The organism is Streptomyces sp. NPDC048521, from assembly GCF_043199855.1.
GTDB lineage: Bacteria > Actinomycetota > Actinomycetes > Streptomycetales > Streptomycetaceae > Streptomyces.
The window spans coordinates 575075-687945 of sequence record NZ_JBICWR010000001.1 but is presented as its reverse complement, the minus strand read 5'-3'; the positions used below and the strand labels follow the sequence as shown (position 1 = coordinate 687945).

The window sequence follows — 112871 nt, the reverse complement described above, 5'->3', positions numbered from 1 at the left end:
CGACGGAGCCACCGTTCCCAGAGGCGCGGCGATGAAGGTGACGTTTCCCTGACGTCCGACAGCGCCCTCGCGACCGGTGTGGACTGATGCAACGGCAGATTCGGTTGAAGCGTCAGTGGTTGACGACAAAATCGCTGCTGTGGCGCCGGACCCCAGTGGCAGGAGTGCGTCACCCGAGTGAACATGGAAGGAGAGGTGAGCGGCGTCGGCGCACGTCCGCACACAACTCTCACGACCTCGAACGAGGCGTTTCCCCATGGCTTTCCACACTGCACGTCCTGTCACCCTGAGGCCCTTCGAGGACTTGCGCGACCTTCCCGTCGCCGGCCACCACGGCGGTGGTGGCGGTGGTGGGTTCGGTGGGCGCCGGTCCGGTGGCAGGCGGGACTCCGACGAAGACCGGCCCCGCGGCCCGCACGGCCCCGGTCCCGGCCCGCACGGCCCAGGACCGGAGAGGCCGCCGGACCCGGGTCCGGCGGACGTCGAGGACGCCCCCGATGGGCCGTTCCGGGTGGTCAGACCGGCGGACATGCTCGTCCTCGACATCAGCCTGGTCAACCTTCACCTGGAGGGCCACCGTCTGGTGCCGCGGCAGCCGGGTGCACCGGCGTTCGTCCTGGCCGTACTGCCGCCGCAGCACGTCGTGGAACAGTCCTTCCCCGCGGGCAGCGCACCCCCGTCCGGGCCCGTCAAAGCCTTCACGGCAGGCCCGACGACGCTGGCCTTCTCGGTGCCGGCAGAGCTGAACGGCCTGGACCTGTCACTGGGGGCGCTGCTCGACTGGGAGCGACTCGTGCCGTTGACGGTACCGGTCGGCGTACAGGTGCCGGACACCCCAGGATCGACGCTCTTCAGGGAAGTCCCCAGAAGCGTCCTCGAGTTCCCCACCCGGCTGTTGCTCACCTACGACGAGCCGGTGGACTGGTCGAGCCGGCCGGAGCCCCACCAGGCCGACGGGCGCGCCGCGGTGTGGCACGCGCGGCTGCACGGCGCACAGGACGGAGACGTCCGGCTGCGGGCCTTCGCGGCGGTGGGGGACCGGGGGCCGCTCCTCCTGGACGGCCCGCTCACCACCGCCAACCTGGAGAACCTCGTCACTCTCACCAGCCGGGCAGAACTCCATCCCCCGGGCGGCCCGCCCATCGACGTCCCGAGCGCACCGCTGATGTCCGAGCAGTTCATCGTGACACCGCTCGGCGCATCGGTCCACCTGCACGGCACCTGGGCGGCACCGTCCCCGGCCGACGAGCCCCGCTACCTGGAAGCCGGGCGGCGCTTCCCGAATCTGGAGGCCTACGACCACATCACGGGCCTGGGACGCGACCAGTACGTACGCGTCGTCACCCGTGGCCGCCTGAGCACCGGTCACCTGGCATCCCACGTCAAGGAGTTCCGGCGGGTGTTCGCCGCGAGCCCGCACGACGGGATCGTCGCCTACCTGCGGCGGGAGGACCGCATCATCGTCAAGCAGCCGGAGGTGAGGTACGACCAGGAGACCCGTTACACGCACGGGGGACGGGAGATGCCGTTCCTCAGCCTGCGCATCACCGACCGTGTCACACCGCTGATCAAGCAGCCGTTCCCGAACTCGCAGCAGCCGCCTGATCCGAACGCGCCGATCAGTGACAACGTCGCTTTCTGGGTGCAGCTCCACAACGACGGAAGCGACTACCGGTTCACCTTGATCGGCACGGACTGCGAGGGCAGGAAGGCCAGCTTCAAGATGCCCCTGGTGTTCGTGCCCGACGGACAACTCGTCGATCCTCAGGCACCGCCCTCGGCGAACGGCGGACAGCCGCCCCTCATCGAGACCGAGACGCTGCTGAAGAGGCTGTACCGGGAAAAGCCCAGCCGTACGACATGCACGCTGGACGGCCAGGTGATGGCCATGGCGCGACCACCGGCCGATGCTCCCGGCAGCACCAGCCACCCGGTCGGCGACCTGACCTTCGGGCTCGGCACCTTCGTCCACGCCGACCGTGCGGACGACGGTCGCTACATGGTCGGCATGCCGTACGTGCAGCAGGCCCAGGTACGCGTCCAGGCCGTCGAGCAGTTCACCGGGAACGCCGGTGACAGGGCGGTCGTGTTCGACGACACCTACCTCGAGCGGACCATGGAGGCCCACCCGGCGGGCGCTTACCTCGATCTGCTGAACCCGGTCGAGCTCGCACTCGGTGCGGAGAAGGCCGGTGGGGTCGCCAGCCCGAAGACCGTGCTCAAGCTGATCACCGCACAGGCCGGTGTCGTCCCGGACGTCTTCAAGAAGGACCCGATCACCGGGGCGGTCGCCGACGGGATCGACCTGACCGGCATGAAGGCGGCGTTCGCCGGAGCGAAGCTGCTCGGCGTTGACCTGAAGCAGTTCCTGCAGGACATCCCGCAGGACCACCACGGCACGCTCCGACAACTGGACGACGCGCAGATCGAAGCCGTACTGAAGGACGCCAAGGGCCTGCTGCCCGCGCCGGTGCTACGGGTCCGCGACCTGGCGGACGGCCAGGGCAAGGAACTGCGTTACGTGTGGAAGACCAAGCTGGGCGAGCAGCCGAAACCCCCGCCGGGTAACTTGCCGCTGCCGGTCATCATGGACAAGGCGACGCTGACGCTGGACGCCCGGTCCGTCCGCTCGCAGGACGCCGTCGACAAGACCACCGTGCAGGGGACACTGACCGACTTCGCGTTGGACTTTTTCGAGATCGCCCAGGTGCACATCGACGAGCTGACGTTCAAGTCCGGCCTGGGGAAGAAGCCCGACATCACGGCCAGTGGTCTGGAGCTGACGTTCAAGAAGGACCTGGAGTTCATCAACACCCTGCGCAGCGCGCTGCCCGCCGACGTCTTCGGCTCCGGTGCCTACGTGGACGTCGACGCACAAGGTGTTCGGGCCGGCTACAAGTTCGCGCTCCCGGCCCTCGGAATCGGCGTCTTCACCCTGTCGAACGTCTCGCTGGTCGCCGAGCTGAACATTCCCTTCAACGGCGACCCCGTGTCGTTCCGCTTCTCCGTCGCCGAAAGAGAACACCCCTTCATCGCCACCGTGTCCCTGCTCGGTGGCGGCGGCTATTTCTCCATGCTCGTCGACACCAACGGCCCACGACAGATCGAGGGAGCCATAGAGTTCGGCGGTGCCGCGGCGCTGAACCTCGGGATCGCGAGCGGTGGGGTCTCGATCATGGCGGGTATCCGCTTCATGCTCGGGAAGGAGACAGTGACAGAGGAAGGCGGGAAGAAGGAGATCGACGTGGTCTCCCTCACCGGCTATCTGCGGTGCAGCGGTTTCCTGTGCGTGCTGGGCATCGTCACGGTGTCCGTCGAGTTCTCTCTCGAGCTCAAGTACGAAAAGCACGGACGCCAGTCGGTGGTCCGCGGCAAGGGCACGCTCACGGTCAGCGTACGGATCGCCTTCTTCAGCAAATCCGTGACGCTCGAACTCGAACGGAGCTTCTCCGGAGCGCCGGGCGATCCGTCCTTCGCCGACTGCGTCCCGCTGGAACCGTACTGGCGCGAGTACTGCGCGGCCTACGCCCCCCAACCCCACGGGTGATCTCCATGCCCCTCGAGCAGCACATCAACTGGACCGTCCTCCCGGCAGGACTCTCGGACGACGGCACCCGGGTGCGGGTGTCGGTGTTCGTCGCCCCCCGGCTGTGCACGTCCGAGGGGGCGAAGGGAACGCTGCACGACTTCGCCGACTTCCTCAGGTGGCCGGAGAAGGTCATGGCGGCCACCTTCGAGTTCGCCACCGCGGATGCCACCGCCGACGGCACCGTGTCGCCGCCCGTCCCCTTCACCGGTCGGGTCCGGCCGCAGGGGCCGGCACCGGACACGATCCTGTGGACGAGCGTCTTCCACGACGGCACCCCGCTGGAGCCCTACTGCGTCGATGCGCCCAAGCGGAAGATGCGCAGTTACTCGGCCGAACGAGTCGGCACGTACACCAGAAAGGTGTATGCCGCGGCGGCGAAGAACCATCCCGAGGCACCGGCCAGGACGAGGAAGCTGCTGCGTATGGAGGCCGACGTCCCCGCGGGGGACGAGACGAACGAGACGAACACCGACCGTGAGCACATCGGCGTACGCCATGACGCCATCGCCGGTGATGCCGTTCCGCCGGAGCTGGCGGAGCTGGAGGCGTTCCACAGGCCCTCGAAGGCCCCGCGGTCCGCGACCGGCGGGTCGCCGGCCGGGGCGGAGTCGTTGATCGCGGAGCAGCCGGCCGACGGACAGCCGACGGACGGGCAGGACAAGCCTCCGCAGCAACAGCCCCCCGACTTCCATGCGATGCTCACCTCACTCGGCGACCACCCGGTGCTGCTCCGGCAGCTCGGACTGGTGCTGGACTTCGAACTGTCCGGGCTCCCCCAGTCCCGGGGCGATCGGTTGCTGACCGTCGTTCCCCACTGGGACTCCGCCCTGGGCCCCGACTCTCACAACGTCCCTTGCCTCACCCGCTACTTCTTCGGTGTGGACCACCTCACCCCGAACGCGCCCGGCCGCCGCGTCTTTCTCCCCGCAGCGCAGGCACCGTCCGACGGTGACCCGCTCGCGACGCCCTCCCGCGGCCTCGTCACGCTCGCGGAGGACTTCTCCGTCGAGCAGGCGGACATCGACGGCGCCGCGCTCAAGATGGTGGGGATCCCCGACGATGCCAAGGGGCTGTCCCCCGTGCGGAGCCATGGCATCTCGCTGATCCGGAACAAGCGCAAGGCCGGCCTGGAGACGGAGTTCCAGCAAGCGCTCAAGAACGACGACGACTTCAGAGCCGTCGTCGATCGACAGCGCGAGCAGGCGCAGGCGCAGCCGCCGGTACCGGAGGACCCCCACGACCAGCCGACCGGCCCCGTGCTGATCGCCCGGGACCTGGTCCGCGGCCACCGGATGGATGTCTGGGACGAGCATCAAAAGCGCTGGTTCTCGCTGCACGCGCGCGACGTGGAGTACCGGCGTCCCCACGACGGGCCACTCGTGCTGACGGCCTCCGACGAAGGCTTCTTCCAGGCCCACCTGGTCTCGCCGCCGAGCGATCCGGCGCTCTACGTACCCGAAACGCTGGCCGTCTGGCGCGGATGGTCCCTGTCCGCGCCCCTCCCGGGCCTCGTGCTGGACACCGACGAAGGGGACCCCGACACCCACAGGGCGCCCAACGTTCCGGTGCCACCCAGGAACCAGGCGCCGCCGGGACTGCCGTTGGAGATCGCGGTCAAGGCGGCTGGTGCTTCCCTGCCGACCCTGCGGTACGGCCACGTGTACCGGGTACGGCTGCGCACCGTCGACCTCGCGGGCAACGGACTCGACCTCACCCAGGCCGATGCCCTGATGGACCTGCCCGGCGTGGCAATCCCTGATCCGCCGCTGGTCTTCCAGCGCTTCGAGGCCGTTCCGGCGCCGGCGGTGGTACCGAGACTGCCGCTCGCCGAGGGCGCCTCCACCTTCCGGATGGTGATCCGCAGCACCCCAGGGGACCAGCCGCCTCCGGCCGCTCCTCCCGGTTCCGTGGAAAACGGGGCGACGAGGGTCTCGCTGGCCAATGTCCGGCCCGACCTGACGAACGCCGACATCGTCGTCGTCCAGGAGGCCCTCATGGCCGTGGGCCACCACCTCCTGGGCGGCGCGGACGGCAACTTCGGCAGGCAGACGAGGGCCGCCTACGCCGAAGAACAGCGCGACCAGGGCTTCTCCGGACACGACGCCGACGGCATACCCGGCTGCCAGTCCCTGACCGAGCTGGGCCGCAAGGGCGGCTTCACCGTCGACTGCGGCCCCGGCTCAGGGGCCGCCCCGGCGACCGGCAGCACGGCGGAGCAGTACGCCGCGGAGTTCAACCGGACGCCGCTGGTCACCGGGAATCGGCACGAACCCTACCGGGGCGTCGACGAGCGCCATGTGGTGGCGTCGAAGACATCACTGCGGTGCGTGGAGTGGCACGGGCTGCTGGACGAAGCCATCGGCTCCGCCGACCACGCCGTACAGAACGCGGTCTACGAACTGGCCGTACGTGAGAGGGAATCCCTGGACGACCCCGGTCCGGGCGTACGTCTGGAGCCCGTCCCCTCGCCGGCGGCGGACCCCGAGCGTCCGGCGGTGACCGCCCTGCACACGGGGGAACAGGTCGAGATGCGCGGCCTCCCCGACCCTCTGGCCCGCGGAGCCGTCCTGTTCGGCCTGCCGGGAATGCCCGCCGGGCAGCCCTTCCTCGTCCCGTGGGACGGCGACGTCTGGCACCGCCCCAGGTCCTTCCGGCTGAGGCTGGCCGAAGGAACCGCGCCGCCCCACTTCGACGAGGCGTCCCGGGTGCTGACCGTGTCGCTGCCCAAGGGCGCAGTGGCCACCGTCCGCGTGTGCTCAGGCATCGACTTCGACGCCGGCCTCATGGGTATGGCCGCGTGGTGCATGGAGCCCCCGGAGCAGGAGCCCGGATTCGCGCCGCAGTCGGAGGAGGAGGCCGAGGCGGCGAGAACGGCGGAGCTGCGCAAGGCCGAGCGTGCGCTGGAACTCGCCGCGGCCGGTCGTCACTGGATGTTCACTCCCTGGCATGAGCTGACTCTCGTCCACGCGGTCGAGAAGCCGCTGCGGACTCCCGTCCTGAACCTGTTCCCGGCGGCGACCGAACGCGCCGCGAAGGCGACGGCGGAGCATCTCGCCGGCACCATCGCCCTGGACGAGGACAGCACGGGCCGGATCGACTTGGTCGCGGAGTGGACCGAGGTGACGGACGCGGGCCCCGACGGGCGTGCCACTCAGGAGCTGACCGCGCCGGTGTTCGGACTGCTGACGGCGAGGGCCCACCGGACCGGCACCCCCGGCACGGATCCCGCCCTCCTCCAGAACGGCGTCCTCACCTTCAGCACCAAGGCGGCCGAGGACATGGCCACGGCGGCCTCCCCGCGCCTCATCGAGAAGCATGAGTTCGGCGACACCAGACACCGTGTGGTGCGCTACCGCCCCCTGGCAGGGAGCGGGTTCGGCGACTACTTCCCGCCGGGGTTCGCCGAGCCCGGCTCGAGCGCATTGACCGTACAGGGCGCCTCACAGGAGCACTCGGTGCCCAGCAGCGCGGCGCCCACGGCACCGCGGGTCCTGTACTGCGTCCCCACTCTCTCCCTGGAGCGGGACCATGGGACACCCGACGTCATCGTCCGGCGCCGGCGGGGCGGAGGCATCCGTGTGTACGCGGGCCGCCCCTGGTACTCCTCCGGAGACGGTGAACTGCTCGGCGTGGTCCTCGGGCAGCCGCCCGGCGGCGAGCCGGCGTCCGTACAGGACGCCTGGGTCACCCTGATGGGCCGCGACCCCCTCCACCGTTCCGCGCCCGTCGTGGCCCCGACGCCGGAGATGTTCACCAACGCGGTGGGAGAGCCCAAGCAGCTCTCCCTGCCCCTGCCCACCGGCCCACTGCCCGTGACGGTCGTGGGCTTCGCCCCGCAGTTCGACAAGGACGAGAAGGACGGCCGCTGGTTCTTCGACCTGGAACTGGACACCGGGGACACGTGCCTGCCCTTCGTCCGGCTCGCTCTGGTCCGGTACCAGCCCGACTCGATCCCCGGAGCCGAGATCTCACCGGTCGTCCTGGCCGACCTGGTTCGCACCCTGCCCGACCGGGAACTGACGGTCCGGCCGGGCCGGCCGCTCTCGGTCAGCCTCACCGGTCCCTCCTGGGACCCGACCGACTCCCCGCGCCCGCAGATCACCGCCACGCTGCAGCGCCGGCACGACACCGTCAGAGACGAGGACCTCGGCTGGGTGACCCTCGAGGACACCGTGACCCCACTCACCTCGGTCGAGGCGGAGTCGTCCAACAGGCCGTCCTACACGGGCCTGGTACCGGTACCGCCCGTGCGGCGCGGGGCACCCCTGCGGCTGCTGGTCATGGAGACCGAGGGCATCCCGGCCGACGGCCCCACCCCGGCCGCGCCCCCCGGGCCGGTGATCTACTGCGACACCGTCGACCTCCCGCCCGTGCGCGACGACCACGACCACGATGACCGGCACGACCGGCACGACCGGCGCGATGGCCGCCACGATCACGACGACGACCGGCACGGTCCCCACGGCGGCGGCTTCCACCACTGACCCCCTAAGGAGGTCCTCCCTGTCCATCAAGGGCGTCCATGAAGGGTGTCCATGAAGATGAGAGGAGCGACTCATGGCCTCGTTCGACATCGACCTTTCCCATCCTTTCCCAACAGGGTTCACCGGTGGGCTCGGTGGACCGAATTCGGGCGGTCATCAGCCACCCAACTGGTACATCCAGTTCGGCATGGATCTGGGTGCGGACGAAGGCACGGAGATCTTTGCCGCCTTCGACGCGCACATCACCAAGTACATGCCGCACAACCCGTCGGCGGACACGGACAAGGTCTACGGAGCCCAGCTGTTCATGCGGGCCCCGAACGACATGATGGGCGGCTTCTACACCCATCTCACCGGCGTGCCGTCCCAGCTGACCGCCGGGTCGTCGGTCAGCCGCGGTGACCTGCTGGGCACCGTGCTCAGGCACGGCTCGACCGCCACACATCTCCATCTGGCCCTGGTCGAGATCATCGGCGGCGCGCCCAACGGTACCTACCGCGGAGTCGACCTGTACAAGCTGTTCCTGAACACGGCCAACACGGACATCGTCACCACGGTGACGTTCACCCAGGACGGCTCACCGCCGGTCGTCAACTGAAGGAGGAGTTGCCATGCCCGACGAAACGCTGCAGGACACGTTGCCCAGTCCGCAGACCGACACCACCGACAGGTTCGAGGCAGCACCCGACCCCGACGGGGCGCTGATCCCCATACCGAGGGAAGCGCCGGCCGGGAACCCGATCCGTGACGACGCCACGGTAAGAGTCAGCCCGCGCCAGGACAGCGGCTACTACGTGACCATCTACAACGGGCCGCCCGAGAGCTCGGCGGACTTGGAGGAGTTCATCGGGGAGCTGCTCCAGGAAGCGGCCCTCGCGCGGCTCGCCACGCTGTTCGCCGAGACCGGGGCCGGCGGTGTCCTCGAGTTCCTCGAGGGGCCGGTCGGCGTCATCGTCTCGCTGCTCACCTCGAAGCCCACGATGAACGAGCAGTTCATCCGCACCATGCTGGACGACGGGACACCGGTCACGTACGCGGTGCTGTCGCCGGGACACTGAGCCGCCGGGTTCGCCTGTCACGGAACTGATCAGCCGCATGTGAAGCGGAGGAGACATCATGGATATGTCGCCCGATCTGATCGACGCTGTCGAAGTCCTCGCACCCGAGTTGATCGCGGTACCAGGGGTCACCGGGGTGGGACTGGGGCTGCGCGAGGAGAACGAGGAATTCTTCGACGAACTCGTAGTGCGCGTACTCGTCGCCGATGCCTCAGACGTCCCGGCCGGAATTCCGGAAAGCATCGTGGGGCTGCCGATATGCATCGTGGAGTTCCCGGTCGAGCCGCTGTTCGATCCGGACACGACTCGTTACGGCGCCCCGCCCGAGATCGATCTACCGGGGGGTGCGCAGATCCAACAGGCACCCATGGCATCGGGCACCCTCGGCGCGATCGTGCAGGACGGCAACGGCGTCGAGGTCGGTCTCACGTGCCACCACGTCTCCGGCGATCCGGGAAGGACCGTGTGGCAGCCGGTCGCGCCGCCGATCATCGCGGGCGGCCCCCCGGCAGACCTCACCGACGCCCTCGGACAGACCATCACGGCCGAATCTCCGGCAACCCAGACGGTCCCGGTTCCGTCAGGAACGGCCCTGCTGCTCGGACGACCGCTTGACGCGGCCATCGTGTCGCTGGATGAAGCGCGCAACGAGGGGCGCACGATTTCGCACTCGATCGTCGACGGGTTCGGCGTCGTCGACTCCACCAAGCCGCCGTCGGTCCCGATGTTCGTCAAGAAGCGTGGTTCGCAGAGCGGTCCGACCACCGGGCTGGTCACGGGCATCACCTTTATGCCGTGGGAGGGTGGCGCGGCGTCGACGCCGCCGCCCGGCCACAGGTTCTTCATGTCCCGTCAGTACGAGATCTTCTACATGCCGGCCGGATGTCCGGACGGAATCTTCGCCAGGCCCGGCGACTCCGGTTCCTTGGTCCTCCAGGACGGCACCCACACGGCGGTCGGCCTGCTCTGGGGCGGGGACCACAACAGGGCGGGTGGCAAGAGAGCCGCGATGAGCGACATCACCGTTGTGGAGAGCACGCTCGGCATCAGTGTGGCATGGACGGGGCAGTGACGCCCCGCTTCGCGGATCTCGAACTCCAGGTCCGCTCAGATGTGCGCGAGAACGGCGCCTGACGTGCATCTGCACTGGTCAGGCGCCCTTTCCCGCGTCTAGAAGAAGCCCAGCTTCTTCGGCGAGTACGACACCAGCAGGTTCTTCGTCTGCTGGTAGTGCTCCAGCATCATCTTGTGCGTCTCGCGGCCGATCCCGGACTGTTTGTAGCCGCCGAACGCCGCATGCGCGGGGTAGGCGTGGTAGCAGTTGGTCCACACGCGGCCCGCCTGGATCGCGCGGCCCGCTCGGTAGGCGGTGTTGATGTCACGGGTCCACACGCCCGCACCGAGGCCGTACAACGTGTCATTGGCGATCTTGATCGCGTCGTCGAAGTCGTCGAAGGAGGCCACCGAGACGACCGGGCCGAAGATCTCCTCCTGGAAGATCCGCATGCGGTTGTCCCCCTCGAAGATGGTCGGCTGGACGTAGTAACCGCCCTTCAACTCGCCGTCGTGCTCGACGCGTTCGCCGCCCGTGAGGATCCGCGCACCTTCCTGACGGCCGATGTCCAGGTAGGAAAGGATCTTCTCCAGCTGGTCGTTGGAGGCCTGGGCGCCGATCATCGTGTCCGTGTCGAGCGGGTGCCCCGGCTTGATCCGCCGGGTGCGTTCGACCGCTGCCTCGAGGAATTCCGCGTAATGTCCGCGCTGGATCAGCGCCCGGGACGGGCAGGTGCAGACCTCGCCCTGGTTGAGCGCGAACATCGTGAAGCCCTCGAGCGCCTTGTCGCGGAAGTCGTCGTCCTGCGCCCACACGTCGTCGAAGAAGATGTTCGGCGACTTGCCGCCGAGTTCGAGGGTGACCGGCTTGATGTTCTCCGAGGCGTACTGCATGATCAGCCGCCCGGTCGTGGTCTCCCCGGTGAACGCGACCTTCGCCACCCGCGGGCTGGATGCGAGCGGCTTGCCCGCCTCCACACCGAAGCCGTTGACGATGTTCAGCACCCCCGGCGGCAGCAGATCCGCGATCAGGCTCACCCAGTAGTGGATGGAGGCCGGGGTCTGCTCGGCCGGCTTGAGGACGACCGCGTTGCCCGCGGCGAGCGCCGGCGCGAGCTTCCAGGCCGCCATCAGGATCGGGAAGTTCCACGGGATGATCTGTGCGACGACACCGAGCGGCTCGTGGAAGTGGTACGCCACCGTGTCGTCGTCGACCTCACCCAGTGATCCCTCCTGCGACCGGATCGCCCCCGCGAAGTAACGGAAGTGGTCGATGGCGAGCGGGATGTCGGCCGCCAGCGTCTCCCGAACCGGCTTTCCGTTCTCCCAGCTCTCGGCGACCGCCAGGGGCTCCAGGTGGGCCGCCATGCGGTCGGCGATCTTCAGCAGGATGTCGGAACGCTCCGTCACCGACGTACGGCCCCACCCCGGCGCGGCCTCGTGCGCCGCGTCCAGCGCCCGCTCGACGTCCTCCGCGGTGCCGCGCGCGATCTCGGTGAACGGCTGCCCGTTGACCGGCGACGGATTCTCGAAGTACTGCCCGCGCAGCGGCGGCACGTACTCGCCGCCGATGAAGTGGTCGTAGCGCGCCTGGTAGGAGACGATCGCGCCTTCGGTGCCCGGCGCCGCGTAACGAGTCATGCTGGTCTGCCTCCCGGTGCAGCGCTGCCCGCCGTTGGGCAGCTCTCGGCGCGAGGCTAGACAGGCGGACGTTGCAAGTACGTTGCGCCGCAGGTTCGCGCCGCCGCCCGGCCGGCCGGTACCGTCAGCTCAGCCTCCAGCGCGGCGAGTCGCGCCCGCACCGGGGCCGTGGGCCGCACCGCCGCCAGCGCCCGCCACACCTGGACGTCGTCCTCGCCCCACGCCGCGTGCGCCCAGTCCGCCAGCAGGTCCGGGTCCCGCTGCGCGATCAGTGCCGTCCGCAGTCCGGCGGCCAGACGGTCCCGCAGCCGTACGATCGCCGGTGCCTGCGAACCGGGCAGCAGCGGGCCGGTGTACGCCTCCGCCGCCGCCGTGACCGCACCCGCCGCCAGCCGCCGCTCCACCACGCCGGCGTCCGAGTCGACCGCCGCCGTGAGCCGGTACGGCCGCGAGGCCAGCAACCCCGGTCCCAACTGCCGCCGCAGTCGCGCCAGTTCGGCACGCAACGTCACCGGTGTCACCGACTCGTCCGCGTACAGCGCGCACAGCAGCTCGTCACCGGTCAGACCTTCCGGATGCCGGGACAGCAGCACGAGGATCTCGCTGTGCCGGCGGCTGAGTCTCGTCCGCCGTCCGTCCAGCACCAGTTCGGCCTCGTCCCGGCCGAGCGCGCTCAGCAACGGCGTGTCCGCGGCGCGGCGCGGTGGGGCGAGCAGGGCGAGCTGTGCCTCGGCGGCCCGCGCCACCGCCTGCACGAAGCCGAGGCTGTGCGGATGCGCCAGCCCGTCCCCACCGGTGATGTCCACGGCGCCCAGCACCCGCCCTGTCCGCGGATCGTGCACGGGCGCGGCCGCACACGTCCACGGCTGCACCCGTCGTATGAAGTGCTCCGCGGCGAACACCTGCACCGGCCGGTCCACGGCGACCGCGGTGCCCGGCGCGTTGGTGCCGACCGCGGCCTCCGACCAGCGCGCTCCCGGCACGAAGTTCATCCCGTCCGCCCGGCGCCGGGTCGCCGCATGCCCCTCCACCCACAGCAGCCTGCCGTGCGCGTCGCACACCGCCAGCAGATGCTCGCCGTCGGAGGCGAACGTGCCCAGCAGCTCTCGGAACAGAGGCATCACCCGGGCCAGCGGATGCTCCGCGCGGTAGGCGCCGAGATCGCCGTCGGTCAGCTCCACGCTGGCGCTGCCGTCCGGCCCGACCCCCGCCCGCGCACTGCGCCGCCAGGAGTCCGCGACCACCGACCGCACCGGGCGCGGCACCGTGCCCACCGTGGTGAACGTCTCGTGCGCCCGGCGCAGCACACGGACGCGCTCGGCGGGGTCGGCCCCCGGCTCCAGGGCCACCCACGGATCGGTCAACTCGGCCTCCCCGGGCGGTGAAAGGGCGGTGCTGCGGCTGGGACCATCGTCACTCGCGGTGTTGATGCGGACAACCTGTCCGACGTCGGCGGCCGGCTAGGCGAAATTGACGAGCCGGATGTAACGGACCCAGTCCCAGTTCGGTCCGGGGTCGCCGTGGTCGGTGCCCGGCACCTGGTAATGGCCGATGATGTGCTCCCTGTCCTTGGGGATGCCGTACTTGGCGCAGATCGCCGCCGTGAGCCTCGCCGACTGCTCGTAGAGGGCGTCGGTGAAGTAGGCGGGCTGGTCCACCCACCCCTCGTGCTCGATGCCGATGCTGCGGGTGTTGTAGTCCCAGTTGCCCGCGTGCCAGGCGATGTCGGCCTCGTGCACGCACTGCGCGACGTGTCCGTCCACCGAGCGGACCAGGTAGTGCGCGGACACCTTCTTCTGCGCGTTCTTGAAGATCGCCAGCGTGTCGGAGTACGTCTCCTGCGTCACGTGGATGATCACCCGGTCGATGGCGTAGCTGTCCGGGCGGTCGGACGACGTGTAGTTGGAGGTGCTCGCCGACTGCCATTCGGCGGGTGGGTAGTCGACGGCCGCGGCCTGCGCACCGGCGCGCGGGTCGGGAAGCAGCGTGTAGGGAACGGCGGCCAGTGCCGCGCCCTTCAGCAGCCGACGTCTGCTGAGGCGTGACTTCGGGCGGTCCATGTCCATCGTGGGGGGCCTTTCGGGTGTCAAAGGGACTATGGGGCTCGAGCGGCGGAACTGTCGGGGCGGTGGGGGCCGGGCGGGTACGGCGGACAGGTCAGCGGCGCAGGGCTCGCGCGGTCTCCCGCAGCCGCGCGTGGACACCCCGGTAGGTCTCCCGCGCGGGCAGCCACTCCTTGCGGAGTTTGGCCACGCACGTGTAGTTGGTGTCGCACACGTTGGCCAACGGTGATTCGACCGCCTGGGTTGCGAATTGGTACGCGTCCAGCTCACTGAACCCGTAGTCGCGCACCAGCCACTGGACCAGGTCGAGCTGCGATATGCGGAAGGCGTCCTCCAGCGGGCGCGCCGAACCGGTCGAGATGATGTGGGTGTCCGACTCCAGCCGGGGCCACGGTGTGGCGACGTCCTTGAGGAGGTCCACGACCACCACGGTGTTCATCGCGCACTCCACGGCCACCCCGCAGGTCTCGCCCTCACCCTGCCGGGCATGCCCGTCGCCCATGCTGAGAAGCGCGCCCTCGACGTTCACGCCCAGGTAGCAGGTGACACCGGCGCGCATCTCGGGGGTGTCCATGTTCCCGCCGTGCGCGTCCGGGACCAGGGCCGAACGCACCTCCAGGTTGGCGGGGGCCACTCCGACCGTGCCGTGCATCGGGTCCAGGGGCAGCTCCACCTGGATGTCACTGTCCCGCGCCTGGAACAGGGCGGTACGCCGCGCCCGGTCCAGCTGCCAGATCCAGACCCGCTCCGGCAGCGGCGGTTGCAGGGATGCCGTGGCGTGTGTGGAGGTGAGCGCGCCGAACAGGGGCACCGTCGTGGACGCGGCCCAGTCGCGGGCCGGTTCGATCGACACGAAGTGCACGGCGACGGTGTCGCCGGGCTCCGCCCCCTCGATGTGGAAGGGACCGGTCTGCGGATTGAGGAAAGGGAACTCGCAGACCTCGGAGACGAGGTCCTTCTCGGAGCGGACCCGGCCCGCGAAACAGTCCTCCGTGTACAGGTCGAGCACCGTGCCGGGTGCGATGCGCGCCACGGGTGCCGCGCCGCCGAAGGTCCAGGCGTACTGGTCCGGTTCCGGGCGTACGGTGAGGATCCGGGGGTCGGTCATCGTGACATGGGTCCCTTCTCGCAGGGCTGGTCGCGGGATGTGGTGGCCCGGCAGCCGTTTCCTGTCGACCGGGGCCGGTCAGTCGGTCACGGCGGGGCGGTGGGCCGGCGCGTCGGTGGGGCAGTGGTGCAGTGGGTCGGCGGGGCAGCGGGTCAGGGGCGTGATGGGGTAGGCGGGGCGGGGCAACGGGGTGGGCGGGGCACCGGGTCGGCAGGTCACCGGGGCACGGTCCCCTCCTGCCGGTGGCCGGCCGCGTCGTATGCGTCGAGATGCACCCGCCCGGTCTCGGCTATGCGCTCGGGGTGACGCCGTATCAGCACGAGGAGCACGACGACGCCGACCGCCATCCAGATGCCGACGACCGGGCCGGCGTAGGACACCGGAGTCGTCAGTTCGGTCACGAAGTCGAACACCGGGAGGCCGGCGGCGGTCATCAGCGCCGGCACGAACGCGACGGTACCCAGCACCGGGAACAGCAGATGCCGTACCGGCTTGAGGACAGCCCGACCGCCCCGTATGAAGTGGCCGGCGCAGGCGAGGTTCACGACGATGTAGACACCCACGACCACCGTGACGATCACCGTGGCGAGGAGCAGGAACGCGGTCACGGGATCGTAGGCGAAGCCGAGTCCCAGCACGGCTCCGAGGGCCACGACGGTCTGCACCGCGATGCCCGCGACGGGGGAGCGGTGCCGGGGGTGGAGCGTGGCGAGCAGACGCGGCAGGACCCGGATGCGGGCGAGCGCGAAGGCCGTGCGGGTCGAGACGTTCGCGCACGCGTTGGCGTTGGCGATCGTGGAGTTCACCACCGCCAGGAGGACCAGCACCCAGAAGAAGCCGAACGAGGCCCGGGCGACCCCCTCCCAGGAGGCGGCACCCGACGCGCCGAACGCCGCGAAGCGGTCGGGACCGAAGTACACGGTCATCGCATAGGTGGTGACGACGTAGAACACGCCGATGGACAGGGCCGCCCCGAGGACCGCGCGGTGCATCGTCCGCCGGGGGTCGCGGGTTTCCTCCGCGAGCGGCGCCGCCGCCTCGAACCCGGCGAACGCCAGCACCGTGTACACGGACCCGGCGAACACGCCGCCGGCCCCCGCATGACCCTCTGCGGTGTGCGAAGTCCCGAACACCGAAAGGGAGTTGGCGTCACCCGCCTTGCCGATGAGCCAGACGGCGAACACCAGGAAGACCAGGATCTCGAAGACTCCGAGGACGGTGCCGAAGCGGGCCGAGGCTCGGACGCCGAGGTAACCGCTCACGGTGATCACGAGGGCGCCCGCCAGGGACCACGGCCACCACAGGTCCGCCGGATACGAGGACCACTGCTCGTGCAGCGTGCCCGCGGTGGTGAAGCCCAGCTGCAGGAGCAGCAGCGGTGGGACGAGCATCTCCACGAAGACGTAGGCCCAGCCGACGAGGAAGCCGACGGAAGGATGCAGGCCCCGCGCCGCGTACGTGGCGACCGAGCCGGCCGCGGGCAGCTCCCGCGCCAGCTCGGCCACGCAGGAGGCGGTGAACAGACAGGCGACGAGGGCGACCAGCACCGCCAGCGGCAGGCTGCCGCCCGCGAAGGCGGCGCCGGAGGGAATCGACGCGGCCACCGCGGCGGCCGGAGCCATCGCCGTGATGCTCTGGAACAGGACCTCGCGCAACCCGATGGCGTCGCGTCGCAGCGCCCCGGTCGTCTCCCCGTGCATGTGTCCCCCCGATCCCGGTCAGCCCGATCCGTGTCAGCCCGCTGTCACCCGTCGCGTGTCAATTCCCTCATTCCGTCGGCACCCGCCGTCCGTGACGGTCCGACAGCCGCGCCTCGTGCGAATCACGGTACGACTCGGGTGGGTTGGGCAGAAGGGTGCAGCGCGGTTCCGTGGACAACCCGCCACCTGTGGACAACTCGGCCACCCGTTCGGGGGAGTACCGGCCTGTCTCCCGGGCCTGGTGACGTGGTGTCAGGTCACCGGTCCTGACGCAGGGCCATGCCCTCTCGCGGGTACACCACGCTCCTCGTCGGCGAAGCGGCGTGCGGTGCGGCGCGGAGGTGTCATCAGGGAAGGAGTCCCGGCGTTCCGCGGTGGAAGAAGCAGTCGATGGAGCGTCCGGATCCCGCAGGAGCCGTCAGGATCGTTCCGCCACGGCCGCCGGGTCGTCCAGTACGGACCGGACGACCGAGTGCGCCGCGCCCAGCAGCGGGCCTTCCGGGCCCAGTCGGGACACCGCCACGGGGCAGGCGGGGCCTGCGGTGCGGCCGGTCAACTCCGCCTCGAGCGACGGCAGTAGCCAGGGCGAGAGTCCGGCCAGGGCCCCGCCGAGGACCACCGTCTCGGGGTCGAGCAGGTTCACCGCTCCGGTCAGGGCGATACCGAGTGCCGTACCGGCGTCCCGCAGGGCCGCCCGCACGCTCTCGTCGCCCTCCTCGGCTCGCTCCGAGAGCAGCCCCACCAGGTCCTCGCGCGGCGAGAGTCCCGCCGCGCGCGACACCGCCTCCTCGCCGGCGTACTGCTCCAGGCATCCGCGGCCGCCGCAGGGGCAGGCGGGGCCGTCCGGCCGTACGGGTACGTGGCCCAGCTCGCCCGCGAAGCCCCGGATGCCGCGCAGCAGTCCGCCGTCCACGACGACCGCGGCACCGATGCCGATCTCGGCCGACACGTGCAGGAAGTCACGCGGGGTGCCGTCACCGAGCCACAGCTCGGCGAGGGCACCGAAGTTGGCCTCGTTGTCCACGGTCAGCGGCCAGCCACCGGGCAGCAGGCCACCGAGGTCCGTGTCGCGCCAGTCGAGGTTCGGGGCACGGACGACCGTCCGTCCGTCCCGGGCCACCAGTCCGGGCACGGCGACCGCGAGCCCGGCGGGCCAGAGGTCCTCCCGTTCGGCCTCCGCGACGACCCGGTGGATCAGCGCCGTCAGTTCCTCGATCACCGGTCCGGGCTTGCGGCCCCGGTTGGCGCCGTGCCGCACGGCCCGGGCGCGGACCGCCCCGCGCAGGTCGACCGCGCACACCGCGAGGTGGTCGACACCGATCTCCGCCCCGATCCCGGCCGGACCGCGGTCGCTCACCGCGAGCGCCGACCCGGGCCGCCCCACCCGGCCCGGCCGCTCCGGGCCCAGTTCCTCCAGCAGCCCCCAGCGGATCAGCTCGTCCACCAGCGTCGACACCGCCGCCCGCGTCAGACCGATGCGTGAGGCGACCGCCGCCCGTGACAGCGAACCCTCGGCGCTGACGGCGTGCATCACCCGGGCCAGGTTGCGTCGGCGCATGCCCTGCTGGGTGTCCGGCAGGGCGGGGCCGGTGCCCGGCGGGCGGGCCTGGTGCGGTGCGGTCATGCCTCCGTCAATCCTCGGTGTCTGCCGCTCAGCTCTCTGTGCGCGGCGTGGCTTCGGTTCCCCGCTCCAGCAGCGGGGCCGCGTCGGAGAGTACCCCGGTGATCCGCTCCAGCGTCTCCCCGTCCCGCTCCACGGCCTCCAGCACCGGGCCCGCGGTCGTGTTCCAGCGGCGGGCCACGGCCGCCGGATCCTCACCGGTCAGCAGTCCGGCCGCCTGTGCAGCCGCACCCAGCGCGACCAGTTCCCTGGCCTCCGGGACCTGTACGGGCCGCCCCGACAGGCGGCGCACGGTCTGCTGCCAGGCCGTGCCCCGGGCCCCGCCGCCGATCAGCAGCAGCGGGGTGCTGCGGTCGGCGTCCTCGTCGAGGACCAGGTCGAGGGCCCCGAGCAGCGCGTGCACCGCGCCGTCGTACGCGGCCTGCAGGAACTGGCCCGCGGTCGTGTCGTGGCGCAGCCCGTGCAGCAGACCCGAGGCGTTCGGCAGGTTCGGGGTGCGTTCGCCGTCCAGGTACGGCAGCAGCGTCACCGTGCCGCCCGGTTCCACGGCTTCCCGGTCCAGGCCCAGCAGGGTCGCGACGCGGTCCACGGCGAGCGTGCAGTTCAGCGTGCAGGCCAGGGGCAACCAGTCCCCGTGCGCGTCGGCGAAGCCCGCCACCGTGCCGGTCGGATCGGCCGGACGGCGCCGGGAGACGGCGTACACCGTGCCGGACGTACCGAGACTGAGCACCGGGGTGCCCGGCCGCAGGCCGAGCCCCAGCGCCGCGGCCGCGTTGTCGCCGGTACCCGGGGCCACCAGCGTGCCCTTGGAGAACGGCAGGTCATGGCTGTCGCGCACGGTGCCGGCCACCTCTCCCGGGCGTACCACCCGGGGCAACAGCGCCGGGTCCAGTCCGACGTGCGCGAGGGTCTCCTCGTCGTACGCCTCCGTGCCCGACGACCACCAGCCGGTGCCGGAGGCGTCGCCGCGGTCGGTGGTGCCCTGCCCGGTCAGGCGCTCGGTGAGGTAGTCGTGGGGGAGCCGCACCGCCCGGGTCGCGCGGACCGCCTCCGGCTCGTGCTCGGCCAGCCAGGTCCACTTGGTGACCGTGAACGACGCCCCCGGCACGCTGCCGGTGCGCTCCGCCCAGGCCTTGGGGCCGCCCAGCTGCTCCACCAGACGGCGGGCCTGCGGGGCCGACCGGACGTCGTTCCACAGCAGTGCCGGACGCACCGGCTCGCCGCGCTCGTCCAGGGTGACCAGGCCGTGCTGCTGGCCGCCGATCGACACCGCCGCCGCCTCGTGCGCCGCGTCACCGCACTGGCGGAGCGCCTCGCACAGGGCGTCCCACCACTGGCGCGGATCGCTCTCCCGACCCGCGCCGGAGGACACCGTGTGCGGCGCCTGGCCGCTCGCCACCACCTGCCCGGTGGCCGCGTCGACGACCAGCGCCTTCGTGGACTGGGTGGACGTGTCCACGCCGACGACGAGCGGTCCCTCGGCTGCTGACATCGGGCTCTCCTCTTCCGCGGCTGTGCGGGATGTGCGGTGTGTTGTCGAAGACACCTTGCTGCCGAAGACATCTTGCGTCTTCCCAGGGGTGCGCCTGCATACTAATTTGTAAACGGCCATGACGAAATAGTCGTACGCAGCAAGGAGCCACGCATGAGCTACCAGCCCACCCCCGAGGACAGGTTCACCTTCGGCCTGTGGACCGTCGGCTGGCAGGGAAGGGACCCGTTCGGCGACGCCACCCGCCGCGCCCTCGACCCGGTCGAGTCGGTGCAGCGCCTGGCCGAGCTGGGCGCCTACGGAGTGACCTTCCACGACGACGACCTGATCCCCTTCGGCTCCTCGGACACCGAGCGCGAGTCGCACATCAAGCGGTTCCGCCAGGCCCTGGACGCGAACGGCATGACCGTCCCGATGGCCACCACGAACCTGTTCACGCACCCCGTCTTCAAGGACGGCGCGTTCACCGCCAACGACCGGGACGTGCGTCGCTACGCGCTGCGCAAGACGATCCGGAACATCGACCTCGCCGTCGAGCTGGGCGCGAAGACGTACGTCGCCTGGGGCGGTCGCGAGGGCGCCGAGTCCGGTGCCGCCAAGGACGTACGCGCGGCCCTGGACCGCATGAAGGAGGCCTTCGACCTGCTCGGCGAGTACGTCACCTCGCAGGGCTACGACATCCGCTTCGCGATCGAGCCCAAGCCGAACGAGCCCCGCGGCGACATCCTGCTGCCCACCGTCGGCCACGCGCTCGCCTTCATCGAGCGCCTGGAACGCCCCGAGCTGTACGGCGTCAACCCCGAGGTCGGCCACGAGCAGATGGCCGGGCTGAACTTCCCGCACGGCATCGCGCAGGCGCTGTGGGCGGGCAAGCTCTTCCACATCGACCTCAACGGCCAGTCGGGCATCAAGTACGACCAGGACCTGCGGTTCGGCGCCGGCGACCTGAGGGCCGCCTTCTGGCTCGTCGACCTCCTGGAGAGCGCCGGGTACGAAGGTCCCCGCCACTTCGACTTCAAGCCGCCGCGGACCGAGGACCTCGACGGCGTGTGGGCCTCGGCGGCGGGCTGCATGCGCAACTACCTCATCCTCAAGGAGCGGGCTGCCGCCTTCCGCACCGACCCGGAGGTGCAGGAGGCGCTGCGCGCCGCGCGCCTGGACCAGCTGGCCCAGCCGACCGCGGCCGACGGTCTGCAGGCCCTCCTCGCCGACCGCGCCGCCTTCGAGGACTTCGACGTGGACGCGGCCGCCGCCCGCGGCATGGCCTTCGAACGGCTCGACCAGCTGGCGATGGACCACCTGCTGGCGGCGCGGGGCTGACGGCCACGCGCGCGTGGCCAGTCGTCCGCGCATGTCAGGGTGCGCGGACGACTGGCCGAAAGGCCGGGCGTCAGGTCTTGGTCACAGCCCCTTGGGCAGGCGTACGTACGTCACGGTCGTCCTGATGCCGCTGTCGACCAGGCGGCCCTGGGCGTCGAAGGCGCCCGCGCCGTCGGTCATACCGAAGTCGTTGTCGTTGACGAGGGCGAGCGTGTCGCGGTCCACGCGCGCGACCCCCTCGATCTTCCCCGGCACCCCGTCGACCTTGCCCAGGTCGGCCACCAGCCGCTTGGCCGGCACCGGCACGCCCTGGGCCGCGGGATGGTCCAGCTGCTCCAGCGACGGAGACGTCGCGTCGTCGTCCCACGGGCCGCCGAGGATGTCCGCCCTGCGCCCGAGCTCGACCAACTGCAGCCGGGCCGCCTTGTCCGTGCGCTCCTGGACGAGCAGCCGGTTGCCGCCGACCGCCACCACCGACGAGATCTTCAGCTCGGACGGGTCGTCCTCGCTCGGGTCGACCACGTCCACCGGGTCGAACCGGTAGGCGTACTCGGCGGTGACGGCCTTCTTCCGCGGCGAGAAGCGCAGCAGACGGGTGGTGCGCGAGGCGTCCCCGGCGTCCGCGTCCGGTAGCGAGAGCGGGCTCTGCAGGGCGACCACCAGGTCACCGTCGGGAAGCTGCGCCAGGCCCTCGAACCCTCGGTTGATCCTGCGGTGCAGCAGGACCGACGGCAGCGCCTCGACCACCGGATAACCAGCGCCGGTCAGGTTCAGCCCCCGGGGTACGTAACGGGTCAGCACCTTCCCGCGCGCGGAGACGTGGACGAGCGAGGGGCTGTACTCGTCGACGAGCCAGAAGCTCCCGTCCCCGGCCCGCACGATGCCTTCGGTGTCCAGGCCGTTCGGGTCGTAGGAGAGCGGGGTCCCGGCGTCGTAGCTGTACGGCGCCTCGTCGCGGCTCTCCTGGTTCGGCAGCCCGGTGACGGCCTTCCCGGAGGAGGTCGTCAGCGGAATCGCGTCGATGACCTCGACCTTGTGCCCGTAGACCCGGATCTTCACGATCGCGGGATCGAAACCCGGCACCGGGAACGTGCGGCGCTTCTTGCCGTCCACCTTGATCTGGCCGTTGGGCCCGCGGTCGGTCACCGTCCAGTACTCGTCCTTGCGGCCCGCCGGGTAGATGTCGCTCCCGATGCCGCCCAGCTGCACCCCGTGGTCGTCGCGCACGCCGCCGGGCAGCAGCGCGTTGCTGAACGCGCCGAGCGGGATCTCGCCGAGGGACGCCGTTCGGACGACGCGGGCATCCCCGGACGGCGCCGCCGAGGCCGTCCCGGCGGCCACGAGGACGGCGGCCAGGGCCAGGGGCAGGCCCGTGGCGGCGGAACGGTGGACGCGGCGCCGGCCGGCGGCGTGCGGGGACATCGGGCCTCCTGGTGACAAGGTCGGTGACACGGCCACATTTGGGTCCCAGGAGGAACACCGCACGACCGCCGGGTGAACAGCGGGCGTCCGCCGCTCATCGGATCGTGCGGAGGCCGCGGTGACGAGGTCCGGACCGCGGTGACGGCCCGTCAGGGCCCGTCAGCCCGGATCCACATCCGGACCGAGGGCCTCCGCGGCGAGCCGCGCCGAGGCCAGGGCCGTCGCGGGATCGCCGTCCGGCCCGGCCGCGGGGATCCAGCGGCCCTCCTCGTCGCGGTACGGCCACCAGCGGCCGTCCCTGCCGAGCCGTAGCTGAACCCCTTCGCCAAGGACGGTCCACCGGTTGCCGCTCCTGCGGAACGACGGCCGCTCGTCGGCCTCCCAGGCCGCTTCCAGGGCCCCACACGCGCGTGCCAGTGCCACGTCGTCCAGCTGCCACTCCTCGTCGAGCACGGCCAGCGCGGACTCCCTCCCCACCTGCCAGGCACGGACAGCCGTCGCCAGCCCCGCGCGACCACGTTCCGAGCCGGCGGCGAGCCGCTCGGTCACGGCGTCGGGCGGCGTACCGCAGGCCAGCCGTACGGCGTCCTGAGCGGCCGTCACGCCGGTGCACTCCCGCGGACCGGCAGACAGGGACTGCGCCAGCAGCCGGTATGCCTCCACGGCGGTGCGGCCGGCCAGATGTCCCAGAGCTGCAGGATCGACCCCGGGCGGCGGTGCCGTGTCGGTGTCGAGGGAGGGCGGTGTGCCGGGCGACTGCGGGAGTCCCGGCAGCGCGGGCGGCGGGGGGAGGATGTCCGCGGCCGCCCACGCCTCCGCCGCGTCCACCCCCTCCGCTTCCCGCACGTGGGCCACCGGCCTCGGCGCGCCGGCGCGCACATGCAGCTCCGCCAGGAACGCGTCCTTCGCCCGCCCGCGCATCAGCACGAGCAGAAACGGATCCTCGTCCAGCAGCCGCGCCACCTGGTGACACAGCGCGGCGGTGTGTCCGCAGTGGTCCCATGTGCCGCAGTCGCACTCGGGGTCCAGATCGCCGAGGCCCGGCAGGAGGTCGATCCCGCTCACCGCCGCGTCCTCGATCAGATGAGGAGGCAGCTCCCGGTCCAGGAGCGCGGCCATGTGCCCGGCCTGATCCACGGCCAGGTCCAGGAAACGCCCCCACTCCTCCGCGGCCAGCTCCGGCACCAGCACGTCGGCCCGGTGCGCCGCACCTCCCGGCTCGCGTACGACGGCGGTGACCCGGCCCGGCCGCACAGTCACCGCGCCCACGCCGCCCGCGCGCGCGAGCCGGCGTCCCGCCTTGACCGCCGCCGAGTCCAGAGCCGCGTCCTCCAGAGCCCGCAGCCATGCGCGGCCCCACCAGCTCTGTGCGAATCCGCGTCCACGCGCGGGCGGCAGCGCGGGGAACGTGCGCCCCGGCTCACAGTCGTGTTCGTCGCCGTAGCGGCTCATCGCGCCTCCCCGCGCAGTTCCACCAGCGTGGCCAGTTCCGCGTCCGTCAGCTCCGTCAGTGCGGCCTCGCCGGTCCCGAGCACCGCTTCGGCCAACTCCCGCTTGCGGCCCAGCATCTCCGCGATGCGATCCTCCAGGGTTCCCTCGGCGATCAGCCGGTGCACCTGCACCGGGCGGGTCTGCCCGATGCGGTACGCACGGTCGGTGGCCTGCGCCTCGACCGCCGGATTCCACCAGCGGTCGTAGTGCACGACATGCTCGGCGCGGGTGAGGTTCAGACCCGTCCCGGCGGCCTTCAGCGACAGCAGGAACACCGGGACCTCGCCGTCCTGGAAGCGCCGTACCATCTCTTCGCGCGCCGGGACCGGGGTCCCGCCGTGCAGGAGCAGCGAGGGCACCCCACGGGCGGTCAGGTGCCGTTCGAGCAGGCGGGCCATGCGCACGTACTGGGTGAAGACGAGAACACCCGAGCCCTCCGTGAGGATGGTGTCGAGCAGTTCGTCCAGCAGCTCGAGTTTTCCCGAGCGCCCCGTGAGCCGCGGATCGTCCTCCTTGAGGAACTGAGCCGGGTGATTGCAGATCTGCTTCAGGCCGGTCAGCAACCGCACGATGAGTCCACGCCGGGCCATGTCGTCGGCGGCCGCGATCCGGTCCAGCGTCTCGCGCACCAACGCCTCGTAGAGGCCTGCCTGTTCACTCGTCAGGGCCACCGGATGGTCGGTCTCTGTCTTCGGGGGCAGCTCGGGGGCGATACCGGGGTCCGACTTGCGTCGCCGCAGCAGGAACGGCCGGACCAGGCGCGCGAGCCGCCCGGCGGCGGCGGGGTCCCGGCCGCCCTCGACCGGTTGCGCGTACCGCGCGCGGAAGGCACCGAGGCGGCCGAGCAGACCGGGGGTCGTCCAGTCGAGGATGGCCCACAGTTCCGTGAGGTTGTTCTCCACCGGAGTGCCGGTGAGCGCCACGCGCGCGCGTGCGCCGATGGAACGCAGGGCCCGCGCGGTCGCCGAGTACGGGTTCTTCACGTGCTGTGCCTCGTCGGCCACCACCATGCCCCAGGGCAGCTCGTTGAGCCGTTCGGCGTCCAGGCGCATCGTGCCGTACGTGGTCAGGACGAACTCCCCGGCCGTCACGGCGCCGAGGTCGCGCCGCGGGCCGTGGAACCTGCGCACCGGCACACCGGGAGCGAAGCGCTCGATCTCCCGCTGCCAGTTGCCGAGCAGGGAGGCCGGGCAGACGACGAGCGTGGGACCGGCCGTCGAGGCATCCGTCTGCCGGTGCAGATGCAGCGCGATGAGGGTGATCGTCTTGCCGAGACCCATGTCGTCGGCGAGGCAGCAGCCCAGTCCGAGGGAGGTCGTGCGGGCCAGCCAGTCGAGGCCGCGCACCTGGTAGTCCCGCAGTGCGGCGGCCAGGCCGGGCGGCTGCTCGACGGTCCGCACGGTCTCCGCATCCGTGAGCCGCTCCCGGAGCCCGTCCAGCCATCCCCTGGGCCGCACGTCGACCTCTTGCCCGTCGACCTGCGCCGAACCCGTCAGAGCGGCGGCCAGCGCCGCTACGGGAGCGAGGGACCGGACCGGCCGGGTCCGGGCGCGCTGCGCCTCCCGCGGGTCGACCAGTACCCAGCCGTCCCGCAGCCGCACCAGGGGACGCTTGGACTCCGCGAGCCGGTCCAGCTCCTCCCGGGACAGCTCCCGCCCGCCCAGCGCGAACCACCAGTCGAGCGTGATCCCGGGCTCCGGCGAGAGGAACGACGTCGGTGCCGAGGCGCCCCCTGGTACGGCGGTGCCGCCGTCCGGCGGGCCGACCGTCGCGTGCACGGTGAGCCGGCGCGACAGCTCCTTCGGCCAGTGCACGTCGACCCCCGCCGCGGCCAGCGCTCGCGCGCCCTCACCCAGGAGGTCGGCGATCTCGTCGTCGGCGAGTTCCACCGTGTCGGGGACGGCGGCGGAGAGCAGGGGCGTCAGCGGTGGCCAGGCCCGGGCCGCGCGGCGCAGCGCCAGCAGCGCGTCCGTACGCGCGCGCGGCCCGAACGAGTCGCCCGGCCCGAACGAGTCGCCCGGCCCGAACGAGTCGCCCGGCCCGAACGAGTCGCTTGGCTCGAACGCGTCGTAGGGACCGGACGCGTCGCGCGTGGCCGTACCGGTCCACAGATCAGCCGCGTCCCTCACGTCCGTGCCCCCGCTCAGACCGTGCACCTGGAGCACCGCACGGAACCGGCCCGGGGCGTCGTCCTGCGGTGCCGCGTCGTCGAGACCGGGGGCCTCCACCCGCAGCGACAGCCGCACGCCCGCGTCGTGGCCGGCGGCGATGTCGTCGGCCCACGCGCGCAGTTCGGGCAGTCGCTGGGGCTCGGGCGCCGCGTACGCGGGGCCGCCGGTCACCATCGCGGCGGCGGGGGACCGCGGAAGCACGTCGGCGACCGCGTCCAGGAAGGAGCGCAGCAGCCGCTCCGGGTCGGGCAGCAGGGTCGGGCCGTCGGCCGTGAGCGGCACGGCATGCGCCTCCGGAGGCATGGCGGCGGCGAGAGCGCGGACCAGGTCCACGTCGCGCGCGGGCAAGGGCCCGACGCGCCAGGCGTCGTTGTCGCCGGGGGAGAGTCCGGGCAGGAGCAGGCCGCGCGCCAGGAAGTGCAGCGCCAGCAGACGGGCCGTACCCCAGAAGACGGTGGACCGGTGTCCCTGCGGCAGCTCACGCGCGCGTGTGAGTACGGGAAGCGCGCTGCGCACGGGCAACAGAAGGGCGGGCGTACGGCGCCGTTCGACACCTCCGTCCGCCGCGGGGACGACGACATCCAGGTCTGTCACGGAGCCGTCCCGGACGACGGGAGGAGCCTCGCCGTCCGGCCGCCAGAAGGCGAGCCTGCCCGTACGAGGGGGGTCGGAGGGCAGGAACAGGGTGCGCCAGCGGGTCGGTTCGGACAGCTCGGAGGGTGGTGCCGGTGGGATCTGCTGCACAGCTCTGCCGCACTCCTCAAATTTGACTACTTGACCGCGGTGGTCGAGGGTACAGCACGGTGAAACGCCAACCTCCGGCCGAGAAGGTGATCTGGGCCACTCCTCCCGCCGCGTCGGCGATCGGCGGCACCATTAGGGGTGTGACTCAGGGATGTCTCAGGGGCGGCGTCCGGAACCGCAGGGAGCGGATGGCCGTTTTCAGAGCAGAGAGCGGCAGTGGCCGCGAAGGAGGGACGCTGATGTCCAAGAACGCGAAGCTCGCCGTAGGCGGTGTGGCGGTCGGGCTCATCCTGCTGATATGGCTGCCCTGGTGGGTCTCGTTCCTGATCGTGGTGGGGGTTCCGGTGGCGGCTTACCTGGCGCTGGACCCTTCACAGCGGCGCCGGCTGCGCAGGGTCGGCCGCAAGGAACTGGGCCGCTGACAAGACGGTGTACGGCCGGGGACGGCTCGCCGAGGCGCTCGTGGGGCCCACCGAGCCCTCGGGGGGCGCGCGGGCCTGGAGGGTGCGGTTCCCGGCAGCTCACATGATCCGTACGGCCTCGTCGGCTCACGCGAGCGTGGTCTGGTGACGGTCCTGCTCGGCTCACCTGAGTGCGGCTCGCGGGGACGGTCCTCCTCGGCTCATGTGAATGCGGCTCGCGGGGGCGGGCCGCGTCAACGGGAGCCCTCGGCTCCCGTGAGCTCGGCTCACAGGGGTCGTACGGCCAGCTTGTCGAGCGCGTCCAGCAGGCCCGGCAGTTCGGGGCCCCGGCCGATCGGCAGGACCTCACCGGGCTCCTCGTCGAGCAGGACGAACGCTATGTCGTCGGTGCGGGCCACGATCGACCAGCCCGGGCCGTCCGCGCGTAGCGTTCGAGCGTCGCCCGGGGCGAACGACGAGCGCACCCGGCCGAGCGGTGGCGGCGAGTCGACGTAGGCGCGCGCCTCCGCGAGCACCCGTCGGACACCCCGATGGCCGCCCGTCGGCCCGCTCCGCTCGCCCTCCGGCGCGGACTCCGCCGGCTCCGCGGGCCGCGCCTGCTCACTCGGCACGGAGAATTCGGCGTCGTCGATCTGCTCCCGCCACGCGGCCCACTGCAGCGCGATCTCGTCCGCGCCGAGCCGCCTCTGGGCGGGCCCCCAGGTGCTGGTGTCCGGCGGGCTGAGCGGGACCTGGTCCGCCACCTCGGGCGGCGGATCGTGCGGCGCGGGAACACCGGGTGCCGCCACGGCGACCGACAGGGGCCAGCCCGGCAGAGCGGTCACGACCGCGCGCTCGTCCGGCGACAGGTCGTACTCCATGCCGCAGTCCCAGGACGCGATCGCCACGGCCACCAGCGAGACGTCGTCGATGACGACCGTCCAGCGAGCGCCGTCCCCGTCCTGGCCCAGCACCAGGCCGTACCCGTCGGCGCGGGGCGCCAGTCCCAGCGCCGCGCACGCCTCCGGATAGTCGTCGCCGAGCACGCTCGGAAACTGCGCCGGCGTCAGCAGCACCGCCGTCAGCACGTACAGCGCATCGTCCGCGGCGGCGACGGCCTCATCGTTCGTCCCGGCCATCCCTGCCTCCCCAGTGGTTCGTCCATCGGCGCGCACCCTAGTGCGCGGGGGAGGCCCTTGTCACGACTCCACACACCGCGCGGAGCTGCAGGTTTCCGCCTGGACGGGGGCGAAACGACCACAGCGGGAGAGCGGTATGTCTCAGGCCGAGGGCAGCCCGAGAAGGTCTCGGGCCACAGCCGCGGGCGACTCGCCGCGCTCCCGGGCCAACGCGACGACCGCCCGGCAGGCCAGTTCGCTCACTCCGAAGGACAGCGCCTCCGGCGACACCCAGCCCGACGCCTCCTCGACCCGGTCCTGGTCGTCCTGCGCGCGGGCCGCCACATAGACGGCCGCCGCTTCGAACAAGTTGTGTGCGCGCCTCTCCCGAGCGCCCACCGGCTGCGCGCGCGTGGAGGAGCGGAGTCCGGCGGCGTACTTGCGGATCATGTCGAACACGCGTACCACCCTTCCCTGGACGGGGTCAGTGCCGATCCCTCGTCTACTGCCCTTCAACGTAGAGTTGGAGCTTCGGCGGCAGAAGGGGGAGGACGCGGTGAAGCGTTTCGAGCGGCTCGAGCGGATCCGCCGGCTGGACCCGGTGGCGGACGCGCAGGAGATCTACCGGCTCAGCGTGGCGTTCGAATTCCCCTGGGACTACACGCGCGCCCTGGAGCTGGCCCTCTACCGCACATACGCCGTGCCGAGCATCGGGCGGCTGCTCGCGCGGACGGCGGAGCTGACCGAGCGTCCGCAGAAGCGGTACGACGACACCGCGCTGCTCCTCGACACCGTCGTGGAACACGGCTTCGCCACAGAGGAGGGCCGTACCGCGATCCGGCGCATCAACCAGATGCACCGCAGCTACGACATCAGCGACGACGACATGCGGTACGTACTCAGCACCTTCGTGGTGATGCCCCGGCGCTGGATCGACACCTACGGCTGGCGGCGGCTGTCCCGGCACGAGATCGTCGCCGGCACCGAGTACTACCGCACCCTCGGCCGGCACATGGGCATTCCCGGCACCCCCGCGACCTACGAGGAGTTCGAAGCCCTGCTCGACGCCTACGAGGAGGCCCACTTCGGCTGGGACGAGCAGGCCCGGAGCGTCTCCGACGCCACCCTCGACCTGATGGCCTCCTGGTACCCGCGCCCTGTGGCGCCGCTGCTGCGCACGGCCACGCTCGCCCTGCTCGACGAGCCGCTGCTGCGTGCCTTCCGCTACCCGCCGCCCGGCGCGGCCACCGTCGCGTTCGTGCGCCGTGCCGTACTGACGCGCGGCCGACTCGTCCGGCTGCTGCCACCGCGCCGCGCCCCGCACTTCGCACGCCAGAACTGGGAGATCAAGGGCTATCCGAACGGCTACCGCGTGGCTGACCTGGGCACCCGTCCGGTCCCCGGACTGCGGGGCTGCCCGGTGCGCCACCGGGACACCTCAGCGGCCGACCCCGTCGAGTGAAGCCAGGGTGTCGCGCAGCCAGGCGAGTTCGGCCCGGCTCGTGGCACGCGCGACGGTGAGGACACCGCGCCGGAACGGATCGTCCAACTCCTCCGCCCGCAGCGGCCGGTCGCCGTCGTAGAAGAAGCTCGCCGGCTCCTCCAGAAAGGCCAGCCGGCGTCGCAGTACGGTCGCCTGGGCGGCGGGGTCCTCCAGGTGACGCAGGAACGCGAGCAGGGTGAACCACTGGTTCTCGTCGGTGATCTCGCGCTGCGCGGGTTCGGTGAGCCGGCGCTTGAGCTCGCGCCCGCCCTCCTCGGTCAGCCGCAGCACATGGCGCGGCGCGGCCACCGCACCGGGCTCGGGAGTCCGTACCAGCAGGCCGGCCTTCTCCAGGCGTTTGATCGCCGGGTACAGCGTGCTCTCGGCGACGGGCCGTACGTGGCCGGTGAGCGCCGCGATACGGCGGCGCAGCACGTAGCCGTGCAACGGGGCGTCGTACAGGAAACCGAGGATGGCGAGCTCGAGCATGGCCTCATTCTCTCCCACAGCGTGGTACCTCGATGCCTCGGTACTGTCTTGTCGGCATGCCTCGTCGCCGATGTATAGTCGCGGCAACCACAGGACATCAGGGGGCACGGTGAAGCAGGCCGCATTCGACAGCCGAGGAAGCCACATCCGTTGGACCGAGGTGCCCGGGGCGGAGCCCGCGCGCGTGTATCTGCACGGGCTCGGATCGATGTCCGCCGTCTACCACGCGCACATCGCGGCCCGCCCCGAACTCGTCGGCAGACGTGGTCTCTTCGTGGATCTGCCCGGACACGGCATCAGCGACCGGCCCCGGCACTTCGGATACACGCTGGAGGAGCACGCCGACGCGGTCGCCGTCGCCCTGGACCGGGCGGGAGTCGACGGGGCCGAGCTGATCGCGCACAGCATGGGTGGTGCCGTCGCCATCGTGCTGGCGCACCGGCGGCTCGACCTCGTCTCCAGGTTGGTCCTCACGGAGGCCAACCTCGACGCCTTCCCGCCGCCGACCGCCGGCAGCAGCGGAATCGCCTCTTACGGAGAGGACGAGTTCGTCGAGAAAGAGCACGCTCGCGTGCTGGAGGCCGTCGGCCCGCTGTGGGCGGCCACCATGCGACTGGCCGACCCGCGCGCCCTGCACCGCAGTGCCGTCGGCCTGCGCCACGGCTCGAACCCTGTGATGCGCTCGATCCTGGAAAGCCTCCCCGTCGAGCGCGTCTACCTCCAGGGGGAGCTGAGCGGCGAACTCGAGGGCAGGGAAAGCCTTGAGGCCGCAGGAGTACGGGTGGTGACGGTGCCCGGCGCCGGGCACAACGTCATGTTCGACAACCCCGAGGCCTTCGTGGCTGCCGTCGCCCGAACGGGGTGATCCGCCCGGGCGGTCAGCCGGCGCGCACCGCGAGCGCGAGGAATCGGGCGTCCTCGTCGGTGTACGACGTCATACGCCACCCCGAACGGGCCAGGAGCGGGCCGAGGTTGGCCTCGGCCCGCAGGTCGTCCGGCGTGATCTGCCGGCCCTGACGTGCGGCCAGGGCCGCGCGGCCGATGGGATGGAACAGCGCGAGTGTGCCGTCCGGCCGCACCGCGCGGGCCAGTTCCCGCAGGTTGTCCACCGGGCGCGGCAGATGTGCGATCAGGCCGGCCGCGAAGACGGCGTCCAGGGATCCTGACCGCAGCGGCAGCGCGGCCACGTCCGCGAGCAGTAGCCGCCCGTCCCGTTCCCGGCCCGCCCGTACGGCGGACTTCAGCATCGCCGGGGTCAGATCGGCACCCAGCACCACCCCGGAGGGGCCCACGGCGGCACGCAGCGGCGGCAGGGCACGCCCCGTGCCGCAGCCCGCGTCCAGCACCCTGTCGCCCGGCCGCAGCCCGACCTCGGCGACGGCGGCCGCGTAGGCGGGACCGTCATGGGGGAACCTGCTGTCCCAGTCGGCCGCCCGGGCGGTGAAGAACTCCTGGACATGTGTGTGTTCGTCGCTCATGTGCGGCATGATCTCTCACCGTCACGAGGGATGTCTTGGTGCGCATGTTCGAGCGTGACGCGATCGTTCCGTCGCATCTCTGTGTCATATTCCAACAGCTTTCGAAACGCGCCCCCTTTGTGCGCCCCTGCCCCGGCTAGCGTCCCGGGGCCATGGGACACCTGGACCACGCCGCCTTCGGCTGGCTGACCCCCGTGCTGTCGTACGCGATGGCCTGCACAGCCGCCGCACTGGGACTGCGCTGCACCGTCCGCGCGCTCGCCGCCACCGGCCGCTCGCGCCGCAACTGGCTCGTCACCGCGGCCTCCGCGCTGGGGACGGGCATCTGGACCATGCACTTCGTGGCGATGCTCGGCTTCCGCGTCAGCGGCACCGACATCCGCTACGACGTGCCGCTGACCATCCTCAGCCTTCTCGTCGCCATGGTCGTCGTCTGTGCCGGCGTCTTCGCCGTCGGCTACAGCCGCGACCGGAACCGGGCGCTCCTGATCGGCGGACTCACCACCGGGCTGGGCGTCGCCAGCATGCACTACCTGGGCATGGCGGCGGTCCGGCTGCACGGCAACGTCCGGTACGACCCCGTCCTCGTCGCCCTGTCGGTGCTGATCGCGGTGGTGGCGGCGACGGTCGCCCTGTGGGCCGGACTCCACATCAAGTCACCTCTCGCGGTCACCGTCGCCTCCCTGGTCATGGGCGCGGCCGTCAGCAGCATGCACTACACCGGGATGTTCGCGGTGAGCGTGCGTGTGAACCCGTCCGACCAGGCTCTGTCCGGTGCCACGGCGATGCAGTTCATCTTCCCCCTCGCCGTCGGCCTCGGGTCCTATCTGTTCATCACCTCGGCCTTCGTCGCTCTCTCGCCCACGGCCGACGAGCGCGAGGCGTCCGCCTCCGCCCAGCAGCCCGTCGAGAGCGTCGCCCACTAGCGGGAGCCGGCCCGAGCGTCCCGACCCACGTCCCGAGCGAGGAGGCCATGCGCCCACCCCGTACACCCGAGAAGGCCGGTTCCCCGGCGCCCCCTCCGCGCGGCCGCCGCGCCCACGCCGGGCAGCCGGCGCAGGAGGGCCCGGACCGCGCCCTCGGCATACCGCCGACCACGGCACGCGCGCGGGGAAGCCGCCGGCACCTTCGCCCGCGGACCGTGCGCGCCAAGGTGGTCAGCCTCCTGATGGTGCCCGTCGTCTCCCTGCTCGCCCTGTGGGCCTACGCCACCGTCAGCACCGCCCAGGACGTCGCCCGGCTGCGTCAGTCCCAGCGGGTCGACGCGGAGCTGCGCACCCCGGTGGCCGCGGCCGTCGCCGCGCTGCAGGCCGAACGCGGCGCAGCCGTGCGCTACGCCGGTGCGCCGCGCACCGAGGACCGCGGCGACCTCGACAGACTGGCGGCTCGCACCGACCGAGCCGTGGCGCAGCTGCGGCTCGGCGCCGACAACACGGTCGCCGACAGCCAGGAACTGCCCATCGGTGTCTCCGGGCGCCTCGACGCCTTCGTCACCGGCGCCGGGCACCTGCGTGCACTGCGGACGGCCGTACGCGACCGGAAGGCCGGCTGGGAGGAGGCCTACGTGCGGTACACGAAGACCATCGGGGCGGCCTTCGCCGTGGACGGCGCCCTTACCGGCGTCCAGCAGGCCGATGTCGGCTCCGACGCGCGCGTGCTGCTCGAGTTCTCCCGGGCCGCCGAATCGCTGGCCCAGGAGGACGCCGTCCTCGGCAGTGCGCGGACCGGCGGTCTGGAGGGCGAGCGGCTGCGGCTGTTCGGTTCCGCCGTCGCCACACGCCGTGCCCTTATCGAGGCGGCCGTCGCCGATCTGCCCGCCGCACAGCGCGCCGCCTGGCGCGAACTGGCCGCCGGCCGCTCCTACACCGCCCTCGTGGCAGCCGAGGACGAGATCCTTACCGCCGAACCGTCCGACGCGGCACCGCGGGCCGGCTGGAGCGCCGACCACGCGCGCGTGCGGGACGCCATGCGCGCCATCGAGGCGGACACGGGCCGTGCCGTCGCCGGCCGTGCCGACCCGGTCGCCCGAGGTCTGCTCAGCCCGGCGGGGGCCGCCGTGCTCCTCGGCCTCGCCGCGGTCGCCGCCTCGCTCGTCATCTCGGTCCGGATCGGCCGTGCGCTCGTGGTCGAACTCGTGAGTCTGCGCAACGACGCCCTGGAGATCGCCCGCCGCAAACTCCCGGAAGCGATGCGGAGACTGCGGGTCGGTGAGGAGATCGACATCCAGGCCGAAGCGCCCTCCGGACCACTCGCCGAGGACGAGACCGGCCAGGTCGCGGAAGCTCTGACCACCGTGCACCGCGCCGCGCTGCGGGCCGCCGTGGAGCGCGCCGAACTGGCCAGCGGGATCTCCGGGGTCTTCGTCAACCTGGCCCGCCGCAGTCAGGTACTGGTCCACCGCCAGCTCAGCCTCCTGGACAGCATGGAACGCCGCTCCGACGACCCCGACGAGCTGAGCGACCTGTTCCGCCTGGACCACCTCACCACCCGGATGCGCCGTCACGCCGAAAGCCTGATCATCCTCTCCGGCTCGGCTCCCGGCCGGGCCTGGCGCATGCCGGTGTCCCTGACGAACGTGGTCCGCGCCGCCGTGTCGGAAATCGAGGACTACGCGCGCGTGGAGGTTCGCCGGCTGCCCGAGGCACACGTCATCGGGGCGGCGGTCGCCGACCTCACCCACCTGCTCGCCGAACTGGTGGAGAACGCGGCCCAGTTCTCACCGCCGCACACGCGCGTGCACGTCACCGGCGAACCCGTCGGCAACGGCTACGCCCTGGAGATCGAGGACCGGGGACTCGGCATGGGCGCCGACTCGCTCGCCGAGGCCAATCGGCGCATCGAACAGTCCGAGGCCCTCGACCTGTTCGACAGCGACCGGCTCGGACTCTTCGTGGTCAGCAGGCTCGCCTCCCGGCACGACATCAAGGTGCATCTGCGGACCTCTCCGTACGGAGGCACCACCGCCGTCGTCCTGTTGCCGACCGCCCTGTTGCACAGCGGTTCGGCGGAACGTTCTTTCCGGCAGGACGAGCACACCCGGCGCGAGCAGGAACGTGCCTACGCGCGCGTGCCCGGCAAGGCCGCGCCCCCGGACGCCGTTGCCGCGCCCTCGGACCGGCCCGCCCTGGCGGCGACCACCCCCGGTGCGCACGACACCGCTACCACGCCCGTCCCACACGTCACCGCTCCCGAGCCCGGCCCCTACCGCACCGGTCCTCAGTCCGTCCCGCACGTCACCGCTGCCGAGCCCGATCCTCATCACGCCACGGCCGAGCCTGGTCCTCACCGCATCGCCGCGGGCCCGCACGGCAGCCCGGACGACCCCCCGCCGCCCGGAGTCACCGCCTTGAGGCCGCACCGGCCCCCGAGCGACTACGAACCCTCCGACGACCTCCCGCGGCGTGTGCGCCAGGCGAGCCTCGCTCCCCAACTGCGCCATCAGCGGCCCGAAGAAGCCGCGTCGACCCCCGTAACGCGCGACGAGGGCCGGCGCACCCCCGAACTCGTACGGGACCGCATGACGGCCTACCGCGACGGCTGGGCGCGCGGCGGCGGTCGTCGGCCCGGCCGCGGCGTCGCCCCGGACACCGAAAAGGGCAGTCACACCAGCGAAGGAGACCCGGCATGATCGAGGACCCGAACCCGAGGGCCGGCCGACGATCCGGCGAACTGGACTGGCTGCTCGACGACTTGGTCATGCGAGTGAGCGAGGTACGGCACGCCGTCGTGCTGTCCAACGACGGACTGGCCATCGGCGCCTCCACTGCACTGGCGCGGGAGGACGCCGAGCACCTCGCCGCCGTCGCTTCCGGCTTCAACAGCCTGGCCAAGGGCGCGGGGCGGCACTTCGGTGCGGGCGGCGTGCGCCAGACCATGGTCGAGATGGACGACGCGTTCCTCTTCGTGGCCGCGGCCGGCGACGGCTCCTGCCTCGCCGTGCTCACCGCCGTCACCGCCGACATCGGCCTGGTCGCCTACGAGATGGCGCGCCTGGTCAAGCGGGTCGGCGAGCACCTCTACACACCGCCGCGCGCCGCGGCACAGCCGCCCGCCGCCGGATGAGCCGGAGAAGGCGGCACCGATGACCGAGAACCCGACCGGCGGCCCAGGGGAGACGGGCAGCCAGTGGTACGACGGCGAGGCCGGGCCCCTGGTCCGCCCGTACGCCATGACGGGCGGCCGCACCCAACCCTGTCCCACCGGCGTGCGCTTCGACCTGATCGCGCTCGTCACCCTCGACCCCACCGGACCGGAGCCGGGCGACACCGCCCTCGGCCCCGAACACAGGACCCTGATCGAGCTGTGCCGCACGGAGACACAGTCCGTCGCCGAACTGGCAGCGGACGCCGACCTGCCCGTGGGCGTCGTCAGGGTGCTCATCGGGGACCTCCTGGAACTTGGCTGCGTGACCATCAGCCGTCCCGTGCCCCCGGCACACCTGCCCGACGAACGGATCCTGCGCGAGGTCATCGAGGGATTGCGAGCGCTGTAGATGAACCGTCAGAAACCGCCGTACACCTCGCCGCACTTCGAACCGTGCGGGTTGTGCAACCGACCGGGCGCGAGTCGGTCACAACAGGTGCGTTCCGGTCCAACCGCCCGGACGAGTGTCCCGGTTGTCATGATGCTGGCTTCACCCCCGGAGCACCCAGACGTCGACCGCAGCCGGCCCTCCCGAGAGAAGTGATCATGGTCTCCGAGCACTCCGACGACGCCGGCGACACCTCCGCCCTGGCGCTGAAGATACTGGTCGCCGGCGGATTCGGGGTCGGCAAGACGACCCTGGTCGGGTCCGTCAGCGAGATCCGGCCGCTACGCACGGAGGAACTGCTCAGCGAAGCCGGTCAGCTGGTGGACGACACCGACGGCGTGGACCGGAAGGTCACCACGACCGTCGCCATGGACTTCGGCCGCATCACCATCCGCTCGGGCCTGTCCCTGTACCTCTTCGGCACACCCGGACAGGACCGCTTCTGGTTCCTGTGGGACGAGTTGTCCCAGGGCGCGCTCGGTGCCGTGGTCCTCGCGGACACCCGGCGCCTGGAGGACTGCTTCCCCGCCGTCGACTACTTCGAGCACCGGCGCATCCCGTTCGTGGTGGCCGTCAACTGCTTCGCGGGGGCCCGCACCTACGGCGCCCAGGATGTCTGCAGGGCCCTCGACCTGGACCACGGCACACCCGTGGTCCTGTGCGACGCGCGCGACCGGGACTCCGGCAAGGAGGTGCTGATCCGGCTCGTCGAGTACGCCGGGCGGATGCACACCGCCCGGCTCCTGGACTCGGTCGGCTGACCCGCCGCTCAGGCCGCCAGGTCCTTCACGGCCACCACCTTGTCGACGGTGACGCGGACCAGCAGCTCACCCGGAACGCCGTTGCGGGCGCCGTACTCCTCGGCACGGTCCTCGCCCATGTACCGGGCGGCGATCCGCGTGGCCCACAGCCGTACCTCGTCCAGGTCCTCCGACAGCCGGGCGCGACCGTTGAGCACCACGAAGTGGAACGGCGGCCGGTCGTCGTCCACGCACAGCGCCACCCGCCCGTCACGGGCCAGATTGCGCCCCTTCACGGTCTCCTCACCGGTGTTGAAGACCAGTTCGTCCCCGTCCAGCACGAACCAGATCGGCGCCACATGGGGGCTCCCATCGGCGCGAACGGTGGACAGCTTGCCGGTGCGGGTGCCCTCCGAGACGAACGCCCGCCATTCCTCGTCGGTCATCTTGTCTGCCATGCATCCATCCTGCTTGCCCGGACGCGGGTCGTGGGGAAGGCTGGCGGGGAGTTCCTCCTGTCAGGGGGAGACGTCACACGGGGAGACGGACATGGCGCAGAACCAGGGACTCGGGTGGCTCCTGGACGACCTGACCGAGCGGGTGGACCATGTGCGGCACGCGCTGGTCCTGTCGAACGACGGGTTGGTCACGGGAGCGAGTACGGGTCTACGACGGGAGGACGCCGAGCATCTGGCCGCCGTTGCGTCGGGACTGCACAGTCTGGCCAAGGGTTCGGGACGCCACTTCGGCGCGGGCAGAGTACGCCAGACCATGATCGAGTACGACGACGCCGTGCTGTTCGTGACCGCCGCCGGCACCGGCAGTTGTCTGTGCGTGCTCAGCGGGGCCGAGGCCGACATCGGGCAGATCGCCTACGAGATGACCCTGATGGTCAATCGCGTCGGCGAACACCTGGGCGTCGATGCCAGGCAACCCGAGCGGACCCCCATCGCGGACCTCTGACCTGCGGATTCATACCCGCGGCGGAGTTATCCACAGGCTCCCCACGAGTTGCGGCACATTGGCTACGGTGTGTGCACGGCTCGCGCACAGGGCGTCAGCCACCGACTCCACAGGGGAGTACGACCATGTCGGCAAGCACCTTCGGCCCACCCCGCCTCCTCACCTGCACTCCGAGCCGCGCCGCTCGTGAACTGGGGCTCAAGCGAGGCGAGTTCGACCTCGCGGTGCAGCTCGGCCATGTCCGGACCCTGCCTGACGAGGGCGGGGGAGGAGGTCGGCGGGTGGAGCGCGCGGAGATCGACCGCCTCCGCGCCCAGGACGGCTTCCCCGAAGCTCTCCGAGAACGGGTGCGGGTGGTGGGGACCGTCGAGGGCGCCGCGCTCATGGAGATCCCCGCCGGCCGGTTCACGCGGCTCGCACGCCTGGGCCTCATCGTGCCCGTGAAGTTCTACCTGAACCGCTACCGAGCCGTGGTCTGGCTCTATCTCGCGGAAGAGCTGCGGAATTTCACGTCAGACGCCGAGAACGCGCACCTGCTCAAGGGGCGTACGCCGGAGACGCTGCGGGGCCAGCTGGAGACGGGAGTGGATCTGCGCGCCCGCAACTGGCGCGGACGACACCTCGGATTCCTGCTGCGGCAGGCCGCGGACCCCTGGGCCCGTGCCGGAGCACTGGCCGGCCTCCTCGCACCCGTCGAGGTCGCCCACGTCGTCAAGGATCCGTACGAGCGCGCCCACCTGAACCGTTTCCGGCCCGCGCCGCCCGGCCATGCGGCTTCCGGTTCGCCGTCCGCGCACCTCGCCGAGCGGATCATGACCGCGCACGACACGGACGAGATCGAGTGGTTGCGCAGCGAGCTGGGCCGCGCCGTCGGGGAGGCCCGCACCCTCTCGCCCGCACCGCGCCCGGCTGCCCGCCGTGCGGCACCGGCGACGCGGACGGTGGCACGGCCGATCCCGCCGATGGCACACACGGTCACCCGTCCGGCAGAGCCGGCGGCACGGCCGACCCCACCCTGCGCACCCCGGGGCGACGATGCCGGACAGGACCCGCCGCAGCCGGCCGGCGGCCTGCGGGCCTGGCTGCGGCGGAGAAGTCCGCGACCCGTGCGGGCCTGAACCCGTGCGGTTGCCGGGCAGAAAGAGGCCGAGCCCTGCCCGGCAGCCCTCTACAGGGCTCTGAAGAGTCCCTCCTGGACGACCGAGACGAGCAGACGCCCCTGCAGGTCGTAGATGCGCCCGCGGGCCAGACCGCGCCCGCCGGTGGCTATCGGCGACTCCTGGTCGTACAAGAACCACTCGTCCGCGCGGAACGGCCGGTGGAACCACATGGCGTGGTCCAGCGAGGCCATGTCGAAGTTCCGTGGACCCCACAGCGGTTCGACCGGGATGCGGACCGCGTCCAGGAGGGTCATGTCACTGGCGTAGGTCAGTGCGCAGGTGTGGACCAACGGGTCGTGCCCGAGCGGTCCGACCGCCCGCATCCACACGGCGCTGCGCGGCTCGGCTCCCTCGATCTCCTCGGTGTTCCAGCGCAGCCGGTCCACGTAGCGGATGTCGAAGGGCTGGCGGCGCGCCATCCGCTCCAACTGCTCCGGCAGCGCCCCCAGATGCTTACGGATCTCCTCGGTCACCGTCGGCAGCAACTCCGGGTCCGGCACCTCGCGGGCCGGCGGCAGCTGGTGCTCGAAGGGTCCTTCCTCAGGCTTGTGAAAGGAGGCGGTCAGATTGAAGATCGTGCGGCCCTGCTGCACGGCCGTGACCCGGCGGGTCGTGAACGACCGGCCGTCGCGGACCCGTTCCACCTGGTACACGATCGGTACCCCGGGACGGCCCGGGCGCAGGAAGTACGCGTGCAACGAGTGCACCGGGCGGTCGCCGTCCGTGGTGCGCCCCGCCGCGACCAGCGCCTGGCCCGCGACCTGGCCGCCGAAGACCCGTTGCAAGGACTCCTGCGGGCTTCGGCCACGGAAGATGTTGACCTCGATCTGCTCCAGGTCGAGCAGGTCGACCAGTCTCTCGGCCGGGTTCGTCGTCATCGGTGGGATTCTCCTGTGCTCACAGCTGGCCGACATCGGTGACGCGGACGACCGCGCGACCCTCGGCGTCCGATGCCGCAAGGTCGATCTCCGCGCTGATGCCCCAGTCGTGGTCGCCGTTCGGGTCGTCGAAGATCTGGCGGACGCGCCAGAGACCGTTCTCCGGCTCCTCCTTGATCACCAGCAGCTTGGGGCCGCGGGCGTCGGGTCCGGTGCCGAGGTCCTCGTACTCGTCCCAGTACTTGTCCATCGCCTCGCCCCACGCCTCGGCGTCCCAGCCGGACTCGGCGTCCATCTCGCCGAGTTCCTCGACCTGGTCGAGGGCGGCCAGCTCCACGCGGCGGAACAGGGCGTTGCGGACCAGGACCCGGAAGGCGCGCGCGTTGGTGGTGACCGGTTTCACCTCGTCGGCCTTCTCCTGGGCCTCCTCGGCGGTCATCTCCTCCGGGTTGGCCAGCTGCTCCCACTCGTCCAGCAGGCTGGAGTCCACCTGGCGGACCGTCTCGCCGAGCCACTCGATCAGGTCCTGCAGATCCTCGGACTTCAGGTCGTCGGGGATGGTGTGGTCGAGGGTCTTGTAGGCGCTGGCGAGGTAGCGCAGCACGATGCCCTCGGTGCGGGCCAGCTCGTACAAGGACACCAGCTCCGTGAAGGACAGGGCCCGTTCGTACATGTCCCGGACGACCGACTTCGGCGAGAGCGGGTGGTCGCCGACCCAGGGATGGCTCTTGCGGTAGGTGTTGTACGCGTGGAAGAGCAGCTCCTCCAGCGGCTTCGGGTACGTGATGTCCTGGAGGCGCTCCATGCGCTCCTCGTACTCGACACCGTCCGCCTTCATCGCGGCGACGGCCTCGCCGCGCGCCTTGTTCTGCTGGGCGACGAGGATCTGCCGCGGGTCGTCCAGCGTGGACTCGACCACGGACACCATGTCCAGGGCGTAGGACGGCGACTCGGGGTCGAGGAGTTCGAACGCGGCGAGCGCGAACGTGGACAGCGGCTGGTTGAGCGCGAAGTCCTGCTGGAGGTCGACCGTGAGCCGGACGATGCGGCCCTCGGCGTCCGGCTTGTCGAGCTTCTCCACGATCCCGCCGTCCAGCAGCGAGCGGTAGATCGCGATGGCCCGGCGGATGTGCCGCAGCTGCTGCTTGCGCGGCTCGTGGTTGTCCTCCAGGAGGTGGCGCATCGCCTGGAAGGCGTTGCCGGGCCGGGCGATCACCGACAGCAGCATCGTGTGCGTGACCCGGAAGCGGGACGTGAGAGGCTCCGGCTCCGACTCGATCAGCTTCTGGAAGGTGTTCTCCGTCCAGCCGACAAAGCCCTCCGGCGCCTTCTTGCGCACCACCTTGCGGCGCTTCTTCGGGTCGTCGCCCGCCTTCGCCAGCGCCTTCTCGTTCTCGATGACGTGCTCCGGCGCCTGCGCAACGACGAGGCCGGCCGTGTCGAAGCCCGCCCGGCCCGCCCGGCCCGCGATCTGGTGGAACTCGCGGGCGCGCAGGGTGCGCACGCGGCTGCCGTCGTACTTGGTCAGCGCGGTGAACAGCACGGTCCGGATGGGCACGTTGACGCCCACGCCGAGGGTGTCCGTGCCGCAGATGACCTTCAGCAGACCGGCCTGAGCGAGCTTCTCCACCAGGCGCCGGTACTTGGGCAGCATGCCGGCGTGGTGGACGCCGATACCGTGCCGGACGTACCGGGAGAGATTGCGGCCGAACTTCGTGGTGAAGCGGAAGTTGCCGATCAGCTCGGCGATCTGGTCCTTCTCCTCGCGCGTGCACATGTTGATGCTCATCAGCGCCTGCGCCCGCTCCACGGCCTGCGCCTGCGTGAAGTGCACGATGTAGACGGGCGCCTGCTTGGTCTCCAGCAGGTCGGTGAGCGTCTCGGTGAGCGGGGTGAGCTTGTACTCGTAGGAGAGGGGGACCGGGCGGGTCGCGGAGCGGACCACCGAGGTGGGGCGGCCGGTGCGGCGGGTGAGGTCCTCCTCGAAGAAGGACACATCGCCCAAAGTCGCCGACATCAGGATGAACTGCGCCTGCGGAAGCTCCAGCAGTGGAATCTGCCAGGCCCAGCCGCGGTCACCCTCCGCGTAGAAGTGGAACTCGTCCATCACGACCTGGCCGACGTCCGCGTTCTTGCCGTCGCGCAGGGCGATCGAGGCCAGCACCTCGGCGGTGCAGCAGATCACGGGCGCGTCGGCGTTCACGGAGGCGTCGCCGGTGAGCATGCCGACGTTCTCGGTGCCGAAGAGCTTGCACAGCTCGAAGAACTTCTCCGACACCAGCGCCTTGATCGGGGCCGTGTAGAAGGTGACCTCGTCCCGGGCGAGCGCGGCGAAGTGCGCGCCCGCGGCGATCATGCTCTTGCCGGACCCGGTGGGCGTCGAGACGATCACGTTCGCCCCGGAGACCACCTCGATCAGCGCCTCCTCCTGGTGGGGGTAGAGGGTGAGGCCGCGCTCCTGCGCCCACGACTCGAAGGCTTCGTACAGGGCATCGGGGTCGGCGGTCGGCGGCAACTGATCGATGAGGGTCACGCACCCATCTTGCCTGGCCTTCTCCCCGAGAGGGGAATCGGCTGCGGGTACGAAGATCATGGCCGCTACGCTGTGTCGCCGACGCAGCGTCAGCGCACCAGGTCAACTGGACAGCGGCACACGAAGAATGGGGCGGGAAGCGGCCATGATGGGACCAGCACACTCACTGTCGGGGGCCGCGGCCTGGCTCGGCGTCGGAGCGGCCGCCGCCGCGGCCGGTCACCCGATGCCCTGGCCGGTCCTCCTCGTCGGCGCGCTGATCTGTGCCGGCGCCGCGCTCGCTCCGGACCTCGACCACAAGGCGGCCACCATCTCCCGGGCCTTCGGGCCGATCTCCCGCTGGATCTGCGAGATCGTCGACAAGCTGTCGTACGCCGTGTACAAGGCGACCAGGAAGCAGGGGGACCCGCGCCGCTCCGGAGGCCACCGCACACTGACGCACACCTGGCTGTGGGCGGTCCTGATCGGCGCCGGCTGCTCGGGGGTGGCGATCACGGGGGGACGCTGGGCGGTGCTGGCGATCCTGTTCGTGCACATGGTGCTGGCCATCGAGGGTCTGCTGTGGCGGGCGGCGCGCGGCTCAAGCAGCGATGTGCTGGTCTGGCTGCTGGCGGCGACCAGCGCGTGGATCCTCGCGGGGGTGCTGGACAAGCCGGGCAACGGCTCGGACTGGCTGTTCACGGCGCCCGGCCAGGAGTACCTGTGGCTGGGGCTGCCGATCGTGCTGGGCGCGCTGGTGCACGACATCGGGGACGCGCTGACCGTGTCCGGCTGCCCGATCCTGTGGCCGATCCCGGTGGGCCGCAAGCGCTGGTACCCGGTGGGACCGCCGAAGCCGATGCGGTTCCGGGCCGGCAGCTGGGTGGAGCTGAAGGTACTGATGCCGGTGTTCATGATGCTCGGAGGCGTGGGCTGCGCGGCGGCCCTCAACGTGATCTGAGCCTGCCGCCCTGCTGCGGGCGCCTGGCGCGCCCTGCTCGGGATGCCCTGGCGCGTCGCTCACCCACCGGATGCCCGGACCGCCTCACACGCCGCTGCCTCCTGGGGCACCCCGGTCGCCTCACGCCCCGCTGTCCCGGGGAACGCCCGGGCCGACCTGCTGCGTCAGGTGGCCTCGCCCGACTCCGCCCCGCCGTACCTCCGCTCGAAGCGGGCGATGCGGCCCTCGGTGTCCACCGTGCGGGCCTTGCCCGTGTAGAAGGGGTGGCTCTCGGAGGAGATCTCCACGTCGATCACCGGGTAGCTCCGGCCGTCGTCCCACTCGATGGTCTGCTCGCTCTGCGCGGTGGACCGGGTGAGGAAGGCGTAGCCCGCTGCCCGGTCGCGGAAGACCACGGGGTGGTAGTCGGGGTGCTTGTCCTGCTGCATGGCGGCTCCTCGTGCGGGGCGGTCGGGCAGGGTGCGTGCGGGTCAGCCGGGGAGGGAGTCCTCGTCGACGATGTGCATCGCGGCCTCCTCCGCGGTGGCGGCGGCACCGTCGATGCCGACGTCGGTTGCGACGAGGGCTTCCTCCTCGTCCTCGTGCGCTCCTTCGTCCGGGGCCACCAGGCGGCCGGAGCGGAGGTTGCCGACCTCGTTGTCGAGGAGTTCGCCGTCGGTGCCCTGGCAGTCACCGATGCCGTCGCCGTCGGGCGGGGTGGGGTCGGGCAGCTCCTCGGCGAGCCGCTGGTCGAGGGTCTCACCCGCCTGTCGTTCGGCCGCCGTCACACCGAGGTGGTCCACCGCCCACGGCCGCTCGGGAGGGGACCAGCCCCGGTCGAGGGGGTCGGCGACGCCGTCGAAGTCCAGTGTGTCCTCGACGTCGAGCACCCCCGAGTCCTCCGGGATCTCCGAGGGATCGGGCTGGTAGACGTCATCCCCCCAACCGTCGGCGCTGTCCACGAGTACCTCCAGGTGGTGAGGACGGCCGCGTGCCGCCGAAACGGGCTGCGGACCGTCGGCACACCCGGCACGGGTACGCGACGCGAACCGAGTGGTTCCCGGGCGCTTTCCGCACCGGTGCCGTTCTCCAGACTTCCACCCCGGCTCGGGACCGCGCAACGGCACGAGCCCCGGCCGGGCCCCGCACCCGCACGCCGAGGCCCGGCGGGACCGCCGGGGGCGCCCTGGATGCCCTCTGCACCGTCCGTGCAGGCACCGGTGCCGCCTGGGCACCCTCACCTGCCATGGGTGCCCACTGCGCCGTCCGGAAGGGACCGGTGCACCCGACACACTCTCACCCGCGATGGGTGCCTCCTGCGCCGTCCCGCCCTCCCGGCGCGCTTGGTGCATCCTCACCGGCGACGGGTCCCCCTGCGCCCCGCCGCAGGTGCCGGTGCCGCCCCCGCACCCTCACCTACCGCCGGCGGCTTCTGCGCCGTCCTCGCCGGCGCCGGTGTCCTCGGTGGGCCTCACCCGTGCCAGGAACGCCACAGCGCCGCGTACGCCCCGTCCGCCGCCACCAGCTCGTCGTGGCTGCCCAGCTCGCTGATGCGGCCGTTCTCCACCACGGCGATCACGTCGGCGTCGTGGGCGGTGTGCAGGCGGTGGGCGATGGCGACCACGGTGCGGCCCTCCAGGACACGGGCCAGGGAGCGCTCCAGATGGCGGGCCGCGCGCGGGTCGAGCAACGAGGTCGCCTCGTCCAGGACCAGCGTGTGCGGATCGGCCAGCACCAGCCGGGCCAGCGCGATCTGCTGGGCCTGCGCCGGGGTCAGCGCGAGCCCACCGGAGCCGACCTCGGTGTCCAGGCCGTCGTCCAGCGCCCGCGCCCACGCGTCCGCGTCGACCGCGCCCAGGGCCGCCCACAGCTCGGCGTCCGTGGCGCCGGTGCGGGCCAGCAGGAGGTTGTCGCGCAGGGAGCCCACGAACACGTGATGCTCCTGGTTGACCAGGGCCACGTGCGAGCGGACGCGTTCGGCCGGCATCCGGGACAGCTCCGCCCCGCCCAGGGTGACGCGGCCGTCCCGGGGCGCGTAGATCCCGGCGAGCAGCCTGCCCAGGGTGGACTTGCCCGCGCCCGAGGGGCCGACCAGGGCCAGCCGGGTGCCCGGCGCGACGTCCAGGGAGACCTTGCGCAGCACGTCGACGCCCTCGCGGTAGCCGAAGTGCACCCGGTCGGCGCGCACGTCCCGCCCGGCGGGCGCCAGCGAGCCGTCCCCGGCGTCCGGCTCGACGTCCCGCACCCCCACCAGGCGGGCCAGCGACACCTGGGCCACCTGCACCTCGTCGTACCAGCGCAGGATCAGGTTCACCGGGTCGACGAGCATCTGCGCGATGAGCGCGCCCGTGGTCAGCTGGCCCACCCCGATCCAGCCCCGCAGGACGAACACACCGCCGGCCATCAGGACCGAACCGAGGACGAGGACGTGGACGGTGTTGATCACCGGGAAGAGCACGGACCGCAGCCAGAGGGTGTAGCGCTCCCACGCGGTCCACTCCTTGATCCGCCGTTCCGACAGCGCGACGCGGCGATCACCGAGGCGGTGCGCCTCGACGGTGTGGCCCGCGTCCACCGTCTCGGCGAGCGCGGCGGCCACGGCGGCGTACCCGGCGGCCTCGGAGCGGTATCCGGAGGGCGCCCGCTTGAAGTACCAGCGGCATCCGGCCACCAGCACCGGCACGGCGAGCAGGACGGCGGCCGCCAGCGGTGGCGCCGTCACGACGAGCCCGCCGAGCAGCAGCAGGGCCCACACGACACCGATCGCCAACTGCGGCACGGCCTCGCGCATGGCGTTGGCCAGGCGGTCGATGTCGGTGGTGATGCGGGAGAGCAGGTCGCCGGTGCCGGCACGCTCCAGCACGCCCGGCGGCAGCCCGACCGACCGGACGAGGAAGTCCTCGCGCAGGTCGGCCAGCATCCGCTCGCCGAGCATCGCGCCCCGCAGCCGCACCTGCCGGACGAACACGGCCTGCACGACAAGCGCGAGGACGAACAGCCCGGCGGTCAGGCCGAGATGAAGCTCCCGGGCCCCGTCCGACACCCGCTCGACCAGGCCGCCGAGCAGGTACGGGCCCACCATGGAGGCGACCACGGCCACCGTGTTGACGGCGATCAGCAGCACGAAGGCGCGCCGGTGGCGGCGGAACAGCTCGACGACGTAGGCGCGCACGGTCGCGGCCGCGCCGACGGGCAGGGTGGTGGCGGTCGTCGGGGCCGCCGGGTCGTACGCCGGTGGCGCAACGCCGATCATGCGCTCTCCTCGATCTCTTCCAGCTCCTCGAGAGCGCCCAGGAGGGCGTCCTCGTCGGGCAGGTCCCCATCCGCGACGGCCGCGGCCTGCTCCTGCTCGGTCTCGCGCGTCACCACGGCCCGGTACCGCGGCTCGCTGTCGACCAGTTCACGGTGCACACCGGTCGCCACGACCTCACCCTCGTGGACCAGGGCGACCCGGTCCGCACGATCGAGCAGCAGCGGCGAGGAGGTGAACACCACCGTCGTCCGTCCCGAGCGCAGCCGGCGCAGCCCGTCCGCGATCCGTGCCTCGGTGTGCGAGTCGACCGCGGAGGTCGGCTCGTCCAGCACCAGCACCTCCGGGTCGGTGATCAGCGACCGGGCCAGGGCGAGCCGCTGGCGCTGGCCACCGGAGAGGGAACGGCCGCGCTCGGTGATGCGGGCGTCCATCGGGTCGGTGGCGTCCACCGAGCCCTGGACGAGGGCGTCCAGGACGTCCTCGCACTGCGCCGCCGCCAGCGCGTCCGTGGCCCGCACGGCACCGGAGGCGGGCACGTCGAGCAGTTCGCGCAGGGTGCCGGAGAGCAGCACGGGGTCCTTGTCCTGGACGAGGACGGCGGTACGGGCGCCGGCCAGTGGGAGTTCGTCCAGGGGCACCCCGCCGAGCAGCACCGAGCGGCCCGGTTCGGCGGGGTGGCCGCCCAGCCGCTCCGCGAGCCTGCCCGCCGCGTCGGGGTCGCCGCAGACCACGGCGGTGAACCGGCCGGCGGGAGCGAGCAGACCGGTGTCGGGGTCGTACAGGTCACCGCCCGGCACCTCGGCGGCGCGGACGCCGTCGGTGGCGGTGGCCCGCTCCAGCGACAGCACGCGCGCGGCCCGTTTGGCCGAGGGACGGGAGAAGGAGTAGGCCATCGCGATCTCTTCGAAGTGGCGCAGGGGATAGTTCAGGATCGTCACCGCGCTGTACACGGTGACGAGTTCGCCGACCGTGATCCGGCCCTGGCGGGCCAGCTGGGTGCCGTGCCAGACGACCGCGATCAGCAGCAGCCCGGGCAGCAGCACCTGGATGGCGGAGATCAGCGACCACATCCGGGCGCTGCGCACCGCGGCGTGCCGCACCTCCTGCGAGGCCCGGCGGTAGCGGTCGAGGAACAGTTCCTCGCCGCCGATGCCGCGCAGCACGCGCAGCCCGGCGACCGTGTCCGACGCCAGTTCGGTGGCTTTGCCCGCCTTTTCGCGTTGTGCGTCGGCCCGGCGGGTCGCGCGGGGCAGCAGCGGCAGCACCGCGAGCGCCACGACGGGCAGGCCGACGGCGACCACCATGCCCAGGGCGGGCTGGTAGACCAGGAGGCTGACACAGACCACGACGACCGTCAGCGCGGCCGCGGTGAACCGGGAGACCGCTTCGACGAACCAGCCGATCTTCTCCACGTCACCGGTGGAGACGGCCACCACCTCACCGGCGGCGACCCGCCGGGTCAGTCCGGAGCCCAACCGGGCGGCCTTGCGTGCGAGCAGTTGCTGGAGGCGGGCCGCGGCGGTGATCCAGTTGGTGATGGCGGCCCGGTGCAGGAAGGTGTCGCCGACGGCGATGCCCGTGCCGCACAGCAGCATCAGACCGCCCGTCAGGGCGAGCCGGGTGCCGGAGCGGTCGACGACCGCCTGCACGGCGAGGCCGACGCAGAAGGGCAGGGCGGAGACGGAGACGAAGTGCAGCAGGCCCCAGGCGAGCGACTTCAGCTGCCCGCCCATCTGGTTGCGCCAGAGCCACCACAGGAAGCGAGGACCCGAACGTGCGTCGGGGACGCCCGGATCGGAATACGGAAGGTCTTGAATCTGCATGACGTCCCAGTGGCTCGTGTCAGGGGAGGGGGATGCGGCGATGCGCGGCAACAAGCCGTGAAAGGTTCGCGTCGCAGAGTGGTGAATTTCAAACGGTTTTCCTGGGCGCCCGCGTGAACGACCGACTTCCGGCCAAGGGCCCGGGCGTCGGTGAGCGTCCCTCCTGACCTATCAGACCCCCGCGGACGCACCGAGGCCCCTGTGACCGTCGGTCACAGGGGCCTCGGTGCGTCCGCGGTCACCGCCAGGCCGTGGCCGCCCACGGCGAGGGGTGCCGGCGGGGCCGGCTCTCGGTGCCGCCTAGCGCTCGGCCGGGCGGCTCTTGGGCGCGGACGGCGGGCCTGCCGCGGCGGGTCCGGCCAGTACGTCCACGTCACTCACCCGGACGTAGGCGAGCCGGTGCCCGAACTGGATCTGGTAGTAACCCTCCTGGCCCTTCACCACCGGCTCGGGTGTGTCGGCGAAGGACGACCGGTCGACGTACGAACTGCCGACGCGGGCCTGGGTCACGTACCGCTGGCCCGCACCGAAGCGGTAGGGGAGGGGCGACTCGGGCGGCTCCTCCACGTCCTCGGGGTAGGCGTCCGCCTCCGGGAGGGCACGCCCGTACACGGGGATCTCGTCGAGGCCTTCCTTGGGCGTCACCATACGGCCGGTCGCGCCGACGGCCGTCGGGTGCTTCTTCGGATTCTTGAACCACGCCTTGTGGCCCTGGAACCAGATCGCCGTCCACTCGCCGTCGCGTCCGGCGACGGCGAAGGTCTGGCCGGCGGAGACGCGCGACCCCAGGTCGTTGACGTCCACCGTGGAGGGGTCGCCGTCCGGCTTGCGGCCCGGGTCCTGGATCAGGGGGGCGTCCTCGCGCGGTTCCGTGTGGAGGCGGACGGCGCTGGAGCCGTGCGGCGGACAGGGCTCACCGCTGCCGGTGCACCCCGTGAACGGCGGCTTGTGGCCGGCGTAGTCCGGAAGGATCATCACCATGTCGCTGTCCGGTCCGGCCGTGGCCCGCAGCGGTGCGCCGAGGAGGTCGAAGTAGTGCCGCCAGTCCCAGAAGGGGCCGGGGTCGTCGTGCATGTCGGGGATGGCGCCGGCGGTCGGCGACGGCACGTTGTCATGACCGAAGATGTGCTGCCGGTCGAGCGGGATGCCGTAACGTTTCGCCAGGTAGCGCACCAGGCGCGCGGAGGCCTGGTACATCCGTTCCGTGTACCAGGTGCCGGGCTGGGTGAGGAAGCCCTCGTGCTCGATGCCGATCGAGCGGGTGTTCACGAACTGGCTGCCGGAGTGCCAGGCCTCGTCCTTGGTCTTGACGTGCTGGGTGACGTGGCCGTCGCTGGAACGGATCGAGTAGTGCCACGACGACTCCGTCGGATCCTGCACCGTATCGAACATGCTGGGCAGCTTGGCCTCGGTGTCGTGGATGACGATGTAGTCGATCTTCTGGTCCCTGGGCCGGTCGGCGAGGTCGTGGTTGCCGTACGTGCCCTCGTCGTCGATCTGCTCGTACGGTGCGCGGAGCCAGTCGCAGGACAGCTCGGCGGGGCACTCGACCTCCTTGGACCGTTGTGGACCCTCGGGGCGGGCGACGCGGGGGCGTACGCCGGGGTTGGCGGCGAGGGTGACGTTCTGTCCTTCGGCGGTGGTGCGGTGCGCTCCTTTGCGGATCACCTCGAAGACGTCGTTCGCGTAGGTCGCCGCTGACGTGATGTCACGGGTGCCCGGGTAGTGCTCCACCGCCTCCCACCAGTCCGCAGGGTTCTCGCTGAGGGGCTTGCCGAGCTGCCGTTGCGTGGCCGCCAGGAGTGCGGCGCCGCCGCGTACGTTGGCGAGGGCGTCCGTCCGCAGGCGCTCGGCCGGGACGTGGATCAGGCGTGCGGCGCGCTCCAGGTCCGCCGGCTGCACGACGTGGCCGCCCGAGGCGTCGTCCGCGGGTGCCGCGGGCGTCCCCGCCTTGCCCGTGCGCGGCCGGCCCCCGGTGTCGTGCTGTGTCTGCGGGCCCGCCGCGCGTGCCGGGCCCTGGAGCCGGCCGGGGTCGAGCAGGTGCATGGGCCCGTAACCGCCGGCGACGCTGGGTGCGCCCGGATGGGAGTCCCATCGCGATTGCACGTAGGACACGCTCATGAGCACGCTGCGCGGCACGTGGTACTCGCGCGCGGCCTCCTCGAAGGCGTCCTGCAGCCGCTGGTCGGGGGATCCGTCCTCGCCGGACATCGGGATGAGCAGCAGCGGTGTGAGCACCGCCGCCGACGCGATCACGCAAGCCGTTCGGCGGTACCCGCGGAGAGCGTTGGGAACACGTGGGGCGGCCGGTCTTCTCATTGCACGGTTCTCCAGACATGCTCGTCACCATCAGGACAAGGGAGTTGTCCTGAACGCCACCCCTGGTACGTTTCCGTGCTTGGCGCGCCACGTCGCGCCAACCGTCACCGGGGTGGCCGAGCGGTCGGGCAGAGGCCACTCGGTCGGCGGCGTGCGGCTCAGTCCTCGACCGGGTCCACCTGCCAGTCGGGGTGGCCCGGCATGGGCGGGGTGTGCGGCCCGTACAGCCACGGGGTCAGGAAGGTGTTCAGGTCCTCGCCGGCGACCTCGGACGCGAGCGTGACGAACTCCCGGGTGCCGGCCGCACGGCCCCGGTACGTCGTCACCCAGGCCCGCTCGATCCTGTCGAAGGTCTCCGCGCCGACCTTCTCCCGCAAGGCGAACAGCACCAGCGCCGAGCCGTCGTAGCGCATCACCTTGAACAGCGTCGGCTCCGTGGGCTCGGCGGGTGCCCCCTCGTCGTGCCGCCACTGGTCGTGCTGCTCGTACGCCGCCCGCATCGCGTCCTCCAGGCTCACACCGCCGTGCTCGTCGGAGTACAGGCGTTCGTAGAACCGGGCGTGACCCTCGCTCAGCCACAGGTCGGACCAGCGCCGGATGGCGACGCTGTCCCCCGTCCAATGGTGGGTCAGCTCGTGCACGAGGTTGCGCTCGGCGTCGACCCGGTCGCCCAGCAGGTCGTCCTTGGGCACGACGGACAGCGACTGCGTCTCGAGCGCAACGGGCAGGTCGGTGTCCCCGACCAGCACGCCGTAGCGGCGGAACGGGTACGGGCCGAGCCGTCGTTCCAGCCAGGCGAGGTGTTGCGGGGTGAGCGAGCGGTAGGTCTCGGTGTCGCCGACCAGGCCGTCCGGGACCACGTCCCGGACCGGCAGCCCGCGCGGGCCGGTGCTGTCGACGAACGCGAACTTCCCGATCGCCATCTGGACCAGTTGCGGCGCGACCGGCTGCTCGGAGTCGTAGGTCCATCTGACGTGTCCGTCGGGTCGCCGGACGCGGTCGACGAGCCGGCCGTTGGCCACCGCGCTGAGCCCTGCAGGGGTGGTGATACGGAAGGTGACCGGCGCCCGCAGGCTCGGATGGTCGTTCGCCGGAAAGATCATTTTTGCGCCGTCCGGCTGGGCGTAGATCACGGTGCCGTCGGACGTGGGTACCCAGCCGTAGTCCTGGATGGCGTCGTCGCGGTGCCGGCGCTGCGTCGGGTCGGCGGTGTAGGCGACGCGGACGGTGAACGCCCTCCCGCGCGGGATCGGTCTCGCCGGAGTGACGACGAGTTCGTCGCCGTCGCGTACGGCGGCGGCCGGTGCGCCGTCGACCGTGACCCTGTGCAGGGTATTGCCCGCGAAGTCGAGATCGAAGCGGGACAGGGACTGTGTGGCGGTGGCGCTGATGGCGACGCCGGCGGCGAAGGGCGTCTCGGGTGCCCGCCAGTCGAAGTCGAGTGTGTAGCGGCGGACCGTGTAGCCGCCGTTGCCGGCGAGCGGCATCAGCGGGTCGCCGACGCCGGGTGCGCCGGGGGACGGGGCCGGGGCCCGGTCCGGCCCCGACGCGGCCGGACCGGGAGCGGGCGAGCCGTCGGCTCCGCGCGGGAGCATGCCGGCGAGTACGGCGGCACCGGTTACCGCGCCGGCGCCGGCGAAGGCCAGGGCGAGTGCCGCGCGACGGGTGCGCAGGACATGACGGAGGCGCCCCCGCCCGGACCGACGGTGCGCGGATCCCGTGAGTGACCCCTTGGTGATCTCCATGACCGCACTATGTCAGTAAGGTGTGCTTATAGCATGAAATGTCCCCTTGGGGCGCGTCCGTGCGGGGAGCTGTGGCCGGGTCGGCTCCGCGGACGTGTTCGGGCGGACGTGTTCGTCCGGTCTGTGCGTTGCGGCCGACGGCCGACTCCCCGTAGAACACCGCCCATGAGAAGACGGATAGTCATGTCCATGCTCGCCGGAGCGACCCTCCTGGCGGGTACGTTCTTCGGTCCCGGAACCACGGTCGCCCGAGCGGCGGACGCCCCGGCCGAGTTCGGCACCGACTGGCACGACCCGGTGACCGCGGCACCGCCGCCCGACCGGCCGCACACCAGGTCGTGCCAGGTCACCCTCGCCGACGCCCAGTTCCGCGACTTCACCCCCTACCGGGGCGTGTACACCCCGCCCAAAGCCTGCGGCGACCGCTGGAACAAGGTCGTCCTGCGGCTCGACGGCAAGGTGAAGGGACGTCAGTACGACCGGCTCGGCTATCTGCACGTCGGCGGTGTGGAGGTCCTGCGCACCTCCACACCGGAGCCCTCGCCCGAGGGCATCGAGTGGCACGTCGAGAAGGACGTCACCCGCTACAGCGACACCTTCCGCGGCGCCCAGGACGTCGAGATGCTCATCGGCAACGTCGTGGACGACACGTACACCGGGGTCATCGATGTGCAGGTCACCCTCACCTTCTACGCGGGCCGCCCCGAGACCCCCGCACCCGACCGTGTGCTCACCCTCGCCGACACGCCGGACGGCACGACCCTCACGACGCCGCGCAACAGCGAGCGGATCGTCGCCGAGGTGTACGCGACCGGATCGGGCGGCGGCTGCGAGGAGTTCTGGTACCTGACCGTGGCCGACCCGGCGGCCTACTCCTGCAAGGCCGACCACGGGCCCTACCGCGAGGTGCAGATCGAGGTCGACGGCCGACTTGCCGGCATCGCGGCGCCGTTCCCGAACGTTTGGACCGGAGGCTGGTCCAATCCCTTCCTCTGGTACGTCCTCCCGGCTCCCCGTGCCTTCGACGTCCGGCCCGTCGAGTACGACCTGACGCCCTTCGCCGGCCTCCTCAACGACGGCCGCCCGCACCGCGTCGAGGTCTCGGTCGCCGGCGTGCCCGCGGGACAGCCCGGCTGGAGCGCACCGGTGAACGTCCTGGTCTGGCGCGACGGGCATCGCGCGCACGTCACCGGCGCGCTCACCGGGAACACGGCGACGGACATCACCGACACCTCGGTCTACACGCCCGGTTCGGAGAACCGTGTGGACACCGACGCGGGGCACCGGCTCACCGTCTCCGGTTACCTCGACACCTCGCACGGCCGGGTGACCACCACCGTCAGCCGGACGCTCGCCAACACCTCCGTCCACCGCTGGACCGACGGCGAGAACACGGACGGACTCGACGCCACCTGGACCGACGACGAGACCGTCACCGTCGGCGGACACGGCCCCGTGCGGACGACGCACACGCACCGGACGTACACGATGAACGGTGCCACGACCGTCGGCTCGGACAACCGGCTGCGCACCGCGCTGACCCTCGGCGACCGCGCCTCGGTCGTGGAACGGCGCGACGGCCGGCGCACCGCGTGGTCCCGGCTCGACGACACCTACGGCGGCGACGCCACGTACACGATCAACGTCCCGCGCGACCAGCGGCACGCGGTGGGCACGTCGACCGAGCGCTATCGGCTGTACGGCTCCGACGGCTGCTACGACCGCTCGCTGACCACCGTGCAGGGAGTGCTGACGGAGGACCGGAGCCGCTGCTGACCCTGGCGATGCGCGCTGTCCCGGGCCTGCCAGGTGCGTACCGGCCCGGCCCGTGACGGAGCCGGTCCCGGAAGCCTGGCGACGCAGCGATGCGCGGTGTCCCGGGACGTCAGGTGCGTACCGGCCGGGGCCGTGACGGGACCGGCTCAAGAAGTCGGCCCACGCGCATACGCCTGCCGTGCGGTCCCCGTTCCGGCCTTCCGGAGCGGGGACCGCGGCCGTTCAGCACTCCCTGGCCGCGTCTCCGTCGATCAGCGTGTCCAGCAGTACGCCGAGCACCTGGCGCTCCTTCTCCGTCAGTGGAGCGAGTATCTCCGCGGCCGCCGAGCGGCGTGCGCCGCGCAGCTCGCGCAGCGTCGAGCGTCCCTCGTCCGTCAGCTCGATCCGGGTCACGCGCCGGTTCGCCGGATCGGCCACCCGCCGCACCTTGCCGCTCGCCTCCAGCCCGTCGACCAGCGTCGTCACCGCGCGGGGCACGACCTCGAGGCGCTCGGCGAGGTCGGCCATGCGCGGAGGTGAGCCGTAGTGCGCGAGGGTGCGCAGCAGCCGGGACTGGGCCGGGGTGACGCCCAGGTCGCGCTGTTCCAGATGGCGCTTCTGGATGCGGTGCACCCGGCGGGTCAGCCGCAGCAACTGCTCGGCGAGCAGGCCCTCGGGATCGGGGGTGGTCATGCGGGAACAATATCAGGACGCCGTTCATTGTGAGTGTAGGTAACAATGAGCTACGATCCGTTCTGTCCTCGTCGGCCGACCTCCGGCCGGCGCCCGTTCACCTCCGTAGGAGCCCATGCACCCCGACCGTGACCCCACCTGGACCCCGCCTGCCGGCGCCGAGGAACAACCCCGGCAGGTGCGTCGCATCCTGAAGCTCTTCCACCCCTATCGCGGGCGGCTCGCGATCGTCGGCCTGCTGGTCGGCGCCTCCTCGCTGGTCTCGGTGGCCACACCGTTCCTGCTGAAGGAGACGCTGGACGTCGCGATCCCCCAGGGCCGCACCGGCCTGCTGAGCCTGCTGGCGCTCGGCATGATCCTCAGCGCCGTCCTGTCCAGCGTCTTCGGCGTGCTCCAGACGCTGATCTCGACCACCGTCGGCCAGCGCGTCATGCACGACCTGCGCACCGCCGTCTACGGCCGGCTGCAGCGCATGTCGCTCGCCTTCTTCACCCGCACCCGCACCGGCGAGGTGCAGTCCCGCATCGCCAACGACATCGGCGGGATGCAGGCCACCGTCACCTCGACCGCCACCTCCCTGGTCTCCAACGCCACCAGCGTGGTCGCCACGATCGTCGCCATGGTCGCCCTCGACTGGCGGCTCACGATCGTCTCGCTGCTCCTGCTGCCGGCTTTCGTGTGGATCAGCCGCCGCGTCGGCAACGAACGCAAGAAGATCACCACCCAGCGGCAGAAGCAGATGGCCGCGATGGCCGCGACCGTCACCGAGTCGCTCTCCGTCAGCGGCATCCTGCTCGGCCGCACCATGGGCCGCTCCGACTCGCTCACCACGTCCTTCGCCGAGGAGTCCGAGCGCCTGGTCGACCTGGAAGTGAAGTCGAACATGGCCGGGCGCTGGCGCATGGCCGTGATCACGATCGTCATGGCCGCGATGCCCGCCGTCATCTACTGGACCGCGGGCCTGGCCCTCCGGTTCGGCGGCCCCGAGGTCTCCCTGGGCACGATCGTCGCCTTCGTCTCGCTCCAGCAGGGCCTGTTCCGCCCGGCCGTCAGCCTGCTCGCGACCGGAGTCCAGATCCAGACCTCGCTCGCGCTCTTCCAGCGCATCTTCGAGTACCTGGACCTGCCCATCGACATCACCGAGCGCGAACGTCCCGTCCACCTCGACCGGATCAAGGGCGAAGTCCGCTTCGAGGACGTCACGTTCCGCTACGACGCCGACGACGACGCGGTCCGCCCGGTCCTCGACGGCATCGACGTCGCCGTGCCCGCCGGGGGCAGTCTCGCCGTCGTCGGCCCGACCGGCGCCGGCAAGTCCACGCTCGGCCATCTGGTGCCCCGCCTCTACGACGTCACCGGCGGCCGCGTCACCCTGGACGGCGTCGACGTCCGCGACCTCGATTTCGACACCCTCGCCCGCGCGGTCGGCGTCGTCTCGCAGGAGACGTACCTCTTCCACGCCTCGGTCGCCGACAACCTGCGCTTCGCCAAGCCGGACGCCACCGACGAGGAACTGCACGCGGCGGCCAAAGCTGCACAGATCCACGACCACATCGCCGCACTGCCCGACGGCTACGACACGATCGTCGGCGAACGCGGCCACCGCTTCTCCGGAGGCGAGAAGCAGCGCCTCGCCATAGCCCGCACCATCCTGCGCGACCCGCCGGTCCTCGTCCTCGACGAGGCGACCAGCGCGCTCGACACCCGCACGGAAGCCGCCGTCCAAGAGGCCATCGACGCCCTGTCGGCCGACCGCACGACGCTCACCATCGCCCACCGCCTGTCCACGATCCGCGGCGCCGACCAGATCGTGGTGCTGGACTCCGGGCGGGTCGCCGAACGGGGCACGCACGAGGAACTGCTGGAACGGGACGGGCGCTACGCGGCCCTGGTGCGCCGGGACGCCCAACTGGAACCGACAAGCTGACGCAGTGACCGACAAACTGAACATATGCCGGGTTTATGGCCATATGCGTAATACCGTGCCCGCATGCAGAAGAAGACTCCGCCACGGAGCACGATCCGACTGACCCGCCGAGGCCGCCTCGCCCTCGTCGTGGCCGGCGCCGTCGTGGCCGGCGCCGCCGTGGCGGTGCCGCTGCTGACGCTGGAGAGCGGCCACCAGGAAGCGGAGCCCGCCAGCCTGGTCATCCCGGAGGGCTGGCGCGCGAGCCAGGTGTACGACGCGATCGACAAGGCCCTGAAACTGCCCGCGGGCAGCACCCGCAAGTCCATCGGCAAGGCCGCTCTGAAGCTGCCGGGCGAGGCCCAGGGCAACCCCGAGGGTTATCTCTTCCCGGCCACGTACCCCCTGGAGAAGGGGGCGACGCCCGAGTCACTGCTGCGGTCCATGGTCGACACCGCCGAGAAGAAGTTCAACGCGGCGCCGGTCGCGGCCGGAGCCCAGCGCAACGCGATGAACCTCTACCAGGCCGTCACCATCGCCAGCATCGTCCAGGCCGAGGCCGCGACGAAGGCGGACATGGGCAAGGTCGCCCGGGTCGTCCTCAACCGGCTCGAGCGCGGGATGCCGCTGCAGATGGACTCGACCATCAACTACGCGCTGAACCGCACCTTGCTCCGCACCAGCATGGACGACACCCGCATCGAGAGCCCGTACAACTCCTACCAGCGCATGGGCCTGCCCCCGACGCCGATCGACAACCCCGGCGAGGAGGCGATGCGCGCCACGCTCAACGCCCCGGCGGGCACCTGGCTCTACTTCGTCACGGTCAAGCCGGGGGACACCCGCTTCACCGACGACTATGCGACGCACATGCGCAATGTGGCGGAGTTCAACGCCCTCCACCAGAGCACGGCGCAGGCGCAGCCCCCGAGCCAGAGCCCGCTGCAGTCCCCCGCCCCCTCGCAGCCCGCGGTCCGCTGAACCGGGGGCACGTCACGCGGCGGCCGGCTGTTCCTCGGACAGCAACCGCCTGATGTCCCGGACGGCCGCGCGACCGGCCCGGTTCGCGCCTATGGTGCTGGCCGAGGGACCGTACCCCACGAGGTGGACGCGCGGATCGGCCACCGCGCGGGTGCCCTCGACCCGGATGCCGCCGCCCGGCTCGCGCAGCCGCAGGGGAGTGAGGTGGTCGAGCGCGGCCCGGAAGCCGGTGGCCCACAGGATCACATCGGCCTCCACGTGCCGGCCGTCCTTCCACACCACGCCGTCCGGGGTGATCCGGTCGAACATCGGCTGCCGGTCCAGGACACCGTCCGCGATGCCCTTGCGGATGGCGTCGTTGAGAGGCAGCCCGGTGACCGAGACCACACTGTGCGGCGGCAGCCCCTGCCGCACCCGCTCCTCCACCAGCGCGACCGCGGCCCGCCCCGCCTCCTGGTCGAACGGCCCTTCGCGGAACACGGGAGGCCGCCGGGTCACCCAGGTGGTCGCGGCCGCGTACGGGGCCAGCTCCAGCAGATGCTGGGTGCCCGAGGCGCCACCGCCGACGACCACGACCCGCAGCCCGGCGAACTCCTCGGGCCCGGCGTACTGCGCGGTGTGCAACTGCCGCCCGCGGAAGGTCTCCTGGCCCGGGTAGCGCGGCCAGAACGGCCGATCCCAGGTGCCGGTCGCGTTGATCAGCGCCCGCGTCGACCAGATGCCGTCCGAGGTCTCCACCCGCAGTCGCCCGTCCTGCCCCTCGCGCACCGCCCGCACATCCACGGGCCGTCGTACCCGCAGGTCGAAGGTGCGCTCGTACCGGTCGAAGTACTCCCGGATCACCTCCGCCGAAGGCCGCTCAGGGTCGGCGTCCGTCAGCTCCATGCCGGGCAGCGCATGCATCCCGTGCACCTTGCCGTACGTCAGTGACGGCCAGCGGAACTGCCAGGCGCCGCCCGGCCCGGGGGAGTGGTCCAGCACCACGAAGTCACGCTCCGGCTCGAAGCCGGTGCGCCGCAGGTGATAGGCGCCGGCCAGTCCGGCCTGACCAGCGCCTATGACGACTACCTCGACCTCGCGTGTTCCGTTCACACATCTGCCAACAGGGAGCCGTTCGGGGATCTTCCCGACCGCTCAGCGCCCGTCCGCAGGCCAGTCGCCGTTGAACCGCGTGTCCACGAAGTCGCCGAGGTCCCCTTCTTCGGGAGGGCCCTCGACCCGCTGAGGGTGTCGGCGATCTGCTGCCGCCGCCGGTGCCGCGGACGAGTCCCCGCCGCAGGCGGTGAGCGGAAGGGCGAGGGGGAGGGGAGGAGCAGCACGGTGGGGCGAGGCGTCGTCGCGTGGCGAATGCGTTCCAGGCGGGGGCGAAAGGGCGTTCAGGCGGCTTCGGCGGCCGTGTCGACGCCGAGCCGTGCCAGCAGGCCGGCGCGGAGTGCGGCGAACCGGGGGTCGGTGATCTCGCGCGGACGGTCGAGGTCGATGCGCTGCTCGTGGGCGATCCGGCCGCCGTCCATCACCAGGACGCGGTCGGCCAGCACCAGGGCCTCCTCGACGTCGTGCGTGACCAGCAGCACGGCGCAGCCGCGGCGCTGCCACAACTCCCCGACCAGCCGTTGGGCCTTGATCCGGGTGAGAGCGTCGAGCGCGCCGAACGGCTCGTCGAGCAGCAGCAGATCCGGCTCGCGCACCAGCGCACGGGCGAGGGAGACACGCTGGACCTCCCCGCCGGAGAGGGTCTTGGGCCAGGCGTCGACCCGGTGACCCAGGCCGACCTCGTCCAGCGCCCGCTGGGCGAGGCCGCGTTCGGGTTTGCCGGGCAGGCCCAGCAGAACATTGCGCCACACCTTCTTCCAGGGCATGAGCGGGGTCGGCTGGAAGGCGACGGCCCTGCGGCGCGGGACGAGCGCGGTGCCCTTGATGTCCCGGTCGAGGCCGGCGAGGATGCGCAGCAACGTCGACTTGCCGCAGCCGCTGCGGCCGAGCAGGGCGACGAACTCGCCGGGTGCGATGCCGAGCCGGAGGTCGTCGATGACGGCGCGGCCGTCGAAGGAGCGGGACAGCCCCTCGACGTGCACCGCCTGCGTCACCATGGGGCTCACCGGCCCGTGAACGTCGGTCGCCATAGCGGCAGCAGCCTTTCGAGGGAGCGGACGATGAAGTCGGCCAGCAGGCCGGGGAAGGCGCGGACGACCGGGCAGACCACGATGACGTCGCTCCGCAGGAAGTCCCGGGCCCGCGCCATCAGGAAGCCGACGCCCGCGAAGGCGTCGACCTGCTCGGCGAAGAGCAGCGCGAGCCGGGCGATGCCGAGGGAGCGCAGGCCGGTCAGGATCCGAGACCCGTGTCCGGCGCCGAGTGGTCACAGTCCAAGGTCCACGGCTACGCCGGAGCACGACGACCATGCGATCCGGCCCGGTGGGGCGAGCACGCCGGACGTCAACGCACCGCTGCTGACGAGGAGTTGGCACAGGGCCGGCGACACGCGCGGGCTGGTGCTGTAGCGCAGCCGGCGGGGGACTGCGGCGGGAGCGGGCGGGCATGACGGGCTGGAAGCCGGGGGAGGCGGGTCCGGAACCGCAGGTCCCCGGTTCTTCAGGTCCGGACAGGCCCGAGATGCCGGGCTCGGGGGAGTGGGGTGGGGCATGGCTGATGCTCATGGATGCTCCACGGGCAAGGGGGTGGGCGAGAGGGTACGACCCGGCGCCGCCGGGCGCTGAGCGGGTGGACCCGCCACGTCATGACCGGCTCAAGGCAGGTCAGGGACGACGTGCGGGCAGAACGGCGTAGCCCACTGAGGGGGAGAGGAGGGAGAGGGCGTCAGCGGTCGCGGCGACACGCGGCGGAGGCCACCCGCAGCAGGTCGATGTGACCGCGCGTGGTGAGCAGGGCTGAACGCACCATGCGGGTGAAAGTAGTCAGCCGTATGCGGCAGGGTCAACGGGCGTCTCGCCCAGTGGACCCCGCAACCGGACAGCGGTCTGGGTCAGCCGGCTCACCGGGATGCCGGTCTGCCGGGACACGTGCCGGGGGTGTGAGAGTCGGCGAATGGGTCAGGATGGGGGCATGCCTGATGCCTTCACCACCCGAACGCTGAACGTCGCCACCGGCTCCCGGGAACGTGTCGTCGATCTCACCGGGGACTGCGAGGACTTCCTGCGGGACGTGGCGGGCGGCCGCGACGGGCTCCTCAACATCTTCGTCCCGCACGCCACCGCCGGGATCGCCGTCATCGAGACGGGCGCCGGCAGCGACGACGACCTCCTCGCCGCCCTGCACACCCTGCTCCCCGCGGACGACCGCTGGCAGCACCGGCACGGCAGCCCCGGCCACGGCCGCGACCACGTGCTGCCGGCCCTCGTCCCCCCGCACGCGACCCTCCCGGTGATCGCCGGCCGCCTGGAGTTGGGCACCTGGCAGTCCGTGTGCCTCGTCGACACCAACAAGGACAACCCCGACCGCCGGGTGCGGCTGAGCTTCCTGGGCTGACCCCGGCAAAGCGGAGGCGCCTCCGCCCCGGACGGCGTCGGGTGCGGCGAGGAACCCTTCAGATCCGCTCGCTCCCGTGGGACTGTTCGACGGTGGCGAATGACCAGGGGCGAACCCCGGCCCCGGTCCCGGCCGGGCCGGGCGACGGGACAAGGCCGAGGCGCTGGGCGCGCAGCACGGTGCCGACACGGTCACGGGTGCCCAGCTTGCGGTAGATGTTCTCGACGTGTTTGTGCACGGTGCGGATCGAGATACCGAGGCGGCGGCCCATGGCGTCGGCGGTGAGCGCGTCCGTGAGCAGCAGCAGAACGGTGATCTCCCGGGGCGTCAACGCGCAGTCGGCCGCCCGCTGGTCCGGCGCGCCGCCCGGGCCGAGCGTCCGCCGCCATTCCTCCAGCAACTGCCGCTGCCGTTCGACCGCGGTCAGCAGCGGCTGCGCGCGCTCGGCCATGACGAGGTGGTCGTCGGTGAAGTCCGTACCGGAGCGGTACACGAGGCACCCGGTGACCGGGGTCGTGCTGTCGGGGAGCGGTACGCCCAGGACGTGATCGACGTCCAGGGCCTCACTGAGCAGGCGCGCCGTCGGGCTGTGCGGCCAGACGCGGCCCACCGCCCGGCCCGCGGTGACCGGGGTCCGGTCGGCCCTGGCCGCGTAATGGCCTGCGAAGGGATAACCCGAGCGGAACAGCCCCAGCTCCACGTCCTTGAGCCGGTCCAGTGCGACGGCGGCAGCGTCGGGCGTCGTACCGATCCTGCCCTGACTCTCGCTCCATTCGTCGAGTTTGTGGATGACCGCCTCGCCACCGCACAGGTCCGCCAGAGCGGCGGCGAACATCGGCCACAGACGCTCGGGTTCCCGTTCGTGCAGCGCGGCCACGGCGACCGCCGTCATGCGCTCGTAGGCCTTGTCCAGCTCCACGTGTCCTCTCCGGTCGATTCCCCTTCCCAGTCTCCCCCGTCCGCGTACGTAGTTGTACGCATACCCCCGCCGCCTCAGGCTGTCGCACACTTCAACCGGGCCACAGCCCGCTCGGACGCGCGTCGGACGGGCCGCCGGCACGGGGGAACGGCGGCCCGTCCGGTGTCGCGTGCCCCGCCGCCGGCCCGCCCGGTCTCCTGCGGCCGTGCCCTCCGCCTCCTCTTCTCTCGGCTTCTCTCAGCGCGACGCCCCCACCGCCATGTGGGTCGGCGACGGGGGCGTCCGGAGTGAGAGGCGCCCAGGGCGCTCGGCGTCAGGGTCGCGGCTGTTCGGCGCGCTCGGCGTTCTTCTTCTTGATCCGCGCGCCTTCCTTGCGGACCTCGGCCTGGGTGGCACGCTCCTTCTCCAGCCACTCGGGCCGCTCCTGCTTGAGCGCCTCGATCTGCTCCGTGGTCAGCGGCTCGGTGACCCCGCCGCGCGCGAGACCGGCGATGGAGACGCCCAGCTTGGCGGCGACCACGGGGCGCGGGTGGGGGCCGTTGTGTCGCAGCTCGCGCAGCCACTGGGGCGGATCGGCCTGCAGCTCGTTCAGCTCGGCGCGCGTGACCACACCCTCCTGGAAGGAGGCGGGGGTGGCGGGGAGGTACACACCCAGCTTCTTCGCCGCGGTGGCGGGCTTCATCGTCTGGGTGCTCTGCTGCGAACTCATGAGGCCAAGGGTATCGGCCGCGTGCGGGCGAGCTGACCACGGCCGGTAACCTGGCCTGGTGACAGGCTCGGAGGAATCACCGTCGTTCCGGCTCGCGTACGTCCCCGGAGTGACGCCCGCCAAATGGGTGAAGGTCTGGAACGATCGCCTGCCCGACATCCCGCTCACCCTCGTCCAGGTACCCGCCGCCGAGGCGCCCGAGCTGCTGCGCGCGGGCGAGGCCGACGCGGGCCTCGTACGGCTGCCCGTCGACCGCACCTTCTTCAGCGCGATCCCCCTGTACACCGAGACCACGGTGGTGATCGTCCCCAAGGACCACCTGATCACGGCGGTGGACGAGGTCACCCTCGCCGACCTCGCCGACGAGGTGCTCTTCCACCCCCTCGACGACGTCCTCGACTGGGACAGCCCGCCCGGCCAGCCGGCCTTCGAGCGGCCCGCGACCACCCCGGACGCGATCGAGCTGGTGGCGGCGAACGTCGGCCTCCTGGTCGTCCCGCAGTCCTTGGCCCGCCTGTACCACCGCCGGGACCTCACCTACCGCCCGGTCGTCGACGCCCCTCGGTCGGGCGTCGCCCTGTCCTGGCCGGAGGAGGCCACCACCGACCTGGTGGAGGACTTCATCGGGATCGTCCGCGGCCGCACGGTCAACAGCACACGCGGCCGTACGCCGGCGAAGACCGAGGCCGAGCAGCAGCGCAAGCGGCCGGAGCAGGCGGGCGCCCGGCAGAAGAAGCAGGCCCCCGCGAAGTCGGCGGGCGGGAAGCCGGTGGGCCGCACCGGGCGTGGCCGCGCGGGCTCCGGGGGCGGCAAGGCGCCGGCGAAGCGCGGGAAGCCGCGCAGGAGGTCGTGAGAGGGGGCAGCCCCCTCGGGCGCCTGTCCCCGTTGAGCGCCTCGCCCTGATCAATACACCTAGGCCCCTCGGCCGCCGAGCCCCCCTTCCCGGCCCGGTCTCTCAGGAGCCGTTCGGGACCTTCGCCTCGGCTCCGCCCTCCCCGGAGCCTCGCCCCACCGTCTCCGGGGCCTTGTCCGGTTCGGGATGCACATGGCGTTCCCGCAGGTCGGCGACTGCCAGTACCAGCGCGACCAGGATGATCCCGACGGCGGTGAGCAACCCCAGCTGAATCGCCGTGGCGGGGCGCCCGTGGTTGGCCAGGTGCGCGAAGTACACCGCGCCCACGACGGCGATCCCGGCCGCCGAGCCGACGCGCTGCCCCGTCTGCAGGACGCCGCCGGCCGCGCCGGCCCGGTGTACGGGGACACGGGTGAGGGTGAGGGTCGTGTTCGGGGAGACCGTCAGACCGGACCCGATGCCCCCGACGAGGAGCGGCAGCGCCGACGCCCAGCCGACGTCCGGCCCGGGCACCAGCTGCACCGCCGCGACCACCCCGAGCAGCCCCAGTGCCACCCCGCACAGGCCGATGACGACGAGCTTGCGGCCGAAACGCACGACCAGCCGGCCTCCGACGGCGGCCCCGACCGCCGAGGCGGCCGCGAAGGGCAGGACGGTGAGACCCGCCGCGAGCGCGCTGTACCCCACGAAGTTCTGCAGGTACAGGGTGTAGACGAAGAAGACCGTGGTGAAGCCCGCGAAGTACATGAAGCTGATCAGAGCGCCGAGCGTGAACGAGCGCAGGGAGAACAGCGCCAGGTCGACCAGCGGAGCGTGCCCGAGCCGGCCCTGCCGCTTCTCCCACGCCCAGAAGGCGCCGAGCAGCAGTGCGGCCACCGGCATCAGCGCCCACTTCTCCCGCCCGGTCCACTGCTGCTCCTGCACCAGGGGCAGCATCAGCGCGAGCACGCCCGAGCCGAGGAGCAGCACCCCGGGCAGATCGAACGTCTCGCGCCCTCCCGGTGATGCCGGGAAGCGGGGCAGCAGCCGGATCCCCGCGGCGAAGGCGGCCACCCCGATCGGCAGGTTGACGAAGAACACCCAGCGCCAGCTGTCGTCCGTGCCGACGGCATCGATCAGCAGGCCGCCCGCCAGGGGGCCCACCGCCGTCGACACCCCGATGACGCTGCCGAGCAGGCCGAAGGCCTTGGCCCGCTCGGCGCCCTGGAACATCTGCTGGATCAGCCCCGAGGTCTGCGGCGCGACCATGCCCGCCGCCGTGCCCTGGATCAGCCGGAACACCACCAGCCAGGAGGCGCTGGGCGCGAGACCGCACGCCGTGGAGGCCACCGTGAACAGGGCGAGCCCGAACAGGAAGGCCCAGCGCCGTCCGTGCATGTCGCCCAGCCGGCCGGCCGGGACCAGGGCGAGCCCGAAGGTGAGGGCGTACCCGGAGACCACCCATGACTGGGCGGCCTCGGAGGCCCCGAGCCCGCGCTCCATCGAGGGCAGCGCCACGTTCACGATCGAGGTGTCGAGCAGCGAGATGAAGCCCGCGGCCAGACAGACCGCGAGCGCCTTCCACCGCCGGTCGTCGGGGGCGGGCCGGACCTGGTCTGTGGTCATGGGGTCACGCTAAGCAGCGGCAGCCCGCCACGCACGGAGAACCACCGCGCGCGTCACCCCGGGAACCCTTACGCCACGTGCGACGCCTTCCGTGCCGTACGCACCACTGCCTCCCCGTCCGCCGGTGCGAGCCGTCCCTCGGCCACCCACGCGTCCACGACCACCCGCACCCGTGCGGTGAGCGCGCCCTTGTCCCGGAACGGCGCGCCCGCCCACACCGCGTCCGGGAACGTGGCCCCATCGGGGCGGGCCGGGTTGGCGACGCCGGAGTCGAGGGCGCCGAACGCCACCCGGGGTTCGGACCGGAGGACGTAGACGTGGGCCGGGTCCTCGGTCCCCTCGAAGAAGGGGGCGAACTCGGTACCGTCCAGCCGGTGGTGCAGCGGGGAGTCGGAGACCGGGGTCAGGGACGGCAGGCGGTCGCCGGACAGTGCGGTGTTGCCGTACAGGCTCAACTCCGGGTAGCGCGTCGAGGAGTTGCGGCCGACCAGGTTGACCGGGCCGTGGAACAGCGTCTGGAGAGCGGGGTCGGCCGGCGCCTTCTCGACGCGCAGCCGGAACGGCATGCTCACCCGGACCGTGTCCCCGGTCGCCAGGTGGGGGAGACCGTGAAAAAGCTGCCCGGCGCGGAAGTCCCCTCCACTGCCCGCTCGTTGACCGTCACCCGGAAGCCGCGGTCGTCCACGCGGGCACGCGCAGCCGCAGTGCGAAGGCGGCACGGCCCGTCCCGCCGATGATGACGTGCTGCGGTGTCGGCGGCGCACGCGTCGATCAGCCGGTGGCGAACAGGCGGGCCGGCGCGAGGTGTTCAGGCCTCCCGGTGCGGTCGTGCAGATCGCCTCCACGATCCCGCCGTACTCGCCGCTGGAGAAGATCTCCCACATGCACTGGAGCGTGGCGGGGGGAGCCGGGACAGTCGTGCGTGCATCCAGTCGCGCCCGGGCCAGTTCCAGGTAGCGCAGGTTCAGCTCGGCGAGCAGGTCCTCCGCCGGAACGCCCAGCCCGAACGCTCCTTCCACAGCCGGGATGCCAAGCCTCAGGCGCGGGCCGCCCGGCCGACGGACTCCACCAGCGGCAGCAGCCGGTACGGGACGCGTTCGCGCAGCGCCACCTCGGTGCGGGTGCGCACCACGCCCGGGAGGCTGATCAGCTTCTGGATCACGTCCTCCAGATGGGCGTTGTCCCGGCCCACCACGCGCGCGAGCAGGTCTCCCCCACCCGTGATCGAGAAGGCCTCCACGATCTCCGGCACTGCCGCCAGCGCGTCGCCCACATCGTCGAGGTGGCCCTGGGTGACCTCGATGTGCACGAACGCCAGCACCGGATGGTCCAGGGCAGCGGGGGAAGAGGGACGGGCCGGTACCGGTGATCACACCCTCCCGTTCCATGCGGTCCAGGCGGGCCTGGAGCGTGCCGCGGGCGACACCGAGGATGCGGGCGTACTCGCGCACGCTGGTGCGCGGCTGCTCCAGAAGCAGCCGCAGGATACGGGTGTCGAGTGCGTCCACGGCCATGAGCTACGACTGTACCAATGGCTCAGCCGCCCTCTGTCGGCGTATTCCCCCCGACCTGGTCCGTTGGCATCGGGGTCGACGCGCGCAAGAGCCCGATACTGGGCCAACGGCTCAGTGATCCGGGCAACACTTGAGCCAGTGACCTCGGTGATGCTCTCATGGACGGGTCGATGGCGCTGCGGACTCCCGCGGCGCCTTTTCTGTGCCGGTGTTTTCTCCAGGGGAGGGCAGCAGTGCTGAAGAGGGTGTTCGTGGCTCCGGACCCGGGGCGGGCGCGCTTGCGCTTCGCCGCGCGGGCCGTCCTCGGCATCGGGCCGGCCGTCGGAATCTGTCTCCTGGCCGGACACTCCCTCGCCGGCGCGGTCACCGGCGGCCTCGCCGCGCTGCTCGCGCTGTTCACCGTGGCCGACCCGACCGTGCGCGGGCAGGCCGTCACCACCGCGCTGCTGCCCGCCGTGGGCGTGCCGGTGCTCGCCGTCGCGGCCGAACTGCACGACCAGCCCGTGGCGCGTGACCTCGCCTTCCTGGCCGTCGTCGGCGTCGGCGTGTACGCGCGCCGCTGGGGCCCGCGCGGACACAGCCTCGGCGTGTTCGCCTTCATGACCTTCTTCGTGGCCCAGTTCCTGCACGCCACCCCGGGTCGGCTGCCCGAGCTGTACGCCGCCGTCCTGCTGTCCGTGCTCTGTGCCGCCGTGGTCCGCTTCGGCCTGTGGTGCTACGAGCGCCGGCTGCCCCCCGTCGCCGTGCCCGCCCCGCCATCCGGGACCGGGCTGGCCCGGGTCACCACCCGGCAGGCGGTCCAGGCGACGGCGGGCGCAGGCTTCGCGCTGATCGTCGGCCAGCTGGTGTCCGGACAGCGCTGGTACTGGGCCGTCGGCGCCACCTGGTGGATCTTCGTCAACACCGCCTCGCGCGGCGAGGCGCTGGTGCGCGGCTTCCGGCGGGTCCTCGGCACGGTGATCGGCATCTGCCTGGGCTTCCTCGTCGCCGTGCCCGTGCACGGCGCGCCCGTCCCGACGGCCGTCCTCGTCGCGGTCGCCGTCTTCGGCATCTTCTACACGGCCGCCGTCTCCTACACCTGGATGATGCTCTGGGTGACCCTGCTCGCCGAGATGCTCTACGGCCTCCTCGGGGTCCTCAGCCCCGGCCTGCTCGCGTTGCGCCTCGCCGAGACCGGCGTCGGCGCGCTCGGCGCCGCCCTCGCCGTGCTGTTCGTGCTGCCGGTCACCACGCACGCCACCACCGACGCCTGGATCCAGCGCGCCCTGCGCTGCGTCCACGCCTGCACGGCCGAGACCGCGGCCCGGCTCGCGGGCTCGGCCACGGCCGACCCGGCGCCGCGCGTCGCCGAGCTGGAGCGGCTGCTCGGCCGCGTCCGGCTCTCGGTGGCGCCGCTGGTGCACCCGCTGAACCCGATGCCGGCCCGCAAGCGGCGCGCCCGCCGGGTCCTCGCGCTGCTCGACGACTGCGCCCGCGAGATCCGTGGCCTGGTGGCGGTCGCCGCCGACCCCGAGGCCTCCCACGACGCCCGCCTGGCCGCCGCCTGCTGGCGCGTGGAGGCGGCCGTCGAGGCCCTGACCGTGGGTGGCGCCCAGCCCCAGCGCCCCGCCGACCTGCCCGCCGAACCCGCCCTGGCCCACCTGCACGGCCTGGAACGCGCCCTGGCCGACCTCGCCGAACCCCTGCGCGCCCCTTCGGGTTCGCGACTGGTCGGGGCCTGAGCAGGAACGCCCGTCGCGGTTGGCGGTGGGTGGGTGTCTGCGGGGGGTGCCGGTTGCGGGTTGGGGCTTGCGGCTTGCGGTTGGCGGGGAGTCGCGGACGGAGGGCCTGACGCGGGTCGTGGGTCGCGGGTCGCGGTTGGTGGACGCCTGCGAGGGTGCCCTTCGCTGTTCCCGGCCGGCCGGGAACTGGCGAGCCCCCGGTCGCGTCTGGTCTTGGGCGGGATCGGGGGAGCGGCGCCTGTCCCGGTTTCGCGGTTGGCGGGGTTCCGAGGGGCAGTCTCTGTCGCGGTTCGGTGTTGGTCGGGGTCCGAGGGCGACGCCCGTCCCGGTTTCGCGGTTGTCGGGTTCCGAGGGGGCGACGCCCGTCGCGTTCGCGGCTGGCGGGGGCCGCGGGGCGGCAGTCCTCGTCGCCGCTCGCGGTTGGCCGGCCTGAGCCGGAGCGAGCGGGCGGCACCGCACGGGAGACGGGGCGCTGTGCAAAGAACCGCCCCGTTACCCCGCCTCTTGGTCTAGACCGCCGTTGATCGACTGCTACCGTCGGCCCCGGACCGGCTGGACTGGCTCGACCGAGAGGGGACAGTGGTGGCACAGGACGGCAGGGCGGACAGGCCCCGGGCGTTCATCGGCTCGTTCACGGCGGCGGGCGGCCCCGGACTGGTGACCGCGCAGGTCGCGCCGGGCGACGGGGCCCTCACCCTCGTCGCGGCCGTGAAGGACCTCCCCGACCCTTCCTACCTGGCCCTGGCGCCGGGCGGCGACACGCTGTACGCGGTCAGCGAGACGGCCGAGGGAGCCGTCGCCGCGTACCGCCTCGGCGGTGACCGGCCGCAACTCGCCGGGCCGCCCGTGCCGGTGGACGGCAGCGGACCCACCCATCTCAGCCTGTACGACGGACACGTGCTGACCGCCAACTACGGCTCCGGCAGCGTCACCGCCGTGCCCGTACGCTCGGACGGCACCCTCGCCGCCAAGCCCTCCGGCCTCCTCCAGCACACCGGCTCCGGCCCGCACGACCGGCGCCAGCGCGGCCCGCACGCCCACCAGGTGCAGCCCGACCCCAGCGGGCGGTGGGCCGTCAGTGTGGACCTCGGCACCGACTCGGTCCGGGTGTGCGCCCTCGAACGGGGCGCCCCCGTCCTGCACCGCGAGTTCGCCCTGCGCCCCGGCTCCGGCCCCCGCCATCTGGCCTTCCACCCGGACGGCGAGCACGCGTACGTGGTCAACGAACTCACCCCGACGGTGACGGTGTGCCGCTGGGGCGCGGCGGACGGCACCCTGAAGCCGCTGACCGAGATCCCCCTGCTGCCGGGCGCCCCGGCCGGCGACGCCTACCCCTCGGGCATCGTGGTCTCCCCCGACGGCCGCTTCGTGTGGACCGCGACCCGCGGCGAGGACGTCCTGTCGGTCCTCGGCGTCGAGGGGGACGGGCTCCGGCTGACCGGCACGGTGCCCTGCGGCGGGCACTGGCCGCGCGCGCTGGCCGAGCACGACGGGTTCCTCTACGCGGCCAACGAGCGTTCCGGGGACGTGAGCTGGTTCGCCGTGGACGAGACGACGGGACTGCCCCGCTACGACGGCTCGGTGCCGGTCACCGCGGCTTCCTGCGTCGTCTTCGGCTGAGCACCCCCGTCGGACGGGCCGCCTCCGGCGAACAGGGCATCCCGTCCGGCAGGGCGCCTTCGGCGGGCGAGGCGAAGGGCCCGCTCCGGATGACCGGATCGGGCCCTGTGTCGTACGGATGCCGTGTCCGGTCAGCGGACCGGGGTGCCCTGCGCCGGCTGCGGGGCGATGCCCAGCGCCGTCGTGTACTTGGCGAGCGCGAGCTTGCCGATCGCCGGGTACGCGCCGAGCGCCTCGGCCGTGGAGCAGTCCGCCTCCTCGGCGGCCGCCGCGAGCAGCGCCGGGTCGATCTCCGGGCCGATCAGGTACGGCGCCAGGGCCAGCTGCTGCGAGCCGGAGGAACGCAACTGCTCGGCGACGGAGGAGATGGAGCCCTCCTGGTCCAGGGCCGCCGCCATCACCGGCACGGCCAGACGCGCGGCGAGCAGCATGCCGGTGATCCCGGCCGCCTGCACGGCCTCCTCGCCGCCCACGGAGGCCAGGATGATGCCGTCAGCGGCGGTGGCCACCGTGAACAGCCGGGCGCGGTCCGCGCGGGCCAGACCCGCCTCGGACAGCCGCACGTGCAGCGCCTCCGCGAGCAGCGGGTGCGGGCCGAGCACGTCGGTCAGCTCGGCGGCCACCCGGCTGTCCATCACGGACTGGCGGATCTGGCGCAGCAGGGCGCTGTCCGGACCGGCCAGCAGCGGCACGACGACGGCGACCGGGCCGTCGGGCTCCTTGACCTCGACACCGGCGGCGACGGCCTGCTCGTAACGGGCGGTGCGCTCCTCGGCGGCGCGCGCCAGCACGGAACTGAGACCGGGGAACTCGGCGTCGTCCCCGTCCAGATACCCGATCCGGGCGTCCAGGCCGGGGAGCTCGGAGCGGGCGATGCTCACGACCTCCTCGGCGAGGCCGCGCGTGGCGGCGCTGGGCGCACCGGGCACCGCGAGGACGAGCGCGGGCGCGCCCTCGGGAGCCACCAGCGGTTCCGGTCGGCGGTGCCGTCCGGGCTGGCGGGGTCGCGGCATTCGTACTGGCAGGCCGGACGCGGGTCCAGTGGGGGAGCTCATGGCGCCGCATGTTACTGGTTTCCCGGTCTTCCCTGTTCGGGGAGGGTGCAGGTGAGCGTTATCCGTCCGGTTTTGTCTGATGCGTTACGTGCGGAAGGCGCATGCTTCGGGCACGTGCCGGGCAGATTGGGCGACAGCGGGATCAATCGCCTTTTGCGGTCACCCCGGCAGCCGTCCGTGGGGCGACGTAGAGCATCGTCGTTTCACTCGGCAGGATGAGCCGGTCGGTCGCGAGGTCGGTGGCGATCCGTACCGAACCGTGCAGCGGATCGCCCTCGGCGGGCACCTGACGCGCGTGCGGCAGCCTGCTCGCCACCTCCTCGCGCAGGGGTACGAGGAGGGCGTCACCCAGCTTGAACAGGCCGCCCGTGAGCGCCACTTCGGGCTCCCCCTCCGCGGGGCACACGGCCGCGGCCGACTCGGCCATGTGCCGGGCCGCCGTGCGCAGGATGCCCGCGGCGACCGGGTCGTGCGCGGCACACGCGGCCACCCGGGGCGCGAAGGAGGCCAGTACGGCGGGCCGGTCGGCGCGGGGGTACACCAGGCCGGGCAGCCCGGACATCGCGCCGAACCGCTCCTCGGCCGAGGCCAGCAGGGGTGCGGAACCACCGTCCCGGCCGTCGTACGCGCGCAGCGCCGCCTCCAGGCCGGCCCGTCCGATCCAGGCACCGCTGCCGCAGTCGCCCAGCAGATGCCCCCAGCCGTCGGCCCGCCGCCAGCCCCGCAGGTCGGTGCCGACCGCGATCAGTCCGGTGCCCGCGGCCAGCACCGCGCCCGGACGCGGCCCGAGGGCACCGACGTAGGCCGTGACGGCGTCGGCGGCGAGCGCCACCTTCCGCACACCCAGCTCCCGGGCGAGGGCGCCGGGCAGTTCGGCGCGCAGGGCGTCGCCCAGGGTGGCGAACCCGGCGGCGCCGACGACGGCCGTGCCCAGCTCGCTCACCCCGGTCTCCGCCGCCAAGGCGCGGGCGATCGGGAGGAGTTGGGCCATCAGGTGGGCAGGGTCGATGCCCCGCGCACCCGTGCGGACGGGTTCCGGGGTCCCCCGCTGGGCCGCGGGCTCCCGCCCCGCAACGCCGACGGCGACCCGTAGGCCGGAACCGCCGGAGTCCACGGCGAGATAACCCCGGGTGGTCACGGCAGACGCCAGTCCACCGGCTGCCCGCCCTGTTCCATCAGCAGATCGTTGGCCCGGCTGAAGGGGCGCGAGCCGAAGAAACCGCGGTCGGCCGACATGGGCGAGGGGTGTGCGGACTCCACCGCCGGGAGCCTGCCCAGCAGTGGACGCAGGTTACGGGCGTCACGCCCCCACAGGATGGACACCAGCGGCTTGCCCCGCGCCGCCAGCGCCCGGATCGCCTGCTCGGTGACCTCCTCCCAGCCCTTGCCGCGGTGCGCGCCCGGGCTGCGCGGCGCGGTGGTCAGCGCCCTGTTGAGCAGCAGCACACCCTGCTCGGTCCAGGGCGTCAGGTCGCCGTTGGAGGGCTGGGGCAGTCCCAGGTCGCTGGTCAGCTCGCGGAAGATGTTGATCAGGCTCGGCGGCAGCGGGCGCACGTCGGGCGCGACCGAGAACGACAGGCCCACCGCGTGCCCCGGGGTGGGATACGGGTCCTGACCGACGATCAGGACCCGGACCTCGTCGAAGGGCTGCTGGAAGGCCCGCAGGACGTTGGGTCCGGCCGGGAGGTAGGTGCGCCCCGCGGCGATCTCCGCGCGCAGGAAGTCGCCCATCCCGGCGATCCGTCCGGCGACGGGTTCCAGGGCCTTCGCCCAGCCCGGTTCGACGATTTCATGCAAGGGTCGTGGTGCCACGGGCGTCACCCTACTGCCGTACACCGGTCGGTGATCAACCGATGGCCGGAGCACGACGGGAGAGTCCCTCACCGCTCGCGCGCCGGCCGTGGCCGGCCGACGGCCGCACGCGGGGGCGCGCGGGCACCCCCGCACCGCTCGGCGCCGTGGTCAGCCCACCACCGCCGCCCGCACGCACAGCACGTCCGGCAGATGCGCGGCCAGCTGCTGCCAGCTGTCGCCGTCGTCGGCCGAGGCGAACACCTCGCCGTTGCGGTTGCCGAAGTACACACCCGCCGGGTCGGCGTCGTCGGTGCACAGGGCGTCCCGCAGGACCGTGCCGTAGTGGTCCTCCTGCGGCAGTCCCTTGGACAGCGGCTCCCACGTCCTGCCCGCGTCCGCGGTGCGGAAGACCCGGCACCGGTGCTCGGCGGGCACCCGGTCCGCGTCGGCGTTGATCGGGAACACGTACGCCGTGTCGCCACGGTGCGGATGGGTGGCCACCGCGAAGCCGAACGTGGACGGCAGTTCCGCGCCGATGTCGGTCCAGTGCCCGCCCGCGTCGTCGCTGCGGTACACCCCCCAGTGGTTCTGCAGATACAGCCGGTCCGGGTCGCCCGCGTCCTTGGCGATCTTGTGGACGCACTGGCCGAACTCCGGGTCCGGGTCCGGCAGGAACACCGCGGAGACACCGGAGTTGGACGGCGTCCAGCTCGTGCCGCCGTCGGTGGTGCGGAACACGCCGGCCGTCGAGACGGCCACGGTCACCGCCCGCGGGTCGCGCGCGTCGGTCACCACCGTGTGCAGGCCCTCGCCACCCCCGCCCGGCACCCATCGCGAGCGCGTCGGGTGCTCCCACAGCGGCCGGACCAGTTCGAAGCTCTCCCCGCGGTCCTCCGAGCGGTACAGCGCGGCCGGTTCCGTGCCCGCGTACACCACGTCGGGCTCGGCGGCGGCCGGGTGCAGCTGCCAGACCCGCTCCAGGGAGGCGCCGGTGTCCTTGGGGAACTTGACGGCGGGCTGGGCCGGTTCGGTCCAGGTGCGGCCCAGGTCGTCGGAGTGGAACACCGACGGGCCCCAGTGCGTGCTGTCGCCGCCCGCCAGGAGTCGCGGCCGGGCGCCCCGGGTGTCGATCGCGACCGAGTAGACCGCCTGCGCGTTGAAATACGGGCTCTCGTCGAACTCCCAGGCGCCGCCGCCCCTCCGTCGCCCGACGAAGAGGCCTTTGCGGGTGCCCACCGCCAGCAGTACCTCGGTCATGCCGATCACCTCCGGGACGCCTTCGTCCAGGTTGCCGTCAGATATCGGCCAGTCTGCACCCCGCCACTGACACTCTGCCCCGGAGTGCGCGTTCGCGCAGGTCACCGCTGTGTCGTCGGCCTGTGGCGAAGATCGGCCGGTTCCGTTCCGGGATGCGCCTGCGCGCAAGGGGTGTCTCGTGCGACCGTCGGGGAGACGGCTCGTCGTGAGCAACGGACCGACCTCCGCCGTATGGGAGGGCGGTCCGGCCGGTCGGTGCGCTCGTGAGGAGGATGCCTTTGAAGGCGTTACGTGGTCCGAAGGTGTGGCTGTGGCGCTGGCGGCGCAACCCGCTCAGACGCCGGGCCGACGTGGTGGAGGCCTGGGTGGTGCTCGGCGCCTGGCTGCTGACCGTTCTGGCCGGGGTGCTGGCGGGCCTCACCGCGGCCCGCACGGTGGAGCACGGACTCGCCCGGGAGCGCGCCGCCTGGCGTCCCGCCGTCGCCCGCGTCGTCGAGCGGGCCCCGGGGTCGTCCCCCGCGAACGGCCACGTCTCCTCCGGTGAACGGGTCTGGGCCAAGGTGCGCTGGACGGTGGCCGACGGTTCCGCCCACACCGGCCGGATCCGGGTGGAGCCCGGCAGCAAGGCGGGCACCCCGGTCACCGTCTGGACCGACCCCCAGGGCCATCTCGTCGGCCGGCCCACCTCCGCCGCCGAGGCCGCCTTCCGCGCCGCTTTCATAGGCGGTCTGGTGGGCGTCAGCGCAGCCGCCGTCCCCTTCGTCGGCGGCCTGGCCCTGCGCGGCCGGCTGGAACGCCGCCGCATGGACGCCTGGGACACGGAATGGGCCCGGCTCGGGCCGCAGTGGGGACGGATGGTCTGACCCCCGGCAACGCCCTCGACCGAGGGACGCCGCCGTCGCACCGCGGACCGGTGCTGCCGGGGTACGGCGACCCGCCGCCACATCGGGTGACCACCCTCGCAGGGGCGAGACAGGTCGCGAGACAGGCGGGCGCACACCGGGCGCACCGGTCGCTGCGACGAGGCCGATGGTGCTGTGTGCCCGTCAGGCCGCTTGCGGCGACCGCCCATTGTCACGATCGGATGACGTTCCTCAGGTCGAGGCAACCACCCCGAACCTTCACCGGTCACACACGCGCAAGACACAGGGGTGAGGTCGACGTGTCCTGAACCGGTGCGGTGTCGACCGGTCACCGGACCCGGCCGACCGCATCCCCGGCCCGATCGTCTCGAGGAACGGAAGAAGTCCGTGAGCACTGCCGGCTCTCCGGAACACGTCCAGCCGGCCCGGCCCGGTGATCCCTCCCGTATCGGCCCGTACCGGATCATCGGCCGTCTCGGCGCCGGTGGCATGGGCACCGTGTACGCCGGTCTGACCGCCGACGGTCTGCGGGTCGCGGTCAAGGTGATCCACGCCGGACAGGCCGGGGACCCGGAGTTCCGGGCCCGGTTCCGGCGTGAGGTACAACTCTCCGCACGGGTGCAGGGCCCCTGCCTCGTACCGCTCCTGGCGGCCGATCCCGAGGCCGCCGCGCCCTGGCTGGCCACCGCCTACGCTCCAGGCCCCACCCTCAACCAGCACCTGGCCGCGCACGGCCCCCTCACCGGCGGGACGCTCTACGCCTTCGCGACCGGCACCGCACAGGCGCTGGCCGCCATCCACGCGGCCGGTGTCGTACACCGCGACGTGAAGCCGCAGAACGTCGTCCTCACCCCGGCCGGTCCGCGCGTCCTGGACTTCGGCATAGCCCGGGCCGCGGACGGCACCAGCGTGACCCGCACCGGTGTGCTGACCGGCACACCGGGCTGGATCAGCCCCGAGTACTACCGCACCGGCACGGCCGGACCCCAGGCAGACGTCTTCGCCTGGGGCGCGCTGATCGCCTACGCGGCCACCGGACGGCTCCCCTTCGGCGGCGGTGCGCCGGACGCCGTCGCCTTCCGCGTCATGTCCGGCGATCCCGACCTGGACGGTGTCCCCGGGGCGCTGCTCGACATCGTGGGGCGGGCCCTCGCCAAGGAACCGACCGAGCGGCCGGCCGCGGCCACCGTGGCGGAGCACTGCTCCCGGCTCCTCGCCGCCCAGACGACCCAGGTCCTCGGCGGCGATGCCGGGCCGGCGCCCACCCGGGTCGGCGAACTGGTCACCGCCGAGTGGCACATGCCCACCCTGGACGATCCCGACTGGCACGCTCCCGCGGTCTCCTCCCGCAAGCGCACCCTGCTCGCCGTCCTCGTCGCCGCAGCCGTTCTCGGCGCCGCCACGGGCGGCGTCCTGGCCTTCCGCACCGGCGGCCACGACAACGAGGCCGGCCACCGTCGTGCCGCGGGCCGTGCCACCGCGGACACGGCCGGCACGTCCGCCGTTCCGCGCGCGGACGGCACCGCGCAGGGCACCTCGCCCGCCGGGACCCCGCGGGGCGACGCGCCGTCGCCGTCCGACCCGCGCCGGATCCCGGTTCCGGTCGACCCCCTGGCAGGAGTGTCCGATCCGGCCTTCACCCGCGCCGGCGACGAGTCCGAGCCGACCTCGGACGAATGGCGGAACAGCACCGGTGCGAGCACTCCGCAGGAGACGGCAGTCGACCGGGCGGTCCGTGCCGACGTGACGTCCATGCTCGCGACCAAGGACATGGACTTCATGACGCCCACCGTCACCTTCAACAAGCGGGCGCAGACGGTGCTCGTCACCGGCGGCCCGGTCTCCCAACTCCCCGACGAGACCCGGGAGGTGTTCGTCCGGGCCGGGAAGATGGCGGCCTGCAAGGCCCTCGCCCACCGGCTGAAGGACGACCCGGCCGCATGGTCCTACGGTCGTTACGCCGTCGCCTGGAAGAACTACGACGGTGACACCGAGGCGAGCATCCTCGGTTTCGGCGAGGCCACCGACGGGTGCCTCACCCGGGTCGCCGGGCAGTGGCAGGGCGGCCAGGAGGGCATCGCGACCGCCGGGTCACCGAGCAGCGACCAGGCCGAGATCCGGGTCGCCGACGCCGCGGACAAGGCCATCACGGCCGAGTGGAACGCGCGGATCGCCCAGGGGAACGGCCTGGCTCCCTTCGGCAACGACGACGCCATCAGCCTCGGCTTCGACCCCGTGGAGAAGGCCGCCTACGTGTGGGCGCGGGACACGGACGGCGTCCTCGTGGGACGAGCCCAGCGGGCGAACTTCCAGGACGCGGTGTCCACGATCCTGTGCCCGAAGCTGACGGCCGAGTACCACCGCAACAGGTCCTGGAACTACACCCGCTGGAGCGTGGCCGTCCTCGAGGGGAACAGCCGCATCCCGGAACTCATCACCTCGGGCGAGTGCCTGACGTGAATCCCGAGTGCGCGCAGGCCTGTCACGGGCTCCTACGTCCCCGCCGGCACCTCCCGGCACGCTCTGAGCAACGCCTCGTCCGCGGGGAGGTCCTGGGTGCCGCCGTACCGGATGCCCCGGGCCGTGTACCGGCGCGGGGGCGGTCGGTTCGGCAGCCACCAGGTCGTGTGACGGGGCGGCCGCCGCGCCCACCGGGTTGAGGAACCCGGCTGTTGCCCCCCCCCGGGCGAGTGCCACCTGATCGCGAGTCTGCACCACGGCCCTGACAACGGTCCGGAACCGCACGCCACGTGTGTGCGATCGGCCGGCGGCCTCACATCTGCCGACCCGGCAAGGACGCCTGGGGAGGGGATCAGGTCCGGTCGGGCAGGGCGCGCTCCAGGATCGCGTCCAGGCCGGTCCCGGCGGGCAGCGTGCCGAACGCGTGCCCCCAGTCGCCGCCCAGCCGGGTCGCGCAGAAGGCGTCGGCGACCGGCGCCGGGGCGTGCCGGACCAGCAGGGAGGCCTGCAGGGCGAGGGCCATCCGCTCGACCAGCCGGCGGGCGCCGACCTGCTCGGTCTCGGCCAACTGGTCCTTCAGCCCGGTCACGGCCGCGTCCAGGCGGGCGTCCGCCCCGCGCGCGAGGGCGAGTTCGGCGAACAGGGCCTCGGCGCTGTCCGGTTCCCGGCCGAGGGCCCGCAGCACATCGAGCGCGTTGACGTTCCCGGAGCCCTCCCAGATCGACAGCAGCGGAGCCTCCCGGTAGTGCCGCGGCATGCCGGACTCCTCGACGTATCCGTTGCCGCCCAGGCACTCCAGGGCCTCGGCGGTGAACGCCGGGCCCCGCTTGGTCACCCAGTACTTGCCCACCGCGGTCGCGATCCGGCGGAACGCCCGCTCGCCCACGTCTCCGCGCACCGCACGGTCCGCCGCCCCGGCCAGCCGCAGCGTCAGCGTCGTCGCCGCCTCCGACTCCAGCGCGAGGTCGGCCAGGACGTTGCGCATGAGCGGCTGGTCGACGAGGCGGGCCCCGAACGCGCTGCGGTGCCGGGCGTGGTGGCCCGCCTCGACGAGCGTCTTGCGCATCAGGGTCGCCGAGGACATCACACAGTCCAGCCGGGTGCAGTTGACCATCTCGATGATGGTCTTCACGCCCCTGCCCTCGGGACCCACCAGCCAAGCCACGGTCCGGTCGAACTCCGGCTCCGAGGAGGCGTTGGAGCGGTTGCCGAGCTTGTCCTTCAGCCGCTGGATGCGGAAGGTGTTGCGGCTGCCGTCCGGCAGGATCCGCGGTACCAGGAAGCAGGAGAGCCCGCCCGGGGCCTGCGCGAGCACCAGGAAGACGTCGCACATCGGCGCCGAGGTGAACCACTTGTGCCCGCGCAGCGTGTACACGCCGGGTTCGTCGGTGGGCGTGGCCGTGGTGGTGTTCGTCCGGACGTCGGAGCCGCCCTGCTTCTCGGTCATGCCCATCCCGGCGAGCAGCCCGGGCTTCTCGGCCGGCACGCGCAGCTCGGGGTCGTACTCCCGGCTGGTGAGCAGCGGCTCGTAGACCTTGGCCAGGTCCGGCTGCGCCCGCAGCGCGGGCACGGCGGCGTACGTCATCGACGTCGGGCAGCCATGACCGGCCTCCGTGTGCCCCCACACCAGCCCGCCCGCGGTACGGGCCACATGGGCACCGGGCCGCTCGTCCGCCCATGGGGCCCCGGCCAGGCCCTCGGCCACCGCCGTGCGCATCAGGTGGTGCCAGCTGGGGTGGAACTCCACCTCGTCGACCCGGTGGCCGTAGCGGTCGTGGGTGCGCAGGACGGGCTCGTACCGGTTGGCCAGCTCGCCCCACTCCTGCGCCTCCGCGCTCCCGGCGCGCGCCCCGAGCCTGCGGATGTCCTCCTCGGCCCAGTCGGCGCCCTCCCGGCGCAGCCCCTCCAGCAGGGCCCGGTCGTCGGAGGCGTCGTAGGGGGCGAGCGGCGGGGCCTGGTTGGTGACGTCGTGCGTGGCGAACTGCGGGTGGGGCGGCGGAGGCGGCGACTGCGCGGGAATCGAGACCATACGAGCATGTTGCACTCCTCCTGCGGCTGTAGCAATGATGCAACAAGAAGGCGCACGTACAGTACGTGCCCATGCGCATGAACGTGTCGGCGGAGCCGGACGCGGCCGGCCTGCGGCCGCTGTCCGCGCGGTCGGTCGTGCTGAGCCTGCTGCTCGGCGCGCAGCCGCCGGAACTGCCCGTGAAGGACCTGATCCGGCTGGTGGAGCCGTTCGGTGTCGGGGGCTCCACCCTGCGTGCCGCGCTGAGCCGGATGGTGGCCGCCGGCGACCTGCGGCGCGCGGACGCCGTCTACCGGCTCAGCGACCGACTGCTGGCCCGCCGGCGCCGCCAGGACGACGCCGTGCACCCCGGCACGCGCGCGTGGGACGGCGACTGGGAGATGGTGGTGATCACGGCGACGGGCCGCGGCCCGGCCGAACGCGCCGACCTGCGCGCCCGGTTGACCGCCCTGCGGCTGGCCGAACTCCGCGAGGGCGTGTGGCTGCGCCCGGCCAACCTCGACCGCCCCCTGCCGGACGAACTGCACGCTGCGGCCCGGACGTACTCCGCCCGCCCCGACGAGCCCCCGGGCGACCTGGTCGGCCGGCTCTGGCCGCTGGACGCGTGGGCGGCTACCGCGCGTTCCCTGCTCGCCCGCGCGACCGCGGCCGAGCATCCGGCCGACCGCCTCACCGCCTACGCCGCCGCCGTACGGCACCTGCTGGCCGACCCCGTGCTGCCGCCCGCTCTCCTGCCCGCCGACTGGCCGGGCGAGGCCCTGCGCGGGGCGTACGCCGCCTACCGACGGGAACTGGCCGCCTCGCTGGGCCCGCGGGAGGAGCCACGCTGACCGCCCGGTCCGCCCGGTCACCGGCGCCGGCCGCGACGAGGACCGCCGCAGGAAGCGCACCGCCGTGGGACGGGCGGTCAACCGCCGGAGACAGTCCCGGGGGACCGCCCCTCGCTACGACAAGCTCGACCGCGTTCCCCTCGGCCGCGGTCTCCTCGGCACCGTCACCGCGGCCGTTGACGCGATCTGCCTGCTGACCCGCGCCCCTACGCGACCCAGCAGAAGACGTTCCGGCTCTGGTGCCGGGCACTTTCGAGCCGCCCCCGACCATGATCGGCCGGACGGGTCCTGGCGGGAGAGGTCGGGACCGGCGGTGCGTGCACAGCCCCCCACGGGGGCGCCGGTGGCGCCCCCGCGGGGTCGGCCAGGACTCACTTGTACGTGATGTCCGAGCCGGAGTACTTGCAATACGTGCCGTCCGGGCCCGAGCCGTTCGTGGTGGGTTCCTTGCCGGTGTTGTTGCCGATGTACTTCTGGCAGGGAATGATCTTCTTGCTGGTGTCACCGATGACGGTGATGTTCCGCAGGGTCGCGCTGTCGCCGTAGTTGGTGTTGATGCCGACGAGCTTGCTGCCCTTGTAGGTCACCTCGATGCCGCTGAGGTTGATCGTCCGCTTGTACTGCGTCTTGCAGTTGCCGCAGGAGCGCGCGAAGGTGCCGAAGTTCTTCACGGCGAAGCCCGAGACGTTCAGCGTGCCGGCGCCGTTGAACTGGAACACCTTGTCGCCGGCCTCCTTCGCCCCGCCGCCGCTGACGGTGTAGACGTTGGACGACGAGGAGCCGAGGAAGGTGGCCGCGTCCTCGCCGACGTCCTCCCACCAGACGTTCTGCAGGGTGCAGCTGCCCAGGCAGTGGATGCCGTCCGCGGCGGGGGCGCCGATGACGACGTTCTTGAGCACTGCGCCGGGTGCCAGTTCCAGGATGGGTCCCTGGTCCTCGTCCTGGCTGTCGGACCCCAGGTCGCCGGTGCCGTACAGCCGCTTCATCCCGTAGTCCTCGGTGCCGGAGACCGAGATGGTCGAGGAGACCGCCTGGCTGCCGTCGGGGGTCGGCCAGGTGGCCGCGCTCGCCGGTGTGCCGTCTGTCATGATCATGCCAAGCGAGAGGCCGAGGACGGCCAGTCCGCCCAGCAGGGTTCGTGAGGGTGCGCGTGACGTCATGTCCCGAATGCCTTCTTCCGAGTGTGTTCGAGTGTGAGGGGGCTGGAGTCGGCTGACCGGGGACGGTCAGAGCTTCCCGGCGCCCGCGCCGGACGTCACCGAGGCGACGACGCTCGAGGCGGGCTCGGCGGTGTAGGCGTACGGCGGACTGGTGAAGGTGCCCGTGCGCGAGACTTCGGTGGCGGCTCCGCCGAGATCGTTGCCGCGCAGGTCGGCGTACCCGTCCACGTCGCTGTCCCGGTTGGTGGTGACCGCGACCTGGGTGTCGCGGAAGACGTTGTTCTCGACCAGCAGTTGCGCGCCCATGCGGGAGTGGACGGCGGTCTCGGCGCCGACGACGTAGTTGTCGTAGAAGTGTCCCGTCCCGAAACGCAGGCTGGGTATGCGGGAGTTGACCTTGTCGAACCAGTTGTGGTGGTAGGTCACGCGCAGATGCCCCGTGTCCTCGCTCGCGTTGTTGTCGCTGTGGCCGACGAGTGAGCCCTTGTAGTGGTCCCTGAAGGTGTTCCAGGACACGGTGACCTGGTCGGAGGCGTGCGTGATGTCGACCAGGCCGTCGTAGTGGTCCTTGCCGTGCTCGCGGTCGGACGACAGCGTGTTGTGGTCGATCCACACCTTCGTCGACGACTGCACGGTGATCGCGTCCGTCTTGACCGCCTTGCTGATGTCGAGGTTGCGGATGACGACGTTGGTCACCTTCTTCAGCCGTAGTCCGCCGCCCGTGAAGCCGGAGGAGGATCCGACGCCGAGGACCGTGGTGTTGGAGCCGATGTCGACCTGGCCGCTCAGCGTGATCAGGCCGTCGACCTTCACCACCTTCGCGGAACCGCCGGACACGGCCGTCCTGAAGGCGTCCAGGGTGGACACCGTCACCGCCGTGGTACTGCCGCCGCCGGTAGTCCCGGCGCCGAACCCGACCGGCGAGGCGTCCGCGGCCCCGGCGGGATGGGGGAAGGCGAGCGCGAGCGTGGTCGCGGCCGACAGGGCGGCCACCGTCATCCCGGCGCGTCGTTGTCGCTGCATACGGGTGCGTCCCTTCGAGTGGGGGAGGGTTACGTACGTGAAAGACGTACGCCATGTGGAACGCAAGTGGGTCTGCGTGGCCATAGGACGCCCTTCGCGGGGTTCTTAGGTCACGCTGATGAACGGACCGTAGGGGGTAAGCGCTTTCTAGTCAACGCCTCCCGCACGGTTCGCTCCGGTCGCCGGAAAGTGTGTGGGAGCGCTTCCACGGAGGGCGTGTTCATGCCACGATGCGCCTCGGCCGGTCGACGCGCCCCCTCGCGTCTACGGGAAGGTCCCCGTGAAGCAGCCCACCCGATCCCCGCTCGCCACCCTGCTCGGCACCTGTGTCCTCGTCCTCGCGCTGGTCGTGACGTCCTCCGCGCTGACAGCGCTCCTCGACCACCCCGACGCGACTGCGGGCCAGGGAACTTCGCCGCCGGCCAGACACTGGGTCCACACATGGACCGGCATGCCCCAGCTGACCGAGCCCGCCAACCTGCCGCCCGCGCCGTACACCGGTGAGAAGTCGGTGCTCGTGGACACCACGCTGCGGCAGACCGTGCGGGTGACCCTTGGAGGCCACCGCATCCGGCTGCGCTTCTCCAACGCCTACGGCGACACTCCGCTGCCGCTCACCGCCGTGACCGTGGCCCTGCCGGAGGGCGGCAAGGCCGGGGCGAGCGCGATCGAGCCGGGAAGCCTGCGACGGGTCACCTTCGCGGGCCGGGACTCCGCCACCGTCCCGGTCGGCGCCCAGCTCGTCTCCGACGCCCTCGACTTCGACCTGCGCGCCGGCGGCGTGCTGACGGTGACGGCGTACACCGCGCGCGGCCAGGCGTCGCCGGCGCTCACCTCCCACCCCGGCTCCCGCACCACCTCCCACCTGGTGCACGGGGACCACACCCGCGACCGCGACCTCACGGACGCGACCGCCGTCGACCACTGGTACCTGCTCAGCGACGTCGAGGTGCTGTCGCCCGGCCGCACCCGGGCGGTGGCCGTCGTGGGCGACTCGCTCACCGACGGCCGGGGCTCCACGACCAACGGCAACGACCGCTGGCCGGATCAGTTCTTCGACCGTCTGCGGGCCCGCCCGGACACGTCGGACATCGCCGTCCTCAACCAGGCGGCCGGCGGCAACCGGGTCCTCGCCGACGGACTCGGCCCCAACGTCCTCGCCCGCCTCGACCGCGACGTCCTCTCCCGCAGCGGGGTCGCCTGGCTGATCCTCTTCGAGGGCGTCAACGACATCGGCACCGCCGAGGCCACCTTGCGGGCCCAGCGTGCGGTCACCACCGACCTGATCGCGGGGTACCGGCAGATCGTCGTCCGCGCCCACGCCCAGGGCATCCGGGTCTACGGCGCGACCCTCACACCGTTCGGCGGCAACACCCTGTACGACGACGCGGCGGGGGAGCGGGAGGCCTCCCGGCGACGCGTCAACGCCTGGATCCGCACCCCCGGCCACTTCGACGCGGTGATCGACTTCGACCGGGCGGTACGGGACCCGCAGGCACCGGACCGGCTGCTCGCCGCCCTCCACGCCGGGGACTGGCTGCACCTCGACCCCGAGGGCTACCGGGCCCTCGCCCGGGCCGTGCCGGAAGGGCTCTTCCGGCGCACCCGCTGACACATCCGGCTGCGCATTCCCGAGCCGTGGTCCGCCCGCTCTGGGCCGTTCGGGGCGCAGGTTTGCGGCCGGGCCTGCTCTGCGCCGTTCGGGGTGCAGGTCTCGGACCGTGTCGCGCGCCTTCTGCGGCCAGTGGGGCTCCTGGTGCAGGGCGGCTCCATGGCATCCGCCGGGACGTGGGACGCGGGGCCGGCTGGGGGCGGGTGGCGTCGGCGCGATCCGTGGCGTTCCCTGGAAAGAGCTTGCGTTTCCCGTGAAAAGAGGGGATGACCAGCACGGTCGCGGGCACTCGGTGGGCACGTAAGCGATCTCACCCGAGGAGAGTCATGGCTGAGCAGAAGTCGTCGTCGACCCTCACGGCGCCCCTGCGCGGCGCGGCCTCGGTACTGCGCAAGGTGCCCGGCGCCGGAACCGTGGGCAGGGCGGCGGAGGAAACACTGGACAAGGTCGGCGCGGTCTCACCCCGCGGCCGGCGCATGGCGGTGTACGCCGGGGCCGGGCTGCTCGGTGCCGCGGGCGTGGTGGAGTGGCCCGTGGCCCTGACCGGCGCCGCCGTGGCCTGGCTCACCCAGCCCCGGCCCCCGCACCCGGCGGAGGACGCGTCCACGCACCGTCCCGAACCCGCGCACGACATCGGCACCGCGGCGCTCAGGTCCGGCCACGCCGGCGGGCGCCCGGGTCAGGAACCGGTGGCCGGGGCACACGCAGGGGGCGCGAAGACGCACGGCGGCGCCGAAGCGTCCACCGAGCCGTCCCAGATCGGCAAACCGCCGCAGACAACGGCACCGGAGCCCAAGCCGTCCTCCGGTCCGCTCGGCCCGACGGCGCGGCCCGACCGCACTTCGCTCTGAGGAGGATCATGGCCCTCGGTCTGCTGACGGTGCCCTCCGCCGCCGTACGCCTGCTGCCCGCGGCCCCGCGGCTCATCGCGCGGGCGGCGGCGCCGGCCGTCGGAGTGGCGGCGGGTGCCGCCGCCGGGACCGCGCGCGCCGGGGTGCGCGGCGCCGACGCCGCCGTGCGGGTGGCGCGCGTGGCCCGCAACACGCTGCCCGGCGCCGGTGACCACTGGCGGGCCGGCGCCCGCGCCCACCTGGCCCTGCGGCCTCTGGAGCACGAAGCGGCGCGGCGCGCGGGCGGCACGGCCCACCTGGCCCGACGGGTGGCCGAGACGCTGGCCGAGCGGCCCGACGTGCTCGTCGCCTACTGGGACCAGGGGCTCGCGCGTCTGGTGGTGACCGCGACCGAGGACGAGGCGGCCGACCGGGTCATGGAGCACGCGGCCGAGCTGGCCGAGCGGCACGGTCTGGTCCTGTCCGGCGGTGAGGTGGAGGAGACCACGCATCCCGCCGACCCGGCCGGGGTGCGTGCCGCGGTGGCCACGCTCGCGGCCGACGGCGTGGGCATCGGCGTCGCACTCGGCGCGTACGCGTTGCGCCTGCCGCCCACGCCCCGCGTGGTGACCGCGGTGGTGACACTGCTGCGGGAGAACCCGCGCTTCCGCGCCTGGCTGAGCGACCGGCTGGGCGCCGGCCGGATGGACCTCGCGCTCGCCTGGGCGAACGCCGCCGTCCACGCCGCCGGCCAGACCCCCACCTCCCTCGTGCTCGACGGCGCACTGCGGGCCTGTCAGGTGGCCGAGACCGTCGCCCGCGCCGCCGCCTTCGACAGGGTGCACGACCAGCTGTGCGCACCCGGTCGGATCAGCCTCGCCGCGCAGGGCCCCCCGCGGCCGCCGCTGCGCGAGTCCCCGGCCCAGGAGTACGCCTCCCACGCCTCCACCGGCAGCGTGCTGGGCGCCGTGGCCACCCTGCTGGTCAAGCACGACGGCGCGGAGGCGGCGGAGGCGGTGCTGGCCGGCTCGCCGAAGGCGGCCCGCTACGGCCCGGCCGCCTTCCACGCCCTGCTCAGCACCGTCCTCGCCCGCACCGGCGTGCTGGTCCGGGACCCGGACCGGCTGCGCCAGCTGGAGATGGCCGGCACGGTCGTCCTGCACCCGAGTGCGCTGCGCACCGAGGGCGGAGAGGCCGACCCGTGGGCCGAGCCGGTGCTGGACGCCGCGCGTCGGGCAGGACTCCGGGTCGTGCTCGTGGACGACCCCGCGCTGGAGGACTTCACGGGTCTCGCCGATCAGGTGGTCGACGCCCGTCGGCCGCTGGACGACGTGGTGTACGAGGCGCGCGGCGAATCGGGTGCCGTGCTCACGGTCGCCCGTGTGCGCGCGGCCGAGGAGCACGACGTCCTGGCCGCCCTGCGCGCCAGTGACGTGGCCGTCGCCCTGACCGACCAGGACGGCGCGGTCGTGTGGGGCGCGGACATCCTGGCCCTGCACGGCCTGCCCGACGTGTGGCGGGTGCTGACCGCCGTCCCGGCCGCCCGCGGGGTCGGCCGGAGGTCCCAGACCCTCGCCCGCTCCGGTGCCGCGCTGTCCGGTCTCCTCGTGGCCGTCGGCGAGTCCGGGCGCGGACGCGGTCGCCTCGCCGTACTGCCGGGGCTCCGGCACGCACCCGTCGACGTCGGCGCCGCGTCCGCCCTGTTGTCCGGGGCACGGGCTGCAATCGGCGTGGCGGCGGCCCGCGCCCCGCATCCGCGTCCGCGCGTGCACTGGCACGAGTTGCACCCGGACCAGGCACGTGAGCGGCTGGAGCACGAACCGGTCGCCGAGCGCACGGCCCTGCAGGACCTGGCCGCGCGCCTGCGCCGAGCGACCGACGGTGTCACCCGGCACCCGGTCGCCGCACCCGTGCGCTGGTCCTACCGGCTCGGCCGTGCCGTCAACGGCGAACTCCACGACCCGCTCACCCCCGTCCTGGCCGTCGGCTCGGCGGCGTCGGCGATCCTCGGCTCCGTCATGGACGCCCTGCTCGTCCTCGGCGCCCTGGACCTGAACGCCCTGGTCGGCGGCATCCAGCGGATGCGCGCCGAACGGGCGCTGTCCGGACTGGTCGCCGAACAGAAGCAGAAGGCGCGCCTCGTGCCGCCGGAGGAGGAGGCACCGGCCGGCGGGACCCGCACCGTGGAGGCCGGCAAGCTTCTGCCGGGCGACGTGATCCAGCTCAAGACGGACGACGTGGTGCCCGCCGACGCCCGTCTGCTGTGGCAGGACGGCCTGGAGGTCGACGAGTCCGCGCTGACCGGCGAGTCGCTGCCGGTGGAGAAGCAGATCGGCCCGACCCCGCACGCCGCGGTCGCCGACCGGCGCTGCATGGTCTTCGAGGGCACGACCGTGGTGGCGGGACAGGCCCACGCCGTCGTGGTCGACACCGGCGACCGCACCGAGGCCGCCCGCGCCGTCCACCTCGCCGCGCGCACGCCCCCGGCGGGCGGCGTGCAGGCCAGGCTGCAGGACCTCACCCGCAAGGCACTGCCGTTGACGCTTGCGGGCGGTGCCGTGGTCACCGGTCTGGCGCTGCTGCGCGGCACCCCCATCCGTGAGGCGGTCAGCGGCGGTGTCGCGGTGGCGGTGGCGGCCGTCCCCGAGGGTCTGCCGCTGGTGGCCACGGTCGCCCAGCTGGCGGCCGCCCGGCGGCTGAGCCGTGGCGGTGTCCTCGTGCGCACCCCGCGCACGCTGGAGGCGCTGGGCCGCATGGACACCATCTGCTTCGACAAGACCGGCACCCTGACCGAGAACCGGCTGCGGCTCGTGCGCGTCTGTGACGCCGACGGTACGGTCCGCGGGGTGGACGACGCCGGGTCAGCGGACACCGTCCGGGCCGCCGTGCGGGCCTGCCCGCGGCTCAACGGCGGCTCCGACCGTCCGGTGCACGCCACCGACGAGGCCGTGCTGGCCGAGGCAGGTCCCGACCCGGACTGGACGCAGCTCGCGGACCTGCCGTTCGAGGCCGCGCGGGGTTACGCCGCCGCTGTCGGCCGCACCGGCGACGGCCCGCCCGTGCTCGTCGTCAAGGGCGCGCCGGAGACCGTGCTGCCCGCCTGCTCCGGGCTCCCGGAGCACGCCTCCGACGCCGCGCACACCCTCGCCGGGGACGGGCTGCGGGTCCTCGCGGTGGCCGAACGCCGGCTCGACGCGGCCGAGAAGGAGTCCGACGTTCTCGAACAGCCGCTGGCGGGACTGGAGTTCACCGGTCTGCTCGCGCTGTCCGACGTACCGCGCGAGACCTCCACGGCCCTGGTGAGCGGCCTGGGCAAGGCGGGTGTACGACCGGTCATGCTCACCGGCGACCACCCGCAGACCGCGCGGGCCATCGCCGCCGATCTGGGCTGGCCCGAGGACACCGTGGTGGTCACCGGGGACGAACTGGCGGCGGCGGACCGGGCGGCCCGGGCCCGCATGCTGCGCGACGCGGGCGTGGTGGCCCGGGTGGCGCCCGAGCAGAAACTCCAGGTCGTGGAGGCGCTGCGGGACGCGGGCCGGGTGGTCGGCATGGTCGGCGACGGCGCCAACGACGCCGCGGCCATCCGCGCCGCCGACATCGGCGTCGGCATCAATGCGCGGGGCTCGGCCGCCGCGCGCAACGCCGCCGACATCGTCCTCACCGACGACGACCTGACCGTCCTGATCGACGCGGTCGGCGAGGGACGTGCCCTGTGGCACAGCGTGGCCGACGCCATCGCCATCCTGATCGGCGGCAACGCGGGCGAGGTCGGCTTCGGCATCCTCGGCACGCTGCTGTCCGGGCGGGCTCCGCTGTCCACCCGGCAGATGCTCATGGTGAACCTGTTCACCGACCTGTTCCCGTCGATGGCGGTGGCGGTGACGCAGAAGGAGGGCGAGGCGGACCTGGCTCACGTGGAGGAAGCGGCCGGTGTGCTGGGCGAACCCCTGCTGCGGCAGATCCGGCACCGGGCCCTCACCACCTGCCTGGGCGCGGTGACGGCCTGGCTGATCGGCCGCTTCACCCCGGGCACCGCCCGCCGTTCCAGCACCATGGCCCTGTGCGGGGTGGTCGGTACCCAGCTCGTGCAGACCCTGCTCGACCGGCGCGACAGCCGCCTGGTGCAGGTCACTTCCCTGGGATCCGCCGTGGCGCTGGTCGCCTTGGTGCAGACCCCGGGCGTCAGCCGCCTCTTCGGGTGCACCCCGCTCGGCCCGGTCGCCTGGGCGGGGGTCGTGGCGGCGATCGCCCTGGCCCTGGCGGGTCAGCGCGCTCTGCCCCGCCTGGAGGAGACCGTCGAACGACTGCTACCGACCGCATGGGCGCCCGAAAAGGCAGCCTGAAACCGACCGGGCCCGCTCCCGGGCGCCCAGGAGGGCGGCTTGCGAACCGACGGGGCCCAGGCAGCCCCAGGCAACCGAGCGGGTCCAGGACGCCTGGCCCGGAACCGACCGTGCCCAGGACCCCTGCCGGAACCGACCGTGCCCAAGAAGCCCTGGCCCGGGACCGACCGTGCCTAGGAAGCCCGGCCCCAGAATCATCGAGCGGGTCCAGGAAGCCCCGACCGAGAACCGAGCGGGTCCAGGCCGCCTGGCCCCAGAACCGAGCGAGTCCAGGAAGTTCCGACCGCCCCCGCCCGGAACCGACGGGGTCCACGCAGCCCCGCCCCCGGAACCGGCCGGGCCCAGGAAGCCCGGCCCGCCCCCGCCCGGAACCGACGGGGTCCACGCAGCCCCACCCCCGGAACCGGCCGGGCCCAGGAAGCCCGGCCCGCCCCCGCCCGGAACCCACGTAGCCCCGCCCTTGGAACCGACCGGGCCGCAGCCCCGCCCCGGATCCGAGCGGGCCCGCGCGGCTCAGACCGACCGGTGGTACTGGTCCGGCACCCTGACCTCGCCGCCCAGCTCACGGGCGGCCTGTCGGGCCCAGAAGGGGTTGCGCAGCAGTTCACGGGCCAGGAACACCGCGTCGGCCTCACCGTTCGCGATGATCTTCTCGGCCTGCTCCGCCTCGGTGATCAGGCCGACGGCGCCGACGGCCAGCGGCGTCTCGGCCTTCACCCGCGCGGCGAACGGCACCTGGTAGCCGGGCCGGGTCGGGATGGTCACCCCGGAGGCGTTGCCGCCGGTGGAGACGTCGAGGAGATCGACGCCGTGGGCGTGCAGGTCGCGGGCGAGGCGCACCGTGTCCTCGACGGTCCAGCCGCCGTCCTGGAGCCAGTCGGTGGCCGAGACGCGGAAGAACACCGGCTTGTCCTGCGGCCACACCTCCCGCACGGCGTCGACGACCTCGAGGGCGAACCGGATGCGGTTCTCGTACGAGCCGCCGTAGGCGTCGGTGCGGCGGTTGGAGTGCGGGGAGAGGAACTGGTTGACGAGATAGCCGTGGGCGCCGTGCACCTCGGCGATCTCGAAGCCGGCGGCCAGCGCCCGGCGGGCCGCCTGGGCGAACTGCCCGACGATGTCCTTGATCTCATCGACCGTCAGCTCCGTCGGCACGGGGTGGCCCTCGGCGAAGGGCACCGCGCTCGGCGCGACCGGCTGCCAGCCGTGGGCCTCCGGTCCGACCGGTGCGCCGCCGCGCCACGGCTGGTCGGTGGACGCCTTGCGGCCGGCGTGGGCGAGCTGGACCGCGGGCACCGAGCCCTGCGCGACGAGGAAGCGCGTGATCCGGCGGAACGCCTCCACCTGCGTGTCGTTCCACAGGCCGAGGTCGTAGGGGGAGATCCGGCCCTCCGGGGAGACCGCGGTGGCCTCGGTCATGACCAGCCCGGTACCACCCGTCGCGCGCGCCGCGTAGTGCGCGAAGTGCCAGTCCTGCGGGGCGCCGGCCAGCGGACCCTCGGGTTCGGCCGAGTACTGGCACATCGGTGACATCCACACCCGGTTCGGGATGGTCACTTCGCGCAGGGTGATGGGCTCGAAGAGCGCGCTCACGACGGACTCCATTCGTCACGGGACCGGTGGTCAGGTCGTACGATAGCCCTCGTACTACGAGACATGTCAAACTACGATAGCTCTCGTACAATGCTCCTGGCCGAAGGACTCCGCGACGAAGGGCAGCCGCCGTGACCGACACCCCCACCACCGGCCGGGCGCTGCCGCACCCGGAGCGGGAGGAGATCGGGCTGGAGGCCGTGCTGCACGCGCTCGCCGATCCGATGCGGCTGCGGATCGTCCGTGAACTGGCCGCCGAGGGCGTCGAGTTGTCCTGCTCGGACTTCGGCCTGCCGGTGACCAAGTCGACCACCACCCACCACTTCCGGGTGCTGCGGGAGAGCGGGGTCATCCGGCAGGTCTACCGGGGCACGGCCAAGATGAACGCCCTGCGACGGGACGATCTAGACGGCCTCTTCCCGGGACTGCTCGACAGCGTTCTCGCCGCCGCCGACCGGCAGTCCCTCCGGCTCGGCGACGGAGCCGGAGTCTGAGCCGGCCCGCGCCGGAAGGTGGTTGAAGAGCAGGTTCAGCACGATCGCGGACAGGCAGCCCGCGCTGATGCCACTGTTCATCACCGTCTGGAACCAGTCGGGGAACTTCTCGTAGACCGTGGGTACGCCCACCGGCAGCATGCCGATCGCCACCGACACGGCCACCACCGTCAGATTGTTGTTGTCCTTGAAGTCGACCTGGGCCAGCGTCCGCACCCCGCTCGCCGCGACCGTCCCGAACATCACCAGACCCGCCCCGCCCAGCACCGGCGCCGGGATCGCCGCGACGACCGCGCCCAGCTTTGGCAGCAGGCCCAGCAGCACCAGCATCCCGCCGGCCGCCGCGACCACCCAGCGGCTGCGCACCCGGGTCATGCCGACCAGGCCCACGTTCTGCGCGTAGGCCGTGTAGGGGAAGGTGTTGAACACTCCGCCGAGGACGGTCGACAGACCGTCCGCGCGCAGCCCGTCGGCAAGGGAACGCGGCTCGACCCTCCGCCCGGTCAGCTCGCCGACGGCGATCAGGTCACCCGTCGTCTCGGTCATCGTCACCAGCGCCACCACCAGCATCGACACGATCGCGGAGGCCTTGAACTCCGGTGCGCCGAAGTGGAACGGCGTGCTGATACCGACCCAGTCGGCGTCCCCGACCCCGCCGAAGTCGGTGAACCCGAACGGCACGGCGACCGCCAGACCCACCGCGATGCCGATCAGCACGGCGATCCGGGAGAGCGAGGCGGGTGCGAACCGCTGCACACCCAGCACCACCACCAGCACGAACGCCGCCAGGGCCAGGTTCTTCGGCTCCCCGAAGTCCTTCGCGCCGGCTCCGCCCGCCGCCCAGTTGCCCGCGACCGGCAGCAGCGACACGCCGATGATCAGGATCACCGTGCCGGTCACCAGCGGCGGGAAGAAGCGCAGCAGCCTGCCGAAGACCGGCGCCAGCAGCATGATCGCCAGCCCGGCGACGATCACCGAGCCGTAGATCGCGGGCAGTCCGCCACCCGTCGTCCCGATGAGCACCATCGGTGACACGGCGGCGAACGTACAGCCCTGCATGATCGGCAGCCGGACACCGAACCGCCAGCAGCCGACGCACTGGATCAGCGTGGCGACACCGCACACCAGCAGGTCGGCCGTGATCAGATACGCCAGGTCGGCGGGCGAGAGCCGCATCGCACCGCCCACGATCAGCGGTACCGCGACGGCGCCCGCGTACATGGCGAGCACATGCTGCAGTCCGAAGGCGGTCAGTTGCCGGACCGGTGGTATCTCGTCGACGGGGTGCACGTCTGCGGTCGTGGTCATGGGAGCTCCAGAGCGGCGGGTGGGGAATGGCATCCGAACAGGACGAGACCGTAAGGGCCTTGAACAGTTTGTTGATTTCCGTCTTGTTGCCGCTCTGTGTCCTGCCCGGCCGGCCACGCGCGACTCCTGAGGGGGAGTGCTACGACGGCCGTGCCGCCCCGAACAGCGCGTCCCAGTCGGCCAGCTTGACCACGCTCCGCCCGAGCCGGGCTCCCAGTGCGGCCTCGGCCCGCTCGATCGACAGCCACCCGCTCCAGGGGACGGGTTCGATGCCCGCCTCCCGGAGCGCCGCGACCGGATCCGCCGGCACGTCCCGGCGGGCGAGGCCGGGGGCGTCGGCGAGCAGGGTGAGCGCCGTCTCCTTCGCGCAGGGCCGGTTGGTGCCGATGACACCCGTGGGACCGCGTTTGATCCACCCGGCGACGTACTCGCCGGGGGAGGGGGCGCCGTCGCGTACGACCCGCCCCGCCAGGTGCGGCACCGTACCGGTCGACGCGTCGAACGGCAGCCCCTCCAGCGGCACCCCGCGATAACCGACCGACCGCAGCACCAGCTGGGCGGGCACGTCCTCGTACCGGCCGGTCCCCGTCACCCCGCCGAGCCCGTCCGGCGCCGTCCGTTCGAAGCGCACGGCGCCCACCCGGCCTCCCGCCTCGAGCAGTTCGACGGGCCGCAGGAAGAACCGCAGACGGATCCGCCGGGGCGCCGATGCCGGGGGCTGTGCCGCCCAGCCGCGCAACACCTCCACGTTGCGGCGCTGCACGGCCGGCAACGCGGCGGGATCGACCGGCTCCACCGCCAGGTCCCCTGGGTCCACGACCACGTCGGTGCCGGGCAGGGCGCCCAGCTCCCGCAGCTCCTTGGTGGTGAAGCGGGCCTGCGCCGGACCGCGCCGGCCCACCATGTGCACCTCGCCGAGCCCGCTCGCCGCCAGCGTGTCCAGGGCCGCCTGCGGGATGTCCGTCGGGCGCAGCTCGGCGGCGCCCCGGACCAGCATCCGCGTGACGTCCACCGCGACATTGCCCACCCCGATGACCACCGCCGACCGCACCCCGCGCAGGAAGCCCGCGTCGGCCGCGTCCGGATGCGCGCTGTACCAGGACACGAACTCGGTCGCCGACCAGCTGCCCGGCAGCTCCTCGCCCGGGATGCCGAGCCGGCGGTCGGTGGCGGCGCCCACGCAGTACACCACCGCGTGGTACAGCTCCCGCAGCCGGTCCGCCGGCAGGCCGCCGGGACCGCCCACCCGGACCCCGCCGAGGAACCGCACCCGCTCGTGCTCCAGCACCGTGCGCAGACTGCTCTGGAGGGATTTGATCTTCTCGTGGTCCGGGGCGACGCCGTACCGGACCAGGCCGTACGGGCACGGCAGCCGGTCCAGGACGTCGACGTGCACCCCGGGGTCCAGCTGGACGAGGCTCTGGGCGGTGTAGCACCCGCTCGGCCCGGAACCGACGACGGCGACTCGCAGCACGGCGGTACTCCTTGCCCGAAGGAGGGTGGTGCGCGGACGCCTCCAGCATGGCACCGCCGGGCCCGCTACGGCAGGTCCGGCGGGGTGACCCGGACGCGTGTCGTCCGTGGGCGGGTGATCGTGCGGTCACGTGGGTGCGGGAGATCGAGGGACCGCTCTCAGGCGTCGGCCCGTCGTCGCCCGACAGGCGCGACCGGCCTCCGCGTCAGGGCCGGCTCGGGCGTTCCTCCGTCGCGAAGAACCGGGACAGGTCGTCGTCCTGTCCCCGTGCCCCCGCCTCCGTGTCGCTCTTCGGCGGTTCGCCCAGCTGCCAGTCCAGCCCGTACCGCTGGAAGAGTTCGGCCCGCAGCGCCGGGACGGGCATCGGCGCCCCCGGCACCAGTGCCGCGTACACCGCGCCCATCAGCAGAGCGCGCAGCATCGGATAGTCGGCCGAGACGTTCTGGGAGCCGTACCGGGTCACGGTGTCGCTGAGCAGCTCCGACAGCCGCCGCTGCTCCGGGCACTGCACGAAGCCCTCGGCCTGGAGCAGCCCCGCCATGTGCTGGCGCATGAGCACGGGCCGGTCTCGGGCCAGGCCCAGGATGGCGTCGATGGCCCGGGCGAGCCGCTCCCGGCCGTCCTCGGTGTGCGGCTCCCGCTCCAGCGCCTCCTCCAGCGTGCGGTGCATCAACCGGTGCACGGCCGACTGCACCAACTGGCGCTTGCCGGGGAAGTAGTACGACACCAGCCCGCGTGCCGAACCGGCGCGGTCCGCGATGTCGCCCAGCGTGGTGGCCTCGAACCCGTGCTCGCCGACCAGCTCCACGGCGGCTTGCAACAGCCGCTCCCGGGAACGCCGCCGCAACTCTTCATTGACCGAGGCGCTGCGCGGGGACATCCTGGAACTCCTGCGTTGACTGGCTGCCAGCCAACTATACTCAGCGCAGGCAGGCACCGCTGTGCGCGGGCCGGCCGAGAGCTGCCGTCCGTCTGGGGCGACGCGGGGGATCGTCTCAGGCGGACGGCGTGGGGCCGGCACGCAGCCCCACGGCTGGTGGTCCTGCGCGCCCGGCCGCCCCCTGCCCGGTGCTGCGGGGAACTGCCGCAGCGTGCCGGAAGCAGCGATGACCAGGGGAGACACCGTCGATCATGCCCCTGCTGTCGCACACCTGCCGGTCCCTCCCTACAGTGGGCTCGGATGCCGAGGCGAGGAGGCGGGTGGTCATGGAGCAGGATCAGCTGATCCTGAGCAGAATCACGGAGATGGTCGAGGACGAGCGCAGACTGCGCACGGCGCTGGCCTCGGGCCAGATCGACAGTGCCACCGAGCAGGAGCGGCTGGGCCGGCTGGAGCGCGAACTCGACCGGTGCTGGGACCTGCTGCGGCAGCGCCGGGCCAAGGCCGAGTTCGGTGAGAACCCGGACGAGGCGCAGGTGCGGCCCTCCTCCCAGGTCGAGGGCTACCAGGGCTGAACGGCCCGGAGCGCACCGTTCCCGCGCTCAGCCCACCAGGTCCAGCACCGGCAGCAGCGCGTCGGGCCGCTGGGCCACCGGCAGGTGGTCCACGAAGTGCACACGGCAGCCGAGCGCGGCCGCGCCGCCGTCGGCCGCCCTGCTGTCGCCGACCATCAGGGTCTGCCGCGGATCGACGCCCAGCGCCTCGCAGGCGACCGAGAACAGCCGCGGGTCCGGCTTCTGCACCCCGTGCTCGTACGACAGCACGTACGCGTCCACGTACGAGTCGAGCCCGTGTGCGCGGAACACCCGGCGCAGATCCCAGCCGATGTTGCTGACCACGCCCACCGCGATCCCGCGCTCGCGCAAGGTGCTCAGCACCTCGGCGGCGTCCGGGTACGGGGACCAGGCGGCCGGGGACATGTGCCGCTCGTACAGAGCGTCGTGCAGCCCGGGGTCGGGCAGGGGCACCCGCCGGGACAGGCCCGTGTAGGCGGCCCGGTGCAGTTCCGCGCTCTCGTCCCGCACCGCCCACACACCGGCCAGGTCCGCCGGCAGCTCCACCGGGTCCGCGCCTCCCGGCAGCGCCCCGGCCGCCTCCAAGGCCCTCGCCGCCGCGGTCAGTTCGGCCTCGGGCAGGGCGACTCCGGTCTCGTCCAGCACCCCGCGCAGCCACGACTCGGTGGACTCGACGCGGAACAGCGTCCCGGAGAAGTCGAACAGCACGGCAGTCATGCGCCGGACTCTACCGGGGCCGGTGTCCGGGCGGTTCCGTCCGGCCGGCCCGTGGCCACTCGTACACCATCACGGCCAGCGCCGCCATCAGCGCCCCGAGCAGCCAGCCGCCGACCACGTCCGAGGGCCAGTGCACGCCCAGCCACACCCGGGTCACGCCCACGCCCACCACCGAGACCAGCGCCGCCGCCACGGCCGTACGCCACAGCACGCGGCCCGCGCCGAGGCGGCGCAGGAGCCACAGCAGCAGGCCGCAGACCACCGTGGCCGTCATGGCGTGGCCGGACGGGAAGGCCGCGTAGTGGGCGGAGTCGACGGGGTCCGGCCAGACTGGGCGGGGCCGGTCGACGGCGGCCTTCACCGACTGCTGCGCGATCGTCGCGAGGGCGCAGGTGACCGCCAGCCACACGGCCGTCCACCAGGCCGCCCGCCGCCACACCAGCCACACCGCCACCGCGGCGCAGACCAGGCGCATGGTCAGCGGGTCCCAGACCCAGTCCGTCAGCACCCTGAAGAGATGGGTGACATCGCGGTCGTGAACCGCCCAGCGGTGGGTCGTCCGGGAGATGTCGCCGTCCACGCTGAGCAGCGGATGCCACCGAACGGCGACGAGGATCAGCAGCAGGACGGAACAGGCCCCGAGGCCGGCGGCCACGAGAGCCACGGTGCGGAGCGCGTGCGGACGGGTCGAGGGGGACGCGGCGGACCGATGGTGCATACCGCGATCCTCTCCGACCGGGCGGCCGCGGGGCCAGCAGGAGGGCGACGGCTTCGGCGTCCGCCCCCTCCCGTTCGCCCCCGCGCCGTACGGCACGGGCGGGCCGGGGAACGGTCGCCGGTGCCGGCGCAGCGCCCGGGCCGCGGCGTCAGCCCAGCGCCCGTAGCGCGGGGACCAGCGCCACCAGTACCGGAATCACCGGTACCAGCGCTGCGGCCGCGGTCAGGCGCAGTCGGCGCACCGCGGGCAACCGGTCCGGCGGTGTCAGCAGCCGGTGCACGCGCTGGGGCACATGCGCGTGCGGAGTCGGCGCGGGCCCGAACACGCCCCGTTCCTCGTTGAGTTCGACCAGGGCGAGCGCGGTCGTCAGCCGGCCGAAGCGCCGTGAGGCCATGTCGTCGGCGGCCAGCTCGACCAGCCGGTGCATCTCGTCGCGGAAGGCGGCGAACACCGGAACCTGCGGGAACCCGGCCGCGAGCGCGGCCGAGCAGTGCAGCAGCCAGTCGTGCCGCGCCTGCGCGTGCCCCTGCTCATGGGCGAGCAGTGCGTCCAGCTGACGTCCCTTCAAGCGGCGCAGCGCGGCCGTGGTGACGACCAGCCGGGGTGCCGCACCGGGCAGCCACCAGGCATCGGGGCGCTCGCCCTCGAGCACCACCAGCCGCCCGCCGGCCGGCTCCTCGCCCGGCAACAGCGGGGCGCGCACGAGGAGTTCGGCCCGTCGGCCGCGCCGGCGGGCCCGGGCCCGTACCACCTCGCGCACGAGCATCGCGAGGCTCCACAGGCCGCCCGAGGCGAGCAGTACGGCGGTCGGTGCCGCCCAGGGACCGGCGGCGCCGAGGGCGTACGCGTCCACGACACCGCTCGGCGCCGGGGCGAACACATGCCCACGCACCGCCTGCCAGGCCGCCGCGGCGCTGAGTGTCATCGACAGCGCGCAGCACAGCAGTACGGCGGCCACGACGCACTGCCACACCCAGAGGGCGACGACCGGTTCGCGGTCCGGCCAGTCGGCCCGGGCCAGCAGCCGTGGGGCGACGACGGCGGTCAGGGCGCCGAGCAGCAGCAGGGTCACGGGGACCATCATGGTCAGCACCCTATGAGCGCCGAGCCGCTCAGGGGTACGGTCCGCGGTGCCGAAGTGACGCAAGCAACGCGCGCGTCGCGGAGCCCGGCGCCCACTCCGCCGGCAGCGCGGGGGCTCACATCGTCAGCAGCATCGCCACCATGCCGATTAAGCCCCTTGTGGAACTTGGCTGACCTGGGCAGATGGTTCCTGCCGTGGCCTATCTGGGAGACTAATGGGAAAAGGCGGAGCCCACCAGACCCCCATGCCCCAGAAGGCTTCCCACCGCTTCTGCAGCGTCTCGGCAATCCGCTTCTCCATGACGGGGGTGAGGTTCGAGTACAGCCCCTCGACGCCAGCGACCTCGTGTCCCATGCGTGTCTCCATGGCAATCCGCGAGTGCCCGTCCTCCTCCAACCACTCACGATGCCCGTGCCGCAGCAGGTAGATCCGCTTGCCCGTCATCTCCTGCACAGGCAGGATCTCCTGCCGCACATAGTCCCTGCGCGCACTCCTCGCCGGGGAGCCACCTCGGATGTACGGCCAGTAGGTCTTGCCCCACTGCGTTCCCATCTGCTCGCCACCAAGCGCTGGGAAGACCCATGGAGAGTCGTGTGAGGCCAGCAGAAGCGAGTGCATCTCATGGAGGAAGGGCGGGACGACGAGCGTCCTGTGGGAATCGTACTTTGGACTCACTTGGGTTCTGCGCCCGCCCTCATACTGACTCTGGTACTGGATTCGAAGCGCCGGCATGGTGGCTGGCCCATAGCGTTCCAGCGCGACTTCGCGTCGCTCGAGGTCCGGATCGCTCGCGGGCCAGGTAGGTGAAGCGAACTCCCGCCGCAGCCCCCACATCTCGCCGGGTGGGCGCATGCCCGTAAAAGCTAGCGTCCAGATGTACGTCCAGCCCGTGAAGCCCCACACTTGATACGCGTTGCTGGCCAAGTGGTGCAGCACTTGCATCTGCATGGGCCGCTTCGTCTCACGCTTCTTCTTGCGGTACCGGCCGCGGCGACGCTGCACGATGACTGGTGACTCGTTTCGCAGCTTGTACTTGACGACCGCGTCCGACATCAGCATCCCGAAGAGGCTGGTCAGCTGGTCAACGTAGTGCTGAGAGATCTCTTTCCGCATCGCAGCTGCCTGAAGCTCTTTCCTCCAGGCTTCGTACTCCCAGGTGGTGATCTCTCCTACCGCACGATCTCCCCAGTAGGGCACGATCCGCGATCGCAGGCGAGACCTGTACCTGCCGATGGAGGTGTCGCGGAGATCCTGCGCGTCGAGCCACATCCAGCAGTAGTCCCGCATCAATGTCTTGGTGCTGGCTCGGGGGATGTGGGTACCGTGTCTGACCTCGTGCTCACGGTCCAAGCCGTAGTTGTACGCCTCGTCTTCGTCCTCGAACGGGACGCCTGGCGCTGGCCCCGAGGCTGATTCGTACTGCTTGCGACGGGTGGCCTTGCCTTCGGCGTCGAGGTGGTACGTACCGTTCCACCACTTCACGCGGATCGAGTTGCCGCGCACCTCCACGTAAGGCATCGCTCTCCCTTGGGTGGTGTGGGTCGCGGTGCCCGGCAGGTACCCCTACCGCCTGGGCTCCGCGCCCGGCTGCTCAGGTGCCGAGCCAGCAGCCCCGGCATCCCTCGCACTCTCTTCCTGCGCGCTCCACGATCTCTCGCATCGAGCTGCGTGCCTGTTCGCTCGTCTCGATCTCGGGAGGCGCTACACAGATCATTCTCCCATCGGCCGTGCCGGCCCATCCTGCGAATTCCGGGCCCATGTCGACTATGGACAGACTGCTCTGCATAGTGGTCCCCCTTACGGGTGCTGTGGGGAACCCCCAAGGTGCTGGAACAACTGTGCCACGTCGAGGGCCACTTGATACCGGAGGGGACCAAAGTGGCTCAAGGAGCAGCCGGTCAACGCTCAGGCGGGAAATGGTTGTACGACCATCGGCTGAGTTTCGGCTAGAGCACCCCACGCTCACGCAACTGTTGCAGCACCCGTCGGTTCAGCTCGACGATCTCCTCAGCTGTCAGTGATCCCTTGGTCCCGATCGCTGCTGCGGTGACGGCGTCGCCGACGGCGCGCTCGAGTTCGGACTTAGGGACCTCCGCGATCTTGACATCGCCAGCGACGGGCTCACTTGTGATGGGGTCGCCGCCCGAGAGGACGATGAGGCAGCTCCCGGCTGCCCACTGGAGGGCTGTGTCCACTCCGCCATAGGAGCGGTCCCAGACTTTTTGGCCCGCCTCGACACGCTTCCACGTGTCCTTGGAGATGCCGGCGAGCTTGGCAGCGGGCTCGATGCCGAGCCTCAGCTCCGTGCGTCGCTTCTGTACGAGCACCGCGAGGCGCTCCAGGTCGGGGGTGGTCATGCGGTCATCTTCGCAGGACCCGCTAGGACCCGCTAGGACCAGGCCAAAGCAGTCCTGAACGTGGCGGCTCGGAGCCGGAGAGTGACCAGATATGCCCTGGTACACGCGTTCGAACGGGGTGACCGGCCGGTAAGAGGTTCCGCTAACTTCTACGAACATTCGCTAGACACCAAGTGCGACCTTCCGCTAGCTTCTACGCATGGAAGCAACCCCCACCACCGTCAAGGTGAACGGGGCGGAAATCCGCAAGCTCCGCATACAGGCAGGGCTGAGCACGACAGAGCTGGCGAAAGCAGCGCGCCTCAGCGCCCGCTACCTGAACCACCTCGAAAACGGCTACCGCACCCGCATGAGACCGCACTCGTACAGCCGTCTCCGCCAAGCGCTCGGCCTGCCGGCCGACTCCACCCAACTCCTCTCACCCCCAGAGGACCCACCCGAAGTGAGGTGACATGCCCGCCCGCAAGACTCCCCCCACCAAGACGCTGAAGCTCGAGGGCTTCCGCAACGTAGGTGAGGCCGCAGTGCGCCTGGGCTTCAAGACTCAGGCCGAGCACGAGGCCGGCAGCACGAAGGGCGAACGCTGGCTGCGTGACGGCTGCAATCGCCCCGAAGACGGCAGCGAGGGTCAGCCGTTCCCCCACCACCGCATGAACGGCTACCTCATGTTCAGCGACACCGACCTCGCCGAGATCGCTGCCATGCACCGTAACGCACGCACTCAGGGCGCCCGCCGTCGGCGGCGCCGCCTCCAGCCCGCCGCTTGAGCCGGCCCGCGCTGCCGCCTGACGGCACGCAAAGAGGCCGCCCCGGACGCGCATCCGAGACGGCCAGACCCACCCACACCATCCGTGAACAGAGAGGTGGACCACCACCATGTTCTCACGCAACACGTTCCCCAAGGTCGTCCGGCAGACGCCGGTGAAGCACGGCGACGACTGGACGCTGACCGTGTCGACGGTCCAGATCGCGCCCCGCTACTACAACACGGTCGTCTTCGACGACAGCACCGACAAGCGGCACGACGGCTGGCTGATCGGCGGCTACGTCATCAACCGCTCCTCGAAGCGCGCGGAGACCCGCGAGGCCGCGATGGAGCAGCATCGCGAGGCCCTGTACGCGGCCCGCACCGGCGAGCCCAAGGCGCCGCAGGCGGTGACCCGATGAGCTTGATGCCGAAGACTCCGCCGCACGTGTACGAGCCGCTGCCGTCCGGGGTGCGTGCCTTCGCCGAGCGTCACATGCCGGCCCACGTCGTTGCGGCCGAGCTGGCGATGCAGTTCGCCGCCCGTGAGCTGCACCGCCCGGTCAATCCGCTGTCCGTGGAGGACATGGGCGACCGCGAGGACGTCCTCGTCATGCACCGCCGCGCCGACAAGACCATCTCGTCCAACCCGGAGCGCATGGGCTCCCACCTGAGGAGCCTGGCATGACTCTCGACACCCGCATCTTCATCCTCGACAAGGTCGACCACCGCGAGGTCTTCCACTTCTGCCGGGGCCTGCTGGGCGCGACCGACAGCCACACGTTCACCGATGAGCAGGACACGACTTGGCGGAAGGGCAAGTCCTTCGTCGAGCCGAGCAACCCGTGGACCATCAGCAACAACCCGGGCCAGGGCCTCCCCGCCTGGCTGATGCTCTACTACCGGCCCGACGCCCCGCTCCGAACGCCGGAACAGGCCGCCACGCACGACGAGGACTGCAACCTCCCCGAGAACGCGGGCTACGTGGCGGAGTGGGGGCCGTGTGACGGCAAGTATCACCGGCGCGCCTGCTGGCTGACCGTCTCTTTCGACACCGCCTACGGCTACCGCGACGAGCGTGGCTACGGCTGCGGCGATCTGCACGCCGAGTACGTCGCCAAGCTCGGCCAGTGGCTCGACGAGCGCAGCGTCCGCTGGGAGTGGGAGAACGAGTTCACCGGCGAGGTCCACACCGGCTACGAGCGGCTGATCGAACTGCAGTCCGGCGGCTTCGAGGCCAGCGCCTGGTTCCGCACCTCCGTGCTCCCGATCATCGCCGCCGAGCGGGGTGAGTTCCGATGACCGTCGACCTGTCCCGTCTGGACGTGCCGCTGCCCACGGTGGAGGCCGAGGTCACGCTGCAGCAGCTGCTCGCGAAGCCGCCCGCCGGCCACACCCCGTACCCGCAGCCCGCCGACTGGTACGAGCGCGTCTTCGACGCCATGGCCTGCGCCCACCCCGACCGCTGCAAGTGCCCGCCGAAGGAGGCGAAGTGACCAGCACGATGGAGTGGATCCGCCGCACCTACGACGTGCCCGCCCGCCACGGCATGCGCATCGAGTACGACGGCAAGCCCGCCACGATCGTCGGCACCCGCGGCCCGTACCTCGCCTTCCGGATCGACGGCGAGAAGCGCATCACGGCCGACCATCCGACTTACCGGATCGTTTACCCGTCCGTCCCTGAGCCTGTCCGGCCGCGCGGCTGGTGCAAGCACTGCATGCAGGACCGGGCCATGACCGCCGACGGGGTCATGGGCCGCCATCACTGGAGTGGCCGCGACTACATCGGGTCCCGCACCTTCCGCTGGTCCAAGCCCTGCCCCGGCTCCGGCCAGCCGCCGTGGAAGCCCGTCCGTAACCTGACCCACCCGGGCGAGCAGCGGACGGAGCCGGTCCGGTGACCACCCTCCACCTCCCGCCGATGCCGGGCGACGCCGACCCGGTGATAGTGCCCGGCCTGCTGTCCGGCCTCGGCATCACCCCATCCCGGATCCCCGCCTGGATCACCGACCCGAACCTCATCGACGACATCCTCTCCGGCCACGCCGACATCCCCACCGACTTCGGATGGGATGCCTAATGGCCACGCGCACAGCGACCGTCGTGATCGTCGAATGCGACATCTGCGGCAGCCCCTACGACATGGACGGCATCGTCCTCCACTTCACCACGGACGACGAAGGCATCAAGTACGCGGTCGACAGTGGCTGGATGCGCCTCGACGACGGCCGGCTCATCTGCCGCATCGACGACTTCGTCCACGACATGGCGCGCATCCCCGGCGTGCACCTTTGACCCGCCGCCCCGCCGGATGGCACCGGCCGGCGGGAGCGGCGCCCCAAACAGAAGCCCCGCCGGGGTCCAGCCGACGGGGATCCACCACCAGCATCCCACGGAGGAAACCGTGACCCAGTACACCCAGGACAGCCTGTTCCCCCTCGACGCCGTTCAGACCGAGGGCTACGCCCAGCCCGAGGCCCGCGACGAGGCCGCCAACGACGACACGATGGCGGAGGCGGCGTGAAACTCCGCATCGACCAGAAGCAGCTGGCGGAGGCCGCCCGCCGCGCCCACCGCCGACTCCCGAACAATCCCCTGCAGCCGATGCTCAGCGGCCTGTTGCTGGAAGCCGACGCCCACGCCGTGACCTTGTCCGGGTTCGACTTCGAGACCGCCACCCAGGCCACGCTGGACGCCGACACCCTCGCGCCGGGCCACGCCCTAGTGGCCGGGCGGCTCCTCGCCGACGTCACTGCCGCACTCCCCGCCGGACCCGTCGACCTCGTCGCCGACGAACGAGAGCTGACTCTGACCGCGCCCGGCACCACGTTCACGCTGCCCGCGATGGACCGTCGCGACTACCCGGCGCTGCCGGTGCCGCCCGCCGCCTCCGGTGTCGTCGACGGCGACGCGCTGGCCGAGGTCGTCGGGCACGCGGCGCAGGCCGCAATGTCGGAGAAGGAAGCAGTCGGCAGCATGACCGGATTCGGTGGCGTGCACGTCGTGGCCGAGGGCGACCAGCTCGTCGTGTCGGCGTCGGACCGGTACCGGATCGTGCGGCACACCGTTCCGTGGCAGCCGGACGGCGACGCGGCTGGCGAGTTGCTGCTGCCGGCCGCGGGGTTCGCGGTCACCGCGAAGCAGATGGCCAGCCACTCGGTGCGCGTCTCTTTCACCGAGGGAACGAACGGCGTGGCAGCCCTGGCCACCGACCGGCTCACGGTGACTAGCCGCACTCTCGGCGTCGACTTCCCCGACATCAGCCGGTTCTTCCCCGACCCGGCCGCGGCCTCGGGCTGGATGCGCGCCGACGCAGCCGAGCTCGCCGAGGCTGTGAAGCGGGCCGCCCTGGTCAACGAGAAGCCCGAGCAGCCCATCACGCTCAGCATCGACCGCGACGAGATCACTGTGCGCGGTGGCGTCGAGGGCACCAAGGGGGCCAGCCGCATCACCGCCGAGACCGCCGACCTGGACGACTTCGAGATCGCCTACCGGCCGGACTTCCTCGGCTCCCTGCTGACCCCGATCAGCGGCCTGGTGCAGATGTGGTTCACCGCCTCAACCAAGCCCGCGCTGCTCGTGCCGGTCGACGACGACACCTACCGGGCCGTGTGCATGCCCGTCCGCCTCACCTGACCTACACCTCCACAGGCCGCCGCGTGAGCGTCCATCCCCCTCGCGCTCCGCGGCACCCCGGGCGGCCAGCCCCGCACCCCCCCCGTCGGGGCTGGCCGCCTCCCATCAGCACACCCTCAGGAGCCTCAGATGGACACCGTCCACCCGTATCCCGCACCCGACGGGATCCTGATCGGCCATCTCACCCCAGGCACTGCCGCCTGGGAGGATGCCCGCACCGGCCTCACGATCACCGCCACTGAGATCGCCGCTGTCGTCGGACTGAGCCCGTGGCAGTCCCGCTTCAGCCTGTGGCACAAGAAGGCCGGCCTGCCGACGCCGCCGTTCGAGATGAACCCGGCGATCGAGTGGGGCAACCGGCTCGAGGACGCGGTCGCCCAGAAGTGGGAGGACGAGCACCCGGGCCTGCTCGCTGCCCCGGCCGGCACCTGGCGGCACCGGGCACGGGACTGGCAGCGGGCCACCCCCGACCGGCTCATCTACCCGCAGCCCGGCAACGAGTTCGAGATCGCCGACCACGCGGACGCCCTGCTGGAAGTGAAGACGTCCCCGTTCGGCGACGACTGGGGACCCTCCGGTTCGGACACCATCCCGATCCACTACCGCTGCCAGGTCATGTGGCAGATGGACACGCTGGGCCTGCACCGCACCCACTTCGCCGTCCTCATCTCCGGCCACGACTACCGCGAATACACCGTCGACTACGACCCGGACGAGGCCCGCATCCTCCGCGACGCGGCCGAGCGGTTCCTCAACGACGTCCGCAAGGGTGTCCGGCCCGACATCGACGGCGACACCGCCACCTACCAGACCATCCGCGTCCAGGCGGACGGACTCGAAGACCGCGACGTGGAGATCCCGTTCGGTCTCGTCTGCCGCTGGGACGCCGCTTACGAACAGCTGGCCAAGGCGTCCGCCGACCTCACCCAGGTCCGCGGCGAAGTCCTCGACCTCATCGGCAACGGCAAGCGGGCCGTCTGCGAAGGCCGCCGCATCGCCTACCGCACCGTCCGCGACGGCGCGACCTACTCCCTCAACCCGTACCCGATCCGCGAGGACAACGCAGCATGAACCAGATCAGCAACGAGATCGCCAAGCGGGACAACGGGCCCGCTGCCCAGATCGAGCAGTACCGGGACGAGTACGCCGCTCTCGTCCCGTCCCACGTGAACGCCGACCAGTGGATCCGCCTTGCTGTCGGCGCCATCCGCGGAAACAAGGACCTCGAGCAGGCAGCCCGCACCGACGTCGGCGTCTTCCTGCGCGAGCTGAAGACCGCCGCTCGCCTCGGCCTGGAACCCGGCACCGAGCAGTTCTACCTCACCCCCCGCAAGAGCAAGGCCCACGGCTACAAGCTGATCGTCAAGGGCATCGTCGGCTACCAGGGCATCGTCGAACTCATCTACCGGGCCGGCGCCGTGTCCACCGTCATCGTCGAAGCCGTCCGCCAGCGCGACACCTTCCGCTACGTGCCCGGCCGCGACAACCGACCCGTGCACGAGATCGACTGGTTCGGTGAAGACCGCGGTCCCCTCGTCGGCGTGTACGCCTACGCCGTCATGAAGGACGGCGCCGTCTCCAAGGTCGTCGTCCTCAACCGTCAGCGCGTCATGGAGATCCGCGCCAAATCCGACTCCAAGGACTCCGAGTACAGCCCGTGGCAGACCAACGAGGAAGCCATGTGGTTGAAGAGCGCCGTCCGGCAGCTGGCCAAGTGGGTGCCGACCTCCGCCGAGTACATGCGCGAGCAGTTGCGCGCCCAGGCCGAGGTCGCCGGTGAACTCGCCGCACCGACCGCGGCCGGCGCCCCGCCGACGCCGCAGCCGTCCGTCCTCGACGACGCCGACCCCGACTACGACGACGAGCCCGTCGAGGGCGAACTCGTCGACTGACCGACTACCCGGCCTCCCGCCCGCCGCAATCAGGCGGGAGGCCGGCTTCCAGGACACCACAGCCTCAAGGAGCCCGCTATGGCCCGCAAGCTCACCCCCGCCGAACGCCTCGCCTCCGCGGAGAAGGACTTCCTGCTGGAGGAGATCGCCGACCAGTCCTCCTGGGACCAGTTCCTCGTCGAGCAGGCCGTCTTCCACTTCGGCCAGCGCTACGACGAGTGGTCCTGCAACGACCTCCGCGACGTGCTGCCCGAGCTGGGCCACGGCTACCTCGGTGCCGCCATCAACAGCCTCCGCACCGGCGGGATCATCGCCCACACCGGCCGCATGGTGCCGTCCACCCAGGCCAACACGCACGCGCACCGCATCGCCGTCTGGCAGCTCACCGACAAGGGCCGGGCCATAGCCGCCCGCCGGGCCGCCCGCACCCAGCAGCAGGCCGCGTGATGGCCGACCTGATCGAGTTGCCGCGCTGGTTCCTCGCCCTCCTCGTCCTCGCCGCTGGTGCCGTCGGTGGGGGAGCGTGCGCCGCGATCGACCTCCTCATCCGTGGGAGGCGGCAGTGATCGCCCGCCTCATCCCGTTCGCCCTCGTCGCCCCCGGCGCCGTCATCGCCCTCCGCACCCTCTGGCGGGAACGCACCCGCCTCCCCGCCGCCCCCGACAACCAGCCCGGCACCGACACCGAAGCCCTGTGGACCTGCCGCCGAATCATGCGCGCCACCGAAACCCGGAAGGAGAACGAGTCGTGACCACCACGGTCAAGCGACGCCAGCCCATCCCCGCCGACGCCTTCGACCACGGGGACGCCCGCCGCTACCGCCGCGGCTGCACCTGCCGGCCCTGCACCGACGCCGCCACCGCCGAAGCGCGCCGATGGAAGTACCTGCGCAGCACCGGGCGCGGAGGAATCGTCACCGCCAGCAAGGTGATCCGCCACATCTGGAAACTCCGCGCCGCAGGCATGACCGACCTGGAAATTCGCGCCCAGGCCAAGCTGTCACCCGCGCACCTCTACCAGATCATCCGCCTGGGCGGCACCGTCCGGCACACCACCGCCACGCGCATCCTCACCATCCAACCGCCCAAGATCGACGGCCCTTCACGTAACGGCGCCCACGTACCCAGCCTCGGCACCCTCCGACGCCTGCAGACCCTCAACGCCGAAGGCTGGCCCTGCAAGGAACTCGACCGCCGCCTCAACACCGGAACCGGGTACACCGCCTACCTCCTCAGGAACAAAGCCGACACCGTTCGCTTCTCCACGGCTGACACAGTCCGGCACCTGTACGCCGACCTCGACGGTCTCGCCCCCGAAGAGCACGGAGTCAGCCCTGTCAACGCCCGGTTGACCCGGGCCCGGGCCGCCGCCAACCACTGGGCCCGCGCCGCCTACTGGGACGACGACGACTTCGACGACCCGAACTTCACCCCGGCGGTCAGCGACGAGCAGCTCGGCAGGGACCAACTCGGCGCGCTCCGCCGAGCCGAGATCGCCCACCTGATCACGTTCAACCTGCCCCACGCCGACATCGCCGCCCGGCTCGGCATGGCCGAAAGCTACGTCCGGGACATCGCCCGCGAGATCACCACCGGGAATCGGCGCAACCGGACGCCGGAGAGCGCCGCAGCCGCCCCGTACCTGAAGGAGGCGGCGTGAACGGCAACCGCGTCGGCGCAGGCGCCCGTGAGCGCCTGTACGCCTCCACCACGGACACCTTCGACCCGGACAACGACCTCGACTACATCGCCATCGAGTACGCCCTCAACGGCGAGCCGGTCAAGCTCACCCGCGCCGAAAAGATCCACGCCGCACGGATCCTCGACAGCCGCGGCTACGGAACCAAGACGATCGCCGAACGCATCGGCTCCGACCCCTCAACCGTGGCCGGCTGGCGGGCCAACGGATGGACGCCCGGGCCGCACCCCAAGAGCCGCATCAGGCAGAAACGACCCGAGCCGGTCTGCGGCGAGCCCCGCATGTACCGCCGGCACCTGAAGAACGGCGAACGCTGCGAGATCTGCCGCGCCGCCAACGCTGCAGCCGACCGCCGCTACCGACTCACCGGCACCCAGAAGGCCACGTGACCGCGGGCCGCCGGCCGCGCGACCGGCCCTAACCAGCAGCACACCCCACCCCATCCGCACGCCGCTTCCCGAGAAGAGAGACCCATGGGCTACGAGCTCCGCCGGCAACTGCGCGAGGCGCTTGGGCCGGACATCACCGGCCTGCAGCGCGCAGTCGCGCTGGAGATCGCCGACGACGCCAACGAGCGAACCCGGCGCAGCTCGGTGCCTCTCGAAAAGCTGGTGCTGTGGACGGGGGCCAAGGATGCGAGCGTCGTCCGCAACGCCCTTAAGCGACTGGCGGGCGCCGGATGGGAGCTTCGAGTTCCCATCGGCAAGGGCAAGGACGGCCGCGTCTTGTACGCCGTCCCCGGCATCCGAATGACCTTCGAAGTCCCCAAGTTCGAAGGGGTAGCCACCGCTACCCCTTCCGAGAACAAGGGGGAGCAGGGGCTACCCCAAGGGGGAGCAGGGGCTACCCCTTCAACCCCCCAAGGGGGAGCAGGGGCTCATTCAGAAGGAGCCGTGGCTCACTCTGAAGGAGCCACGGCTACCCCCTCTTCCTCTTCTCCTTCTCTCCTCATGCACGAAGGAGAGCGAGTTGAGGACTCCACCTACGGCATCCCGGACGCCGCTCGGCCCCTCATCGACAGCATGAGCGCCAGCGGGGTCATCGTCCGCTGGCCCTTCAAGGGCGACCAGTGGTTCCCGCTACTGGCCCTGATCAACAAGTGTGGCGTGCCGGCCCTCGTCGAATACGCCCGCCGCACCGCCGACCGCACTCATGTCGACTCCGCCCGCTACTTCATGCGCGGCTGGAGCGAACTCCCACCCAAGCCCGCCGACGGCAGCCCCATCCACCGATCCCGGCCGCAGCTGCGCGCCGTTGGCCAGAGCCCTGAAGACAGGGGGATCTTCTAAGTGACCACCGACCTCGAGCCCGACTACGCGGACATCCCGCTCGAGCGCGTCCCGCCACAGGACTTCGAAGCCGAGCAGGGCGCCCTTGGAGCCTGCCTGCTCTCCAAGACGGCACTCATGGAAGTCCTCGACGTCGTCGAGCCCGCCGCCTTCTACCAGCCCCGCCACCAGCTGATCTTCAACGCCATCGCCCACATGCACTCGCGCGGGCTGTCCGTCGACCAGATCACCCTCGGCAAGTACCTCGCCGACACCGGCGACCTCATGCGGGCCGGCGGCACCCAGTACCTGTACGAACTCGTCCGCGCCGTCCCCACCGCCGCCAACGGCGAGTACTACGCGGAGATCGTCCAGGACCGCGGCCTGCGCCGGGCACTCATCGAACTCGGCACCCGCACCGTCCAAGCCGGATACAACACCAGCGGCGAGACAAGCGACCTGATCGAACGCGTCGTCACCGAAGCCCGCGACCTCCGCGACCGCGGCATGGCCTCCGAAGACCTCCCCGTCGAAGACATCCTCGACTTCGTTCAGCACGAGGACACCTACGACTGGGTGGTCCCCGGCCTCCTTGAGCGGCAGGACCGGCTGATCCTCACCGCGTCCGAAGGCGGCGGCAAGTCCACCCTGCTCCGGCAGATGTCCGTCACCCTCGCCGCCGGCATTCACCCGTTCCGCACCTGGGAGATCATCGACCCGGTCAAGGTGCTCACCCTCGACTGCGAGAACGGAGAGGCCGCCTCCCGCCGCAAGTTCCGGCCCCTCCTGGCTGCCGCCGAGAGCCTCGAGCAGCCGGTGCGCCGCGGACAGTTCCACATCGAGTGCCGGCCGCAGGGCCTTGACCTCACCAGGCCGGCCGATCGCGCCTGGGCCATGCGGCGCGTCGAAAAGATCAAACCCGACGTGCTGATCATCGGCCCCGTCTACCGACTCCACGCCGGCAACCCCAACGACGAGGAACTCGCCCGCAAGGTCTCCGTCGTCATCGACGAGGCCCGCGCCACCGCCGGCTGCGCCGTCCTCATGGAGGCCCACGCCCCCCACGGCAACAACCTCGGCCCCCGCTCCCTGCGCCCCCTCGGCTCCTCGCTGTGGATGCGCTGGCCCGAGTTCGGCTTCGGCCTTCGCCCCGTCGAAGACGAGAAGTCCGCGCAGAACGTCGAAGGCGCCCGCGGCCGACGCGTCGTCCCCTGGCGCGGAAGCCGCGACGAACGCGACTGGCCCCACTTCATCAAGCAGGGCGAGCGCTGGCCGTGGATCTCCTACAAGCCCATCGACGCCGACCCCATCACCGGCTACAGCGAGACGGGAGCGATCTGGTGACCGACACATGCCCGCGCTGCTGCCGCCGCAACGTCCCACCCCGCCGCGAGCGGACGGACGACACCCAGATACGCAGCGCCTACCGCTGCCCCGACTGCGGCCACGCCTGGATCACCAGCCGCCACCGCAGCGCCTACCCCGCCGCCTGAAAGGACCCGTCCGTGACCACCACCGAGATCGCCCGCAGCCACGGCTACACCGGCCCCATGGTCTGCGAGGACTGCGGCACCACCGAGCTGCTGCACTTCGGCAGCTGGTTCGACCCGAAGACCCAGGAGTCCGGCGACTTCCTGCAGTGCTGCGCCTGCGGGATCAAGGCCGGCGACCCCACCTACATCCACGACGACTGCAAGCCCGCCGCCGAGACCGAGGAAGCCAGCGCCGACGACGGCCCGGACGTCCGCGTCCACCACCGCGCCGCCGGCTGGGTGCTGCCCGACTTCACCGACCTCGCGGACTGCACCACCAACTTCCGCCGCGAGCAGGACGGCCGGCCCGCCTGCATCGATACCGCGGTGTGGAAGGTCGTCGAGGATCACGGCATGCACCTGACGATCGGCTTCTACTGCGACGCCGACCTGCCGGAGGAGCACCGGCGGGTGGCCGCCGCCTAGGCCCCGCACCACAAGCCACCGCACCCACCGCACACCACAACCACGAAGGAACACGCCATGGCCACTCACCCGACCGACGGCCCGATCCACGACTGGTTCGGCCTCAGCTACTGCAACTACCAGGTGCTGCACCGGACGCTGATGCAGTCCATGCCGATCGAGTGGCAGGAGCGCATGGTCGCCTGCCTGACCGAGCTGCGCGACGCGTTCGAGCACCTGCCGCAACCGGAAGGCTTCAAGGTTGAGGCCGCCACCTTCCAGGAGGCCGCCGACGTTCCGCTGGCCCTGCGCAAGCAGGCGGGCCTCGAAGTCGAGTACGGCGAAGACGCTGAGGGCGCGGTGCCGGTCTCGTACTGGCTCGACGGCCAGGAGATCGACGCAAGCACAACCGTCCCCGTCCCGGCCGTCGACCCGGTGCCGCACTACAACCGCGGCCGGACCTACATCGAGCCTCGCATCGCCGCTCCCGAGCGCGTCCAGCACTCCGGCCGGGACGCGGAGTTCTGCGTCCTGTGCCTGTCTGGCGAACACGAGCGCGTCGCCGACCAGCCCACCGCCTGACTGCCCGCCCTGATCACCCCTGGAGACCCGATGCCACACGACCCGCAGCCCCTCAACCTCGACGCCATCGACACCGTGATCGACGCCGCCACTCCCGGAC

The 112871-nt window shown here is 72.0% G+C and carries 101 protein-coding genes and 2 pseudogenes (1 of these 103 cut by a window edge); 54 read left to right on the top strand and 49 right to left on the bottom strand.

Annotated features, from left to right (window positions below; translation table 11 throughout):
* Positions 1–529: 529 nt before the first annotated feature.
* The 5 genes from ACGFRF_RS03380 to ACGFRF_RS03360 all read left to right on the top strand — a co-directional run bounded on the left by ACGFRF_RS03380 (position 530) and on the right by ACGFRF_RS03360 (position 10203).
* Positions 530–3547 carry a hypothetical protein gene (locus ACGFRF_RS03380; RefSeq protein ID WP_393736720.1) on the top strand — a complete coding sequence of 1006 codons (3018 nt, stop codon included), beginning with the start codon at positions 530–532 and terminating at the stop codon, positions 3545–3547.
* Positions 3548–3552: 5 nt separating this feature from the next.
* Complete coding sequence (locus ACGFRF_RS03375; protein ID WP_393736719.1) at positions 3553–8073, top strand: peptidoglycan-binding protein; 4521 nt, start codon at positions 3553–3555, stop codon at positions 8071–8073.
* Between the two features lie 187 nt (positions 8074–8260).
* On the top strand, positions 8261–8671 hold the full coding sequence (locus ACGFRF_RS03370; RefSeq protein WP_393736717.1) for a peptidoglycan DD-metalloendopeptidase family protein: 411 nt from the start codon (positions 8261–8263) through the stop codon (positions 8669–8671).
* Between the two features lie 13 nt (positions 8672–8684).
* Positions 8685–9131 carry a hypothetical protein gene (locus ACGFRF_RS03365; RefSeq protein ID WP_393736715.1) on the top strand — a complete coding sequence of 149 codons (447 nt, stop codon included), beginning with the start codon at positions 8685–8687 and terminating at the stop codon, positions 9129–9131.
* A 58-nt stretch (positions 9132–9189) separates the two neighbouring features.
* Positions 9190–10203 carry a hypothetical protein gene (locus ACGFRF_RS03360; protein WP_393736713.1) on the top strand — a complete coding sequence of 338 codons (1014 nt, stop codon included), beginning with the start codon at positions 9190–9192 and terminating at the stop codon, positions 10201–10203.
* A gap of 98 nt (positions 10204–10301) precedes the next feature.
* On the opposite strand, the gene ACGFRF_RS03355 is transcribed toward ACGFRF_RS03360, so the two are convergent.
* From ACGFRF_RS03355 to xylB, 7 genes are all read right to left on the bottom strand, one after another.
* Complete coding sequence (locus tag ACGFRF_RS03355) at positions 10302–11825, bottom strand: aldehyde dehydrogenase family protein (protein WP_393736711.1); 1524 nt, start codon at positions 11823–11825, stop codon at positions 10302–10304.
* Positions 11826–11881: 56 nt separating this feature from the next.
* A complete protein-coding gene (locus tag ACGFRF_RS03350; protein WP_393736709.1) occupies positions 11882–13189 on the bottom strand; it encodes a GAF domain-containing protein in 1308 nt (435 codons plus the stop codon).
* Between the two features lie 96 nt (positions 13190–13285).
* Positions 13286–13885 carry an N-acetylmuramoyl-L-alanine amidase gene (locus ACGFRF_RS03345; RefSeq protein WP_393736707.1) on the bottom strand — a complete coding sequence of 200 codons (600 nt, stop codon included), beginning with the start codon at positions 13883–13885 and terminating at the stop codon, positions 13286–13288.
* A gap of 97 nt (positions 13886–13982) precedes the next feature.
* Positions 13983–14996 (bottom strand): acetamidase/formamidase family protein, encoded by a 1014-nt coding sequence (locus ACGFRF_RS03340; protein ID WP_393736705.1) that lies wholly within the window; start codon positions 14994–14996, stop codon positions 13983–13985.
* 215 nt (positions 14997–15211) lie between these two features.
* On the bottom strand, positions 15212–16696 hold the full coding sequence (locus ACGFRF_RS03335; RefSeq protein ID WP_393736703.1) for an APC family permease: 1485 nt from the start codon (positions 16694–16696) through the stop codon (positions 15212–15214).
* 418 nt (positions 16697–17114) lie between these two features.
* On the bottom strand, positions 17115–18320 hold the full coding sequence (locus ACGFRF_RS03330; RefSeq protein ID WP_393736701.1) for an ROK family protein: 1206 nt from the start codon (positions 18318–18320) through the stop codon (positions 17115–17117).
* 28 nt (positions 18321–18348) lie between these two features.
* A complete protein-coding gene (gene xylB / locus ACGFRF_RS03325) occupies positions 18349–19809 on the bottom strand; it encodes a xylulokinase (RefSeq protein WP_393736699.1) in 1461 nt (486 codons plus the stop codon).
* A 153-nt stretch (positions 19810–19962) separates the two neighbouring features.
* Here xylB and xylA point away from each other — a divergent pair, with 153 nt between their 5' ends.
* Positions 19963–21129: a xylose isomerase gene (gene xylA, locus ACGFRF_RS03320; protein WP_393736697.1), complete on the top strand. Its 1167-nt coding sequence runs from the start codon at positions 19963–19965 to the stop codon at positions 21127–21129.
* An 81-nt stretch (positions 21130–21210) separates the two neighbouring features.
* Here xylA and ACGFRF_RS03315 read toward each other — a convergent pair whose 3' ends face one another.
* The 3 genes from ACGFRF_RS03315 to ACGFRF_RS03305 form a co-directional block, all read right to left on the bottom strand.
* Positions 21211–22551 carry an esterase-like activity of phytase family protein gene (locus ACGFRF_RS03315; protein WP_393736695.1) on the bottom strand — a complete coding sequence of 447 codons (1341 nt, stop codon included), beginning with the start codon at positions 22549–22551 and terminating at the stop codon, positions 21211–21213.
* Between the two features lie 159 nt (positions 22552–22710).
* The gene (locus tag ACGFRF_RS03310; RefSeq protein ID WP_393736693.1) at positions 22711–24003 is read right to left on the bottom strand and encodes an SWF or SNF family helicase; all 1293 of its coding nucleotides are present in this window, start codon (positions 24001–24003) and stop codon (positions 22711–22713) included.
* A complete protein-coding gene (locus tag ACGFRF_RS03305; protein ID WP_393736691.1) occupies positions 24000–26957 on the bottom strand; it encodes a DEAD/DEAH box helicase in 2958 nt (985 codons plus the stop codon). The genes ACGFRF_RS03310 and ACGFRF_RS03305 overlap by 4 nt, the downstream gene beginning before the upstream one ends.
* A 239-nt stretch (positions 26958–27196) precedes the next feature.
* On the opposite strand from ACGFRF_RS03305, the gene ACGFRF_RS03300 reads away from it, so the two are divergent.
* Complete coding sequence (locus ACGFRF_RS03300) at positions 27197–27379, top strand: hypothetical protein (RefSeq protein WP_393736689.1); 183 nt, start codon at positions 27197–27199, stop codon at positions 27377–27379.
* A 266-nt stretch (positions 27380–27645) separates the two neighbouring features.
* Here the strand turns inward: ACGFRF_RS03300 and ACGFRF_RS03295 are convergent, their stop codons facing one another.
* Both ACGFRF_RS03295 and ACGFRF_RS03290 read right to left on the bottom strand, forming a co-directional pair.
* Positions 27646–28497 carry a hypothetical protein gene (locus ACGFRF_RS03295; protein ID WP_393736687.1) on the bottom strand — a complete coding sequence of 284 codons (852 nt, stop codon included), beginning with the start codon at positions 28495–28497 and terminating at the stop codon, positions 27646–27648.
* Between the two features lie 141 nt (positions 28498–28638).
* Positions 28639–28926 (bottom strand): hypothetical protein, encoded by a 288-nt coding sequence (locus ACGFRF_RS03290; RefSeq protein ID WP_393737096.1) that lies wholly within the window; start codon positions 28924–28926, stop codon positions 28639–28641.
* Positions 28927–29032: 106 nt separating this feature from the next.
* Here ACGFRF_RS03290 and ACGFRF_RS03285 point away from each other — a divergent pair, with 106 nt between their 5' ends.
* Positions 29033–29938, top strand: a complete 906-nt coding sequence (locus tag ACGFRF_RS03285; RefSeq protein WP_393736685.1) for an oxygenase MpaB family protein — start codon at positions 29033–29035, stop codon at positions 29936–29938.
* Here the strand turns inward: ACGFRF_RS03285 and ACGFRF_RS03280 are convergent.
* On the bottom strand, positions 29915–30448 hold the full coding sequence (locus tag ACGFRF_RS03280) for a PadR family transcriptional regulator (RefSeq protein ID WP_393736683.1): 534 nt from the start codon (positions 30446–30448) through the stop codon (positions 29915–29917). The genes ACGFRF_RS03285 and ACGFRF_RS03280 overlap by 24 nt on opposite strands.
* A 109-nt stretch (positions 30449–30557) precedes the next feature.
* On the opposite strand from ACGFRF_RS03280, the gene ACGFRF_RS03275 reads away from it, so the two are divergent.
* A complete protein-coding gene (locus tag ACGFRF_RS03275; protein ID WP_393736681.1) occupies positions 30558–31313 on the top strand; it encodes an alpha/beta fold hydrolase in 756 nt (251 codons plus the stop codon).
* Between the two features lie 13 nt (positions 31314–31326).
* On the opposite strand, the gene ACGFRF_RS03270 is transcribed toward ACGFRF_RS03275, so the two are convergent.
* Entirely contained in the window at positions 31327–31926 is a 600-nt protein-coding gene (locus ACGFRF_RS03270) for a class I SAM-dependent methyltransferase (RefSeq protein ID WP_393736679.1), read from the bottom strand.
* Positions 31927–32078: 152 nt separating this feature from the next.
* On the opposite strand from ACGFRF_RS03270, the gene ACGFRF_RS03265 reads away from it, so the two are divergent.
* The 5 genes from ACGFRF_RS03265 to ACGFRF_RS03245 all read left to right on the top strand — a co-directional run bounded on the left by ACGFRF_RS03265 (position 32079) and on the right by ACGFRF_RS03245 (position 37218).
* Complete coding sequence (locus ACGFRF_RS03265) at positions 32079–32852, top strand: MHYT domain-containing protein (RefSeq protein WP_393736678.1); 774 nt, start codon at positions 32079–32081, stop codon at positions 32850–32852.
* 47 nt (positions 32853–32899) lie between these two features.
* On the top strand, positions 32900–35554 hold the full coding sequence (locus tag ACGFRF_RS03260; RefSeq protein ID WP_393736676.1) for a nitrate- and nitrite sensing domain-containing protein: 2655 nt from the start codon (positions 32900–32902) through the stop codon (positions 35552–35554).
* Positions 35551–35988: a roadblock/LC7 domain-containing protein gene (locus tag ACGFRF_RS03255; protein ID WP_393736674.1), complete on the top strand. Its 438-nt coding sequence runs from the start codon at positions 35551–35553 to the stop codon at positions 35986–35988. The genes ACGFRF_RS03260 and ACGFRF_RS03255 overlap by 4 nt, the downstream gene beginning before the upstream one ends.
* 19 nt (positions 35989–36007) lie before the next feature.
* Positions 36008–36418: a DUF742 domain-containing protein gene (locus tag ACGFRF_RS03250; protein WP_393736673.1), complete on the top strand. Its 411-nt coding sequence runs from the start codon at positions 36008–36010 to the stop codon at positions 36416–36418.
* A gap of 197 nt (positions 36419–36615) precedes the next feature.
* Positions 36616–37218, top strand: a complete 603-nt coding sequence (locus tag ACGFRF_RS03245) for an ATP/GTP-binding protein (RefSeq protein ID WP_393736671.1) — start codon at positions 36616–36618, stop codon at positions 37216–37218.
* A gap of 8 nt (positions 37219–37226) precedes the next feature.
* Here the strand turns inward: ACGFRF_RS03245 and ACGFRF_RS03240 are convergent, their stop codons facing one another.
* A complete protein-coding gene (locus ACGFRF_RS03240; RefSeq protein WP_393736669.1) occupies positions 37227–37655 on the bottom strand; it encodes a PPOX class F420-dependent oxidoreductase in 429 nt (142 codons plus the stop codon).
* 91 nt (positions 37656–37746) lie between these two features.
* Here ACGFRF_RS03240 and ACGFRF_RS03235 point away from each other — a divergent pair, with 91 nt between their 5' ends.
* Together ACGFRF_RS03235 and ACGFRF_RS03230 are read left to right on the top strand one after the other, a co-directional pair.
* Positions 37747–38160, top strand: coding sequence for a roadblock/LC7 domain-containing protein (locus ACGFRF_RS03235; RefSeq protein WP_393736667.1), 414 nt, complete (start codon positions 37747–37749; stop codon positions 38158–38160).
* A gap of 125 nt (positions 38161–38285) precedes the next feature.
* On the top strand, positions 38286–39278 hold the full coding sequence (locus ACGFRF_RS03230) for a DUF6397 family protein (RefSeq protein WP_393736665.1): 993 nt from the start codon (positions 38286–38288) through the stop codon (positions 39276–39278).
* 50 nt (positions 39279–39328) lie between these two features.
* Here ACGFRF_RS03230 and ACGFRF_RS03225 read toward each other — a convergent pair whose 3' ends face one another.
* Together ACGFRF_RS03225 and ACGFRF_RS03220 are read right to left on the bottom strand one after the other, a co-directional pair.
* Positions 39329–40198 (bottom strand): acyl-CoA thioesterase, encoded by an 870-nt coding sequence (locus tag ACGFRF_RS03225; protein WP_393736663.1) that lies wholly within the window; start codon positions 40196–40198, stop codon positions 39329–39331.
* 19 nt (positions 40199–40217) lie between these two features.
* A complete protein-coding gene (locus ACGFRF_RS03220) occupies positions 40218–42731 on the bottom strand; it encodes a DEAD/DEAH box helicase (RefSeq protein ID WP_393736661.1) in 2514 nt (837 codons plus the stop codon).
* Positions 42732–42876: 145 nt separating this feature from the next.
* Between ACGFRF_RS03220 and ACGFRF_RS03215 the strand changes: the two genes are divergently transcribed.
* Positions 42877–43671: a metal-dependent hydrolase gene (locus ACGFRF_RS03215; RefSeq protein ID WP_393736659.1), complete on the top strand. Its 795-nt coding sequence runs from the start codon at positions 42877–42879 to the stop codon at positions 43669–43671.
* A 164-nt stretch (positions 43672–43835) separates the two neighbouring features.
* On the opposite strand, the gene ACGFRF_RS03210 is transcribed toward ACGFRF_RS03215, so the two are convergent.
* The 6 genes from ACGFRF_RS03210 to ACGFRF_RS03185 all read right to left on the bottom strand — a co-directional run bounded on the left by ACGFRF_RS03210 (position 43836) and on the right by ACGFRF_RS03185 (position 52790).
* Entirely contained in the window at positions 43836–44099 is a 264-nt protein-coding gene (locus ACGFRF_RS03210; protein WP_393736657.1) for a type B 50S ribosomal protein L31, read from the bottom strand.
* A gap of 42 nt (positions 44100–44141) precedes the next feature.
* The gene (locus tag ACGFRF_RS03205) at positions 44142–44612 is read right to left on the bottom strand and encodes a DUF5709 domain-containing protein (RefSeq protein ID WP_393736655.1); all 471 of its coding nucleotides are present in this window, start codon (positions 44610–44612) and stop codon (positions 44142–44144) included.
* Between the two features lie 509 nt (positions 44613–45121).
* A complete protein-coding gene (locus ACGFRF_RS03200; protein WP_393736653.1) occupies positions 45122–46903 on the bottom strand; it encodes an ABC transporter ATP-binding protein in 1782 nt (593 codons plus the stop codon).
* Positions 46900–48726: an ABC transporter ATP-binding protein gene (locus tag ACGFRF_RS03195; RefSeq protein WP_393736651.1), complete on the bottom strand. Its 1827-nt coding sequence runs from the start codon at positions 48724–48726 to the stop codon at positions 46900–46902. The genes ACGFRF_RS03200 and ACGFRF_RS03195 overlap by 4 nt, the downstream gene beginning before the upstream one ends.
* Before the next feature lie 300 nt (positions 48727–49026).
* Positions 49027–50982: an N-acetylmuramoyl-L-alanine amidase gene (locus tag ACGFRF_RS03190; RefSeq protein WP_393736649.1), complete on the bottom strand. Its 1956-nt coding sequence runs from the start codon at positions 50980–50982 to the stop codon at positions 49027–49029.
* 221 nt (positions 50983–51203) lie between these two features.
* Positions 51204–52790 carry a M1 family metallopeptidase gene (locus tag ACGFRF_RS03185; RefSeq protein WP_393736647.1) on the bottom strand — a complete coding sequence of 529 codons (1587 nt, stop codon included), beginning with the start codon at positions 52788–52790 and terminating at the stop codon, positions 51204–51206.
* A 165-nt stretch (positions 52791–52955) separates the two neighbouring features.
* On the opposite strand from ACGFRF_RS03185, the gene ACGFRF_RS03180 reads away from it, so the two are divergent.
* Complete coding sequence (locus ACGFRF_RS03180; protein ID WP_393736645.1) at positions 52956–54566, top strand: peptide-N4-asparagine amidase; 1611 nt, start codon at positions 52956–52958, stop codon at positions 54564–54566.
* Between the two features lie 222 nt (positions 54567–54788).
* Here ACGFRF_RS03180 and ACGFRF_RS03175 read toward each other — a convergent pair whose 3' ends face one another.
* Positions 54789–55238, bottom strand: coding sequence for a MarR family winged helix-turn-helix transcriptional regulator (locus ACGFRF_RS03175; RefSeq protein WP_393736643.1), 450 nt, complete (start codon positions 55236–55238; stop codon positions 54789–54791).
* A 115-nt stretch (positions 55239–55353) separates the two neighbouring features.
* On the opposite strand from ACGFRF_RS03175, the gene ACGFRF_RS03170 reads away from it, so the two are divergent.
* Complete coding sequence (locus tag ACGFRF_RS03170) at positions 55354–57165, top strand: ABC transporter ATP-binding protein (protein WP_393736641.1); 1812 nt, start codon at positions 55354–55356, stop codon at positions 57163–57165.
* A gap of 63 nt (positions 57166–57228) precedes the next feature.
* Entirely contained in the window at positions 57229–58125 is an 897-nt protein-coding gene (mltG, locus tag ACGFRF_RS03165) for an endolytic transglycosylase MltG (protein WP_393736639.1), read from the top strand.
* A 12-nt stretch (positions 58126–58137) separates the two neighbouring features.
* On the opposite strand, the gene ACGFRF_RS03160 is transcribed toward mltG, so the two are convergent.
* The 4 genes from ACGFRF_RS03160 to ACGFRF_RS03145 all read right to left on the bottom strand — a co-directional run bounded on the left by ACGFRF_RS03160 (position 58138) and on the right by ACGFRF_RS03145 (position 61026).
* Positions 58138–59217: an NAD(P)-binding domain-containing protein gene (locus ACGFRF_RS03160; RefSeq protein WP_393736637.1), complete on the bottom strand. Its 1080-nt coding sequence runs from the start codon at positions 59215–59217 to the stop codon at positions 58138–58140.
* 284 nt (positions 59218–59501) lie between these two features.
* Complete coding sequence (locus ACGFRF_RS03155; RefSeq protein ID WP_393736635.1) at positions 59502–60248, bottom strand: ABC transporter ATP-binding protein; 747 nt, start codon at positions 60246–60248, stop codon at positions 59502–59504.
* Positions 60221–60367, bottom strand: a complete 147-nt coding sequence (locus ACGFRF_RS03150) for a hypothetical protein (RefSeq protein WP_393736633.1) — start codon at positions 60365–60367, stop codon at positions 60221–60223. Before ACGFRF_RS03150 ends, ACGFRF_RS03155 begins: the two co-directional genes overlap by 28 nt.
* 575 nt (positions 60368–60942) lie before the next feature.
* Positions 60943–61026: a putative leader peptide gene (locus tag ACGFRF_RS03145; protein ID WP_393737095.1), complete on the bottom strand. Its 84-nt coding sequence runs from the start codon at positions 61024–61026 to the stop codon at positions 60943–60945.
* A 162-nt stretch (positions 61027–61188) separates the two neighbouring features.
* Between ACGFRF_RS03145 and ACGFRF_RS03140 the strand changes: the two genes are divergently transcribed.
* The gene (locus ACGFRF_RS03140) at positions 61189–61611 is read left to right on the top strand and encodes a secondary thiamine-phosphate synthase enzyme YjbQ (protein ID WP_393736631.1); all 423 of its coding nucleotides are present in this window, start codon (positions 61189–61191) and stop codon (positions 61609–61611) included.
* Positions 61612–61669: 58 nt separating this feature from the next.
* Here ACGFRF_RS03140 and ACGFRF_RS03135 read toward each other — a convergent pair whose 3' ends face one another.
* Positions 61670–62530: a response regulator transcription factor gene (locus ACGFRF_RS03135; RefSeq protein ID WP_393736629.1), complete on the bottom strand. Its 861-nt coding sequence runs from the start codon at positions 62528–62530 to the stop codon at positions 61670–61672.
* 313 nt (positions 62531–62843) lie between these two features.
* Positions 62844–63239 carry a DUF5997 family protein gene (locus ACGFRF_RS03130; RefSeq protein WP_393736627.1) on the bottom strand — a complete coding sequence of 132 codons (396 nt, stop codon included), beginning with the start codon at positions 63237–63239 and terminating at the stop codon, positions 62844–62846.
* A gap of 58 nt (positions 63240–63297) precedes the next feature.
* Between ACGFRF_RS03130 and ACGFRF_RS03125 the strand changes: the two genes are divergently transcribed.
* Complete coding sequence (locus tag ACGFRF_RS03125; protein ID WP_393736625.1) at positions 63298–64092, top strand: LysR family substrate-binding domain-containing protein; 795 nt, start codon at positions 63298–63300, stop codon at positions 64090–64092.
* A 102-nt stretch (positions 64093–64194) separates the two neighbouring features.
* Here ACGFRF_RS03125 and ACGFRF_RS03120 read toward each other — a convergent pair whose 3' ends face one another.
* The 3 genes and pseudogenes from ACGFRF_RS03120 to ACGFRF_RS03110 form a co-directional block, all read right to left on the bottom strand.
* Positions 64195–65697, bottom strand: a complete 1503-nt coding sequence (locus ACGFRF_RS03120) for an MFS transporter (RefSeq protein ID WP_393736623.1) — start codon at positions 65695–65697, stop codon at positions 64195–64197.
* Between the two features lie 68 nt (positions 65698–65765).
* Positions 65766–66426, bottom strand: a pseudogene (locus ACGFRF_RS03115) (glycosylase); the annotation flags it as partial.
* Positions 66427–66733: 307 nt separating this feature from the next.
* A pseudogene (locus ACGFRF_RS03110) lies at positions 66734–67211 on the bottom strand (Lrp/AsnC family transcriptional regulator).
* A 233-nt stretch (positions 67212–67444) separates the two neighbouring features.
* Between ACGFRF_RS03110 and ACGFRF_RS03105 the strand changes: the two are divergent.
* Positions 67445–68932, top strand: a complete 1488-nt coding sequence (locus tag ACGFRF_RS03105) for an FUSC family protein (protein ID WP_393736621.1) — start codon at positions 67445–67447, stop codon at positions 68930–68932.
* A gap of 582 nt (positions 68933–69514) precedes the next feature.
* A complete protein-coding gene (locus ACGFRF_RS03100) occupies positions 69515–70552 on the top strand; it encodes a lactonase family protein (RefSeq protein ID WP_393736619.1) in 1038 nt (345 codons plus the stop codon).
* 131 nt (positions 70553–70683) lie between these two features.
* Here the strand turns inward: ACGFRF_RS03100 and ACGFRF_RS03095 are convergent, their stop codons facing one another.
* From ACGFRF_RS03095 to ACGFRF_RS03080, 4 genes are all read right to left on the bottom strand, one after another.
* Positions 70684–71607, bottom strand: a complete 924-nt coding sequence (locus ACGFRF_RS03095) for a sirohydrochlorin chelatase (RefSeq protein WP_393736617.1) — start codon at positions 71605–71607, stop codon at positions 70684–70686.
* 142 nt (positions 71608–71749) lie between these two features.
* Positions 71750–72745: an N-acetylglucosamine kinase gene (locus ACGFRF_RS03090; RefSeq protein WP_393736616.1), complete on the bottom strand. Its 996-nt coding sequence runs from the start codon at positions 72743–72745 to the stop codon at positions 71750–71752.
* Positions 72742–73419: a uracil-DNA glycosylase gene (locus tag ACGFRF_RS03085; RefSeq protein WP_393736614.1), complete on the bottom strand. Its 678-nt coding sequence runs from the start codon at positions 73417–73419 to the stop codon at positions 72742–72744. Before ACGFRF_RS03085 ends, ACGFRF_RS03090 begins: the two co-directional genes overlap by 4 nt.
* Positions 73420–73569: 150 nt before the next feature.
* Positions 73570–74658 carry a WD40/YVTN/BNR-like repeat-containing protein gene (locus tag ACGFRF_RS03080; protein WP_393736612.1) on the bottom strand — a complete coding sequence of 363 codons (1089 nt, stop codon included), beginning with the start codon at positions 74656–74658 and terminating at the stop codon, positions 73570–73572.
* Positions 74659–74930: 272 nt separating this feature from the next.
* On the opposite strand from ACGFRF_RS03080, the gene ACGFRF_RS03075 reads away from it, so the two are divergent.
* Together ACGFRF_RS03075 and ACGFRF_RS03070 are read left to right on the top strand one after the other, a co-directional pair.
* Positions 74931–75521, top strand: coding sequence for a hypothetical protein (locus ACGFRF_RS03075; protein WP_393736610.1), 591 nt, complete (start codon positions 74931–74933; stop codon positions 75519–75521).
* Positions 75522–75908: 387 nt separating this feature from the next.
* A complete protein-coding gene (locus ACGFRF_RS03070; RefSeq protein ID WP_393736608.1) occupies positions 75909–77981 on the top strand; it encodes a protein kinase in 2073 nt (690 codons plus the stop codon).
* A 352-nt stretch (positions 77982–78333) separates the two neighbouring features.
* On the opposite strand, the gene ACGFRF_RS03065 is transcribed toward ACGFRF_RS03070, so the two are convergent.
* Positions 78334–80010: an acyl-CoA dehydrogenase family protein gene (locus tag ACGFRF_RS03065; RefSeq protein WP_393736606.1), complete on the bottom strand. Its 1677-nt coding sequence runs from the start codon at positions 80008–80010 to the stop codon at positions 78334–78336.
* A gap of 71 nt (positions 80011–80081) precedes the next feature.
* Here ACGFRF_RS03065 and ACGFRF_RS03060 point away from each other — a divergent pair, with 71 nt between their 5' ends.
* Positions 80082–80840: a PaaX family transcriptional regulator C-terminal domain-containing protein gene (locus tag ACGFRF_RS03060; RefSeq protein WP_393736604.1), complete on the top strand. Its 759-nt coding sequence runs from the start codon at positions 80082–80084 to the stop codon at positions 80838–80840.
* A gap of 371 nt (positions 80841–81211) precedes the next feature.
* On the opposite strand, the gene ACGFRF_RS03055 is transcribed toward ACGFRF_RS03060, so the two are convergent.
* On the bottom strand, positions 81212–82000 hold the full coding sequence (locus ACGFRF_RS03055) for a pectate lyase (RefSeq protein WP_393736602.1): 789 nt from the start codon (positions 81998–82000) through the stop codon (positions 81212–81214).
* 66 nt (positions 82001–82066) lie between these two features.
* On the bottom strand, positions 82067–83023 hold the full coding sequence (locus ACGFRF_RS03050) for a polysaccharide lyase family 1 protein (RefSeq protein ID WP_393736601.1): 957 nt from the start codon (positions 83021–83023) through the stop codon (positions 82067–82069).
* A gap of 280 nt (positions 83024–83303) precedes the next feature.
* On the opposite strand from ACGFRF_RS03050, the gene ACGFRF_RS03045 reads away from it, so the two are divergent.
* The 3 genes from ACGFRF_RS03045 (at position 83304) to ACGFRF_RS03035 (ending at position 89811) form a co-directional block, all read left to right on the top strand.
* Positions 83304–84635 carry an SGNH/GDSL hydrolase family protein gene (locus ACGFRF_RS03045; protein ID WP_393736599.1) on the top strand — a complete coding sequence of 444 codons (1332 nt, stop codon included), beginning with the start codon at positions 83304–83306 and terminating at the stop codon, positions 84633–84635.
* A gap of 326 nt (positions 84636–84961) precedes the next feature.
* Entirely contained in the window at positions 84962–85486 is a 525-nt protein-coding gene (locus tag ACGFRF_RS03040) for a hypothetical protein (RefSeq protein WP_393736597.1), read from the top strand.
* Between the two features lie 8 nt (positions 85487–85494).
* A complete protein-coding gene (locus ACGFRF_RS03035) occupies positions 85495–89811 on the top strand; it encodes an HAD-IC family P-type ATPase (RefSeq protein WP_393736595.1) in 4317 nt (1438 codons plus the stop codon).
* Between the two features lie 513 nt (positions 89812–90324).
* Here the strand turns inward: ACGFRF_RS03035 and ACGFRF_RS03030 are convergent.
* On the bottom strand, positions 90325–91404 hold the full coding sequence (locus ACGFRF_RS03030) for an NADH:flavin oxidoreductase/NADH oxidase (RefSeq protein ID WP_393736593.1): 1080 nt from the start codon (positions 91402–91404) through the stop codon (positions 90325–90327).
* A gap of 131 nt (positions 91405–91535) precedes the next feature.
* Here ACGFRF_RS03030 and ACGFRF_RS03025 point away from each other — a divergent pair, with 131 nt between their 5' ends.
* Entirely contained in the window at positions 91536–91898 is a 363-nt protein-coding gene (locus tag ACGFRF_RS03025) for an ArsR/SmtB family transcription factor (RefSeq protein ID WP_393736591.1), read from the top strand.
* Here ACGFRF_RS03025 and ACGFRF_RS03020 read toward each other — a convergent pair.
* The 3 genes from ACGFRF_RS03020 to ACGFRF_RS03010 form a co-directional block, all read right to left on the bottom strand.
* The gene (locus ACGFRF_RS03020) at positions 91809–93206 is read right to left on the bottom strand and encodes a nucleobase:cation symporter-2 family protein (RefSeq protein ID WP_393736589.1); all 1398 of its coding nucleotides are present in this window, start codon (positions 93204–93206) and stop codon (positions 91809–91811) included. The two genes, ACGFRF_RS03025 and ACGFRF_RS03020, sit on opposite strands and share 90 nt — an antisense overlap.
* A 139-nt stretch (positions 93207–93345) precedes the next feature.
* Positions 93346–94680: an FAD-dependent oxidoreductase gene (locus tag ACGFRF_RS03015; RefSeq protein WP_393736587.1), complete on the bottom strand. Its 1335-nt coding sequence runs from the start codon at positions 94678–94680 to the stop codon at positions 93346–93348.
* A gap of 205 nt (positions 94681–94885) precedes the next feature.
* Positions 94886–95560, bottom strand: coding sequence for a TetR/AcrR family transcriptional regulator (locus tag ACGFRF_RS03010; protein WP_393736586.1), 675 nt, complete (start codon positions 95558–95560; stop codon positions 94886–94888).
* Positions 95561–95886: 326 nt separating this feature from the next.
* Here ACGFRF_RS03010 and ACGFRF_RS03005 point away from each other — a divergent pair, with 326 nt between their 5' ends.
* Positions 95887–96135 (top strand): DUF2630 family protein, encoded by a 249-nt coding sequence (locus ACGFRF_RS03005; RefSeq protein WP_393736584.1) that lies wholly within the window; start codon positions 95887–95889, stop codon positions 96133–96135.
* Between the two features lie 27 nt (positions 96136–96162).
* Here the strand turns inward: ACGFRF_RS03005 and ACGFRF_RS03000 are convergent, their stop codons facing one another.
* The 5 genes from ACGFRF_RS03000 to ACGFRF_RS02980 all read right to left on the bottom strand — a co-directional run bounded on the left by ACGFRF_RS03000 (position 96163) and on the right by ACGFRF_RS02980 (position 101011).
* A complete protein-coding gene (locus ACGFRF_RS03000) occupies positions 96163–96852 on the bottom strand; it encodes an HAD family hydrolase (RefSeq protein WP_393736582.1) in 690 nt (229 codons plus the stop codon).
* A gap of 10 nt (positions 96853–96862) precedes the next feature.
* Positions 96863–97570, bottom strand: a complete 708-nt coding sequence (locus ACGFRF_RS02995) for a phosphatase PAP2 family protein (protein ID WP_393736580.1) — start codon at positions 97568–97570, stop codon at positions 96863–96865.
* Positions 97571–97718: 148 nt separating this feature from the next.
* Positions 97719–98654, bottom strand: coding sequence for a M56 family metallopeptidase (locus ACGFRF_RS02990; protein ID WP_393736578.1), 936 nt, complete (start codon positions 98652–98654; stop codon positions 97719–97721).
* A 147-nt stretch (positions 98655–98801) separates the two neighbouring features.
* Positions 98802–100172 carry an integrase gene (locus ACGFRF_RS02985; protein ID WP_393736576.1) on the bottom strand — a complete coding sequence of 457 codons (1371 nt, stop codon included), beginning with the start codon at positions 100170–100172 and terminating at the stop codon, positions 98802–98804.
* Positions 100173–100600: 428 nt separating this feature from the next.
* Positions 100601–101011 (bottom strand): hypothetical protein, encoded by a 411-nt coding sequence (locus ACGFRF_RS02980; RefSeq protein WP_393736575.1) that lies wholly within the window; start codon positions 101009–101011, stop codon positions 100601–100603.
* A gap of 199 nt (positions 101012–101210) precedes the next feature.
* On the opposite strand from ACGFRF_RS02980, the gene ACGFRF_RS02975 reads away from it, so the two are divergent.
* From ACGFRF_RS02975 to ACGFRF_RS02870, 22 genes are all read left to right on the top strand, one after another.
* Positions 101211–101462, top strand: coding sequence for a helix-turn-helix domain-containing protein (locus ACGFRF_RS02975; protein ID WP_393736573.1), 252 nt, complete (start codon positions 101211–101213; stop codon positions 101460–101462).
* Position 101463: 1 nt separating this feature from the next.
* Positions 101464–101778, top strand: a complete 315-nt coding sequence (locus ACGFRF_RS02970) for a hypothetical protein (RefSeq protein WP_393736571.1) — start codon at positions 101464–101466, stop codon at positions 101776–101778.
* Positions 101779–101887: 109 nt separating this feature from the next.
* Positions 101888–102178, top strand: a complete 291-nt coding sequence (locus ACGFRF_RS02965; RefSeq protein ID WP_393736569.1) for a hypothetical protein — start codon at positions 101888–101890, stop codon at positions 102176–102178.
* A 5-nt stretch (positions 102179–102183) separates the two neighbouring features.
* Complete coding sequence (locus ACGFRF_RS02960) at positions 102184–102444, top strand: hypothetical protein (protein WP_393736567.1); 261 nt, start codon at positions 102184–102186, stop codon at positions 102442–102444.
* Positions 102441–103058, top strand: coding sequence for a hypothetical protein (locus tag ACGFRF_RS02955; RefSeq protein WP_393736566.1), 618 nt, complete (start codon positions 102441–102443; stop codon positions 103056–103058). Before ACGFRF_RS02960 ends, ACGFRF_RS02955 begins: the two co-directional genes overlap by 4 nt.
* Positions 103055–103252 carry a hypothetical protein gene (locus ACGFRF_RS02950; RefSeq protein WP_393736564.1) on the top strand — a complete coding sequence of 66 codons (198 nt, stop codon included), beginning with the start codon at positions 103055–103057 and terminating at the stop codon, positions 103250–103252. The genes ACGFRF_RS02955 and ACGFRF_RS02950 overlap by 4 nt, the downstream gene beginning before the upstream one ends.
* Positions 103249–103659, top strand: coding sequence for a hypothetical protein (locus ACGFRF_RS02945; RefSeq protein ID WP_393736562.1), 411 nt, complete (start codon positions 103249–103251; stop codon positions 103657–103659). Before ACGFRF_RS02950 ends, ACGFRF_RS02945 begins: the two co-directional genes overlap by 4 nt.
* On the top strand, positions 103656–103838 hold the full coding sequence (locus tag ACGFRF_RS02940; RefSeq protein ID WP_393736560.1) for a hypothetical protein: 183 nt from the start codon (positions 103656–103658) through the stop codon (positions 103836–103838). Before ACGFRF_RS02945 ends, ACGFRF_RS02940 begins: the two co-directional genes overlap by 4 nt.
* On the top strand, positions 103838–104053 hold the full coding sequence (locus ACGFRF_RS02935; protein WP_393736559.1) for a hypothetical protein: 216 nt from the start codon (positions 103838–103840) through the stop codon (positions 104051–104053). The genes ACGFRF_RS02940 and ACGFRF_RS02935 overlap by 1 nt, the downstream gene beginning before the upstream one ends.
* 225 nt (positions 104054–104278) lie before the next feature.
* Positions 104279–105394 (top strand): DNA polymerase III subunit beta, encoded by a 1116-nt coding sequence (gene dnaN, locus ACGFRF_RS02930; protein ID WP_393736557.1) that lies wholly within the window; start codon positions 104279–104281, stop codon positions 105392–105394.
* 129 nt (positions 105395–105523) lie between these two features.
* Positions 105524–106465: a YqaJ viral recombinase family protein gene (locus tag ACGFRF_RS02925; RefSeq protein WP_393736555.1), complete on the top strand. Its 942-nt coding sequence runs from the start codon at positions 105524–105526 to the stop codon at positions 106463–106465.
* On the top strand, positions 106462–107286 hold the full coding sequence (locus ACGFRF_RS02920; RefSeq protein ID WP_393736553.1) for a recombinase RecT: 825 nt from the start codon (positions 106462–106464) through the stop codon (positions 107284–107286). Before ACGFRF_RS02925 ends, ACGFRF_RS02920 begins: the two co-directional genes overlap by 4 nt.
* Before the next feature lie 78 nt (positions 107287–107364).
* On the top strand, positions 107365–107733 hold the full coding sequence (locus tag ACGFRF_RS02915) for a hypothetical protein (protein ID WP_393736551.1): 369 nt from the start codon (positions 107365–107367) through the stop codon (positions 107731–107733).
* A 115-nt stretch (positions 107734–107848) separates the two neighbouring features.
* Entirely contained in the window at positions 107849–108037 is a 189-nt protein-coding gene (locus ACGFRF_RS02910) for a hypothetical protein (protein WP_393736549.1), read from the top strand.
* Positions 108034–108945: a hypothetical protein gene (locus tag ACGFRF_RS02905; protein ID WP_393736547.1), complete on the top strand. Its 912-nt coding sequence runs from the start codon at positions 108034–108036 to the stop codon at positions 108943–108945. The genes ACGFRF_RS02910 and ACGFRF_RS02905 overlap by 4 nt, the downstream gene beginning before the upstream one ends.
* Positions 108942–109373 carry a hypothetical protein gene (locus tag ACGFRF_RS02900; protein WP_393736545.1) on the top strand — a complete coding sequence of 144 codons (432 nt, stop codon included), beginning with the start codon at positions 108942–108944 and terminating at the stop codon, positions 109371–109373. Before ACGFRF_RS02905 ends, ACGFRF_RS02900 begins: the two co-directional genes overlap by 4 nt.
* A gap of 84 nt (positions 109374–109457) precedes the next feature.
* The gene (locus ACGFRF_RS02895; protein WP_393736544.1) at positions 109458–110273 is read left to right on the top strand and encodes a hypothetical protein; all 816 of its coding nucleotides are present in this window, start codon (positions 109458–109460) and stop codon (positions 110271–110273) included.
* Positions 110274–111596 (top strand): DnaB-like helicase N-terminal domain-containing protein, encoded by a 1323-nt coding sequence (locus tag ACGFRF_RS02890; protein WP_393736542.1) that lies wholly within the window; start codon positions 110274–110276, stop codon positions 111594–111596. It abuts the gene before it with no gap.
* Entirely contained in the window at positions 111593–111745 is a 153-nt protein-coding gene (locus ACGFRF_RS02885) for a hypothetical protein (protein ID WP_393736540.1), read from the top strand. Before ACGFRF_RS02890 ends, ACGFRF_RS02885 begins: the two co-directional genes overlap by 4 nt.
* 12 nt (positions 111746–111757) lie before the next feature.
* Entirely contained in the window at positions 111758–112210 is a 453-nt protein-coding gene (locus tag ACGFRF_RS02880; RefSeq protein WP_393736538.1) for a hypothetical protein, read from the top strand.
* A 57-nt stretch (positions 112211–112267) separates the two neighbouring features.
* The gene (locus ACGFRF_RS02875) at positions 112268–112771 is read left to right on the top strand and encodes a hypothetical protein (protein WP_393736536.1); all 504 of its coding nucleotides are present in this window, start codon (positions 112268–112270) and stop codon (positions 112769–112771) included.
* 30 nt (positions 112772–112801) lie between these two features.
* Positions 112802–112871 carry the beginning of a hypothetical protein gene (locus ACGFRF_RS02870; protein WP_393736534.1) on the top strand. Its footprint extends 647 nt past the window's final position, so 70 of the gene's 717 nt are visible here — the first part of the coding sequence; the start codon lies at positions 112802–112804; the stop codon falls past the right edge of the window.

What these genes read in the sequence shown, in the direction of transcription:
- ACGFRF_RS03380 (WP_393736720.1), top strand. Translation starts at nt 530, where the DNA reads ATGCTCGTCCTCGACATCAGCCTGGTCAACCTTCACCTGGAGGGCCAC.
- ACGFRF_RS03375 (WP_393736719.1), top strand. Translation starts at nt 3,553, where the DNA reads ATGCCCCTCGAGCAGCACATCAACTGGACCGTCCTCCCGGCAGGACTC.
- ACGFRF_RS03370 (WP_393736717.1), top strand. Translation starts at nt 8,261, where the DNA reads ATGGATCTGGGTGCGGACGAAGGCACGGAGATCTTTGCCGCCTTCGAC.
- ACGFRF_RS03365 (WP_393736715.1), top strand. Translation starts at nt 8,685, where the DNA reads ATGCCCGACGAAACGCTGCAGGACACGTTGCCCAGTCCGCAGACCGAC.
- ACGFRF_RS03360 (WP_393736713.1), top strand. Translation starts at nt 9,190, where the DNA reads ATGGATATGTCGCCCGATCTGATCGACGCTGTCGAAGTCCTCGCACCC.
- ACGFRF_RS03355 (WP_393736711.1), bottom strand. Translation starts at nt 11,825, where the DNA reads ATGACTCGTTACGCGGCGCCGGGCACCGAAGGCGCGATCGTCTCCTAC.
- ACGFRF_RS03345 (WP_393736707.1), bottom strand. Translation starts at nt 13,885, where the DNA reads ATGGACCGCCCGAAGTCACGCCTCAGCAGACGTCGGCTGCTGAAGGGC.
- ACGFRF_RS03340 (WP_393736705.1), bottom strand. Translation starts at nt 14,996, where the DNA reads ATGACCGACCCCCGGATCCTCACCGTACGCCCGGAACCGGACCAGTAC.
- ACGFRF_RS03335 (WP_393736703.1), bottom strand. Translation starts at nt 16,696, where the DNA reads ATGCACGGGGAGACGACCGGGGCGCTGCGACGCGACGCCATCGGGTTG.
- ACGFRF_RS03330 (WP_393736701.1), bottom strand. Translation starts at nt 18,320, where the DNA reads ATGACCGCACCGCACCAGGCCCGCCCGCCGGGCACCGGCCCCGCCCTG.
- xylB (WP_393736699.1), bottom strand. Translation starts at nt 19,809, where the DNA reads ATGTCAGCAGCCGAGGGACCGCTCGTCGTCGGCGTGGACACGTCCACC.
- xylA (WP_393736697.1), top strand. Translation starts at nt 19,963, where the DNA reads ATGAGCTACCAGCCCACCCCCGAGGACAGGTTCACCTTCGGCCTGTGG.
- ACGFRF_RS03315 (WP_393736695.1), bottom strand. Translation starts at nt 22,551, where the DNA reads ATGTCCCCGCACGCCGCCGGCCGGCGCCGCGTCCACCGTTCCGCCGCC.
- ACGFRF_RS03310 (WP_393736693.1), bottom strand. Translation starts at nt 24,003, where the DNA reads ATGAGCCGCTACGGCGACGAACACGACTGTGAGCCGGGGCGCACGTTC.
- ACGFRF_RS03300 (WP_393736689.1), top strand. Translation starts at nt 27,197, where the DNA reads ATGTCCAAGAACGCGAAGCTCGCCGTAGGCGGTGTGGCGGTCGGGCTC.
- ACGFRF_RS03295 (WP_393736687.1), bottom strand. Translation starts at nt 28,497, where the DNA reads ATGGCCGGGACGAACGATGAGGCCGTCGCCGCCGCGGACGATGCGCTG.
- ACGFRF_RS03290 (WP_393737096.1), bottom strand. Translation starts at nt 28,926, where the DNA reads ATGATCCGCAAGTACGCCGCCGGACTCCGCTCCTCCACGCGCGCGCAG.
- ACGFRF_RS03280 (WP_393736683.1), bottom strand. Translation starts at nt 30,448, where the DNA reads ATGCTCGAGCTCGCCATCCTCGGTTTCCTGTACGACGCCCCGTTGCAC.
- ACGFRF_RS03270 (WP_393736679.1), bottom strand. Translation starts at nt 31,926, where the DNA reads ATGAGCGACGAACACACACATGTCCAGGAGTTCTTCACCGCCCGGGCG.
- ACGFRF_RS03265 (WP_393736678.1), top strand. Translation starts at nt 32,079, where the DNA reads ATGGGACACCTGGACCACGCCGCCTTCGGCTGGCTGACCCCCGTGCTG.
- ACGFRF_RS03260 (WP_393736676.1), top strand. Translation starts at nt 32,900, where the DNA reads ATGCGCCCACCCCGTACACCCGAGAAGGCCGGTTCCCCGGCGCCCCCT.
- ACGFRF_RS03255 (WP_393736674.1), top strand. Translation starts at nt 35,551, where the DNA reads ATGATCGAGGACCCGAACCCGAGGGCCGGCCGACGATCCGGCGAACTG.
- ACGFRF_RS03250 (WP_393736673.1), top strand. Translation starts at nt 36,008, where the DNA reads ATGACCGAGAACCCGACCGGCGGCCCAGGGGAGACGGGCAGCCAGTGG.
- ACGFRF_RS03245 (WP_393736671.1), top strand. Translation starts at nt 36,616, where the DNA reads ATGGTCTCCGAGCACTCCGACGACGCCGGCGACACCTCCGCCCTGGCG.
- ACGFRF_RS03240 (WP_393736669.1), bottom strand. Translation starts at nt 37,655, where the DNA reads ATGGCAGACAAGATGACCGACGAGGAATGGCGGGCGTTCGTCTCGGAG.
- ACGFRF_RS03235 (WP_393736667.1), top strand. Translation starts at nt 37,747, where the DNA reads ATGGCGCAGAACCAGGGACTCGGGTGGCTCCTGGACGACCTGACCGAG.
- ACGFRF_RS03230 (WP_393736665.1), top strand. Translation starts at nt 38,286, where the DNA reads ATGTCGGCAAGCACCTTCGGCCCACCCCGCCTCCTCACCTGCACTCCG.
- ACGFRF_RS03225 (WP_393736663.1), bottom strand. Translation starts at nt 40,198, where the DNA reads ATGACGACGAACCCGGCCGAGAGACTGGTCGACCTGCTCGACCTGGAG.
- ACGFRF_RS03215 (WP_393736659.1), top strand. Translation starts at nt 42,877, where the DNA reads ATGATGGGACCAGCACACTCACTGTCGGGGGCCGCGGCCTGGCTCGGC.
- ACGFRF_RS03210 (WP_393736657.1), bottom strand. Translation starts at nt 44,099, where the DNA reads ATGCAGCAGGACAAGCACCCCGACTACCACCCCGTGGTCTTCCGCGAC.
- ACGFRF_RS03200 (WP_393736653.1), bottom strand. Translation starts at nt 46,903, where the DNA reads ATGATCGGCGTTGCGCCACCGGCGTACGACCCGGCGGCCCCGACGACC.
- ACGFRF_RS03195 (WP_393736651.1), bottom strand. Translation starts at nt 48,726, where the DNA reads ATGCAGATTCAAGACCTTCCGTATTCCGATCCGGGCGTCCCCGACGCA.
- ACGFRF_RS03185 (WP_393736647.1), bottom strand. Translation starts at nt 52,790, where the DNA reads ATGGAGATCACCAAGGGGTCACTCACGGGATCCGCGCACCGTCGGTCC.
- ACGFRF_RS03180 (WP_393736645.1), top strand. Translation starts at nt 52,956, where the DNA reads ATGAGAAGACGGATAGTCATGTCCATGCTCGCCGGAGCGACCCTCCTG.
- ACGFRF_RS03175 (WP_393736643.1), bottom strand. Translation starts at nt 55,238, where the DNA reads ATGACCACCCCCGATCCCGAGGGCCTGCTCGCCGAGCAGTTGCTGCGG.
- ACGFRF_RS03170 (WP_393736641.1), top strand. Translation starts at nt 55,354, where the DNA reads ATGCACCCCGACCGTGACCCCACCTGGACCCCGCCTGCCGGCGCCGAG.
- mltG (WP_393736639.1), top strand. Translation starts at nt 57,229, where the DNA reads ATGCAGAAGAAGACTCCGCCACGGAGCACGATCCGACTGACCCGCCGA.
- ACGFRF_RS03155 (WP_393736635.1), bottom strand. Translation starts at nt 60,248, where the DNA reads ATGGCGACCGACGTTCACGGGCCGGTGAGCCCCATGGTGACGCAGGCG.
- ACGFRF_RS03150 (WP_393736633.1), bottom strand. Translation starts at nt 60,367, where the DNA reads ATGGCGCGGGCCCGGGACTTCCTGCGGAGCGACGTCATCGTGGTCTGC.
- ACGFRF_RS03145 (WP_393737095.1), bottom strand. Translation starts at nt 61,026, where the DNA reads ATGGTGCGTTCAGCCCTGCTCACCACGCGCGGTCACATCGACCTGCTG.
- ACGFRF_RS03140 (WP_393736631.1), top strand. Translation starts at nt 61,189, where the DNA reads ATGCCTGATGCCTTCACCACCCGAACGCTGAACGTCGCCACCGGCTCC.
- ACGFRF_RS03130 (WP_393736627.1), bottom strand. Translation starts at nt 63,239, where the DNA reads ATGAGTTCGCAGCAGAGCACCCAGACGATGAAGCCCGCCACCGCGGCG.
- ACGFRF_RS03120 (WP_393736623.1), bottom strand. Translation starts at nt 65,697, where the DNA reads ATGACCACAGACCAGGTCCGGCCCGCCCCCGACGACCGGCGGTGGAAG.
- ACGFRF_RS03095 (WP_393736617.1), bottom strand. Translation starts at nt 71,607, where the DNA reads ATGAGCTCCCCCACTGGACCCGCGTCCGGCCTGCCAGTACGAATGCCG.
- ACGFRF_RS03080 (WP_393736612.1), bottom strand. Translation starts at nt 74,658, where the DNA reads ATGACCGAGGTACTGCTGGCGGTGGGCACCCGCAAAGGCCTCTTCGTC.
- ACGFRF_RS03075 (WP_393736610.1), top strand. Translation starts at nt 74,931, where the DNA reads ATGCCTTTGAAGGCGTTACGTGGTCCGAAGGTGTGGCTGTGGCGCTGG.
- ACGFRF_RS03065 (WP_393736606.1), bottom strand. Translation starts at nt 80,010, where the DNA reads ATGGTCTCGATTCCCGCGCAGTCGCCGCCTCCGCCGCCCCACCCGCAG.
- ACGFRF_RS03060 (WP_393736604.1), top strand. Translation starts at nt 80,082, where the DNA reads ATGCGCATGAACGTGTCGGCGGAGCCGGACGCGGCCGGCCTGCGGCCG.
- ACGFRF_RS03055 (WP_393736602.1), bottom strand. Translation starts at nt 82,000, where the DNA reads ATGACGTCACGCGCACCCTCACGAACCCTGCTGGGCGGACTGGCCGTC.
- ACGFRF_RS03050 (WP_393736601.1), bottom strand. Translation starts at nt 83,023, where the DNA reads ATGCAGCGACAACGACGCGCCGGGATGACGGTGGCCGCCCTGTCGGCC.
- ACGFRF_RS03040 (WP_393736597.1), top strand. Translation starts at nt 84,962, where the DNA reads ATGGCTGAGCAGAAGTCGTCGTCGACCCTCACGGCGCCCCTGCGCGGC.
- ACGFRF_RS03035 (WP_393736595.1), top strand. Translation starts at nt 85,495, where the DNA reads ATGGCCCTCGGTCTGCTGACGGTGCCCTCCGCCGCCGTACGCCTGCTG.
- ACGFRF_RS03020 (WP_393736589.1), bottom strand. Translation starts at nt 93,206, where the DNA reads ATGACCACGACCGCAGACGTGCACCCCGTCGACGAGATACCACCGGTC.
- ACGFRF_RS03010 (WP_393736586.1), bottom strand. Translation starts at nt 95,560, where the DNA reads ATGTCCCCGCGCAGCGCCTCGGTCAATGAAGAGTTGCGGCGGCGTTCC.
- ACGFRF_RS03005 (WP_393736584.1), top strand. Translation starts at nt 95,887, where the DNA reads ATGGAGCAGGATCAGCTGATCCTGAGCAGAATCACGGAGATGGTCGAG.
- ACGFRF_RS03000 (WP_393736582.1), bottom strand. Translation starts at nt 96,852, where the DNA reads ATGACTGCCGTGCTGTTCGACTTCTCCGGGACGCTGTTCCGCGTCGAG.
- ACGFRF_RS02995 (WP_393736580.1), bottom strand. Translation starts at nt 97,570, where the DNA reads ATGCACCATCGGTCCGCCGCGTCCCCCTCGACCCGTCCGCACGCGCTC.
- ACGFRF_RS02990 (WP_393736578.1), bottom strand. Translation starts at nt 98,654, where the DNA reads ATGATGGTCCCCGTGACCCTGCTGCTGCTCGGCGCCCTGACCGCCGTC.
- ACGFRF_RS02985 (WP_393736576.1), bottom strand. Translation starts at nt 100,172, where the DNA reads ATGCCTTACGTGGAGGTGCGCGGCAACTCGATCCGCGTGAAGTGGTGG.
- ACGFRF_RS02980 (WP_393736575.1), bottom strand. Translation starts at nt 101,011, where the DNA reads ATGACCACCCCCGACCTGGAGCGCCTCGCGGTGCTCGTACAGAAGCGA.
- ACGFRF_RS02975 (WP_393736573.1), top strand. Translation starts at nt 101,211, where the DNA reads ATGGAAGCAACCCCCACCACCGTCAAGGTGAACGGGGCGGAAATCCGC.
- ACGFRF_RS02970 (WP_393736571.1), top strand. Translation starts at nt 101,464, where the DNA reads ATGCCCGCCCGCAAGACTCCCCCCACCAAGACGCTGAAGCTCGAGGGC.
- ACGFRF_RS02965 (WP_393736569.1), top strand. Translation starts at nt 101,888, where the DNA reads ATGTTCTCACGCAACACGTTCCCCAAGGTCGTCCGGCAGACGCCGGTG.
- ACGFRF_RS02960 (WP_393736567.1), top strand. Translation starts at nt 102,184, where the DNA reads ATGCCGAAGACTCCGCCGCACGTGTACGAGCCGCTGCCGTCCGGGGTG.
- ACGFRF_RS02955 (WP_393736566.1), top strand. Translation starts at nt 102,441, where the DNA reads ATGACTCTCGACACCCGCATCTTCATCCTCGACAAGGTCGACCACCGC.
- ACGFRF_RS02950 (WP_393736564.1), top strand. Translation starts at nt 103,055, where the DNA reads ATGACCGTCGACCTGTCCCGTCTGGACGTGCCGCTGCCCACGGTGGAG.
- ACGFRF_RS02935 (WP_393736559.1), top strand. Translation starts at nt 103,838, where the DNA reads ATGGCCACGCGCACAGCGACCGTCGTGATCGTCGAATGCGACATCTGC.
- ACGFRF_RS02925 (WP_393736555.1), top strand. Translation starts at nt 105,524, where the DNA reads ATGGACACCGTCCACCCGTATCCCGCACCCGACGGGATCCTGATCGGC.
- ACGFRF_RS02920 (WP_393736553.1), top strand. Translation starts at nt 106,462, where the DNA reads ATGAACCAGATCAGCAACGAGATCGCCAAGCGGGACAACGGGCCCGCT.
- ACGFRF_RS02915 (WP_393736551.1), top strand. Translation starts at nt 107,365, where the DNA reads ATGGCCCGCAAGCTCACCCCCGCCGAACGCCTCGCCTCCGCGGAGAAG.
- ACGFRF_RS02895 (WP_393736544.1), top strand. Translation starts at nt 109,458, where the DNA reads ATGGGCTACGAGCTCCGCCGGCAACTGCGCGAGGCGCTTGGGCCGGAC.
- ACGFRF_RS02875 (WP_393736536.1), top strand. Translation starts at nt 112,268, where the DNA reads ATGGCCACTCACCCGACCGACGGCCCGATCCACGACTGGTTCGGCCTC.